Source organism: Arthrobacter sp. BI5 (genome assembly GCF_056680065.1).
In genome coordinates this window covers 730778-843175 of the sequence record NZ_CM155264.1, presented here as the reverse complement: position 1 = coordinate 843175, position 112398 = coordinate 730778, and the positions used below count along the sequence as shown (strand labels likewise).

Sequence of the window (112398 nt, the reverse complement as noted above, 5' to 3'; positions counted from 1 at the left end):
GGCCGCGCGGAGGTACTGGAGCCGTTCGTCCGCAAGAACGGAGTGCTCAGGGGTCAGGGTCTCGGCAGCGAGCGTGTCGACGACGGCGTCGTCCAGCGGCGTGAGGGTGCGGGACGCGTCGGCGAGGGCCGCTTCCACGACGCTTTGCTGGACGCCGAGCGCGGACGCGATCTCGTCCACCGAGGGCGTGCGCCCGAGGGCCGCCGCGAGGGTTTCCTGGACGGACATGGTCTCTTTGATCCGGCGGCGTGCGGAGCGGGTGGCCCAGTCGCTGGCCCGCATCTCGTCGGCGAAGGCGCCGAGAATGCGGCGGCGGGCGAAGGCTCCGAAGGGTACGCCAAGGGCCGGGTCGAAGGAATCGGCCGAGGTAATCAAGGCAACGGCGCCAGCCGACGCCAGGTCATCGCGCGAGAGGTGGGACGCCTTCGAGCACAAATCTGAGACGAGATAGCCAACCAGCGGAAGGTGCTGGGTGACCATCTCGTTGCGTTCCACGCGATTCAATAGTGTGTCCCCCCATGAGACGGATCAGGAGCTTTAAAACCCTGAGAGCCGCACCCGCAAACAGTCCCGCACTCCCCCCATGGGAGGCGGTGTTCGAAGCCGGGGCGCAGCACCCAGAACGAAACCTATCACCTGATCCGGAATCTGCGTGTACCCTCAGGGAAAAGCTTGGCGGAAAATGCGGAAAGCCGTAATTTGGCCGGGATGGCAGGGGGATGGGGCCCATGGGTGCAGGGGATCTTTCGGCGGCGCTGTGGCAGGAACGGCGGCAGTTGGAGCTGCTCCTGTTCCGGCTGGAAACCCAGCGGCTGCACGCGGCCGCCGGCAACACCCACTGGCTGACCTTTACCGCCTCCGAGGTGGAAGGCGTGCTGGACCGTCTGCGGTTTGAGTCGCTGGCCCGGAATGTCGAGTCCGCGGCGGTGGCGGCCGAATGGGGCCTGCCGGCGCAGGCAACACTGGTTGAACTGATTGCCGCCGCACCGCCGGGCTCCTGGCCCACCGTCCTGCAGGAGCACCTGGACGGCCTGCGCGCCTTGATGGGCCGCCTCGGCGAGGCCGCCCGCACCAACGAGGCAACGCTCCGGGGCCTGCAACGGCCCGAAACATCAACCGACCCGGCGGGTGTGCTCGAACAGTTGACGGTTGCAGGAAACATTGAGCGTGCCCTCGCCATTACGCGCCGCGCCACCCAGCCGCTGATGGCCCAGTACCTCGGCGACGACGCGAACTCCCACTAAGCGGATTCAGTCGCTGGCGGGCGCCGGCGGCATCAGCCCGCGCAGCGCATCCTCGGTGCCGGAACCGGCGTCGGCGCCAGCTTCCGCTGCCGCCAGATTCGCCGCGGCGATGGCCTCGATGACTTCGCGCCGCTGGATGGAGACGCCGCGGGGCGCCTCGATGCCGATCCGGACGCCGTCGCCGCGGCCTTCCAGAACAGTGATGACGATGCCGTCGCCGATCATGATCTGTTCGCCCGGTTTGCGTGTGAGTACCAGCATTCTCTCAATCTACCCTTCGCGGCCGGACGCTGCGGCCCACGGGGCCGGCCGGGTTGCCGCCTGGCCGTCGATCCAGCCCACCGGCAGGCCCAGGGCGTCCACGCTTTCGGGGGTCGCGGTGTCCGCCGCCCCCACGACGGCGACCGCGGCCACCTCAAACCGGGCCCTGAGCTGGCTCACCCAGCGGGCGGTGTCTTCGTGCTTGCGCCCGGCGTCCACCACCACCCAGAGCTGATCCGGGGAAAGGGCCGCGATCGCCTGCAGCCGGGCCAGGGTGTTGCGGCCCGTGCCCAGGCCAAAAGCGGCCAGCACCGTCTGTTCGGTCTCCACCGCGTGGGCGCGGGCCGCCGTCGCGCTCTGGCGTCCGTCAAGGTGCAGGTGGCCGTAGGCGCTCAGCTCCCCCGCGGTGCGCACGTCCGCGCCCCCGGCAGCGATCGACATGGCCAGGGCCGTGTCCAGCGCGTCATCCCCTAGGCCGACCAGCACCACCAGGTCGCCGGTCCCTTGCAGCGGGACCGGGATCCGCTCGCGCGTCGGTACGGCCGCCCGCACGGACGACGGCGACGGCGCCTGGTTGCGGTCCGGCGCAGGGCGCTCCCCCATGCTGCCGGCCGGAGGCAGCGGAGCGTCCGGTTCAGCCTGTCCCCCGCCGGCCGCCGGTGTCCTCAGCCCGGAGCCCAGCTGGTCCAGCAGTTCGGCGAAGCCCGGCGATTCGGTCGAGAGGCCGGGGGCGCCGGGGGCGCCGGTCCGGTGCAGCGTCCGTTCGGCGGCGTCGGCCTCGGCCAGCAGGGCGGCGATCGCGTCGCCCTGCAGCGCGTGGCCGGGCGCGGCAGCAACGCGGGAACCGCCCGGGGTTGGCTGCGGCCGCGGCGCGTCCTGCGGCGTGTTTTGGGGCGCGTTCTTTGCCGCGCGGCGTGCCGGGTGCGCCGTGGCGGCGGCCGGTGCAGCAGCGCGGGGCGCGGCGGCGCGCGGTTCCACGATCTCGCCCTCGGTGAGTATGTCGGCCTCCGGCACTACCTCGCCGGTGACGACGTCGTGCTTGGGCTGGACCTCGACGACGGCCTCATAACGGTTCCCGGCGAAGAGCCCGGCGATCCCGGGGCTGATGACGCGTTCGGCGGAAACGATCCGGGCCGACGGGCCGTACTGGGATTCGGCCTTGCTGCGGATTTCCTCCAGCGAGGCTCCCTTAAGCCGATAGCGGTTCGGCATGGCGCACGACTCCTACGGTTTCGATCCGGACGTTGGCGGAGGTGACTTCGCGGTAGGACAGCACCGGGACGGACCCGGGCTGCCCCCCGATGAGCCGGTGGATGGCCGGGCGCAGTGCAGGGGCGCAGACCAGGACGGCCTGCCGGTTCGCGGCGGCCGCGGAGTCCACCGCGTTGCCCACCGAGCGGAGCACGGCGTCGAGCCGGTCCTGGCCCATCACGATCTGGCTGCCGCCCTCGGCCGGGCGCATGTCCTCCAGCATGGACTGCTCCAGGAGCGGGTCGATCATGATCACGTTGAGCACCGGGCCGTCCATGAACTTGGCAGTCAGGGCCGGGCCGAGGGACTGGCGAGCCGCTTCCACGAGCGATTCCGGGTCCGTGGAGACCCTCGCGCGGAGGGTGAGCGCCTCGTAGATGCGGGCCAGGTCGTTGATGGGGACTTGTTCGTCAAGCAGGCCCTGGAGCACGCGCTGCAGCTCGGCGAGCGAGAGCAACGCGGGGGTGAGCTCGTCCACGGCGGAGGGACTCTGTTTCCGGACCCCTTCGGTCAGCACCCGGACGTCCTCGCGGGACAGCAGCCGGGCGGCGTTGCCGGTGACGATCGAAGACAGGTGCGTGACCAGCACCGAGACGCGGTCGATCACGGTGGCGCCGGTCATCTCGGCGTTGTGGCGCATTTCGGCCGGAATCCATTTCCCGGCGAGCCCGAAGACCGGTTCGATCATGGCCACGCCCGGCAGCGTGTCCAGCGAGTCGCCGAGGGCCAGCATCTGCCCGCCCGGCGCGGTGCCGCGGCCGGCCTCGACGCCGGCGATCCGGATTGCGTAGGTGGCCGGCGGCAGGTCCACGCTGTCCCGGGTGCGGACCGGCGGGATGACCAGGCCCAGTTCCATGGCGATCTTGTGCCGCAGCGACCGGACCCGTGCCAGCAGGTCGTCGGAGGCGCCGGAGACCATGTCCACCAGGTCCGGGGCCAGCAGGATCTCCACGGGGTGGATGCGCATGTCCTCGAGCAGCTTCTCGTTCGGGTCGAGCTCCGGGGAGTTCAGGGCCGCGGCCTCGGCGTCGCGGGCCTGTTCGGCCTGCTGCTGGCTGGCCGCGGTGCGGCGCGAGGCCAGGATCAGCCCGGCCCCGACCAGGACAAACGGGAGGGGCGGCATGCCGGGGATCAGCGCCATGGCGAGGGCGGCGACGCCGGCGATCATCAGGGCGTTGGGCGACTGCAGCAGCTGGGTGGACGCCGTCCGGCCCATATCCGCCTCGGCGTTGGAGCGGGTCACGATCATGCCGGTGGAGACGGCCATCAGCAGCGCCGGGATCTGGGTGACGAGCCCGTCACCCATGGTCAGCAGGCCGTAGGTGTTCAGGGCGTCGCCGATTTCCATGCCCCGCTGCAGCATGCCGATGGCGATGCCGCCGATGAAGTTGATGATGATAATGATGATGCCGGCGATCGCGTCGCCCTTGACGAACTTCGAGGCGCCGTCCATGGCGCCGTAGAAGTCGGCCTCGGCGGAGACCTCGGCGCGCCGCTCCCGGGCCTGGGTGTCGGTGATCAGGCCGCCGTTCAGGTCGGCGTCGATCGCCATTTGTTTGCCGGGCATGGCGTCCAGGGTGAAGCGGGCGCCCACTTCGGCGACGCGTTCCGCGCCCTTGGTAACGACGACGAACTGGATGACCACCAGGATCAGGAATACGACGGCGCCGATGATCATGGAACCGCCCACGGTCACCTTGCCGAACGCCTCAATGACCTGGCCGGCGTAGCCGTTGCCCAGCACCAGTCGGGTGGAGGCGACGTTGAGGCCCAGCCGGAACAGCGTGGCCACCAGCAGCAGCGAGGGAAAGACGGAGAAGTCCAGCGGCTTCTTGACGAACATGCTGGTGAGCAGGACCAGCAGCGCCAGCAGGATGTTGCAGACGATCAGGAAATCCAGCAGCGGTGCGGGCACGGGAACCACCAGCAGCAGCACGATGCCCACGATGCCGATCGGCACCGCCAGCCGGGCGAGCCTGTTGTTCATGATGCGGTCCTTTCACAGACGCTGGTTCGGGAAGTGTTCACAGTGCGGCCCCCGCCATCCGGTGCAGCCCGGCGCCGGCGCCGCGGGCCTTGAGCGACATCACGAAGGCCAGGACGCCGGCCACCGCGTGGTAGAAATCCACCGGGATCTCCTGCCCCAGCTCGCAGGCGCCGTGCAGCGCCCGGGCCAGCGGGATGTCCTGGACCATCGGCACGTTCTTGTCCTCGGCTTCCTGCCGGATCCGTGCCGCGACGTGGCCGGCGCCCTTGGCCACCACCCGCGGGGCGGACTTTCCGGGTTCGTACTTCAGCGCGACGGCGACGTGCGTGGGGTTGACGAGGACGACGTCGGCGTCGCCGATCGCCGCGATCATGCGGTTCCGGCTCATCGCCAGCTGCCGGGCGCGGCGCTGGGAACGGATCAGCGGATCGCCTTCGCTGCTCTTGTTTTCGTCCTGGACTTCCTTTTTGGACATCCGGGTTTTCTTCCGGTTCCGGCGCATCACGACGAAGAAGTCCACGGCCGCGAGGGCGATGCCGGCGAAGACGGCGAACTGGACGAGGGAGGAAATGCCGCCGCCGGCCGCGGCCACGACGCCGGAGACCGGGAGGCCGCCGGCGGTGAGCAGCACCGGGATGAGCCCCTGCACCACGGAATAGAGCACCAGGCCGACGACGCTCGCCTTCAGCAGGGCCTTGACCCCGCCCCAGAGCGCCTGGGTGCCGAAGCTGCGCTTTAGTCCGCTGAGCAGTTTGAAGTTCTCGAAGTCCACGCGGAACTTTTTCAGGTGGATGCCGCCCTGCAGTGCCGAGCCGACGAGGACGACGACGAGCACCACGATCAGCATGGGACTGAGGATTCCGGCCAGCGAACCGAGGCCGTCTTCGAGCGCCTTCACGGCCTTCGCCGGGTCCGGGTCAGCCATCACGCCCCGGACGCTGAAGACCTGGTCGGTGGCGGCATTGGCTCCGCGTTCGACGGTGGCGGGGATCATCACGGCGGCGGCTCCGACCGCCAGCCAGGCCGTGAGGTCCTGCGAGCGGGAGAGCTGGCCCTTGGAGCGGACCTCCCGCATGCGTTTGTCGGTGGCTTGTTCGGTTTTTTCCTGTGAATCCGACATCAGCCCACCCCCAGCACGGTCTTGGCGGCCTGCCCGGCCAGGGTGGAGACGATCCTGGGCAGTGCGAGGAAGAGGAACCCTGCCAGCGCGAGGGTCAGCATGATCTTGAGCGGGAAGCCCAGCGAGAAGGCGTTCAGTGCCGGGGCCACCCGGGTCAGCAGGCCGAGCCCGACGTCGGCCAGGAACAGCACCACCAGCAGCGGGCCGGCGATCTGGACGGCGGCGAGGAACATGCCGGTGACGGCGGACGTCATGGCCTGGACGGGCTGGGCAAGGTCAAGGCCGCCGGCCAGCGGCAGCGCGGTGAAGCTCCCGGTCAGGCCCCCGATGACGAGCTGGTAGCCGTCCGAGGAAAACAGCAGGGCGAGCGCGGCCATCTGCAGCAGCCGGGTGAACTGGGCGCCGTTGACCATCATCTGCGGGTCGAACGCCTGGGCCATCTGGAAACCGCTGAAGAGGTCGATCAGGCTGCCGGCGGACTGGACCGCGGCGAAGACCAGCATGACCAGGAAACCCAGGACCAGGCCGGTGACCAGTTCCAGGACCACGCCGGTGAAGAACCCGGCCGTGTCCCGGGCGGTGTAGCCGGCGGACAGCCGTTGTGTGACGGCCAGGCCAAGGCCCACGCCCAGCATCGCCTTGATCCGCCCGGGAAAGGCCTGGTGCGCGAACGGCGGCGCCACGACCAGGAATGCCGTCATCCGGACGGTGGCCAGCAGGAGCACCTCCAGCCACGTCTGGTCGATCGGGATGCCCACCTCACAGGCCTCCGAGCAGGGAGGGGATCTTGGCGAAGAGGTCGTTGGTGAACGCGACCATCTCCGAGATCATCCAGTGCCCGCAGATCAGCAGGGCCACCGCCACGGCGGCCAGTTTGGGCACGAAGGAGAGGGTGGCTTCCTGGAGCTGGGTGATGGACTGCAGCAGGGAAATGGCGAGGCCCACCACCAGCGCCGTCACCAGCACCGGGGCCGAGAGCTTGGCGGCCACGATCATGGCCTGGAGGCAGATGTCCAGGACGGCGTTGGCGTTCATCCGGTGCCCGCGTAGCTCTGGACCAGCGAGGTAATGATCAGGCCCCAGCCGTCCACCAGGATGAACAGCAGGATCTTGAACGGCAGCGAGATCATGACCGGCGGGAGCATCATCATGCCCATCGACATCAGGGCCGCGGAGACAACGAGGTCGATCACGAGGAACGGGATGAAGATGACGAAACCGATGATGAAGGCCGCGCGGAGCTCCGAAATCATGAACGCCGGGATGAGCGTCTGCAGCGGCACCGCTTCCGGGGTGGCCGGGTTCTCCATGCCGGCGGCACGGGTCATCAGCGCGATGTCTTCCTCGCGGGTGTGCGCCAGCATAAAGTGCTGCAGCGGTCCCGAGCCGGCGCTAAGCGCGCCGTTGAAGTCGAGCGTGCCGTTGAGGTAGGGCTGCACCCCGATGGTGTTCATCTCGTTGATGACCGGCCACATGACGAAGATTGAGAGGAACAGGGCCAGGCCGGCCAGCACCTGGTTGGGCGGGATGGACGGCAGCGAGAGCGCGTTGCGGGTCATCGCCAGCACCACGAAGATCTTCGTGAACGAGGTCATCATCAGCAGCAGCGCGGGCGCCACGGACAGCAGCGTGATCCCGATCAGGGTCAGGACCGCGGTGGAGGGCTTCCCGTCCATGCCGTTGATCTCAATGTTGACGCTGCCGTTGTCCGGGCTGGCCGGCGGGGTTGGCGGAACCGGCGGGACGGGAGCCGGGGCGGTGGCGTGGCCGGCGGAAGCGTTGAGCCAGAGCAGCAGGACGGCGAGCAGGACGGCGGCAAGACCGACCGTGAGGATCCTGAGGGCCCGGCTGGCGCCGGGGTTCGCGTGGCTGCTGCTCAATGACGGGACGGGGGCACGGCGGGCGGTGGCAGGGCGGATCAATTGCGGCGTCCGCTCCTGAGAGCGGCAGCGGCCTGCTTCCAGGTGGAACCGGCCAGAATTGACCCGTGCAGCGGCGGGTGCGCCGCGGACGCGGCCATGGTGCCGCGCCCCGGCGAGGTCCGGGTGTGGGAGTCGCGGTGGATGGAGCTGCGGCGGGACAGCGGCCGCTCCGGGGTGCCCGGTTCGGTGCCGGCTCCGGTGACAGCCTGGCCGGAGGCCACAGCGCCGTCGGAGGCCACAGCGCCGTCGGAGGCTCCCGCGAGGTGGGCGGCGCCGTCGATGGGCGCGGCGGGAACACCGGCTCCGGCGAGGATCTGGGCGAAGGCGCCGGCCGCGCCGCCGCGGCGGGGCTCCTGAACCGGGGCTTCCGCGGGCTCTTCGGGGATGTCGCCCGTGTGCAGGACGTTGACGGCGTGGTCGGTGACGCCGAGCAGGAAGCGCTGCCCGCCGGCGTCGACCACCACCACGGAGGCCCGCTGGCCGACGCTTTGGCGGCTGACGACGCTCAACGCGGCGTCAGCCCGGCGTCGTCCCGTGCCTTTGCCGAGACGGCGCTGCAGCAACCAGATCAGGCCCAGCACCGCGCCCAGGGCCACGGCTACCCGCAGCCCGAGGATCAGCGAGTCCATTCAGCTAAGCCCCTCGGCCACGTCGAGGATCCGGGTGATCCGCACGGCGTAGTCCTGGTCCAGGACCACAACCTCGCCGTGGGCGATCAGCCGGCCGTTGAGCAGGACGTCCGCCGGGGCGCCCGCAGAGCGGTCCAGTTCGATGATTTTGCCCGGCTCGAGCGAGAGCACGTCGCGGACGGACATGCGGGTGCGGCCGATCTCCACGGTCAGGGCCATTTCGATGTTGTTGATGCGGCCCAGCCGGCCGGCTACCGTGTCGCCGCCGCCAAAGACGTCGCCGGAGCGGTCCTGGCCGGTGCCGTGTTCGCGCAGCCGGACGGCGAACCAGGCCGCGGGGCTGGTGCCGTCGGAGAGTTCGAAGACCGCTGTGTCCGGGTCCGAGAGCAGCCCGGACGCGTCGGATTCGCGCAGGTCGGACAGCACACCGGCGCCGAAGACGGAGCTGGCGCTTTCCATCGCCGGGCGCAGCACATCGGTGACGGAGACGACGCCGAGCTGGCCGCCGGCCATGCCGCCGGCAGCTTCGTCCAGGAAGGTGCGGTCGCTGAGCATCAGGGCAAGATCCGCGGTCACGGAGCCGACGAAGGTCGCCGTGACGGCCTGGCGGGCGTAGGAAGCCGCGGCACGGGACGGGACCAGCGCCACGACCTTCAGGGCTACCGGGCTCGGCAGCTCCTCAACGAGCCGTTCCGCCGACGATTCATGCTTGGTCAGGGTGATGCTCATTGGTTGTTCTCCTCGATTGTGACAATGACGGCCGCGGCCCGGGACCCGTTGCGGGCCGGGGCGGCGGTGGCCAGCCTCGTGCCGTCCAGGGTGAGGTCGAACGGCCGGTTTTCCAGGTGCGGCAGGGTCAGGACGTCCCCGACCGCGAGGCCCAGCACCTGGCTGGGAGTGACGTACGACGTCGAGAGCCGCACCGAGAGCTCCACCGGGACCCGCTCCAGCTGCGAGCTGATGCGGGCGGCGGCGTCGCCGCGGTTGTCCGTGGGGTTGACCTTCTTCAGCCGGCCCAGCAGGATTCCGGCCGGTACGGCCAGGGTGGCGGGGGCGCTGATGTTGCCGACGTTGATCGTGAAGGCGGCGACAATCATCAGTTCGCTCGGCGCTGCGGCCTGGGCGAACTGTGAGTTGTACTGGACTGTGTCCACCCGGATGGTTTCGCTCAGCAGCGGTCCGAGCGAGTAGCCGAGGTCCTCGAGGGCCTCGTCCATCAGTCCCTTGACCAGGGCCTGTTCGATCTGGGTGAATTTCCGGTCCGGCATGGCGGAGTCGTTCGAGGCGCCGAGCATCCGGTTGATCCAGCCCAGGGCGGAGGGGGCCGGGAACTGCACTACGAGCTTGGAATCGTTTGATTCGATGGCGCACAGGACCATGGCGGTCACGGCCGGCAGCGAGGCGGCGTACTCGTCGTAGCTCTGCATCCGGACGTCTTCAAGCCGGACCACGGATTTCACGCGGACCTTGGCGGTCAGCTGGGTACCCCACTGGCGGGCGAAGGTCTCGAAGGCGAGTTCCAGGACGCGGCTGTGCTCACGCGCCAGCGTCGCGGGACGCCGGAAGTCATAGACGCTGACGGTCCGCTCCCGTACCACTTCCCGCTCATCCAGAACACTCACGGTTGCCACTATCGGCAGCGGATCCGCCGTCGTAAGCAGTCGGGGGCAGGCAGTTCCTGACGACCGCCCGACGGCGGCTGCCGGCCTACTTCTGGCTCAGCTTCAGCGCCTTCGGGATGAGGGCGCGGACGACGTCGGGCTTGTCCGAGATCACCACGATGTCCACCCTGCGGTTGCGCTCCATGAGGGCCGGCGTCGAATCGTCGTTGACCTGCCGGGCGGACCCGAAGGCCACGGCACCGATCAGTTTCTGCGGTATACCGCCGCGGTCCACCATGTGCCGCAGCACATTGACGGCCCGCGCCGAGGACAGTTCCCAGGTGGAGGGGTAGGCGGTGATGCCCTTCGCTGCGTGGCCTTCCACCATGATTTCCAGGGCCGCGGTGCGGAGGATCGGGGAGATGATCTCCAGCACGCGGGAGGCCCGGGCCGTCAGTTCGGGCCGGTCGGGGGCGAAGAAGGCCTGCGAACCGACCAGCTTGACCGTCAGCCCGCGCTGGTCGATCTGGAACTCGACGTTCTGGCTCAACCCGGCGGCGGCCAGGCCGGCCTTCATCTTCTGCTCCAGGGCCTTCAGCCGGTCGACCTCTTTTTTGGCCGCGGCGAGGGCCTGATCCTGGGCCGTTTTGTCGTCCGCCTGGACGGCGGCAAAGGCCTCGAGGTCCTTGTCGACGAATTCGGGCGGGACCACCGTGCCGGAGGCGGTGTCCACGGTCTCCGAGGCCACCGCTCCGAACCCCGTGGCGAGCGAGTTGCGCAGCTTCTCGAACTTGTTCGCGTCGACCGTGGACATGGCGTAGAGGACGATGAAGAGGCACATAAGCACCGTGACCATGTCCATGTAGGACGCCATCCAGCGCTCGTCGACGTGGTGCGCTTCGGGTTTCTTGCGGGGCCGCCGGCGCCCGCTCACGCGGCGGTGTCCATCGACTCCGCAGGGGAATCCCCGCTCGGCGCCTTGCGGCGGCTGTCGGCGCTCTTGAGCTGGTGCTCGGGGACCATGGACCGGAGCCGTTCGGCCAGCAGCAGCGGCTGGGCGCCGGACTGCACGGCGAGCATTCCCTCCATCACCAGGGTCATGCGTTCGATGTCCAGCTCCGAGAGCCGGGCCAGGCGCGAGCTGAACGGCAGCCAGATGAAGTTGGCGGAGAGCAGGCCCCACAGGGTCGCGACGAACGCGGCGGCGATCATGTGCCCCAGTTCGTCCGGCTTGGAGAGGTTTTCCAGGACATGGGTGAGGGACACGACAGTTCCGACGATCCCCACGGTGGGGGCGTAACCGCCGAGGCTGGCGAAGAACTTCGACGAGGCGTGGTCGCTGCGCGACTTCGTGTCGATCTCGTCCTCCATCTGCATCCGGAGGTCCTCGGCGTCGGTGCCGTCGGCGATGTTCTGCAAGGCACGGGCCAGGAACGGATCCTTGACGCTCGCCGCCTCCTCCTCGAGGGAGAGCAGGCCCTCGGCACGCGCCTTTTCCGCGAAGCGGACCATCTGGTCGATGCTTTCCTGCGGCTTTGACGTCTTCCCGACGAACATCCCCGGCACGGCCTTGAAGGCCTGGATCACGTCCTTGAGGGTGTTGCCCGCCAGTCCGATCGCCAGGGTGGCGCCGAAGACCAGGACCAGGGGCCCGGGCAGCAGCAGCGAGGAAAGGCTGCCGCCTTCAATGAGCACCATGACAATGACGGAGCCAAAGGCGAGGAGCAGTCCGATGACTGTTGCGGGATCCATGGTTACTTCCTTGGTGGTTCAGGTGCAGTGGTGCCGGCGTCGTCGTCCGATCCGGCCGGCGGGACCAGGCTCAGCGGGAAGCCGGTGACCACGGGAAAGTCCCGTGCCTTGCTCAGGACGTAGGCGCGGTAGTCGGCAATCAGTTCCACCACCTCGGCGAGGCTTTCAAGCACCACGTAGGCGGCGCCGTCGAGCGTGACCAGGTGGGTGTCCGGGCTCTCGTGGATCCGTTCGATCAGGTCCGGATTGACCGCGAAGCGCGTTCCGTTGAGGCGTGTAACAACGATCATGGGCCGATTCTGCTCTGGGGACTGCTCGGCTGTGGGGCCAAGCGGCGGGAAGGGGTGTTCTCCCCTTACTGTCGGCCGCAGGCGCGCTTTCGTTAGGAATTGGCCCGGACACACGAAGAGGGTCCCCCAAGGACCCTCTGCCATGTGGCCGCCGTTACCCGGCCTTCGTTCGCACGACCATCATAAGCATGCTTACGATTATTTGTCAGCTTCACCGCCGCCGGCCTGGGCAGCTCCGGGGGACGACGGCGGCACGAATTTCGCTACGGCAACGGACACCGGCTGCGGAACCGGACCCGCGCCCCCCGGATCCGAGGAGCGTCCGTCCAACCGCGCCGCGCTTTTCCAGAACCGGTGCGAAAAAGCAGCCATGCCGCGGCATGGCGGCCACCGGGTTTGCCGCAAACGGGTGAATCCGAGGGGACAGCCCGGGACTCGGTGCGGTACGAGGCCCGTAGCTGTCCCCTGCGCCTGTCGCAGTCAGCCGTGGACTGCGGTGCGCGCTTGGGGTTAGCGCTTGAGGTTGCCGAGCTCCTGCAGGACCTCGTCGGAGGTGGTAATGATGCGGGCGTTGGCCTGGAAGCCGCGCTGCGCGACGATCAGGTTGGTGAATTCCTGGGACAGGTCCACGTTGGACATTTCCAGCGAGCCGCCGGCCAGGGTGCCGATGCCCGGGTCGCCAGCCGCGCCCAATTGGACGTTGCCGGAGTTGCCGGTGGCGACGTAGGAGGAGCCACCGGCCTTCTCCAGCCCGGCCGGGTTGGTGAACTTGGCCAGCGCGATCTTGGCCAGCACCTGCTTGACGCCGTTGCTGAAGGATCCGATCAGTGACCCGTCGTTGCCCAGCGTGAAGGACTCGAGCTTGCCGACGGCGGACCCGTTCTGGCCGCTGACGGTTAGGGAGCTCATGCCGGCGAAGCCGGAGACCTTGGAAAGGTCGACGTCGATGCCGTTGATCGAAAGCGCGGGGCTGGCAACGAGGGTCCCGCCCGGGCCGGGGGTGAGCTTGGTCACCGGGGACGTGGTTGCCCCGTCCTTGGCGGTGACATCCCAATCAGCGCCGTTCCGGGCGAAGTTCAGCGAGATATCGCGGGGTGCACCCAGGCCGTCGTAAACCTTGACGATGCGGTCAAAGGTGGTGTTGGCGGCCGCGTCAGCGGGCAGGTTCCCGTCCAGCGTGACCGTAGTGGTGGGGGTAGCGATCATGGTGTTCGGGTTGAGCGTGATATCGCCGATCGCCCTGCCCTGGTCGACCGTGCCGCTGGCGTTGGCGGTCCAGCCCTGCAGGATGCCGCCGTCGGGGCTGACCAGCTGGCTGGCGGCGTCGAACGTCATGGATCCGGCGCGGGTGAACAGCTGCTGGCCGCCCTTGCTGGTGACAAAGAAGCCCTCGCCGGAGATCATCATGTCCGTGGCGCGGCCGGTGCTCTGCGAGGAGCCCTGGGCGAAGTTGGTGCTGACGCCGGCAACCCGGACGCCCAGTCCGATCTGCGCCGGGTTGCTGCCGCCGGACTCCCCCTGCGGCGCGGAGGCGCCCTGGGTCATCTGCGACAGGGTGTCCTGGAACTGCGTGGAGGACGCCTTGAAGCCGGCCGTGTTGACGTTGGCGATGTTGTTGCCGGTGACATCCAGCATGGTCTGGTGGGCACGGAGGCCGGAGATTCCGGAGTACAGCGAGCGGAGCATGGGAACTGCCTTTCTACGGGAGGTAAACGGCTAGGAAGCGGCCGGTGCGGTGAGGCCGCTGATGGAGTCGAGAGGGATGGAAAGGTCGCCGACCTTGACGGTTGGCACCGTCCCGGCGAAGGAGACCGAGCTGGCGAGTCCGGTGCCGGTGGTGCCGTCGGCGAGGGTGTAGTCGACGGAGTGGCCGATCAGCTGGGCTGCGGCCGAGCGCATCTGGAGGGAGAAACCCTCCTTGCTGTTGGTGGTCAGTTCGGTCATTTTTTCCATCATGGAGAGCTGGATGGTCTGGGCCATCATCTGGTTGGTGTCCATGGGGGCGCTGGGGTTCTGGTTCTTGAGCTGGGCCACGAGGAGGGTCATGAACACGTTGGCGTCCATGGTCTGCACAGGCGCCCGGACGGCAGCAGCCTCCGGGGTCGTCCCCGCGGCCGTGATCGGCTGGGGGGCGATGGGCTGGATGGTCATGGGTGGGGTTCCTTCGTGTCAGACGAGAATGTCGAGGGTGGTTTGGGGGCCGTTCAGGATCCTGGCGGTGCGGAGCGAGGCTTCGTCCGCCAGGGCGTCCCAGGGGTGTCCCCACCGGGGTTCGCCGGGCCCGTTCCGGCCGCCGGCGCCTGAGCCGCCGCTGCCGGCGTGGGAGGCTTCGCGTCCGCCGGCTCCCTGCCCTGAGGCCTGCCCTGCGTCCCGGCCCCCGCCGGCGGGCCCGCTATGGTCCGAGACGTCGAGGCTGGCGCCGAAGCCGGCGTCGGCAAGTTCCTTGCGCAGTTCGGGGAGGATCCCGCGCAGGGCCTCCCGGCCGGTGTCCCCAAGGGCGAACAGTTCGATCCGCACGCCGGCGCCGTCGATGTGGGCGCGCACGGTCAGCGGTCCGAGGTCCTCCGGGCTGACCTTCAGGGTCATGATGTGCTGGCCGTGCGGCGCCCCGGCGAGGGTGAAGAGAGGTCTGGCCAGTTGCGGCTGGAGGGCGGGCTGCTGGGCGGGCGTCGGAAGCGGAGCCGCGGCGGCGGGTGCTCCCGTGCCGGCTGCCGGGCCTGGCGCGGGCGGGGCCACAGCTGCCGCGCCGGCGGCGCCGGCCGCAGCCAGGTTGTCGGTGGGGGCGGCAGCAGCCGCAGGCGTGCGGTCCGCGGGGACGGGGGCAGTGGTGCCGGGAACGTTTCCCGCTCCGACGACGACGCCGGCCGCCACCACGCCGGTGGGCCTGGCGGTCGGCGTGCTAGCTGCCGTCGCGCCGGTGGGCGTGCCGGTCGCCGTGCCGGCCATGTTGAAAGTTCCGGGCATGCCGGCCGGGGGCACCGAGGGAGTCGCAGCCGGGCCGGCCTTTCCACCTGCGGTTGTTTGGGCCGGTTCAGCGGCGGACGCTGTGGTCAGAACCGCGGCCGGCAGCACAAAGGCTTTCGCCCGCGCTGCAGGCAACACCGGCGCGGTTGCCGCCGTCGTCACCGGTGTGGAGGCAGACTGCACGCCAGGGACGGCGCTGGAGGCCACTGCGCTGCCCGGCAGTGCAATCGTTGGACCCGCGGTTGCCGCGACCGGCTCCGGGCGGAGGACGTCAGGTGACTGCGCGAGGGAGAGACCCGAACTCTTGGGAACCCCTGCCGGCGTTAGCACCGGGCCGGTCCCCGCCTCCGGTTGCATGACGTCCGCTCCAGCAGTGGCGGCGGAATGATGATCCACGGCCGGACTTCCCGGGGTGCCGGGATTGAGCCAGCCCAGGGCAGCAATGGCGTTGGCGGTGGAATCGGAAGCCGACGCCAGCACGTCTCCCGTCGGCGCGTCTGTCGGTGCCGTCGCGGGACCCAATCCCTGGCTCGCGGCCGTCGTCGCTTCCGCGTCACCGGGTCTTGTGGCCGATGCGGGGTTTGCGGGAGTTACGGGAACGAAAGGCGCCACACCTGAGGGAGCGTTGGGTACGACAGGCACCAAACCTGAGGGAGCGTCGGGTACGACAGGCACCAAACCTGAGGGAGCGTCGGGTACGGAAGGCACCAAACCTGAGGGAGCGTTGGGTACGGAAGGCACCAAACCTGAGGGAGCGTTGGGTACGGAAGGCACCAAACCTGAGGGAGCGTTGGGTACGGAAGGCACCAAACCTGAGGGAGCGTTGGGTACGGAAGGCACCAAACCTGAGGGAGCGTCGGGGGTGGGGGGTGTTCCGCTGGCGACAGCGTCGCTCAGGACGGATCCGAAGGCGTCGGCGTCGGACGAGCCGCCCTCCGCGCGGCTGCGGCTCCCCTGCCCGGCGCCGCGCGCGTGCATCGGCGCCGCGGCAAGCGCAGACGCCAGGTCCATCGAAGCGGCGCCCTTCACGAGGCACCTCCGGCCGGGACAATCCGGCGGATCGAGGTCAGGTTGGACTGCTGTTCCCAGGCGTCGCGGATCTGGATGGTCTTGCCCGGCACCGGCGCGTCGATGGCTTTGCCGTTGCCCAGGTAGATGGAGATGTGGTTCCCGCCGAAACTCACCAGCAGGTCGCCGGGTTTGGCTTCGGCGAGGGACGCCACCGGGGTGCCCTGCTTCATCTGGTCGCTGACGACGCGCGGAATTTCGACGCCGAGGTCCTTGAAGACCCGCTGGGTGAAGCCGGAGCAGTCCATCCCGGTGGCCGGGTTGGTGCCGCCCCAGACGTAGGGCACGCCGATGTACTTCTTGGCCATAGCCACCACGTCCGTGCCGGTCGCGGTCCCGGCCGCAACCGGCGCCGGGGCCGCCACCGGGGCCGGCGCGGTGAGCCCGGTCAATGCCCCGAGTCCCGCGCCGCCGCCCAGCCCCAGTCCACCGAGGCCCAGGCCGCCGGACAGCCCGGTGGTGTCCGTGCCGGCGGTTGCGGCGCTGCCGCCGAGGGCCGCGGTGAGCGCGTCGGTGAAGGAGCCGGCGTCGCCGGTGCCCGTCCCGGTGGCGAGGGACGCCGCCGCGGCGGACTTCAGCGCCGCCGTGCTTTCGGCCTGCGCGGGGCGGGTCAGTTCACCGATCATCGACTGGATGCCCTGCATGCGGCCCAGCGCTTCGGTCAGGCTCATGAGCGCACCCGCTGCTCGTCCCGGTGCCAGATGGTCGAGGAAATCTCGTCCAGGGTGGACTGTTCGGCGCGCAGCTCCGCGGTGCTGACCTCGGCGTGGTGGCGGGCCTGCAGCTTTTCCAGGCCCACGGAGCGGGTCCGGGCGGCGATGAATTCCTCGCGCGCGGCGGCCTCGTCGGTCTCGGCGATGCGGGCGAGGTTCTGCAGGTCCGCGAGCATGCTGTGCGAGGCGGAGCGGGACGCGGCGACGGCGCGCAGCGATGCAGAGCTATCGATGCCCTCGTCGGTGGCGGACAGTTGCCGGCGGGCCGAGGCTTCCCGGGCGCGGACGGAACTGGACCGGGACCGGGCGCGGGCCAGCCCGGAGGCCGCCTGGTCCTGCTGGATCTGGCGGAGGCGCAGCAGCCCCGCGAGCGAGAATTGGCGGTTCATGCCGCGGCTCCCAGAATCGAAGTGAGATGGCCCAGCTGGCGCCAGGACTCGGGGTGGGGTGTGGACTCGTCCATTGGCTGCTGCAGGAACCCGCTGACGGACTCCTCATGCGCCAGGGCAGCGTCCACCAGCGGGTTGGTCCCGGCCTGGTAGGCGCCGACGTCGATCAGGTCCTGGGCGGACTTGCGGGCCGCTAGGACGCGGCGCAGCGCGGAGGCCGCGTCCAGGTGGGGACGGGCGTTGACCTTGGAGGCGACGCGCGAGACCGAACCCAGCACGTCAACCGAGGGGAAGTGTCCCGTCACGGCGAGCTTGCGGTCCAGCACCACATGGCCGTCCAGGATGGAGCGGGCGGCATCGGCGATCGGTTCGTTGTGGTCGTCGCCGTCCACCAGCACCGTGTAAATGCCGGTCACGGAGCCGGTCTCGGCGGTGCCGGCGCGTTCCAGCAGCCGGGCCAGGATGGAAAAGGTCGACGGCGGGTAGCCGCGGGTGGCGGGCGGTTCGCCGGCGGACAGGCCGATCTCGCGCTGGGCCATCGCCACCCGGGTCAGGGAATCCATCATCAGGACCACGTCCTGGCCCTGGTCGCGGAAGGACTCGGCAATCCGGGTGGCGGTGAACGCGGCGCGCATGCGCATCAGCGCCGGTTCGTCGGAGGTGGCGACGACGACGACGGAGCGGGCCAGCCCGGCCGGGCCGAGGTCATCCTCTAGGAATTCGCGGACCTCACGGCCACGCTCCCCCACGAGGGCGATCACGGATACCTCGGCGTCGGTTCCACGGGCGATCATCGACAGCAGGGAGGATTTGCCGACGCCGGAGCCGGCGAAGAGGCCCATCCGCTGTCCCTTCCCCAGGGTGGTCATGGTGTCCAGCACCCGGACGCCGGTCTGCAGCGCGGTGTTGATCCGGGCGCGTTTCATGGCGTTCGGCGCTTCGTTGTCGATCGGCACACGCGGGCCGCTGAGCAGCGGGCCCTTGCCGTCAATCGGGCGGCCGAGGCCGTCGATGACGCGGCCGAAGAGGCCCGCGCCGGTGGGCACCAGCACGGTCCCGCCCTTCGCCCTGACCGGGTCACCGGCGGCAACGCCGGCAAGGCGTCCCAGCGGCATGCACCGCACGGCGCCGTCGAGCGCGGCCACCACCTCGGCGTCGAGCCCGGGGTTATCCCCCACGGTGACCAGGTCGCCGAGGGCGCAGTCCAGGCCGGAGACTTCAAGGCCCAGTCCCATCACGGAGGTGACGGTGCCGACCCGCTGCGGCGCGGCCGCGGCGAGCGCTGCGGCGAAGTCGTCGCCCTTGGGGCGCCACTGGGCGATCATGCCTGGCCGCCGGAGGAGCTGTCAGCGGCGGGCAACTGCTGGTCCCCCAGCAGGGCCGCCTTGGCCCGGGCCAGGGCGCTGCCCAAGCTGGCGTCCAGCCAGCCCTGCTGGTATTCCACCTTCGCGTCGCCGCGCTGCAGCGACGCGTCGGCGAGCAGCGGGAGCCCGGCCGGCAGGTCCTGGCCTTCCTTGGCGAGGACCTCAATGTCGGCGGGGTGCAGCCGGATGGCCAGCACGGTGGCGGCGTCGTTTCCGGACAGGGCGCGGTTGAGGGCGGCGCGGGCGGTCCGGGTCCCCTCGGCCAGTTCATAGCCAAGGATGGCCTCGGCAAGCTCCAGCGCGGTGCGGGCCAGGACTTCCTCGGCGTCGTGCAGGGCCTGGACGTTGCGGTGCGCGAAGTCGGCGCGGGCCACCGCGAGCGCGCGGACGGCGCGGTCCAGGTCCTGTTGGCCGGCGGCCAGCGACGCGGCCTGCTCGGCGGCCATCCGGTCGCGCCAGCGGCGCTGTTCCTTGGCGGCGGCGCGGACTCCCGCGGCGTAGCCGGCGGCGTGGCCCTCGGTGTAGCCGGCCTGTTCGTTGGCCGGTCCGCTGGAGCGCAGCGAGGGGAAGACGATCCGGGCCGGGGCGCTCTCGGCGGCGGCCCCGCCGGTGCGGGCCCCGTCAGTAAACATAGTCTTCTTCGTCCCCGCGCTGGATGGTGATCTGGCCTTCGGCTTCGAGTTCACGGATGGAGCGGACGACGGCGGCCCGCGCCTCCTCGATCTGCGAGGCGCGCAGCGGTCCCAGCGCCGCGATTTCCGATTCGAGGATTTCCAGGTTGCGTCCGGAGACGTTGGTGGTGATGGTCTCCAGGACCGGTTCCGAGGCGCCCTTCATGGCCACGGCGAGCACCGAGGCGTCCAAGCCGCGGAGCACCAGCTGCACGTCGCGGCGTTCCAGCTTGACGATGTCGTCGAACGTGACCATCTGGGCGCGGATTTCCACGGCCAGGTCCGGGTCCAGCAGGTCCAGGCCGTCCAGGACGGAGCGTTCGGTGCCGGCGTCGGTGCGGTTAATGATTTCCAGCAGCGGCGCGATGCCGCCCACCACCTTGGAGGCCTGCTGCGACACGGCCGCGCCGCCGCGCAGTTTCAGCGTGTCCGCGACGATGCCGATGGCTTCCGGCGCGCCGGACCCCATCGTGGCGATGCTGAGCGCGACGTCGGCCCGGAGCGTGCCGGGCAGCCCGGACATCACGGCGGAGGCTTTGCGCGGGCTCAGGTGGGCCAGGACCAGCGCGATGGTCTGCGGCAGTTCGCCGTCGATCAGCGCGAGGATCTGCACCGGTTCGATGTCTTCGAGGAATTCGAACGACTTGCCGGCCATGTTGACGGTCAGCCGGTTGATCAGGCCGGCGGCCTTCTCCGAGCCGAAGGAGGCCTCAAGCAGGCCCTCGGCGAGCTCGCGGCCGCCGCGGGCCTGCCGCGGGCTGCTCAGGGCGGCCTCGTGGAAGTCTTTCATGATCTGTTCGGCGACCTCGGGGTCGACCTTGCGGAGCCGGACGATCTCGGCGGCGATATCTTCCGCCTCGGCGTCGGTGAACTGTGCCATCACCTTGGCCGCATTGGGCGGGCTCATCTGCATCAGGACGACGGCGGCGCGCTGGGTCCCGGTGAGGGTCGAGTCGGCGAGTTTCATACCGGCTGCCTGTCATCCATCAGGCCGCGGAGGTAGTCGGCGGCCTTTTCCGGGTTGGCGGCGACCATGTTGTCGATCTCCTGCATGCGGCGTTCGGCTTCGAGGACTTCCATCGGCGGCGCCGGCAGCGGCTGCAGCGGCAGGGCCGTCAGCGGGATGGCCGACGTCGCGGGGGCCGGGTCGAAGGCCGTGACCGCGGGGATCGCGGGCAGCATGTCCAGCCGTTCGCCCAGGTCCACGGGTTCGCGCTTCTGCCGGCGGCGCAGGATCACGGTGATGACCAGCGCCAGGATCAGCAGCCCCAGCAGGATGCTGCCGGCGGTGACCAGGGTGCTGAAGAAGGCCTGCTGCTTCTGCGCCTCAAGCTCGGCCTTGGCCGCTTCGAGGGAGGCGTTGGCCTGGTCCGCGGCAGCCGTGCTGAACGGGATGATTTCCACCGTGACGACGTCGCCGCGGGCCTTGTCCACGCCGGCGGCGGAGGTGACCAGCGCGGTCAGTGAGCCGAGGTTCAGCCCGCCGGCGGCGGTCTGGCTGACGGCCACCGAGATGGTCTGTCGCTTGACGGCACCCGGCGGGATCACGCGGTCTTCGGTGACCTTGTTGACGGCATTGTTCTTGGTGGCGGTAGTGGAGTCGAAGTTGCCGTTGCCGCTGGTGTCGCCGGGCACGGCGATGTTGTCCGGGCCGAGGACGCCGGCGGCGCCTCCCCCGGCGCCGCTGTACTTTTCCGTTTTGGAGGATTCGCTCAGCGGCAGCGCGCCGGGCGTGTTGGAGAACGTCTCGCTCTTCTGCTGGGCTGACTCGCCGGTGATGTCCGCGGCCACCGCCACGGTGGAGTTTCCGGGGCCGACCACGCGGTCAAGGACGGCGCGGACGGCGTCGCCGGTGCGCTGCTGGTAGTCGGAGGCCTGCTTCGACGAGGACCCTGCGGCCCCGCCGCCCACCGTGGAGAGCACGTTGCCCTGCGAGTCGACCACCGAGACGTTGGCAGGCTTGAGGTTCTCGATCGCAGCGGAGGTGAGGTGCACGATGGCCTGGACCTTGTCGCCGGAGAGCGTGACGCCGGGGGCGGTCTCAACGAAAACGGACGCGGTGGTGTCCGGGGTCTTGGAGACGAAGACGGTCTTTTCCGGGATCGCCAGCCGGACGGCGGCGGTCTTCACGCCGTCCATGGCGGAGATAGTGCTGGCCAGTTCGCCTTCGAGCGCCCGCTTGTAGGTGACGGACTGCTGGAATTCGGAGGACGTGACGCCCATTTTGTCCAGCAGCGAGTAGCCGGTGGCCGCCGCGGTCGGGAGGCCGGCGGCGGCGGCCTTGAGCCGCTCGTCGTAGACCTTGTCCTGCGGCACAAGGATAGTGGAACCGCCGTCGCTCAGTTCGTAGGGCACATTGTCCTTGCGGAGCTGCTCCACGATGCCGTTCGCGTCGGTGTCCTTGAGGCCGGAGAACAGAGGTGCCAGGGTGGGGCGGGTGAGCCAGGCGGAGAGCGCCACAATGCCCACCACCAGAAGGGCGGCGCCGATCGCGGCGAGCGTGCGCTGGCCGGTGGTGAAGCCTTTGAGCCCGGCGCCGAAGCGCTGGAAGAAGACGGTAATCTGCGGAGGCATCAGGCCTGCATCCTCATGATCTCGTTGAACGCGTCAACGCCTTTGTTCCGGACGGTGGCGACGAGTTCGAGCGTGATGTGCGCCCGGCTCGCCGCGATGGTGGCGTTGTGGATGTCGTCCAGGTTGCCGGTCACGGCGGAGACGGCGAGCTGCTTCGACGTCGACTGCAGCTGCTGGAGGTTGTCCACGGCGCCGGTGAGGGAAGAGGCGAACCCGGAGCCGTCGGTTGCCGGCACCGAGCTGGCGCCGGAGAGGTAGTCCGTGGGGAGGACGCCTTGGACCGGGGCGATAGGGGAAACAGGCATCAGGATCTTCCAATCTCAAGGGCGGCGAGATAGGTCTCGCGGGCACGGTCCACGACCTGGGCGTTCGCCTGGTAGCCGCGCTGGGCGATGATCAGGGCGCCCATCTGTTCGGCCATGTCGATGTCCGGGTACTTCACGTTGCCGTTGGCGTCGGCGAGGGGGTGGTCCGGCTGGTAGACAACGCGGCCCGCGCCGTCGCCGAGCTGCGTCGCCTTGACGTACACGCCGGTTCCCTCGGCGCCTTCGGCCGCTTCGACGTACTTGGCGCGGAACGCCGGGCCCGACGTGGCGGAGGCGTTGTTCATGTTGGCCAGGTTGTCCGAGACGGCGTCGAGCCACTTGCGGTGCACGGTCAGGGCGGATCCGGCGATCCCGATTGCATCGAAAGTCATCAGTTGGTCCTCATCGCGGCGCGCACGGCATTGAATTCCCCACCGACGGCGCGGGCGGCGAACTGGAAGCGCAGCACCGTGTCGATATTGGAGAGGGTTTCCGTGTCCAGGTTGACGTTGTTGCCGTTGAGCTGGGTGGGCTCGAGCGAAGTCGCGGTCGTGGCCTCGGCGTGGCCGTCACCGGACTGCACCGACGCGGCCAGGGCAGCCTCAAAGCTGACGCGCTTGGCGTGGTAGTTCGGGGTGTTGACGTTCGCGATGTTGTTCGCGATGGCGCGTTGGCGCAGGGCCAGCCCGTCCATGGCGCTGGCCAGGGCTGCGGAAGTCACGGATTCGAGCACAGAGTCCTGCCTGGGAAATTGTGGGGGTGGCCGATCCGTGGCCGGTAAACGAGCGATCCGTGCTCTTACTGTGGTTATCGGCACAGTTCAGCGCCGCGTTAGCCAAAAATGTGAAACGTTTATTCGGGTTCTTTCCGGCGCCCCGCCGCCGGCTGCGTCAGCCCTTGACGTCGAGGTAAATCGCACCGGACGGGTCGCCGACGCCGGGCACCGAGCTCACGGCCTGAAGTTGACGGACGACGTCATGTTTGGCGGCTTCCAGCCGCCGGGCCACCCGCTCCTGCGCCGCGGAGAGCGCCATGGCCCGCCGTCGTGCTTCGGGAGGCAAGGGGGCATTCAGGGAGGGCGGGGACCAGCGTTCCACCGGCAACGCGGCCACTGGCTGGTCCCGCGCGGAGAGGGGACCCAACGGGTCCCTGAGTGTCTTCTCCGCGGCCACGACAGCCATCTCCAGCACGTCCAGCACCAGGGACCACGCGGCGAGGGCGGGATCCCCCTCGAATGGCTCGGCTGTTTGGTTCCCCCAATGGGCTGGCTCAGCCAAAGCCAAGGCTCCCGCCGCCGGCGCCCGGCTGCGTGCTCCAGGCCCCGGCTGTTGCGAAAGCAGACGCTACCGACGCCGGTGCTGCCGCGGCAGCCTGCTGACCGGCCGGCTGGGCCGCCGGGATGGCTGCCGCGGCCTCATGCCAGGCCTGGCGCAGAGGTTCCAGCAGTTCGATCGCCTCGCGGGTCAGCGCCGCGTCCCGCTGGATGTTGGCATTGACGAGGGCCGTGAACGCGTAGTTGTAGAGCCCCAGCAGCCCGTCGGCCCCGTCCCAGGCGTCCGTCTTGAGCGAGGAAATCAGCTCGGCGATGATGGCCTGGCCGTGCAACAGGTTCTCCGAGGCGATCGGCCAGTTGGCGGCCTGCTGCGCGGTTTCGGCGCGGCCGAGGTCCAGCAGGAGGCGGTCGTAGAGCATGGTCAGCAGCCGCGCCGGTGGTGCGGAAAGCACCGAGTCCGCGAGGTACTGGTTGCGCTGGGCGGCGCCGCCGAAGCCACTGCCGTAGCCGAAGGGGTTGCTGGTCATTACTGGGCGCTCCCGCCGGAAAGGCCTGCGAGTTGCGAGGTGAGCCAGGATTGCTGCGCCTTCATGTTGCTCAGCGCCACCTCCAAGCCGGAGTAGGTGCTCTGCAGGGTGGCTTTACGGGAGGCGAGCCGGAGGTCCCAGTCGCTGATCCGGTCAGCCAGGTCCCGGACTTCGGACTGCTGCCCGGTGATCTTGGTGGTGAGGGTGCCGGTGTACTTGTCCGAGGCGTTGGTGGCCGCGGTCGCGATCCGGCCGGCAAGTTCCTGCACCTTGGCGGCGGTGCCAGCCGGATCGGCGGCGAGCGCGGCGCCGAACTTTGTGGCGTCGAACTCCATGGTGCCGGTCTTGGTGATGCTGATGCCGATTTCCGAAGGCGACCGCGGCGGCGTGCCCACCGGCAGCGACGCGGCCGAGAGGATGCTCTGGTTCACGGAGCGCACCGTGCTGTCCCCCGCGAAGATTCCGGCGGAGACGTTGGTACCGCTGGTGTTCGTGGTGGTGCTGACCGCGGTCTTGCTGGCCACCATCGAGAAGATGCCGTTGACGCCGTCCACCAGGTCGGAGGCGAGCTTCGTGATGCCGGCGTCGTCGCGGGACACGGTCAGGGTGACCGGCGTTGTGGTGACGTCCTTGGCGGTGATCGAGACGCCGGGCAGCAGATTGGTGAAGGTGTTCGTGGAGGACGTTACGGTCTGGGCCGCGGTGGTGCCCGGCCAGAGTGAAATTTCTGCGTCCTGCGCGGCCTTGACGTCGGTGAACGTGGTGCCTGGGTCGGTGATGGTGAACGCGCCGGCCGCGCCGGACTTCGTGGCGGTGAACTGGATCCGGAAGTCTCCGCCGCCGACATCGACCTTGCTGGCGGTGACGCCGGCGCCGGCGGCGTTGACCGCGGTGACGACGTCGTCCAGGCTGCTGGACGCCGGCGCGATCGTGTAGTCCTTGCCCCCGCTATTGATGGTCATGGTGGTGTAGGGCCAGCCGGTGACCGCGTTGACCTTGGGCGTCACAGTGACCTGGGTTTGGGCCAGCTTGGTCACCTGGAAGTCGATCGATCCTGCTTTGGCTGCCGCGGTGGTGGAAGCGGAGACCTTGTCGCTGGTCGTGGTGGCGGTGGTGAGGTCCAGGGCGCCGGGTTTAGCGGCAGCCGTGGCCTGCGTGGCGAGCGCGGCCACCTTGCTGTTCAGTCCCTGCAGGGCGGAGACCATGGACTGCAGGTCGTAGGACTTGTTCTTGAGCAGGGTCTGCGGCAGGGCCTCGGACTGCATCAGGGAGCTGATGAGCGCGGTGGTGTCGAGCCCGCTGGCCAGTCCGTCGAGTGAGATTCCCATCGCTGCCTCTCCTAGCTATCAAGAACGTTCGTTGGTGGTGCTGTTTCTGAAGTCTGTGTGTTGCACGTAAGGGCCGGACGATGGTTTTGCCATCGTCCGGCCCTTCCGCAGTTTGATGATCGGGGGTATCTCTTCGTCCGATCAGTGTGGCAGCCGCGCTTCTGGACTACCGGACTGCCGGATCCGGCCTAGCGCAGGAGCGAGAGAACGCCCTGGCTGGACTGGTTTGCCTGGGCCAGCATTGCGGTGCCGGCCTGGGACAGGATGTTGGCCTTGGTGAACTTGACCATTTCCTGAGCCATGTCGACGTCGGCGATGCGGGACTGAGCGGCCTGCAGGTTCTCACCGGCAACGTTCAGCGACTTGATGGTGTGCTCAAGGCGGTTCTGGGAAGCGCCCAGATCAGCCCGGGAAGCGGAAACCGCGGCGATGTTCGTGTCGACGGTGCCAATGGCGGTAGCCGAGGTCGAAGCGTCTGTGAAGTCCAGGCCCTTGACAGCCGTGGCAATCGCGGAAACGTCCATACCAGCGGAGCTGGTCGAAACGGTGATCTGGTTACTGGTCTGGTCCGAGCCTGCACCGACCTGGAACACCATTGCACCCGTGCCGTTGCCTGAAGTGGCGCCGGACAGCAGCGAGATACCGTTGAAGTTCGTTGCCGCGCTCATCCGCTCCAGCTCGTCGCCGAGAGCGGTAACTTCCTTGCCGATTGCAGCGCGAGCGGCATCGTTGTTGGAGTCATTACCGGCCTGGACAGCGAGATCACGCACGCGCTGCAGGATGGAGTGGACCTCAGTCAGGGCGCCTTCAGCGGTCTGGATGACCGAGATGCCGTCCTGCGCGTTGCGGGCGGCCTGGGCCGAACCGGTGACCTGAGCCTTCAGGCCTTCGGAGATGGACAGACCTGCTGCGTCATCGCCGGCGCGGTTGATGCGCAGGCCGGTGGACAGCTTCTCCAAGGACTTGGAGAGGTCGGTCTGGGTGGAGTTGAGGTTGCGGTACGAGTTGTTCGCCGCAAGGTTGTTGTTAATAACGAAGCCCATGATGTTTCCTCCGTGAGTGGGACTGTAAGCGATGGCCCATCCGTGGGCCTTCAGGAGTAGCTATCGCCATTTGGGTGGCGCAGGTAAGCAGAAATCCAAAATTCTTTTCGGAATTTACCGGTCGCCGAAATCCGTGAGTTATCAGCCTTATTCCTGCTAACGGGTGCGGAAATCCTGCCGATAGTTTGTACGAACCCTGCTTCAGGCTGCATCGTCCGCACGATGGAAATCATGCCTCTGCAGCCACCGCATCAGTCGCCCGCACCATTCGCACTCATAAGGGAGCCGTCCGGACCATGGCCATCCACGAACTTTCTGCCCTGCTGTGGCGGGAGCGTGAACTTCTGGACGTTCTGACTTTCAAGCTGGAGGAAGAACAGCTCTTGCTCACCGCCGGCAAGTCGCGCTGGCTGCCGCACGGCACCCGCGAAGTGGAGCAGGTCCTGGGGCACCTGTCCCAGGCGAGCCTGGCCCGCACCATCGAGGCCGCCGTTGTTGCCGAGATGTGGGGCCTGCCCACCGACGCCACCCTGGGCGAACTTGCCGCGGCCGCCCCGGAAGGCGCCTGGGCCGAAGTCCTTAACGCCCACCTCGCTGCATTGACCCGCCAGACCGCCTTGATCAAGGAGCTGCGCGACGCGAACGAGCAGTACTTGCGCACCGCGGTCCGCTCAACCCAGGAATCCCTCGCCGACCTCCGTCCGGCCACCGCCGGTATCTACGACGCGCATGGCAAGACCGGGGACTCCGCCGGCTCCCGCATCTTCGACAAGCAATTCTAAGGAAGCGACCATGAGCACCTTTGGCGCCCTGAACACCGCCTACCGTGGACTGTCTGCCGCCCAGCAGGGCATGAATGTGGCCGGGCAGAACATCGCCAACGCCGCCACCGAGGGCTACACCCGGCAGCGGGTGCAGCAGTCCGCGATCGCGGCACCTGCCCCGGGGATGTTCAGCAACGGGGTCGCCCAGACCGGCCAAGGCGTCTCGGTGGACGCCATCGCACGGCTCGGCAGCAGCGTCCTGGACGCCGGCGTCCGCACCGCGAGCGCACAGGCAGGCTACGCCGGGGTCCGCTCCTCCGCCTTGCAGGGCATCGAGGGCATTTTGCAGGAACCCGGGGACAACGGCATCTCCGCCTCCCTCCAGTCGTTCTGGTCCGCGTGGCAGGGCGCCGCGAACCAGGCGGGTGAGGACGGCCCCAAGGGCCTGCTGCTGAACGCGGCCACCTCGCTCACCGAGAAGATTTCCTCCGCCTACCAGGCGCTTCAGGGGCAATGGAGCAGCGTCCGCGCCCAGGCCGCCGACGCGGTTGACACCGTCAACGCCGCCGCTGGCCAGGTGGCCGCCTACAACGCCACCATCCGCTCCACCCTGGCCGCCGGCGGATCCGCCAACGAACTGATCGACGCCCGCGCCAAGCTCACCGAGACCATCTCGCGGCTGGCAGGCGGCACCGTCCGCGAACAGGCCGACGGCACCGTAGACGTGCACATCGGCGGCAACGCGCTGGTGATGGGCACCTCGGTCCGGGGGCTGGAGCTCTCCGGCAGTCAGTCCGGGGATGCGCTCGGGTCGACCGTCCAGCTGCTCTGGAAGAACCCGGCGGGGGTGGCGTCCTCCGACGGCGGTGAAATCGCCGGCGCTCTCTCCGTGCTGGCTCCCTCCGCGGGCGGAAGCGGCGGCGCCATTGCCGAGGCAGCTGAGTCCTACAACAAGCTCGCCAACTCCCTTGCCCAGACCGTCAACACCGTGCACCGCATTGGTGAAACAGGAACCGGCGCCACCGGCGTCGACTTCTTCACCGTCAGCGTAACCGGGCCGGCCGCCCTCGGCATCAAGGCCCCCGCCAGCACCGACAACATCGCGCTCAAGGCCCCGAACAAGGGCGCGCTGGACACCAGCGTCGCAGACCGGATTTCGCAGCTCGGCACCGGCGCGAACTCGCCGGACAAGCTCTGGTCCGGCATCGTCACCGGGATCGGCGTCGAGTCCCGCGGCGCGCAGCAGCGCGAAGCCCTCACGTCCGCTGCCCAGGCGTCCGCGGTGACCAGCCGCGCCTCGCAGGCTTCGGTGAGCCTGGACGAAGAGAACGTCAACCTTCTCACCAACCAGCACGCCTACCAGGCGGCCGCCCGCGTGATGACCGCCGTCGACGAGGCGCTGGACGTCCTGATCAACCGCACCGGACTGGTAGGAAGGTAGCCATGCTGAACCGGGTAACAAACCTGACCATGAACGCGGCCGCACAGCGGACCCTGCAGACGCAGCAAGCCAAACTGGCGGAGCTGCAGGACAAGGCCACCTCGCTCAACAAGATCTCGCGGCCCTCGGACGATCCCGCCGCCACGGCCCAGGCCCTGGCCACCCGGGCGCTGCAGGCGGCCAATGCCCAGTACGGCCGGAACATCGACGACGGCAACGCCTGGCTCACCGCGGCCGATTCCGCGCTGGAACAGGCCACCAACGTGATGCGCCGGGTTAAGGACCTCACTGTGATGGCCGGCAACGGCTCACTGAACCAGTCCGGCAAGGACGCGATCGCCGCCGAGCTGGAATCCCTCAACGAAGATATCGTCTCGATTGCTAACTCCAAGCACCTAGGCCGGAACATCTTCGCCGGCAGCTCCGACGCCGCCACCGCCTTCAGCATCACCGTCCCGCCTACCTACAACGGTGCCGGCATCAACCCGGTGGAGCGGCGGATCAGCGCCACCCAAACCGTCCGGGTCGACGGCGACGGCGAGGCGATCTTCGGCAGCGGCGCCGGTTCGGTCTTCGACGTCGTGAGCAAGATCGCGGCGGACCTGCGGACCGGTACGGACATTTCCGCCCGGGTGGCCGACGTCGACACCGCCTTTAAGAACATCGTCAACGGCCGTGCTGAAATAGGAACACGGCAGGCACAGCTGGAACGTGCCGGCAACGTCAACACCGAATTGGAGGCTTCCTTGGACGCCCAGCGGACCGGGATTGAAAAAGCTGACCTTGGCAGCGTGATCATGGACCTGAAGCTTCAGGAAACCAACTACCAGGTGGCGCTGGCCGCCACCGCGCGGGTCCTGCAGCCCACGCTGATGGACTTCCTGCGATGAACTCCGTCCTCAACAGCACCCCGGTGACATTCACAGCCCCGATGCCCGGTCTCGAGAACGTGCACGACTTCGCCCTGCGCAACATCGACAGCGCCCCGGGCCTGTTCGCCCTCGAATCCGGTTCCGCCCCGGTCCGGCTGTTCCTGGCGGACGCCGCCGTCTTCGTTCCGGGCTACACGCCGCCGCTGCCGGGCGCCGCGCTGGACGCCCTGGAACTCGGCGACGGGGAGACGCCGCAGGTGCTCGTGGTGGTCAACCACTCCCCCGCTGCCACCACGGTGAACCTGATGGCACCGATCGTGCTCAACCCGGCCACCCGCCGCTGCACCCAGCTGGTGCTGGACGGCAAGGAGTACCCGCTGCGGGCGGAGCTTGGCGCGGCCTAGCCGGAACCGCCGTTGGGCGCTGCCGACGGCTCACCGGCGAACGGTTGCCGGGTCCGGTTCACCAATAGTGCGCGACGTCGATGACCAGGCGTGAGCCCGAGTCCGGCCCGGCCAGCGTGAAGACCCGGAACGGCAGCCGCGCCCGGACACCTAGCCCCAGGCTGGTGTAGCCCTCGAAGCTTCCCGCCCACGCCAGCTGCCGGAACGTCTGGTACCCGCCCACGTTGCTCACCTCGGTCTTCTTCGCCGGGGTGTAGGTGGCCTTGCCGCCCTCGTCGTAGGCCGGCGCGTTGGCTGTGACCTGAAGGAAGGCCTGGCCCCGCAGCGCAATCGGCAGGCCGGACCCGTCCTGCACCACTTGGGGAACGTAGCGCACCGAGTAGCCGGCCGCCGGCCCGTTGAGGTCAAGGACGAGCCGGTCGAAGCAGTAATGCTGCCCGGTCCGGACGTTGACCACCTTGGCCTGGCTCATCGCGGGGTCAGCCTTTGCCAGCGAGCCCCAGACAAGGCCGCAATAGGGTTCCGCCGCTGCCGGCCCCGACGTCAGTAGGCCCAGCCCTGCCGCCATCAGCACGGCCACCAGCCAGACGGTGAGTTTCTTCCGAAGGATTATGAACATACCGGCCGCCCCTCAATCATCCGGACCTGCACCTCGTCCAGATATCTCAAGGGTAGAACCGCCCGTCTGGGTTGACGAGGGGTCGTTAGCCCCAACTGGCACCCGGCGGGTACGGCAAAGCGCCGGGCCCTGCGGGCGTCCGGCGCTTTGCTTGGAATGATGTGAAATTCTTGAAACGAGCCCGGGGATGCGGGCTGGCCGTCCTGGGCGAGGGTTTTAGCCTTCGCAGTCGCGGCAGTACTTCAGGCCGTTCTTTTCCTTGGCGACCTGGGACCGGTGGCGGACCAGGAAGCAGGAGGAGCAGGTGAATTCATCTGACTGCTCGGGAACAACAATGACGGTCAGTTCTTCGCCGGAGAGGTCGGCGCCGGGAAGGTCGATGCCCTCGGCGGTGTCGTTCTCGTCGACGTCGATCACAGCAGTCTGGGCACCGCCGCCGCGGGATGCCTGGAGGGCCTCCAGCGATTCAGCGGGAGACTCTTCTTCTGTCTTGCGTGGGGCGTCGTAATCGGTAGCCATAGCGGGGTTCACTTTCGTTGCTGCACAGCGCCATTTCAGGCACCTCAGTGAAGCAGTTTAGGGCATCATGCTGGTAGTTGGCGCATAGTGTGTTTAAAGCGACATTCAGCGTCATGAACCAGGTTCTCCAGGGAGGCAATGATGGCTACGAAACTCAACAAGAAGTCGCTCGCCCAGGCGCGTCGACTGATCAAGGACGGGAAGGTCCAACGCGACACCCGGGACGATTGGAGCGAGCACGCGCCGTCGGCCGAGCAGGAGAACAAGTTCATCGAAATGAACGGGTTCGCCGAGTTCTCCCACTGGCATCTGGGGCTCGACCCGGATGCTTCCGATGGCACCAAAGGCAGCGTGACATTCCCCTTCGGCGACTTCAAGAAAGTCCACCGATGCGCCATTGTTTCGTTGGAGAGCCGGGCTGCGCAGCATGGCCACGACGACATTGCCGCCGCGGCCAAGAAACTCCTCGAAGAAATCGACGCCGAGTAGCGCTGGCGGCCGGCCGGTGCCGGCCGCTGCCAGGACTCAGGCCACCGGCCAGACGATGAGGGTTTTCCAGGCCGACGGGTCCGGTTCGACGGCCGGGTCGCTGAGGTAGTACTCCCACATGGCGTCGCCCGGGGTCAAACCGTCCGCCTGCATCCGCGCCATCACGGCGTTGTAGGTCTCAGGCAAGGTCTCGTAGGGGCCGACGTGCATGGCCTGCAGTGCCCTGCCGGCTGGAAGCACGCCCGCCGTCACGCTCGGTTCCGAACCGCGATCGCCCACGCCGCCTCCCCCGCCCGGGTACGGCGCGGCCAGCGGGAAGCCTGCCTCGACGTCGACGACGTCGGTGGGCATGCCGCGGTACAGCGCGAACGGGGGCCCCGCCAACTGGACGTTTTGCTGCTGCACGGCGTCCATGACGGTCCGGTAGGCGCGGTCGAAGAAGTCGCGCAAGGCATTCATGGGCACAGTCTCGCGCAGCACTGCAGTGGGCTGTTCCTGGAGGTCGGTGGACTTGATGTCCGGTGTCGTTTCGGGATTCGTTTCACTCATAGGGCAAGCCTCCGCCGACGGATTTGGCCGGTCAAGGGCCCAACGCCCCGCGGACCGTAGCCGCGCGGCTACCGGGCGATGATCACGTCGAGGTTGCGCGGGCCGTGGACCCCTTCGACGCGTTCGAGTTCGATGTCGCTGGTGGCGCTCGGTCCGCTGATCATGGTGAGCGGCCGGGTGCCGTCGATGCGCCGGAGCGCCTCCGGAAGGATGCCGGCGATATCCGCGGCGTTCACGACGCAGATGTGGTGGTCCGGGACGAGGCTGATGGCGCGGCGGCCCTGGTTGGGACTGCCGTCCAAAATGATCGTCCCCGTTTCGGCGACGGCGACGGCGCTGCCGGTCACAACCGCGTCGACGCCGTCCAGCTCGGCAACGGTCAGCGGCGCAGACACGGAATCCACCCGGCGGCGGTCGCCGTCGGGGGCGGAGTGGAGGCCGGCGGTCCAGCCGGCGTCGAGCCCTGCCGGGACGACGTAGCTGCGGGCGTCCGCGAGCAGTTCTGCGATCCGTTCGGGCACCTCGGCCGCGTCCAGCACGCAGACCCGGGCCTTGTAGTCGACCAGGCGGTCCACCAGCAGGTGGATCAGCGCGTCCTGGTCCAGCCCGGATGATGTGCGGTATTCCCGCGGAATCTGCGGCGCTTGGGGTGCGTCCCGGAGTGCGGAGCGGATCCGGCCGAGGATATCTTCGCGTGCGCTCATGCTCCGTCTTCCTTGTCCTGGGCAGTGACTTGGGCATTGGGGTGGGCATTGCCGTGGGCTGGGGCCGGCGCTGGGGTGCCGCCGGTTTCCGGGCCGTGGTGTTCCTTGGCCCACCAGTCGCGGAATGATTGCTGCGGGGGCGCCGGGATGTCGCGGCTTTGGGTCCACCCGGCAGCGATGCCGGGCAGCTTGGTGATCTTTTGATCCGGGCCGGCCGCCAGGCGGCCCAGCGGAAGGCCCTTTTCGACCAGCCCGAGCCGTTTCCCGGAGGACAACGCCCAGGACGCGGCCTTCATGCCGACGTCCATCTGGCTGGGCAGCTTCTTCTTTCCACGCTTGCTGTCCACGTCGACGCTGCGCAGGTGCACCAGGATGTCCGGGATGTTGATTTTCACCGGGCAGGCGTCATAGCAGGCCCCGCACAGTGAGGAGGCGTACGGCAGGGAGCTGTTTTCCTCCGATTCGATGCCGGTCAGCAGCGGCGAAAGGATGGCGCCGATCGGGCCGGGGTAGGTGGAGCCGTAGGCGTGGCCGCCGGTCCGCTCGTATACCGGGCAGACGTTCATGCAGGCGCTGCAGCGGATGCAGTGCAGCGCGGAGCGGCCCATCTCGTCCGCGAGCGCGGCGCTGCGTCCGTTGTCGAGCAGCACCAGGTGCACGTTTTGCGGCCCGTCGCCCTCGGTGACGCCGGTCCACAGCGAGGTGTAGGGGTTCATCCGTTCCCCGGTGGAGGAGCGCGGGAGCAGCTGCATGAACACCTCGAGGTCCTGCCAGCCCGGCAGCAGTTTTTCCACGCCCATCACGGTGATCAGGGTCTCCGGCAGGGTCAGGCACATCCGGCCGTTGCCTTCGGATTCGACGACGGCCAGGGTGCCGGAATCGGCGAGCGCGAAGTTGGCCCCGGACACTGCCACCTTGGCCGTCAGGAATTTGCGGCGCAGGTGTGCGCGGGCTGCCATGGCCAGCACCGCGGGGTTGTCGGTCAGGGCGGGGTCCGCGCCGGGCATCTCGCGCAGGAAGATGTCGCGGATTTCGGTGCGGTTCTTGTGGATGGCGGGGACCAGGATGTGGCTGGGCTTGTCGTGGTCCAGCTGCACGATCAGCTCGGCCAGGTCCGTTTCAAACGCCGTGATCCCCTGCTCGTCGAGGTATTCGTTGAGCCCGATTTCCTGGGTGGCCATGGATTTGACCTTGACCACTTCGGTTTCGCCGGTGTCCCGGATCAGTCCCGCGACGATTTCATTGGCCTCGTCGGCGTCGCGCGCCCAGTGGATGACTCCGCCGCGGGCGGTGAAGTTCTGTTCGAACTGCTCGAGGAGTTCGGGCAGCCTGGCCATCACGGATTCCTTGATGGCGGACCCGGCGTCGCGCAGCTGTTCCCAGTCGGGCAGTTCGGAGACCACCTGGAGGCGCTTGTCGCGGATGGTGTGGGTGGCGTGGCCCAGGTTGGCGCGCAGCTGGGCGTTGCCCAGCTCCCGGTGCGCCGCCGTCGGGAACGATTCGGCGGCGTGCAGGTTGCCGGTGCCGAAGACGGGAAGGGAGGGCATGCCCAGGAAGGTGCTCATCGTGTTGCCTTTCCGGTGGCGACGCGTACCTCGCCGGTGACGGACGCGGGCGCTTCCGCGGTGCTGGCGAGGATTTCGGCCAGGTGCAGGGTGGTGACGTCGCTGCCCTGGCGGGACAGGCCTCCGCCGATGTGCATCAGGCAGGAGGCGTCCCCGCCCGTGCACAGCGCGGCGCCGGTGGAGCGGACGTTGGCCGTCTTGTCCTCGAGCATGGCCGAGGAGACGTCGGCGTTTTTCATCGAGAAGGTGCCGCCGAAGCCGCAGCACTGGTCCGCTTCCGGCAGTTCGGCCAGCTCGATTCCCTGGACACTGCGCAGCAGCCGGGCCTGGCGGTCGCCGAGGCGGAGCAGGCGCATCCCGTGGCAGCTGGGGTGGTAAGTGACCCGGTGCGGGAAGTAGGAGCCCAGCTGAGCGCCGGCGTCGGTCACGCCCAGCACGTCCACCAGCAGCTCGGAGAGCTCGTAGGTCCTGGCGCCGACGGCGGCGGCCCGGGCCTCCAGCGAAGTGTCGCCGCAGGAGCGGGCCACCATCGGGTGCTGGTGCTTGACCGAGGCGACGCAGGACCCGGACGGCGCGACGGCGACGTCGTAGTCCTCGGTGTCGAAGGCGCGCACATGGTTGGCGACGACCGGGACGGCTTCCTTGAGGTAGCCGCTGTTGACGTGCATCTGCCCGCAGCAGGCCTGGCCGGACGGGAACACGACCTCGTGCCCCAGCCGCTCCAGGATGCTCACGGTGGCCTGCGCGGTGCGCGGATACATCGCATCCACGATGCAGGTGGCGAACAAAGCGATTCTCATAACAGCCTTTCGAGGAACGCCGGAGGTATGTGGTCTGACCATAGTAAAGCACGTGATGCCTGCCACTTCCAGCGCGGGCCGCGACGTGAACCCGCTCACACGGCAATTGAGATCTGCGCTACACTCTCATGGTCCGACCACAGTGGTCTGACCAAAGCTTTCGTCGTCTCTCAACGCAGAGGAACTTCCGTGGACCACTTCACCCCCACCACCGACCCGGTGCTGAACAGCGTGGCCTGGTCGGCCATCGTTGGCCTGCTGCCGCTGCTCACTTTCTTCATCCTGCTGGCCGTCGTGAAGACCAAGGCCCACGTGGCCGGCGCCTTCGCCCTGCTGGTCGCCCTCGTGATCGGCATCGCCGCCTTCCACATGCCGGCCGGCCTGGCGATCCTTTCGGCAACCCAGGGCGGGGTCTTCGGCGCCTTCCCGGTGCTCTGGATCGTCGTCATGGCCGTCTGGCTGTACCAGGTGACCGTCCTCAGCGGCCGGTTCGAGGACCTGCGCCGCGTCTTCGACGTGATCGGCGGCGGCGACGTGCGCCTGCAGGCCGTCCTGGTGGCCTTCTGCTTCGGCGGCCTGCTCGAGGCCCTCGCCGGCTTCGGCGCCCCGGTCGCCATCACCGCCACCATGCTGCTGGCCCTGGGACTGCCGCCGCTGCGCGCAGCCGCCGCCGTGCTGGTGGCCAACACCGCGCCGGTCGCGTTCGGCGCGATGGCCATCCCGATCACCACTGCCGCCGGACTGACCGGCCTGCACGCGACGGACATCGCCTCCATCGTGGGCCGCCAGGCTCCCCTGCTGGCCACCTTCGTGCCGCTGATCCTGCTTTACATCATCGACGGCCGCCGCGGTCTGAAGGACTGCTGGCCCGCCGCGCTGGTGGTCGGCGGCTCCTTCGCCGTCGCCCAGTTCCTGTGCTCCAACTACTTCTCCTACGAACTCACCGACATCCTGGCCTCGCTGGTCGGCCTCGGCGCCGCCGTCGTGTTCTTCCGGATGTGGAAGCCGAAGGGCAGCGCTGCCGCCCGCGAGCGCCTTGGCGTTGCCGCTGACGTTGTTGCCGGCGGCGGCGCCGCCCGGAGCGGGGGCTCACAGGATGCCGGCACGGCCGGCGTTGTCACCGCCGAAAGGGCCACGGACGGCGGCCTCACCCCGATGCGCACCTGGCTGGCCCTCTTTCCGTACTTCCTCGTGATTGTGGTGTTCGGCATCGCCAAGCTGTGGAAGCTCGGCATCGACCTGCCCGCGTTCCTCGCCTCGACGGACGTCAAGATCCCCTGGCCGATCCTGCACGACGCCCTGGTCAACGCCGAGGGCAAGCCCGTCTCCTCCACCGTGTACTCGTTCCAGTGGCTGTCCAGCCCGGGCACGCTGCTGTTGATCACCGGGCTGCTGGTGGCGCTGGTGTACTCCAAGTACGACGACGGCGGCCGCTTCCGCCTCTCGGTCGGCGACGCGGTCCAGGAGATTGGACGCACCATCTTCAAGATGCGCTGGGCAGGACTGACCATCATCACGGTGCTCGCCTTGGCGTATGTCATGAACAACTCCGGCCAGACGGTCTCGATCGGCACCTGGCTGGCCGGCACCGGCAGCTTCTTCGCCTTCCTGTCGCCCGTACTCGGCTGGCTGGGCACCGCCGTGACCGGCTCGGACACCTCGGCCAACGCGCTGTTCGCCAAGCTGCAGCAGACCGCGGGCCTGAAAGCCGGCATCGATCCGAACCTGCTGGTCGCTGCCAACACCTCCGGCGGTGTGGTGGGCAAGCTGATCAGTCCGCAGAACCTCGCCATTGCGGCGAGCGCGGTCAACCTTGACGGCCAGGAGTCGGTGATCCTGCGTAAGGTGGTCGGGTGGAGCGTGGCTCTGCTGCTGGTCCTGTGCACCCTCGCCTTCCTGCAGTCCACTCCCGTCCTGGGCTGGATGCTGCCGTAGCCGCCAGCTCCACGCCATCACGAGTGCGGGCCGCGCCGCGGCCCGCACTCCCGCCCGGAAGGAAAAGCCCGTGACAACCGCCGAAGCAGGAGCAGCCCCCCGCCGTCGTACCTATGACGCGCTCCTGCAGGACATCGAGGCCGACCTGCGCTCCGGCAAGATCAAACTCGGCGACCGCCTCCCGGGCGAACGGACCCTGGCGGAAAGCTACGGGATCTCCCGGGCCTCGGTCCGCGAAGCCATCCGGATCCTGGACGCGATGGGTGTGCTGCGCAGCTCCGTCGGCTCTGGCCCCACTTCCGGGGCCATCGTCATCTCGGATCCGTCCGCGGGCCTGTCCTCCGCCCTGCGCCTGCATGTGGCCAGCAACCGCCTGCCCGTCGAGGACATCGTGCAGACCCGCATCCTGCTCGAGACCTGGTCGGCCCAGGCCGGGGCTGCCCGCGGCGGCACGGAGGAAGAGCTGAAGCAGGCCGCCGCTCTGCTGGACGCCATGGACAACCCCGGACTCGACCGGGCCACCTTCCACGAACTCGATGCGCGCTTCCATGTCGCGCTGAGCTCGCTCGCCGGGAACGCCGTCGTCGCCACCATGATGGAGTCGCTCAGCGGCTCCATCGTCGGCTACGTCAAGGGCGCCATGGACGCGATGGAGTCCTGGCCGGATGTCCTGTGCGAGCTGCGAAGCCAGCACCACGGCATCTTTGATGCCGTGCGGGCCCGCGACGGCGAGCTTGCGGCCCGCCTGCTGCGCGAACACATCGAGTGGTTCTACATCCGGGCGCAGGAAGCCACCCCGCCGCAAGCCCCTCCCGCCCCGTAACACACTCCCCGAAAAACTCTGGAGCACCGCATGACCGCCACGGCCGCCGCCGCACCCCTGATCGACCAGCTGGACCTCGACACGGTCAGCACAAGGGACCTGGACCGCCGGGCCATGGCGCACGACGCGTCCCACTACCTGCTGATCCCCCAAGGCGTCGCCACCCCGCGCAACGCCGACGACGTCGGGCTGCTGCTGCGCCGCAGCCGCGAGCTCAACCTGCCCGCCACCTTCCGCTCCGGCGGCACCAGCCTCTCCGGCCAGGCGCTCAGCGACAGCCTGCTCATCAACACCCGCCAGCATTTCCGCGGCATCGAGGTCCTCGACGGCGGCGCCCGCGTCCGCGTCCAGCCCGGCGCCACCATCCGCAGCGTCAACGCCCGCCTGGCTGCGTTCGGCCGCAAACTCGGCCCCGACCCGGCGAGTGAAATCGCCTGCACCGTGGGCGGCGTGATCGCGAACAACTCCTCCGGGATGGCCTGCGGCACGGAGTTCAACACCTACCGCACCCTGGAATCCATGGTCCTGGTGCTGCCCTCAGGCACGGTCATCGACACCGCCGACGCCGGCGCGGACGCGCGCCTGCGGGAACTGGAACCGGACCTCCATGAGGGCCTGCTGCGGCTGCGCCGCCGGGTGGCCGGGAACGCGGAATCGGTGCGCACCATCACCTCGCTGTTCTCCATGAAGAACACCATGGGCTACGGGGTGAACTCGTTCCTGGACTACGAACGCGCCGTCGACATCCTGATGCACCTCATGATCGGCAGCGAAGGCACCCTCGGCTTCGTGGCGGAAGCGGTCTTCCGCACCGTCGAGGTCAAGCCCGCCGTCGCCACCGGGCTGCTGGTCTTCAACACGCTCGCAGCGGCGACGGCGGCCCTGCCCGAGCTGGTGGCCTCCGGCCTGGCGACCATCGAACTGATGGACGCCGCCGCGCTGAAGGTCGCGCAGCTGGCCGCGGATGCTCCCGCGGCCATCCGGTCGCTGCCGGTCCAGGGGCACACCGCGCTGCTGGTGGAACACCAGGGCGCCGACGCCGCGGAGCTGGCCTTCAGACGGGAGAGCTCGCAGCCGCTCTTCGCGTCGCTGGACCTGGCCTCGCCGTTCGCGCTGACCACGGACCCGAAGGACCGGGCGGCCCTCTGGCATGTCCGCAAGGGCCTGTACACCACCGTGGCCGGCGCCCGTCCCTCCGGCACCAACGCACTGCTGGAGGACATCGTGGTTCCGGTTCCAGCCCTGGCGGACACCTGCGGCGAACTGACCCGGCTCTTCGCCGAACACCGCTACGAGGAGTCGGTGATCTTTGGCCACGCAAAGGACGGCAACGTCCACTTCATGCTCAACGAGCGCTTCGACGACCCGGCCCAGCTGCTGCGCTACCAGGCCTTCACCGACGACATGGTGGACCTGGTCCTCGGCGCGGGCGGTTCGCTCAAGGCCGAGCACGGCACCGGCCGGATCATGGCCCCGTTCGTCCGCCGCCAGTATGGTGACGAACTCTACGAAGTCATGCAGGAGATCAAACGGCTGATCGACCCGGCCAATCTCCTGAACCCGGGCGTGCTGCTAGCGGAGGAGCCGCTCTCCTACGTGCAAAACCTCAAGGTGGCGCCGACGGTGGAGGAAGAGGTGGACCGCTGCGTGGAGTGCGGCTACTGCGAGCCGGTCTGCCCGAGCAAAGACATCACCCTCACGCCCCGCCAGCGCATCGTGCTGCGCCGCGAGATGGCCGCCGCGGAACAGCGCGGCGACGACGCCCTGGCGGCGCGGCTGCGCAAGGACTACGAGTACGACGGCGTGCAGACCTGCGCGGCCGACGGCATGTGTGTCACCGCCTGCCCGGTGCTGATCAACACCGGGGACCTGGTGCGGCGGCTGCGGCAGGAAAACGCGAACGCCGTCGCGGAGGCCGGCTGGAGCGCCGCCGCGGACCGCTGGGGCGCCGTGACGGCCGGCGGCGGCCTGGCCCTGACCGTGGCGAAGGCGATGCCCGCGCCGCTGGCCAAGGCAGCGACAACCGTCGGCCGTGCGGTGCTGGGCGCGGAGACCGTTCCCGCCTACGACGCCGTGCTGCCCGGCGGCGGCTCCAAGCGCCGGCCGCGCCGGGATCCGGACAGCGTCGCCGTGTTCTTCCCGGCCTGCATCGGCACCATGTTCGGCCCCGCGGATGCGGGCGGTGGTGTAGCGGGCAGTGGCGCCAAAGGCTCGGCCCAGGCGTTCCTGGACCTCTGCGAGCGTGCCGGCGTCGGGCTGACCGTCCCGGAGGACATCGGCAGCCTCTGCTGCGGCACCCCGTGGAAGTCCAAGGGCTTCGCGCAGGGCTACGCGGCGATGTCCGCAAAGGTCCTGGACGGGCTCTACGAGGCCAGCGGCCAGGGCCGGCTGCCGGTGGTGTGCGACGCCGCCTCCTGCACCGAGGGCCTGGAAACGATGAAGCGGCTCGCGGCCGAGGGCGGGGAGCGGTACGCCGGGCTGCGGTTCGTGGACTCGGTGGAGTTCGTGCACCAGCACGTGCTCGGGCAGCTGACTGTCACCTCGCCGGTGGGGTCCATGGCACTGCACCCCACCTGTTCTTCCACCCAGCTGGGCACCAATGGTGCGCTGATGGACATCGCCCGGACTGTCACGGAGGACGTGTTTGTGCCGCTGAACTGGGGCTGCTGCGCGTTCGCCGGCGACCGCGGCCTGCTGCATCCGGAACTGACCGACTCCGCCACGGACAAGCAGGCCCGGGAAATCAACGAGCGCGAATTCGACGCCTACGCCTCAACGAATCGCACCTGCGAACTGGGCATGTCCAAGGCCACCGGCCACTCCTACCGGCACCTGCTGGAAATCCTGGAGGAGGCCACCCGGCCGGAGGGGTGAGGCGCGGGCGTGGCCGGGTCGACGGAATGGGTTTGTAGACTCGGGGCATGTCACGTTCTGGGGGGACAAAGACCATCCGGGCTGCCTCAGCCCTCATCGGATCGCTGCTGCTGGCCGCAGGGCTCGGCGCCTGCACTTACGAGGATCCGGGCGGTCCGCAGCGCACGGACGGGCAAAACCGTCGGCCGGCGCCCACCGTTGCGCCGCAGGATCCTGATGTCTTGGCGGTGGAGGCGCGCAACTATGCGGAGCTGGAGCGGCGTTTGGCCGCCACGCCCGGAGAGGCGCTGCTGGCCGACGCGGGTCCCGCCGACGGCCCAAGTGTCGGATTCAGCAAGACCGCAACGGTAACGAAGACCGGGCCGCACACCGTAACGGCCGCCTGCATCGGCATTCCGCATGCCCAGATCTACCTCTCGCAGGACATCAAGGGCGGAAGCAAGTACACGGTCCTCGAGGTCGACTGCTCGCAGACCCAGACCCAGGTGGTTCAGCTGGCGGCAGGGCCCGTCGGCGTCCAACTCACCCGTGTCCACCCAGACGGCGCCTGGACCGGGGCGGTCGCCGGGATCAGGATCACCGCCCCATGAGGCTCGAGGGCTGGAATGTCACGGTTCTCCTGCTCCTGCTGGTGGCTGCAGCCGTTGTGGTGCACGGCGTGACCTTGCTTGTCGCGTGGGCCGTGCGGCGGCTCCGTCGGCGAAGCAACGGCGGCGGCACCGGGAGCGTGCCGTGAACAGCTCGCGAAGTGGCGGTGAACTGCGGCATGTCGGTTGTGGGAGGCTTCTCGGCTTCTCATAGCGTCGGGTGCATGATCACACCCCATCATCGTTTCCGCAGGGCCGCCATCACCGCCCTGGCCGTCACCCTCCCGGTTGCCTTCCTAGCCCCCGCCGGCGCCTCCTCTGCCGCGCCGGGCACAGCGCACCAGGCCGCGGCCGTCGCCCCGGACCCGTCCGCCAAGCTCGACCTGGGTGCTCCGGGCCAGCCGGAGTCCCGCACCGTGACCAGCCTGGCACCCGGCCTCACCCGGACGTCCATCACCCGCGGCACCCCCAACCAGGACTTCTTCTGGACCGCTGAGGTCGCCGTTCCTTCTACGTCCCCGGACCCGGACGCGCCGGCTTCGGCGCTGTCCAGGCAGCCGCAGGCCCAGGCGGTCGCCGACAAGCTCAACGCGGCCGGGGTGGTCGCCCGCGTCGAGCACGTCCAGTCCCCGAAGCTCGCAGATGCCGGCGGGGACCTCGGCTACCGGGTACGCGCCGGGCACTTCACGGCCAAGGCAGACGGTTCCGCCACTGTCGCGCAGATCCAGGCGGCCGGCTACAAATCCTCGGTGATCTACACCGGCTGGGACGGCGACGAAGGCACCAGCGAGGACGACCGCGGACCTTGGAAGCTGGAGGTCCTCAACATCGACCCGAAGCAATTCCGCGGCGACCTGACCTCCTCCTTCGGACCCGACCTCGAGACCCGGGAAACGACAAGCAAGCTCGCGGCCGCCTCGGGCGCCCTGGCGGGGACCAATGGCGGCTTCTTTGTCATGGATCCCGCCGCCGGGGCCGAAGGCGATCCCGCGGGCGCGGCAGTGCAGGACGGCAAGATCCTCAGCGAACCCGTCGGAGACCGCCCCTCCCTCGTCATCGGGGCTAAGAACACCACCTCGGTCCAGCGGCTGCATTGGCGCGGCACTGTCGGTGCCCCCGGCAACCCCGCGGCCCTCCCCCTGGACGGCCTGAACCGCGTGCCGGGCCTCATCCGCAACTGCGGCGGCACCGACGACACCCCGACGAACCTGCCGCTGCACGATTTCACCTGCACCGACGCGGACGAGATCGTGGCCTTCACCCCCGAGTTCGGCGCCTCCACCCCGTCCGGTGCCGGCCTCGAAGCCGTCGTAGACGCCCACGGCACGGTCACGGCCCTCCACCACACGCGCGGCACCACAGTCCCGGCCGGCGGTCACACCCTGCAGGCGATCGGAGCGGACGTGGACAGGCTCTCCGCGCTGGCCAAGCCCGGCGCGAAGCTGAAGATCGGCACGGACCTCCTCAACGAAAGCGGGAGGGCACTGAAGATTGGCACCACCACCGATGTCGTCAACGGCGGCCCCACTCTGGTCCGGAACGGTGAACTCAGCGTGACCGCCAAGCGCGACGGCATGGTCCGCACCGGCGACAACTCTTTCTTCTACGGCTGGGTACACAAGCGCAGCCCCCGCACCTTCGCCGGCGTTGACGCCCAAGGCCGCACCATGATCGTCACCGCCGACGGTCGCCAGACGACGTCCCTCGGGCTGAGCATCAAGGAGTCCGCCGACGTCGCGCATTCACTGGGCATGGTCGACGCGATCAATCTGGACGGCGGCGGATCGACCACCATGGTCCAGGGCGGTCAGGTCGTGAACTCGCCCTCCGACGCGACCGGTGAACGCCCGGTGGGGGACGCACTCCTTGTCCTACCCGGCCGCAGGAACTAGGCCGGTCAAACCCCGCCCAAGGCCCTCGGGGCCGTGGGCGGCGTTTTCTTCTTTAAGCCAGCCGGGATTCACACCGGCGGGGGTAGGCGAAGCAGTTGGCCGACTGCATGGCCGCGGCCATGGGCGGCGATTCCGGCGCAGCGGCTACGGCACCACGAACTGCAGCGGAATCCGGGGCGGCGCGGGCGGGCTCCGGGCACAAGAAACCCCTCCGTCCGGGGCAAAATCACCGGAACGGAGGGGTTCGTGGGGCCCCCTGTCGGATTCGAACCGACGACCCCCGCTTTACAAGAGCGGTGCTCTGGCCAACTGAGCTAAGGAGGCAATCCGCCGTCGTCGCCTGACGGAAATCCGGCCCGGCGTTAACTGCTAGATAAGGGTAGCCCACGGACGCCCGCCGGTAAAAAATGCCGGCAAGCGGCGAAAAGCAGCCCGGCCCGGGAGCTGGAATCCGGGACCGGGCTGCTGCCGCGCGAGGTGCTTACTTCTTGGCGTCCACCGCGGCCTGCAGGAACTGCTCGAACGGCGTCTGGGCGCTGTCACCCTTACCCCACTGCTTGCCCTCGACGAAGACCGTCGGCGTTCCGGTAACACCGATGGCCGCCGCCTCCTGGGTGGTGTACTTCACGTACGGGCGGTAGGTCTTGTCATCGACGCACTTGTCGATGCTCTTAGCCCCGACGTCGGTTGCCATCTTCTTCAGCTCTGCGTCGGACAGGCCCGCGCCGCCCTCGGCCGGCTGCTTCGCGAAGAGTTCGTCGACAAAGGCGGAGTACTTCTCGGGGGATTCATTCACCACGCAGGCCGCGGCGTTGGCCGCGCGCGAGGAATAGTTGGTGCTGGAGCGGCTGTCCAGGAAGCCCAGCGGACGGTACTCGACCGAAATCTTGCCCTCGTTGCGCAGCTTGGTGAGGGTCTCGTTGTACTGGGTCTCGAAGTTCTTGCAGACCGGGCAGATGAAGTCGATGTAGAGGACCACCTTCACCGGCTTGCCGGCCACAGCCTCGGCCCCGGGCGCCTTGATCTCGGCGGGCGGGGTGGCGGCGGGGGACGGCAGGTCTGCGACGTTCACGGTGGCCGGGTCCGTCTTGGCCACCTCGGTGTTGGCCAGCAGGGTGACGCCGCCGTGCACGTTGCCGTTCGCCGGGGTCGGGCCCGAGTCTGCCACCGGGGCGTTGTTCTTGATGTTCGAGGTGACCACCAGGGCAACAATTACGACGATGGCGACGACGGCGGCCACAATGCCCCAGCCGATGAGCAGCTTGTTGCGCTTTTCCTTCTTCAGCTGCGCCTCGCGGATCTCACGGGCTTTCTCGCGGGCCGCGGCGGTGCGCTCCGCTTTGGACTGACGGGGTTCGTTTGCGGCGCTCATTAGTTCCTCGTGTCGATCGGCCATGGATGCTCCACTGGGTGGCAACTTCATCATTTTAGGGGAGAAACCTGAGGAGCTTGCGCTTTCAAGTTTCCTTCCGTGTGCCCAACGGACGAATAGCACAGAAGATTCCGCCCGGCTAGGGTGGATGAGAGCCACAAGCGACCCAGGGGGCACCAATGCAAGCAACGGACCACGCCGAGCACCATACTGCGCCGACAGCCGGGAAGCAGGATGCCGCACCTGCGACGGACAAGCACCCGGATGCCTCCGAGGCGGCTGCGAGCTTCGACTTTATGGTGGTGTCCAACCGCATGCCGGTGGACCGGTGCTCCCCGGATGAGCCGGGCTGCGAAGACGGCTGGCGCCGCTCCCCCGGCGGCCTGGTGACGGCGCTGGCCCCCATGATGACCAAGACCGACGGCGCCTGGGTGGGCTGGCATGGCGCCCCGGACGAGCACCTTGAGCCGTTCAGCCACGGCGGCATCGATCTCATCCCTGTCCAGCTGAGCACCCGCGACGTCGAGCTCTACTACGAGGGCTTCTCCAACGCCACACTCTGGCCGCTCTACCACGACGTGATCGCCCCGCCGGAGTTCCACCGTGCCTGGTGGGACACGTACCGCAAGGTCAACAAGCGGTTCGCCGACGCCGTCGTCCGCCACGCCGCCCAAGGCGCCACGGTCTGGGTGCAGGACTACCAGCTCCAGCTGGTTCCGAGGATGCTTCGCGAGGCGCGCCCGGACCTCAAGATCGGCTTCTTCAACCACATCCCGTTCCCGCCGCCGGAGATTTTCGCGCAGCTGCCGTGGCGCCGCGCGATCATCGACGGCCTGCTGGGCGCGGACCTGGTGGGCTTCCAGCGCAGCAGCGACGCCGGGAACTTTATGCGCTCGGCCCGCCGCTTCCTCGGCGCCAGCGTCAAACAGCAGCAGGTGCACGTCAAGGGCGCCGACGGCGAAACCACCCATATTGCCCGCGCCCAGGCTTTCCCGATCTCCATCGACGTCAAGCAGATCAGCGAACTGGCGCGCAAACCGGAGATCATCGAGCGTGCCAAGCAGATCCGCCGGGACCTCGGCAACCCCAAGACCATCCTGCTGGGCGTGGACCGGCTGGACTACACCAAGGGCATCCGGCACCGGCTCAAGGCCTACGAGGAGCTGCTGCAGGACGGCAAGGTCACGGTGGAGGACGCTTCCCTGATCCAGGTGGCAAGCCCCAGCCGCGAGCGCGTCGAGCAGTACCGGCTGCTGCGCGAGGAGGTCGAGGGCACCGTCGGGCACATCAACGGCACCTACGACACCATGCAGAACACCGCCGTCCGCTACCTGCACCACAGCTACCCGATCGAGGAAATGGTGGCCCTCTATCTGGCCGCCGACGTTATGCTCGTCACCGCCCTGCGCGACGGCATGAACCTGGTCGCCAAGGAATACGTCACGGCCCGGACCAACAACGACGGCGCGCTGGTGCTCAGCGAGTTCGCCGGCGCCGCGGACCAGCTCAAGCAGGCGCTTCTGATGAACCCGCACGACATCGACGGCCTCAAGGACACCATCATGCGGGCAGTCAACATGCAGCCCGCCGAGGCCGCCCGCCGGATGCGCGCCATGCGCAAGCAGATCCTTACCCACGACGTCGACCTCTGGTCCGCTGACTTCCTCAGCGCGCTGCAGGAAAAGGTGGTCCGTGATGACTCCTGAGCCCGACCCCGCCACCCGGCTCTCGCTCTCCCCCGAACTGCTGGCGGCCGTGCACCGCGTCGCCGGCACGGAACAATTGTTGGTGGCGATGGATTTCGACGGCACCATGGCCCCGCTGGTGGACCACGCGGCCGACTCCCGCGCCCTGCCCCGCTCGGCCGCGGCCTTCGCCGGCCTCGCGGAACTTCCGCGGACGACGACGGCGCTCATCTCCGGCCGCGCCCTGGACAGCCTCCGGGCGGTCGCCTCGCCGCCGGAGAGGACCCTGCTGATCGGCAGCCACGGCGCGGAAATCTGGATGGGCCCCGGTTCCGCCGAGCTCGTCCTGGAAGACGCCCAGCGGGAACTGCTCGCCGACGTGCGGCGGATCCTGGCCGAAATCGTGGACGTCGCCCCCGGCACGCTGCTTGAGGACAAACCGGCCGGCGTCGTGTTGCACACCCGTCTGGCCGCCGATGACGTCGCCGAGGATGCCGTGGCGGCTGCCAAGGCCGCCTTGCAGGACCGCCCGGGGGTCTTCCTCAAAACCGGAAACCGCGTGCTGGAAACCGCCGTCGTCCACGCCTCCAAGGGCGAGGGCGTCTCCTTCCTCCGCCAAGCCAGCGGGGCCACCGCAGTTGTGTTCGCGGGGGACGACACCACGGACGAGGACGCCCTGGGCAGCCTCCTCCGCGGCGACCTGGGCGTCAAAGTGGGGCTCGACTTCACCCAGGCCGAGTTCCGGGTGGAGGCACCGGTGCATGTCTCCGAACTGCTGGAGGCGCTGCTGCGCGAACGGACGAAGGTCGTCGGGAGCTGACGGGCTACACCTCTCCGGGCGAAGCGTCGGGTTCGTAGCCGATCAGCCAGTGCAGACCATGACGGTCGATGACCTGTCCGTCCGAGGCGCCCCACGGCTTCGGCGCAAGGGGGTCCACCACCCGTCCGCCGACAGCGAGTTTGTCGAACCAGTCGTGCAGCACCGCCGGCTCGGCAGTGCCCAGCAACGAGAGCATGACGCCCTCCAGCCGGACACTCTTCTCGCCCGGCGCCGCATCCGATCCTGCCAAACCCACGACGCCGTCGAGCATTCCGTGCGCTATGGCGTCCGGCGGGCCGTCGTTGCGGCTGAACTGCTCGTACGTGAACAAGGAAAGCTTCCCGCCGAACACCTCAGCATAGAAGCGAAGTGCTTCGCCCGCCGTGCCGGGGAAACTGACATAGATCTGGAGGGCCGTCATGCGGACAGCCTATACACCCGTTTCCGGCGCCACGTGACGGAACCCACCTGTGACATCCGTAACTTTTCCACCCTAAAACCAAAAATCTGACATACTCTGGATGTGATGTGGCGCACAACTACCGTGCGGCGTCATTGGATGCTCCTCGGCTTCGGCCGGGGAGCATGCGCATCCGCCTCCGGATGCCACAACTGAATACGAAGAACCATTCACTACGGATCGTCCGGCACGTACCTGCCGGTGAAGGGATTGATAACTGTGGCTACAGTTACTTTTGATAACGCTACGCGTCTGTACCCGGGCACAGAGAAGCCCGCTGTTGACAAGCTCAACATTGAAATCGCCGATGGCGAATTCCTGGTCCTCGTTGGGCCCTCCGGCTGCGGCAAGTCCACCTCCCTGCGCATGCTCGCAGGCCTTGAGGACGTGAACTCCGGCCGGATCCTGATCGGCGACCGCGACGTCACCGACATGCCGCCCAAGGACCGCGACATCGCGATGGTGTTCCAGAACTACGCCCTGTACCCGCACATGACCGTCGCGGACAACATGGGCTTCGCGCTGAAGATCGCCGGCGTCAGCAAGGAAGAACGCGCCGAGCGTGTCCGTGAAGCCGCCAAGCTCCTGGACCTCGAGCCGTACCTGGACCGCAAGCCGAAGGCGCTCTCCGGCGGCCAGCGCCAGCGCGTCGCCATGGGCCGCGCAATCGTGCGTAACCCGCAGGTCTTCCTGATGGACGAGCCGTTGTCCAACCTCGATGCCAAGCTCCGCGTGCAGACCCGCACGCAGATCGCGTCGCTGACCCGCCGCCTCGGCGTCACCACGGTCTACGTCACCCACGACCAGGTCGAGGCCATGACCATGGGCGACCGCGTCGCCGTCCTCAAGGACGGCCTGCTGATGCAGGTTGACACCCCGCGCAACCTCTACGACAAGCCGAAGAACGTGTTCGTCGCCGGCTTCATCGGCTCACCGGCCATGAACCTGCTCGAACTCCCGGTCGTCGACGGCGGCGTGCAGTTCGGCGGCACCGTTTACCCGGTCCCGCGCGATGTCCTTGAGGTCGCTTCCGGCTCCACCGTCACCCTGGGCACGCGTCCCGAAGACCTTGAGACCGCGCCGCAGGGCGAGGGCCTCCAGGTCGAGGTCGACGTCGTCGAAGAACTCGGCGCCGACGCCTACGTCTACGGCCACACCACGCTGGACGGCAAGGACCACGACATCGTGGCCCGCGTCGACGGCCGCCGTCCCCCGATGAAGGGTGAGACCGTCTGGGTCCGCCCGCAGTCGGGCCACGTGCACCTGTTCGACACCAAGACCGGCCTGCGCCTCGGCGACTAGTCCCCACCGGCTCCCTCACCTCGCTCCGCTTCGGCCAGGGAACCCTGCCGGCGTGGGCCCTCCCGCGTTGAAACTGACGGCGGTCCTCCTCCGGGAGGGCCGCCGTCGGCCGTTAACCGGCAGATTTTAGGCGGGGCCTGCCCTCGTACGGGAGAATTGCGTTATGACCGAGGACAACGGTGCCCAGTGGCACGACGAACCCACTGACTACGGCCAGATCGGCAAGCTGCCCCGGTACGAGGCCGCCAGCGCCAACGACGACAAGGCAGTATCCAGTTCGCTGAGCATCACGGCCGCGGCCACGGAGCCCGAACTGCTGGACCTGCCCTGGCACATCGCCCTGGAGGATTGGCCGGCGGAATACCTGGCGGCCCTCCCCCGCGGTATCTCCCGGCACATCGTGCGCTTCGCCCACCTCGGCGGCTCCGTGATCGCCATCAAGGAAACCTCCGAGCACGTTGCCCGGCACGAGTACCACATGCTCCGCAAGCTCGCCCGGCTGGACGTGCCCTGCGTTGAGCCGGTGGCGGTCATCACCGGACGGACCACCCCGGAGGGCCGCCCGCTGAACCCCGTGCTGGTCACCCGGCACCTCAAGTTCTCCATGCCCTACCGCGCCTTGTTTTCCCAGATGCTGCGCAAGGACACCCTGACCCGCCTGATCGATGCCCAGGCCCTGCTGCTGGTCCGGCTGCACCTGATCGGCTTCTACTGGGGTGACGTCTCGCTCTCCAACACGCTGTTCCGGCGCGACGCCGGGGCGTTCGCCGCGTATCTCGTGGACGCCGAAACCGGCGAGCTGTATCCGGACCTGTCCACCGGCCAGCGCGAGTACGACCTGGAGATCGCCCGGGTCAACATCGCGGGTGAACTGATGGACCTGCTCGACGGCGGGCTGATCGAGGAGAAGGTGGACCCGGTCGCCACCAGCGAGCTGATCATGGAGAGCTACCGGCGGCTCTGGACCGAGCTGACCGAGAAGGAGTCCTTCGAAATCGGTGAGCGCTGGCGCGTGGCCGCCCGCATCCGGCGGCTCAACGAACTCGGCTTCGACGTCGAGGAATACGCCATCAAGACGACGCAGAACGGCTCCACGATCCAGCTTCAGCCCAAGGTGGTGGACGCCGGGCACCACCAGCGCCGGCTGCTTCGGCTGACCGGGCTGGATGCGCAGGAAAACCAGGCCCGGCGGCTGCTGAACGACATGGATTCCTTCCGGGCGGACAACAACCCGGGCATGGACGAGGAATACAGCGCGCACCTGTGGGTGAGCCAGATTTTCGAGCCGATTGTCCGGTCGATCCCGCGCGACCTGTCCGGCAAGCTTGAGCCCGCGGAGGCCGTGCACGAGATCCTGGAGCACCGCTGGTACATGTCCGAGAAGGAGAACCGGCACATTCCGCTGGCCGAGGCCGTGCAGTCCTACATCGACTCCGAACTCCGGCACCGCCGCGACGAGGCCGCGATCATGCTCAACCCGGACACCGAACTGCTCAAGATCCTCGAGGTCGAGACCGAGGAGTCCCGCTACGGCAAGGACGAGTCGGTCGAGGAATACCCGGACTCCGACGACTAACCCGCCAAAGTCCGTCCCGGTGGAGCGGGTTCCAGCACAGGCGCGCTAAATCGCCTTGCCCGGGTTCAGGATCCCGGCCGGGTCGAAGAGTTCCTTGATCCGGCGCTGCAGCTCGCGCACCGGTTCCTTCTGCTCCAGGCCCAGCCAGCGCAGCTTGTACTGGCCGACGCCGTGCTCCCCCGTGATGGTGCCGCCCATCGCGAGCGCCACGGTGACGGAATTATCCAGGGCGGCGCCGAGCCGTTCCATGGCGGCGGCGTCCACGGCGTCGTCGGCCCGGTCCACCCAGAAGGTGGGGTGCAGGTTGCCGTCACCGGCGTGCGCCACGACCTTGAGCTTCACCTGGTGCCTGACGGCCATCGCCTCCAGCTCCGCGACGTAGTCCACCAGCCGGGACCGCGGCACGGCGACGTCCTCGCCCACCCGGTATTCGTCGTCGACTTCCACCCCCCGGCTGTTGCGGCGGAGCTCCACGAGCTGTTCGGCCTCGGCGTTGGCCTCCATGGTCACCACGGCGCCGCCGGCGGCCAGCAGCGGCCGGATCGCGGCAGCCTCCGCCGCGGCGCCAAAGCCGTCGGTCTGGATCAGCAGCAGGGAGGCGCCCCGGGCGGCCAGGTCCGAGCCGTGGGCGTCGTCGAGCTGGGCGAGCGACCCGCCGTCGAGCAGTTCCATAATCGCCGGCTGCACGCGCGCCTTGCCCACCGCGAGGACACCCGCCGCGGCGCTGCGGAAGTCGGGGTAGAACGCGGCGATGGTGTGGACTTCCCGGGGCAGATACTTCAGCCGCACCGTTATCCCGACGACGATCCCGAGGGTCCCCTCGGAGCCCACGAACAGTCCGGTGAGGTCGTAGCCGGCCACGCCTTTGAAGGTCTGGTGTCCGGTGTGGATGAGGGTGCCGTCCGCGAGGACGACGTCGAGCGCCAGGACGGAGTCGCGGGTGACCCCGTACTTCGCGCACCGCAGGCCGCCGGCGTTGGTGGCGACGTTGCCGCCGATGGTGGAGACCCTGTAGCTGGCAGGATCCGGGGCGTACATCAGGCCGTGCACCGCGGCGGCGGCGTTGAGCTCGGCGTTGATGACGCCGGGTTCGACGACGGCGGTCTCGTCGTCCGGGTTCAGGTCCAGGATGCGGTTCATCCGTTCCAGGCTGAGCACCACGCAGTTTTCGCTGGCGTGCGCGCCGCCGGAGACTCCGGTGCCCGCGCCGCGGGCCACCAGCGGGATCCGGCCGGCGGCGCAGGCCTGCACCACTGCCTGGACGTCCGCCACGGATTCGGCCAGGACCACCGCCTGCGGGAGCTGGTAGTCCAGCACCGGCGCCTGGTCCACGGCATAGGCGCCCAAGGTGGCCTCATCCACGGCGACTTTCCCGCTGCCCAGGGCGGAAGTCAGCTCCTCAACAATGCTGCGCATGCGCTCTCCAGTTCTCCATCGAATCCGGCCGTCAGTCTTGACCTTCAGTCTAGGGTGCCGGCAGCCCGCCCCCGGGCAGCCCGACTCCGGGCAGCACCCAGACGGCGGCGGCGGGGCCGCCGGCCCGGAACAGCGCACCCGCCGGGGCCGCCGGGTCCGGGTCGGGGTCCGCGGTCGGGGCCTGGGCCGGGTCCGCGCCCGGGGCAGCGGTGATGCTGCCGGCGGCAAAAGCCGGCGTGTGCGCGAGCGCGGCGAGCTGCCGGGCGGAGAGCAGGCCCGCAGCGAGTTCGACGTCCGCGGCGGCCCTGGCCACCACCACCAGCACCGCGCTGTCCGCGGTTTCGCGCACGAAGGCCAGCGCGTCGCCTTGCGCATGCAGCCAGCGGATCCCGCCGCCGGTGAGCGCGGGCTGTTCCCGGCGCAGCGCGGTGAGTGCGGCGTAGACTCCCCGGAGGTCGTTCAGGATCCGTCCCGGATCGGTCCAGGGCATGGGCGTGCGGGAGAACTCCCCGTTGTCGCCCTTGAGCCCGAACTCGTCCCCGGCGAACACCACCGGCACGCCGGGCAGGGTGATCATCAGCACCGCGCCGAGCTGCTGGCCGCCGTCGAGCATGACGGTGGCGGCCCGGGCCGTGTCGTGGCTGTTCAGCGCGTTCATGTTCTGCTGCCGGACGTCCCAGCTGAAGGCGGCGGCCAGGTCCTGGTGTGTGGCGAGGAAATCCGCCGCGTCCATCCGGTTGGGCCCGGGCAGCGGGGTGCCGAAGAAGTTGACGTGGCCGGCGTCGCCGGACAGCCAGGCCCAGAGCGGGCGGGTGAAGTTGGAGTACGTCATGGCGCCGTGCCAGTGCTCGCCGCTGAAGTCCGGTGCGGCGTCGTTGGTCGCTTCGGCCAGCAGCGCCGCGTCCGGGTTGATCCCGCGGACCCGGTCCGCGATCAACCGGGCCACCTCCTGGTTGAGGTCGGCCGCCCCGAGCCGCCCGGTCATGTTGCCGACGTCGATCCGCCAGCCGTCCAGGTTGAACGGGGGCCGGAGCCAGCGGGCCACCGGGGAATCGTCGTCCAAGACGAACTTCTGCCGCAGGGCCGCCGAGGCCCAGTTCAGTTTGGGCAGCGAGGCCACCCCGTACCAGGCTTCGTAGGAGCTGTGGTCCTTGCTGAAGTAGTAGTAGCCGGCCTCCTCGGAGCCAGGCGCGGCCAGGGCGCGCTGGAACCATTCGTGCGCGTCGCCGGAGTGGTTGGCGGTCAGGTCCCCCATCACCTTCAGGCCGCGGGCGTGCGCCGCTTTCACCAGCTCAACCAGGGCCTCGTCGCCGCCCAGGAGCGGGTCCACCATGGAAAAGGTCGAGGCGTCGTAGCGGTGGTTGGACCGGGCGGGGAAAAACGGCGTCAGGTAGATGATGTCCGCCCCGAGCCCCTGGATGTGGTCCAGGTGCTCGGTGATGCCGGGGAGGTCGCCGCCGTAAAACTGGAACGGCGTCTCGGCGGAGGCGCCCTGCACCGGGGTGTCCCAGTCGCAGGGCACGGCCCAGTCCGGGACCGGGTGCGCCGCTGCCCGGGCGGAGCGGGCAAAACGGTCGGGGAAGACCTGGTAGAGGGTGCCTTGTCGCAGCCACGGCGGGGCGGCCGGGAACGTGGTCAGCCGGAAGTCCGCGTAGTCGGAGACGTCCCGGCTGAAGAGGCCCTGCGCGTTGAGGCTCCAGTACCGCGTCCCGGCCTCGATCAGGAACCGGTAGCGGGCCACCGGGTTGGTGACGGTCATGCCCGCTTCCCACCAGACCCAGCCGTCGGCGTCCCCGAGGTTCACGCAGCTCTCGTACCGCGGTTCGCCGTCGTGCACGGAGCGCAGCCAGACCCGGCTGGCCGCACCCCAGGCCGCCGGGATGCGGACCCGGAGCCGGGCCGTGGCTCCGGGACCCGCCGGCTGCACCGCGTGCAGGCCGGAGCCGTCGTGGTGCGGGAGCAGGCCCGCCGCGGCAGCACCGGACATGCCTAGCCCTTCACCGAGCCCGCCGTGAGCCCGCTGACGATGTAGCGCTGCAGGAACAGGAACAGGGCCATCACCGGGATGGCGGAGATGACGGCGCCAGCGGCAAAGACGCCCCAGTTTTCGGAGCGCTGCTGCGCCACGAAGGAGTAGAGCCCGACGGCGAGGGTCTGGCTGTCCGGGTCCGTGAGCACCACGCTGGCGATCACGAATTCGCCGGAGATGGCGATGAAGGACAGCAGGCCCACGACGGCCAGGATCGGCGTGACCAGGCGCATGATGATGCCGAAGAAGATCTGGGTGTGGCTGGCGCCGTCGATCTTGGCGGCCTCATCCAGTGACTGCGGCACGGTGTTGAAGAAGCCGTACATCAGGTAGGTGTTCACGCCCAGGGCGCCGCCGAGGTAGACCATGATCAGGCCCAGCTGGCTGCCCAGTCCCAGCGCGGGAATGACCTCGGAGATGCCGCTGAGCAGCAGGAAGATGGCCACCACGGCGAGCAGCTGCGGGAACATCTGCAGCAGGAGCAGGCTCAGCAGCCCGATCCGGCGGCCCTTGAAGCGCATCCGGGAGAAGGCGTAGGCCGCCATCGCGCCGAGGAACACCGTGGCCGCGGAGGTCACGCCGCCCACCACCATGGTGTTCAGGAACCATTGGGCAAAGGGCCGCGAGGGCATGTTGAACAGGGCGGTGAAGTTGCCGAAGTCGATCTTGCTGAACAGCGCGTTGGAGCCCACCAGGGTGCCGGTGGAGTTCAGAGCCGCGGAAAGGACGTAGAGCAACGGGAAGACCGCGAAGATCGTCACGATGATGCCCACCAGGTGGCGCCAGCCCTTGTCCTTGAACCAGACGCCGAAGGGGCGCCGGCGCCGCAGCGACTTGAGGTATTCGACGTCGGTGGTGCCGGTGCCGGCGCCGGTGGTGCCTGTGCCGCGTTCGGCGTCGTCCGCCGTTACGGCGGTGCGCGATGCTGACCCGTTCATGAGTTCACGTCCTCGAGTGCCTTGGTCTGCTTGAAACTGATGGCCGAGACGGTGGCCACGATGATGAAGATGATGATGGCCAGCGCACTGGCGAGGCCGTAGTCACGGCCGGTGCCCTGCCCGAACGCCACCTTGTACACCAGGGTGATCAGGATGTCGGTGGCTCCGATGTCCCGGTCCGTGTCGGCAAAGCGGGGTCCGCCGCCGGTGAGCATAAAGATCACATTGAAGTTGTTGAAGTTGAAGGCGAAGGAGGAGATCAGCAGCGGCGCGATCGACACCAGCAGCAGCGGCAGCTTGATGGAGCGGAACACCCGCCACGGGCCGGCGCCGTCCATCCGGGCGGCCTCGTCCAGTTCGGAGGGCAGCGACTGCAGGGCCCCGGTGCAGACCAGGAACATGTAGGGGAAGCCCAGCCAGAGGTTGACCATGAGGACGCTGATCTTGGCCAGGACCGGGTCGGTGAGCCAGCCGATCGAGGCTCCGCCGAGCAGGGTCTGGTTGAGCCAGCCGAACTCGGGGTTGAGGATGCCGGACCAGACCAGGCCGGTGAGGAAGGCCGGGAAGGCGTAGGGCAGGATCATCAGGATCCGGTATGCCTTCTTGCCTTTGAGGTCCTCGCGGTTGAACGTGATGGCCAGGAACAGCCCCAGCGCGAAGGTCAGCGCCACCGAGGCCACGGCGAAGGTGAAGGTCCAGAGGATGACGCCCAGGAGCGGGCCCCGCAGGCTGGGATCGGTGAAGGCGCGGGCGAAGTTTTCCATCCCGACGTCGATCTTCCAGCCGGTGGAGAGCTGCTCGCCGTTGTCCGCCGCGAAGGCGCCCTTGCCGTTGTCGCGGTAGACGGAACCGGTGGCCGTGTCCGTGAAGGTGTCCGCGGCGGCGTCGTACTTCAGCGCCGGCTTGAACTGGTAGGCGTTGCTGCCGTCCGCGGTGCGCAGGGTGCCGTCGGCCGGGTCCGCGGAGACCGGGACGGTGATGCCCAGGATGCTCTGCTGGTTGGCGACGATTTCCTGGAAGTTCAGGGTCCGGTAGCCGTCCAGCGTCTTGGCCTTGCCGGTGGAGTCTTTGCCGGCCCCGGAGACTTCCTCCAGCGGCTTCTCGGTGCTGCCCAGCGAGACCTTGCCCTGCGGGTCGGTGAAGAGCAGGTAGAAGGAGTTGTCCTTGGCCAGCACGGAGGCCTTGTAGGCCGGTGAATCCGGGACGCGCTTCTGCGCCGTGAGCTGGATGGCGGCGATCGCATCATCCTTGGTGCTGTTGTGGCCGTCGCCGTAGTTGGTGAAGGCAATGTAGCCGCTGAACATGACCACAAAGACCTGGAAGACCAACAGGAACAGCACACCGGGGGCCAGGTACTTGGCGGGCAGGCCGCCCTTGCGGAGGTAGATCCAGTTGATCACCAGCACGACGGCGGCGGAGACTCCCAGCGCCAGCCACGACTGGCTCAGGAAGAGCATCATCAGGACGTAGACGGCAAGGGCGTCCACGAGGCCCAGCAGCACGATCTTGGCGATGGTCCCCTTCGTGCCCTCCGGTCCGGACCGGCGTCGGCGGACGCTGCTGGCCTGCCGGCCGGGGGTGTTGGGGGCGGTGTCCGGGGCGGACGACGCTGCGGGGTCTGTGTCCTCGCGGAGTTCGGTTTCTGACATGGCTGTCTACAGTCCTTGGGAGAAGCTCGGGTGATGCAGGAACGGGCCGGGCGGCTTGACGGCCGCCCGGCCCGGTGCTGCCGGTTCCCGGCGCAAACGTCAGGAACCGGCGCGGGACTAACCCTTGATTTTCGCCTTGATGCTGGCGGCCATCTTGGCCCAGTCAGCGGCCGGGTCGCCCTGGCCCTTGATCAGGGCGAGCTCGGTGGCTCCCCAGTCGGCCCACACCGCGCTCATTTCCGGGATGGCCGGCATCGGGACGCCGGTGGCGCCGATCTTGCCGAACGCGGCCACGACCGGGTCGCTGGAGGCCTTCTCGAAGGAGGCCTTCAGGGCCGGCGGGCGGCCGCCGGCCTTGTACATGGAGTCCTGTGCTTCCTCGGAGGTGAGGTAGTTGGTGACGAACTCGTTGGTGGCCAGCGCGTTGGCGCTCTTGGCGCTGATGAAGAAGCCGTTGACGCCGATGAACGGCTGGGCCGGCTGGTCACCGGCGGTCGGCAGCTCGTCAACAGCGAACTTGATGCCCTTCTTCTGCACGTCCGGAAGGTTCCACGGGCCGGTCAGGTAGTACGGGGACTCGCCGGCGAGGAACTTCTCCTTGGCGATGTCGCCGGTGATGTTGGAATTGATGATCTTTTCGCCCTTGTCGCCCCAGGCGGTGAGCTTCTTGGCGAACTCGACGCCGGCGGCGTCGCCGATCAGCAGCTGCTTCGGGTCGTAGCCGCCGTCGGCAGCCTTGCCGAAGACCTGCGAACCCATGGAGGCCTGCAGCGGGTACAGGTGGTACGGGTCGCCCTGCTTCGGGTCCATGCCGACCAGGAACGGGAACTTGGCCTTGCCGTCGGCGACGGCCTTCTTGCCGTTCGCAATGACCTCGTCCATGGTCTTGGCCGCGTCCGGGACGATGGCCGTGTTGCGCAGCAGCGCGATGTTCTCAACCGCGTAGGGAACCCCGTAGACCGAGCCGTTGTAGGTCATGGCCTTGACCGAGGACTCCTGGAAGGCGTCCTTCTTGTCGCCGAGCTCAACCGGTGCGATCACACCGTTCTGGACGAACTTGCCTACCCAGTCATGCGGACCGACGATCAGGTCCGGGCCCTTGCCGGTGGGGACCTGGGTGATGAAGTCGTCGCGGACGGCGGCGAAGTCCTTGACCACGAGCTTGACGTCGATGCCGGTGTCGGCCTTGAACTTCGCGGTGATGTCCTTCAGTGCGGGCGAGCGCTCGGCGTCGACCCACATGGTGATCGTGCCGGCGCCGCCGGACTTGAGGTCCGGCTTCGCGGTGGCCGTGGCCGTGGCCGGGCCGGTGGCTGCTGCCCCGCCGCAGGCACTGAGCGCCAGCGCCGCAACGACGGAAATCGCACCGGCCGTGAATACCCGGCGGCTGGTTCCGGTTGTGAGGGTGTTCTGCACCTTCATTGGTGTCCCTTTCATAAAATCCTGCATCCACGCGGAGGGCTCTTCGGAAGATTCCTGGCCCGGTGGCATCGTCGGTGATGTGGCTCACAGCTGCAAGCGCTTCCAAGCTACACGGTGGTGAACGCTTTGGAAAGTCATTCTAGCGTGGCGTGTCGCGGGGCGAGGACCAGGCCGGAAAACCGCGGGACACCGGCAGGAGGCCAGCTGGTGCGGAACCTGCGGGCCAGAGCCGCGGATCGATCGCAGGCACTCCGGGCGGCACAAATGATTTATCGACTGGAAGCGTTTTCAATTTCGACGTCGGGGACTTACGATTACCGGCATGTCCGTTGATTCAGTACTCACAGCCCCCGCCGCACTGGCCGGCCCGCTGACCCTGGTGCACGCCGCAGATGACACCCCCGGCTGGTGGCGCTCGGCCGTGATCTACCAGGTGTACCCGCGCTCGTTCCGGGACCTTAACGGCGACGGCGTCGGCGATCTCGCCGGCATCACCGCCGAACTCCCCCAGCTCGCCGAGCTGGAGATCGATGCTGTCTGGCTCTCGCCGTTCTACCGCTCCCCGCAGCGCGACGCCGGCTACGACGTCAGCGACTACTGCGACGTCGACCCCCTATTCGGAACCCTGGCCGACTTCGACGCCATGATGGCCGAAGCCACGCGCCTTGGGCTGCGGCTGATCGTGGACCTGGTGCCGAACCACTGCTCGGACCAACACGCCGCGTTCCAGGCCGCGCTGGCTGCTCCCGCGGGCAGCCCGGAACGGGACATGTTCATCTTCCGCGACGGCCGCGGTGACTCCGGCGAGCAGCCGCCGAACAACTGGCAGTCGCACTTCGGCGGACCGGCCTGGACCCGCATCAGCGAACCTGACGGCACCCCGGGCCAGTGGTACCTGCACCTCTTCGACACCTCCCAGCCCGACTTCAACTGGGACAACGACGCCGTCCACGCCGAATTTGAGCGCGTCCTGCGCTTCTGGCTGGACCGCGGCGTCTCCGGCTTCCGCGTCGACGTCGCCCACGCCCTCGTCAAGGCACCGGGACTGCCCGAATGGGGCGGCCGCGCCGACGGCAACAGCTCGCACGGCTTCCCCGGCCATGAAGCCCCGATGTTCGGCCAGCCCGCGCTGCACGACATCTACCGGACCTGGCGCCGAATCTTGGCCGAATACGGCCCCGACCGCATTCTCTGCGCCGAAGCCAACGTGGACCCGCTCCCCCGGCTGGCCGACTGGGTCCGCCCGGACGAGATGCACCAGGCCTTCAACTTCCCCTACCTGCACGCGGGACTGGACGTGCACCGCATGCGCCACGTCATTACCGAGTCACTGACCGCGCTGGACGCCGTCGGTGCGCCGAGCACCTGGGTGCTGTCCAACCACGACGTCGTCCGCCACGCCACCCGCTTCGGCTACCACGGTCCGGCACCCCGCGACGGCGACGGCATCGGCCCGGCCGACGTGCAGCCGGACGAGGAACTCGGCCGCTCCCGGGCTGCGGCGGCGTCCATGTTTATGCTGGGCCTGCCCGGCGGCGCGTACCTCTACCAGGGCGAGGAGCTCGGCCTGCCCGACGGAATCGACATTCCGGACAGCCAGCGCCAGGACCCCACCTTCGGGCGGACCGGCGGCGAGCGGCTGGGCCGGGACGGCTGCCGGGTTCCGTTGCCGTGGCGTTCCGGCGAGCCGCACGCGGGCTTCGGCGCGGGCGCGGATCCGTGGCTGCCGCAGCCGGCGAGCTTCGCCGGCCTGGCCCGGGACGCGCAGGCCGCGTCGCCGTCGTCGCACCTGTCCCTGTACCGGCGGATGCTGGTGCTCCGGCGGGAACTCAGCCTCGGCCAGGGTTCGCTCACATGGTTGGAGAACTGGTGCACGGACACCTCGCTGGCCTACCTCAACGGCACCACCGCGGTGCTGCTGAACGTCGGGCCGGAGCCGCTCGAGCTGCCCGCCGGACAGGTACTGCTGCGCAGCTCCGTGTCTGCGGAACAGGGCGACGACGCGCATCGGTTAAGCTCAGGTGAAACTGTTTGGCTGGAAATCTACATCGAGGACACGGAGAGCTGAGAATGCCCGGCATCAAGGACGTCGCGGAACGGGCCGGCCTCTCCATCGCCACTGTTTCGCGCGCCTTGAGCGGCAAGGGCAATGTCTCGGCCCAGAGCCGCGAACGGGCCCAGGCCGCCGCCACGGAACTTGGTTTCGTGCTGTCCTACCACGCCTCCAGCCTGGCGTCCGGGCGGAACCACAACGTCGGCGTCGTGGTTCCGTCCGTGCACCGCTGGTTTTTTTCCTCGGTGGTGGAGGGCGTTTCCGCCACCCTGCTCGACGCCGGTTACGACCTCACGCTGTACAACGTCAGTGAAGGCGAGGAACGCCGGCATAGCGTGCTCAATGACTTCCTGCTGCGCAAGCGGGTGGACGCCGTCATCGCTGTCTCGCTGGAACTCAGCGAGGCCGAGATCCAGCAGCTGCTGGCTATTCACCGACCCATTGTGGGAATTGGCGGGCCGCTGCCGGGTGCCTCGACCATCCGGATCAACGATTCCGGCATCGCGGAGTCGGCCGCCCGGCACCTCATCCAGCTCGGCCACAGCAGGATTGCGCACATGACCGGTGACGCAGCGTACGAGAAGGACTTCCGGCTGCCCGGAACCCGGCAGGGCGGCTTCACCAAGGCCATGCGCGACGCCGGACTGACGATCCGTCCGGAATGGCTGGTGTCCGCCGACTTCACCATCCAGGGCGCCTACGCCAGCGCTCGTCAGCTGCTGGGCAGCTCTCCGGAGCGCCCCACCGCGGTCTTCGCGGCCTCGGATGAGATGGCTATTGGCACCATCCTCGCCGCCCGCGACTTCGGGCTGCGCGTGCCCCAGGATCTGTCGGTCATCGGCATCGACGGCCACGAACTCGGCGAGCTCTTCGGCCTGACCACCATCGACCAGGATCCGCGGGGCCAGGGCGCCATGGCCGTCCGGCGTCTGCTCGCCGGACTTGAGGGCGACGGCGACACCGCAGAGGCGGACACCGAGTATCCGACCAGGTTCGTGATCCGCTCCAGCACGGCCGTCCCGCCGGTCGACGCCGCGCCCCTGCGGGGAACTCATAGATAGTCCCTCAAATTAGAGACCACGGCACCGGAGGGATAACCTACCCATTCGTGCCTGCCGTGCCGGAAGAGCTCGACCGCACGATCCATACACATGTACACGTCCTGATTTCCGATATCTGGTCGATGTTTCAGGGCTTGTCGCAGGTCCTTTCTGTTCATTGCGAGTTCTTCTCCGTTGGGGCCGATAAGCACAAAGGTCCAATGGTGTCTCCAGCCCAAGAAGCCGGTCCTTGTATGTTCGACGACTCTGAAGAACTTTTCTTTATACATGTCATTCACCTAGATTCCACGACGCCTGTGGGTCCGTGCTATAACCCGAATATCCAGAGACCTGCTTTAGTTCCATGTCATAGTAAGGACTAGGATCCATCGGGGGTATTCCCTTGACCCTTGGTCCCATCGGTGCCCCGATATCCACGAGAGACTTTCCCTGCATCATTTGATAGTCAATCCACTTCTTATTTGCCCAGATATGAACCTTTTCGTGACTCCATGCTCCTGCCCATGGCCATCGTGCCCGCGTTCGGGCGCGCGGTGACAGCTGCCATTACTTTCTGCCCGATCTTGTGCCCGGCAGCCCCGCCGGCAACCCCGGTAGCGGAACCGATAACAGTACCTCCAGCGGTCGCTCCAAGAGCGCCGGAGACAGTATGGGGTCCAGGACCGGTGTAATAACCATAAGCACCTTGAATGCCCCCACCAATGCCACCCGAACTAGACCCGGCCACGAGGGTCGCCTTCGCCCCGGTCAAACCTGCCCGGGCGGCGATACCGGCACCGCCAAAACCGCCGAGGGCGCCGCTGAGCAGAACTTCTCCCACGTCCACTTTGCCTGTTGTCGCTTTCTGGATGATCATATCTGCGCCTGCGCCCACGAGCCCCATGCCGATAGGTCCGCCCACTCCGGTGGCCATAAGGACCCCACCGGCGATCACCATGGCGCCGGCAGCGACGTACTCCCAGTTGTTCTTCCACCAGTCCCCTGGCGCGGCGAACGCTCCGCGGCTTGAGCCGTCGTAGGCCTTCAGCTCGCCGTCGGTCGGGGGCCGCAGGCCGGTGGGGTCGGTGGTGTTGAGGGGGTTGTTGCCGGCGTAGGCGTAGGGGTTGCCGTCCCAGCCCGCCCCGAGGACGGGGGCGAGGGGGTCGGTGGAGAGGAAGCCACGCGTGGCCGGGTCGTAGGCACGGGCGCCGAGCCAATCCAGGCCTGCGATGTCCAGGCCGCCATTGCCGGTGAGGGTGATCCCGGCAGGCAGAGCGCAAGCCAGCGCTGAGACGGCACCCAGACCGGCGGCGCCGGGTTCCGGCGTGGTGGCCGCTGCTGCGCCGATGACGGCCCAGGGGTCGTTCTGGTCGGTGGGGCGGGCAGCACGCCACCCCGGTGCGGTCCAGGCGTCGCCGATACCGGTCACGCCACCGGGCAAGGAGAGGACCTGCCCGCCGCCGATTCCGGCCAGGGTGGGGATCGGGTTGGCGGTATCCCACCACAGTTCCGAACCATCAACGGCGGCGAGTTCGCCCAGCGCGTCCACCCACAGCTCATGCCGTGAAAGCTGCGCCCCGTCGGGGTTCCGGTCAACGGTTCTCTGCAGTTGCCCGGTCTGTCCCCAGGCGTATTCGGTCCAGGACCCGTCCGGGCGGATCTGCCGGGTGCGCCGGCCCAGGCCGTCATGGACGTACTCCGTCCGGGACCCGTCGGGCTCGGTCACGGACAACAACTGCCCGGCTGAGTCGTGCTCATATGCCCGGGACCCACCGGGGAAAGTTTCGCGCAGGAGCCGCCCGCCGGCGTCGTACTCCCACCCCGACGCAGCAACGTCCGGAGAGCCGTCCCGGGTCGTCGCGACCGCGACCATTTGCCCGGCCCCGTCGTACCCGTACCGGGTCACGGCACCGGCGCGGGTCAGCCCGGTGATCCTGCCGTCCCCGTCGCGTCCGATCAACGTCACATCGGCCGAGCCCGGATCTGTGCGGTCCGTGCGGCTGTGTTCGGCCAGAGCGCCGTTGCGGTAAACCCATTCCTGCACCAACTCCCCGGCGGTGGCAGAGGTAAGCCGCCCCGACGCGTCGTGGGTGAAGACCGCCTCGCCTAGCATCGGGTTACTCACGCCGGCAACCCGTCCGGCAGCGTCCAGGGTATAGCGGGTGGTGGTCCCGGATGCGTCGGTAAAGGCGGTACGGTTCCCGTCGGCGTCGTACACACCCAGGACATTCCCTGGCCGCCGCGGGTGCGGGAGGTCAGCCGCCCGCACCGGTCGAAGCCGAGTTCGTGTTCCACAGCCAGCCCGTCACCGCGGGTGTGGTCGGTGATGACCACCCGGCGTCGGAGCAGGTCCCGGCTGACGGAGACCAGGAGCTGCCCCCCGTGTCCGACGGCGAAAAGGGTCTGCGATTCTCCGACGGCTGCGGCGGGGCCCTGGCAGTCGACAGCTCCGGGCTCACCGTAACGGCCCTTCAAATCACACCCCAGTGCACGGTGCGCGCGAGTGTTGGCAACTTCACCGAGCTTCAGTCCCCGAGCTTCGCGATCACGTCCCGCGAGGGCTCCTAGCGACCACGACCGGAGGCTCCGGTGCCGACGTCGTTAGTCCGGCCACGAAGGCGACCGCCCAGGGGCGGCCGGACATCATTCCTCGGAGCCGCCCATGAATCGGACGAACCGCTGCAGCACGCCGGGCCAGCCCGCCTGGTAATCCGTACGCGTGGCGGCGGGGTCCTGGGCGCCTTCCCAGCCGCTGTGCACCAACCGCACCTCAGTGCCGCCTTCCACGGCTCGGAAGGCCACCCGCAGCTCCGTCGACCATAGGGCCTGCGTACCGGGATGCCACGTGGTGTGGAAGGACAGTGGCGCCTGCCAGTCGTCGATGGATCCCCAGACGGCGGTCCTGCCGTCGTCGGCGGTCTCAAGAATGAGGCTCTCCTCGAACTCCACGTATGACCCCGCCCCGAAGACGCTGTGGCCCTCCAGCGGCCACCAGAGGTGCGTGTGCTCGGTAAAGCCCATGAAGGCCCTCGCGACCGCGCCCGGGACGACGACGGTACACACGACCGGTTCCAGTGCGTCCTCCCCGCCGGGATCCGGGGCGGCTGCGGCGTGGCTGAAGAGATTGTCCATGGTCAACAACTTTACGTTGCACCGCACGCCAGATCCTCCCGCCCCCACCGGTCGCTCCCGCACCTCTGACGCGTTTGCCCCCAACGCTCCCTCACATCTGACCGATTACGCAGGCCGGTGCTGAGGGAGGGTTTGTAGTGTGCGCTCCGGTGCTGAGGGAGGGTCTGTGGTGTGGGCTCCGGTACTGAGGGAGCGTCGCTCTTTTGGGTGCCGGCGCGTTCTGCGGGAGGGTTCTGTGGTTTTGGGTGTTAAAGGGGGAGAGCCTCCAACCTGGTGGTTGGAGGCTCTCGACCTATTGTATGTCCGGCGGTGACCTACTCTCCCACACCCTCCCGGGTGCAGTACCATCGGCGCTGTGGGTCTTAGCTTCCGGGTTCGGAATGGGACCGGGCGTTTCCCCCACGCTATGACCGCCGTAACCCTTGCTCCGCACCCCTGGTTCCGCTTGTGCGGGGTTCCGTGGGTGGGAAATCTGTGGTTACAACTTCCTGCCCCTGGGGGCAGTGTGGTGTTGTTATTTAGTTTTGGTTCCCTGCAACGTTTCGTCTGGCGACGGGTTTGTTGTTTGGGAACCACATAGTGGACGCAAGCAGTCTTGTTTCTTTGTACTCCTCCGCTGGTGTGAACGTCTTTTGAATCCGTTCACGAAGAAGAGTGTGTGGTGTAAGTTATCGGCCTATTAGTACCGGTCAGCTTCACGAGTCGTTAGTCCTCGCTTCCACATCCGGCCTATCAACCCAGTGGTCTGGCTGGGGGCCTCTCACACACAAGGTGTATGGAAATATCATCTCGAAGCGAGCTTCCCGCTTAGATGCTTTCAGCGGTTATCCCATCCGAACGTAGCTAATCAGCGGTGCACTTGGCAGTACAACTGACACACCAGAGGTTCGTCCGTCCCGGTCCTCTCGTACTAAGGACAGCCCTTCTCAAATTTCCTGCGCGCGCAGCGGATAGGGACCGAACTGTCTCACGACGTTCTAAACCCAGCTCGCGTACCGCTTTAATGGGCGAACAGCCCAACCCTTGGGACCTACTCCAGCCCCAGGATGCGACGAGCCGACATCGAGGTGCCAAACCATGCCGTCGATATGGACTCTTGGGCAAGATCAGCCTGTTATCCCCGAGGTACCTTTTATCCGTTGAGCGACGGCCATTCCACAATGTACCGCCGGATCACTAGTCCCGACTTTCGTCCCTGCTCGAGATGTCTCTCTCACAGTCAAGCTCCCTTGTGCACTTACACTCGACACCTGATTGCCAACCAGGCTGAGGGAACCTTTGGGCGCCTCCGTTACTTTTTAGGAGGCAACCGCCCCAGTTAAACTACCCATCAGGCACTGTCCCTGACCCGGATTACGGGCCGAAGTTAGATGTCCAAAGTGACCAGAGTGGTATTTCAACGATGACTCCACCCGAACTGGCGTCCGGGCTTCAACGTCTCCCACCTATCCTACACAAGCCACTCCGAACACCAATACCAAACTATAGTAAAGGTCTCGGGGTCTTTCCGTCCTGCTGCGCGTAACGAGCATCTTTACTCGTACTGCAATTTCGCCGAGTTTATGGTTGAGACAGCGGGGAAGTCGTTACTCCATTCGTGCAGGTCGGAACTTACCCGACAAGGAATTTCGCTACCTTAGGATGGTTATAGTTACCACCGCCGTTTACTGGGGCTTAAATTCTCAGCTTCGCCTTGCGGCTAACCGGTCCTCTTAACCTTCCAGCACCGGGCAGGAGTCAGTCCGTATACATCGTCTTGCGACTTCGCACGGACCTGTGTTTTTAGTAAACAGTCGCTTCCCCCTGGTCTCTGCGGCCCCTGCACGCTCCGGACAGCTAGTGTCCATCACGATAGGGGCCCCCCTTCTCCCGAAGTTACGGGGGCATTTTGCCGAGTTCCTTAACCATAATTCTCTCGATCGCCTTAGTATTCTCTACCTGATCACCTGTGTCGGTTTGGGGTACGGGCGGCTAAAACCTCGCGTCGATGCTTTTCTAGGCAGCATAGGATCACCGAATCCCCCCATACGGGGGTCCCGTCGGGTCTCAGGCATCATGAACGGCGGATTTGCCTACCGTTCGCCCTACATCCTTAGACCGGGACAACCATCGCCCGGCTCGGCTACCTTCCTGCGTCACACCTGTTAATACGCTTGCCTCCCAGGTTTCGGTCCCGCGCTCCACCAAAACCCTTCACCCACAAGGGGTGTCGGGCAGGTCTCGGGCGGTTAGTATCCCCTGTTCAGCATGGGCGGTTTTTCGCCGGTACGGGAATATCAACCCGTTGTCCATCGACTACGCCTGTCGGCCTCGCCTTAGGTCCCGACTTACCCAGGGCAGATTAGCTTGACCCTGGAACCCTTGATCATTCGGCGGACGGGTTTCTCACCCGTCTTTCGCTACTCATGCCTGCATTCTCACTCGTGTAGGCTCCACCGCTGGTTTACACCGCGACTTCACTGCCCACACGACGCTCCCCTACCCATCCAGACGCCTGAACCACAAGGGCTTAGCTAATATCTGAATGCCACAACTTCGGCGGTGTACTTGAGCCCCGCTACATTGTCGGCGCGGAATCACTTGACCAGTGAGCTATTACGCACTCTTTTAAGGATGGCTGCTTCTAAGCCAACCTCCTGGTTGTCTTCGCAACTCCACATCCTTTCCCACTTAGCACACGCTTAGGGGCCTTAGTTGGTGGTCTGGGCTGTTTCCCTCTCGACTATGAAGCTTATCCCCCACAGTCTCACTGCTGCGCTCTCACTTACCGGCATTCGGAGTTTGGCTGACGTCAGTAACCTTGTAGGGCCCATTAGCCATCCAGTAGCTCTACCTCCGGTAAGAAACACGCAACGCTGCACCTAAATGCATTTCGGGGAGAACCAGCTATCACGAAGTTTGATTGGCCTTTCACCCCTACCCACAGCTCATCCCCTCCATTTTCAACTGAAGTGGGTTCGGTCCTCCACGACGTCTTACCGTCGCTTCAACCTGGCCATGGGTAGATCACTTCGCTTCGGGTCTAGATCACGCCACTGCAACGCCCTGTTCAGACTCGCTTTCGCTACGGCTTCCCCACACGGGTTAACCTCGCGACGTAACACTAACTCGCAGGCTCATTCTTCAAAAGGCACGCCGTCACAGCTACAAGGCTGCTCCGACGGATTGTAAGCACACGGTTTCAGGTACTGTTTCACTCCCCTCCCGGGGTACTTTTCACCTTTCCCTCACGGTACTGGTCCGCTATCGGTCATTAGGGAGTATTTAGGCTTATCAGGTGGTCCTGACAGATTCGCACGGGATTTCTCGGGCCCCGTGCTACTTGGGATACTTCCCAGGCGGCACACTACATTTCGGTTACGGGGCTCACACCCTCTCTGGCCGGCCTTTCAAGACCGTTCACCTATGCACATGCTCTCACCCCACTGTCCCGGCAGAGACAGAACGGAAAGTCCCACAACCCCGACCATGCAACGCCCGCCGGCTATCACACATGGAACGGTTTAGCCTGATCCGCGTTCGCTCGCCACTACTAACGGAATCACTATTGTTTTCTCTTCCTGCGGGTACTGAGATGTTTCACTTCCCCGCGTTCCCTCCACGCACCCTATGTGTTCAGATGCGGGTCACCAGATCACTCGCGCGTCTGGCGGGGTTTCCCCATTCGGACACCCTGGGATCACAGTCCGGTTATCGACTCCCCCAGGCTTATCGCAGATTCCTACGTCCTTCTTCGGCTCCTAATGCCAAGGCATCCACCGTGTGCTCTTAAAAACTTGACCACAAAAGATCAAGGAGTAATTTCGAGAGAACCACAGAAACCAACCACACCCAACAACACCACCCAAGGGTGACACCATCACGCGCAGCCAGATCCAGGTTCATATTCTTGGAAATTGCTTCTTATAAAAGATGCTCGCGTCCACTATGTAGTTCTCAAACAACAACCCCATACCACACACCCCACACACCCCAACCCCCGAAAGGACCGATCAGTGCATGTTCGCTGCAGCCGGGAAACCAGAAACACAAGTCCCACACCCCGCACCCCCAACCCCCAAAAGGAGAAGAACGCGCAGGCCATGGTCCTGTTGTCTCAGGACCCAACAGTGTGCCAAACACTAAACCGCACCAACCCCGCCCCCGCCGTTCCAGGACACCCTGCTCCACAAGAGAGCAGCACATCCGTACTGGGCAAGGACAAAACCATGCGGCCGCTATTTGCTGATATTCCACCCGTGAGCACCCGCCGCAGAACAATCGTCTGCGCAACGGGCGTACTCCTGACAACACCACCACACAGGCATAACGCCCGGCAGGGTTGTTGTAGGTGCTCCTTAGAAAGGAGGTGATCCAGCCGCACCTTCCGGTACGGCTACCTTGTTACGACTTAGTCCCAATCGCCAGTCCCACCTTCGACAGCTCCCTCCCACAAGGGGTTAGGCCACCGGCTTCGGGTGTTACCAACTTTCGTGACTTGACGGGCGGTGTGTACAAGGCCCGGGAACGTATTCACCGCAGCGTTGCTGATCTGCGATTACTAGCGACTCCGACTTCATGGGGTCGAGTTGCAGACCCCAATCCGAACTGAGACCGGCTTTTTGGGATTAGCTCCACCTCACAGTATCGCAACCCTTTGTACCGGCCATTGTAGCATGCGTGAAGCCCAAGACATAAGGGGCATGATGATTTGACGTCGTCCCCACCTTCCTCCGAGTTGACCCCGGCAGTCTCCCATGAGTCCCCGCCATTACGCGCTGGCAACATGGAACGAGGGTTGCGCTCGTTGCGGGACTTAACCCAACATCTCACGACACGAGCTGACGACAACCATGCACCACCTGTGAACCGGCCCCAAAGGGGAAGGACTGTTTCCAGCCCGGTCCGGTCCATGTCAAGCCTTGGTAAGGTTCTTCGCGTTGCATCGAATTAATCCGCATGCTCCGCCGCTTGTGCGGGCCCCCGTCAATTCCTTTGAGTTTTAGCCTTGCGGCCGTACTCCCCAGGCGGGGCACTTAATGCGTTAGCTACGGCGCGGAAAACGTGGAATGTCCCCCACACCTAGTGCCCAACGTTTACGGCATGGACTACCAGGGTATCTAATCCTGTTCGCTCCCCATGCTTTCGCTCCTCAGCGTCAGTTAATGCCCAGAGACCTGCCTTCGCCATCGGTGTTCCTCCTGATATCTGCGCATTTCACCGCTACACCAGGAATTCCAGTCTCCCCTACATCACTCTAGTCTGCCCGTACCCACCGCAGATCCGGAGTTGAGCCCCGGACTTTCACGGCAGACGCGACAAACCGCCTACGAGCTCTTTACGCCCAATAATTCCGGATAACGCTTGCGCCCTACGTATTACCGCGGCTGCTGGCACGTAGTTAGCCGGCGCTTCTTCTGCAGGTACCGTCACTTTCGCTTCTTCCCTACTGAAAGAGGTTTACAACCCGAAGGCCGTCATCCCTCACGCGGCGTCGCTGCATCAGGCTTGCGCCCATTGTGCAATATTCCCCACTGCTGCCTCCCGTAGGAGTCTGGGCCGTGTCTCAGTCCCAGTGTGGCCGGTCACCCTCTCAGGCCGGCTACCCGTCGTCGCCTTGGTGAGCCATTACCTCACCAACAAGCTGATAGGCCGCGAGTCCATCCAAAACCACAATAAAGCTTTCCACCCCCCACCATGCGATGAGGAGTCATATCCGGTATTAGACCCAGTTTCCCAGGCTTATCCCAGAGTTAAGGGCAGGTTACTCACGTGTTACTCACCCGTTCGCCACTAATCCCCGGTGCAAGCACCGGATCATCGTTCGACTTGCATGTGTTAAGCACGCCGCCAGCGTTCATCCTGAGCCAGGATCAAACTCTCCGTTGAAGAAAAACAGACACAACCAACACCCCCGGGAAAACGGGACGTGAAGGCTGCACAAAATTTGAAACCAGCTGTAAAAACCAGACCACACCACGGGGTGGCGGATCCAGTCAATTCAACCAATTCAATACAATAAATTGGTATCAACAAACTTGGCACACTATTGAGTTCTCAAACAACAGACACACCCGGCACCACCCAAACCCAACGGTCCAGGATCGCTCCGGAGCAACTTTTCAAACTTACCCGCTTGCTTCACCCTAGTCAAATCAGCGTTTCCGACTCAGTCTTGCCATAGGCTTCTTGGTCTTCTTAGCGGATCAACTCCGGGGAGCAGCGCGGAAATAAACTGTACCACCACTCGGGCCGGGTGACAAAGCCGCCCCCGGACCGCCTCCTGCGGTACCGGCCTCCGGCCCCGCGCCGCAAACCGGCCGGGACAAGGAGGGGCCCGGAACCACAAGGATTCCGGGCCCCTCCCCACCACTAGTCATCCCTAGCCATGACCGGCGTCAACCGGCAACTGCCACAGACCTAGCCGACGGCCTTGAAGTACGCGGCGCCCAGCGGAGGCAGCGTTACGGTGAGCGTGGCGGGCTGGCCGTCGATCTCCGAGTCGGCAGCCGTCAGGGTTCCCTCGTTCAGGACGCCCGATCCCCCGTAGGCGGCGGCGTCGGTGTTTAGGACTTCCTGCCACTCCCCTGCGGCCGGCACACCCAGGGCGAAGCCGCGATGCGGGGCGCCGGAGAAGTTCAAGGCACACACCAGCGCATCGCCGGCGGCATCCCTGCGGATGAAGGTCAACACGTTGCGGTCCGCGTCGCCGCCATTGATCCACTGGAAGCCGTCGGGGTCATTGTCCCGTTCGTACAGCGCCGGAGTGGAGCTGTACAGCTCGTTCAGGTCCTTGGTCAGGAGCTGCACACCCCGGTGCGCGGGGATGTCGGCGAGCCACCAGTCCAGGCCGTGCTGCTCGGACCATTCCGCTTCCTGCCCAAACTCGGTGCCCATGAAGATCAGCTGCTTGCCCGGGTGCGCCCACTGGTAGCCCAGGAACGCCCGCAGATTGGCGAGCTGCTGCCACCGGTCGCCGGGCATCTTGCGCAGCATCGAGCCCTTGCCGTGCACAACCTCGTCATGGCTGATCGGCAGCAGGAAGTTCTCCGTGTAGGCGTAAACCATGGAGAAGGTGATGGTGCCGTGGTGCCATTTCCGGTTATACGGGTCCTCCGCCATGTACTTGAGCGAGTCGTGCATCCAGCCCATGTTCCACTTGATCCCAAAGCCGAGGCCGCCCTGGCTGGTCGGCGCCGTGACCCCGGGGAACGCCGTGGATTCCTCGGCGATCATGACCGCGCCCGGGTGCGTCTTGTAGACCGTGGCGTTGACCTCCTGCAGGAAGGAGATCGCTTCGAGGTTTTCGCGGCCGCCGAAGCGGTTCGGCTGCCACTGGCCTTCCTCGCGGGAGTAGTCCAGGTAGAGCATCGAGGCCACGGCGTCGACGCGGAGGCCGTCGATGTGGAACTCCTCCAGCCAATATAGCGCATTGGCAACCAGGAAGTTGCGGACCTCGCTCCGGCCGAAGTCGAAGATCAGGGTGCCCCAGTCCGGGTGTTCGCCCAGGTTCGGGTCGGAGTGCTCGTACAGCGGGTCGCCGTCGAACTTCGCCAGCGCCCACGCGTCCTTGGGGAAGTGCGCCGGAACCCAGTCCAGCAGCACGCCGATGCCCGCCTGGTGCAGTTCGTCCACGAGGTGCCGGAACTCGTCCGGGTGCCCGAAGCGCGAGGTCGGCGCGAAGTAGGACGTGACCTGGTAGCCCCAGGACCCGCCGAAGGGGTGTTCGGCAACGGGCATGAACTCCACGTGGGTGAAGCCGAGCCACTTCACGTACTCCACGAGTTCCTTGGCCAGTTCGCGATAGTCCAGTCCGACCCGCCAGGAACCCAGGTGGACTTCATACACGCTCATCGGCGCGTTATGCGGGTCCCGGGCCGCGCGGGCCTTCATCCACTCCTCGTCCTTGAACGCGTAGGAGGGCTCCACCACGCGGGAGGCCGTCAGCGGCGGAACTTCCGTGCCGAAGGCGAGCGGATCAGCCTTCTCGACCCAGTGCCCGTACTTGGTCTTGATCTCGAACTTGTAGCACGCCCCTGCTACAACGCCGGGGATGAACAGTTCCCACACGCCCGAGGACCCAAGGGAACGCATGGAGAATTCCCGCCCGTCCCAGCCGTTGAAGTCACCCTTGACCCGCACGGCCTGGGCGTTCGGGGCCCACACCGCGAAGGACACGCCGTCAACGTCGCCCAGGGCGGACTTGTAGTGCTGGACGTGCGCGCCCAGCACATCCCAGAGGCGCTCGTGCCGGCCTTCGCCGATCAGGTGCAGATCGATCTCCCCCACCGTCGGCAGGTAGCGGTAGGGCTCGTCGACCTGCTGCGGCGCCTGGCCCTCGTAGGTGACCTCGAGCCGGTAGTCCGGCACGTGCCCTTCGTCCACCGGCTCTAGGACTGCAACCCAGACGCCGCCCGATTCGTGCGACATCGGGAAGCTGCCTGCCGCGGTGACCACGGAAACGGCCTCCGCGAGGTGCTTCACGGTGCGGATGGTGACGTGGCCGTAGTCGTCGAGGTGGGCACCCAGGACCGAGTGCGGCGCGTGGTGCTCTCCGGCGGCGACCCGCGCGAGGGTCTCCGCATCCACGGGAAGCGGGACGCCGGGTCGATCGGTACGTGCTGAACCTGTCATTTTGTTACCTTCCGCTGCGGCTTCGGCGGGAACGCCGGAGCCTGTACTGCCAAGGAGACGACGGGACGCATTCACCGGGATGGCGAGCCAATCCGGCCTGTTCCGTAGTTCGTAAACAACTTCGTATAGAGCCTTGTCGAGCCACAACGCCACAAACAACGGCGAGTCACGGTCGATCGTGCCGGGCGTGACTTCCGCATAGCCGGCCAGGAAGGCCTCGGCGCAGTCGTCCACCCAGGCCGCGGGCACAACGGCGTCGTCGTATTCGCGGACAGCGGCGCCGGCGGCGTAGTCAAAGGACCGCAGCATGCCGACGACGTCGCGGAGCGGCACATCCGGGAAGTTGCGTTCCGAGATCGGCCGGAGAGGCTCGCCCTCGAAGTCCAGGATGGCCCAGCGCGCAGGCTGTCCGGTGGGGCCGGGGACCTGCAGGATCTGGCCGAGGTGCAGGTCGCCGTGGATGCGCTGCAACCGGCCGGCGCTGCTGCCCTCCAGGCGCGAGAGGAGTTCTTCCAGCTCAGCGTCGAACGGCCCGACGGCGGCGCCGGCTTCCGCCCACGACTGGCGGACCCGCTGGGCGACGCCCGGCGCGATGTCGCCGCCCGGGACGGACTCCGCTGCGGTGCCCAGCGCCTCGGCCAGACGCCGGTGCACGGTGGCCGTCGCGACGCCCAGCGCCCGGGCCTCGGCGGTGAAGTCGGTGCCGGTGCTGGCCGCATCCACGGCAAGGCGCCAGGCGTCCAGGCCGCCGGCCAGGAATTCGTGCGCGACGGCAAGTTCGCCGCGCGCGGTCGCTCCGCCGTCGGGGCCGGCCCATTCGCCGGTGACCCAGCCGAGGGTGGCCGGGACCTCGGTGGTGCGGCCGGCGGTCAGGGCGGCGCCGATCTCCACCTCGGGGTTCTGCCCTTCGGAGAGCACCCGGAAGAATTTGAGAATCGCCGCGGAGGCGCCGTCGTCGACGATGACGGAACTGTTGGACTGCTCGCCGGAGAGTACCCGGACCTTGCCGGTGGCGAAGGGCAGCCGGTAGTCCGATTCCACCAGGTGCCCGGCGGCCGTGCCATCGGCGGTGGCTGCCCGGGTACGCATGAGTTCCAGCCAGGCCGCGATGAAGGCAGGGTCGTGGACGCCGTCGTAAATCCAGCCGTGGGCGGAGTCCGTGCCGTCCGCGGCGATCTCTCCGAGCAGGGCCGCCCCGGCACCCGCCAGCGGCAGGGCACGGGAGCTCAGCGGCACTTGGACGACGTCGGTGCGGTTGTCGTCCGCCGTCGGGTACGTCACCGCGAGCAGCAGGACTTCAAGCGTCGCACCGATCTCCGTCGCACCGGCAACCGCCGGCCCGTCCTGCGGGCCGCCGCCGAGGCGCACCCGGCCGACCGGTTCGAAGCTGAAGTGCGCGCTTTTGACGGGGAACCAGCGCTGGCGCGGCAACCAGCTGCGGAGCAGGGCGTCCAGTGCGGGGGAAAGGGTGGGTCGGGTCATTTCAGCCTTCGATGGACAGGATAGGCATCGCCTGGGTGTGGGGCGAGGCCGGGTTGGATGCGGCCGATCGGATCCGCAGCCAGAAGAAGTCGTGGCTGCCGAGCGTGAGGGTCAGCGTGCCGTCATCGGAGATTCCCGGGAAGGGCTGGCCGCCGAAGACGTCGCGGAGCCCGCGGCCGGCGTACTGCGGCACCCGCAGCGTGGTGGCCACCGGGTGCTGGGACAAGTTGAAGGCGCACAGGATCGTCTCCGGTTCCTCGCCGGCGGCGTTGCCCGCGGGCAGGTCGCGCAGGTAGGACAGGACGACGTCGTGGTCCGCTTCGACGTGCTGGAACGACCCGAGCCCGAAGGCGGGGTGGTTCTTGCGGACGCTGAGGATCTGGCGGGTCCAGCGCAGCAGCGAGCCGGAGTGGGCCGCCTCGGCCTCCACATTGGCCATGCTGTAGTTGTAAACCAGCGACTGGATCACCGGGAGGTAGAGCTTGCCCGGGTCGGCGTGGGAGAAGCCGGCGTTGCGGTCCGGGTTCCATTGCATCGGGGTGCGGACCGCGTCGCGGTCCTCGAGCCAGATGTTGTCGCCCATGCCGATCTCGTCGCCGTAGTACAGGAACGGGCTTCCCGGCAGCGAGAGCAGCAGCGCGTTGATCAGTTCGATCTCCGAGCGGGAGTTATCCAGCAGCGGGGCAAGCCGGCGGCGGATGCCGATGTTGGCGCGCATGCGGGGGTCCGGCGCGTACCAGCCCAGCATCGCGGCGCGCTCGTCGGCGGTGACCATTTCGAGGGTCAGCTCGTCGTGGTTGCGCAGGAAGGTGCCCCACTGGGCGCCCTCGGGAATGTCCGGGGTGTCCTTCATCGTCTCGATGATGGGCGCGGCCTTCTGGTCCCGCAGCGCGTAGTACAGCCGCGGCATGATCGGGAAGTGGAAGGCCATGTGGCATTCCGGTTCCTCTTCGGTGCCGAAGTACTCCACCACTTCGGCCGGCGGCTGGTTGGCTTCGGCGATGATGACGCGGCCCGGGTAGCTCTCGTCGACCATCCGGCGCAGCTGGCGCAGGAACTCGTGGGTCGCCGGCAGGTTCTCGCAGTTGGTCCCCTCCTCCTCGAAGAGGTAGGGAATGGCGTCGGCGCGGAAGCCGTCGATGCCCTGGTCCAGCCAGAAGCGCACGACGTCGAAGAGGGCGTCGATCACCTTGGGGTTCTCGAAATTCAAGTCCGGCTGGTGGCTGAAGAAACGGTGCCAGAAGAACTGGCGGCGGATCGGGTCGAAGGTCCAGTTGGATTCCTCCGTGTCCACGAAGATGATGCGCGCGTCCTGGTACTTCTCGTCCGTGTCGCTCCACACGTAGAAGTCGCCGAAGGGTCCGTCCGGGTCCTTGCGCGACTCCTGGAACCACGGGTGCTGGTCTGAGGTGTGGTTCAGCGGCAGGTCGATGATGACCCGGACGCCGCGGGCGTGTGCCTCCGCGACGAGCCGCTTGAAGTCGCTGATGGTGCCGAATTCGTCCAGCACGGAGTTGTAGTCCGAGATGTCGTAGCCGCCGTCGCGGAGCGGGGACTGGAAGAAGGGCGGCAGCCAGAGGCAGTCGACGCCGAGCCACTGCAGGTAGTCCAGTTTCTCGATCAGGCCGTGGAAGTCGCCGGATCCGTCGCCGTTTCCGTCCGCGAAACCGCGCACCAGGACCTCGTAGAAGACCGCCTTGCGGTACCAATGCGGATCGTGCTGGAGGCCGGGCGCGTTCAGTTCGAAAGTCCCCTTCGGGGTGAAGTGCTGGTTGGGGTTGCTCGGGCTGAAACTCACTGGCGCTACCTCCGGATGCTCAGGATGTGGGCGGGTTCGACGTGTGCGTCAAGGCGTACGTAGTTGTACTCGCCCCATTCCCAGCTTTCGCCGGTCAGCAGGTCATCGACGATGAAACCGCCGTTGTGCGTCAGGTTCTCCGGGTCCAGCTCCAGGGCTGCCAGGTCCAGGGAGACCGTGCTTTCCCGGGTGCTGTGCGGATCCACGTTGACCACAATGATCAGGGTGTCCTTGGTGCCGTCCGGAAGGGTCTTGTGCTTCGAGTACACGATCGTGGCGCTGTCCGTGCTGGCGTGCAGGGTCAGGTTCTGCAGGTCGCCGAGGGCCGGGTGCGTGTGCCGGATCTCGTTGAGCCGGGTCAGGTACGGGGCCAGCGTGCGGCCGGATTCCGCGGCCGCGTCCCAGCCGCGGGCTTTGTACTCGAACTTCTCGTTGTCGATGTACTCCTCCGCTCCCGGCCGGGCGACGTGCTCGTACAGTTCGTAACCGGCGTAGACGCCCCAGATGGGGCTGGCGGTGGCAGCGAGCGCGGCACGGATCTTGAACGCCGCCGGGCCGCCGTACTGCAGGTACTCGGTGAGGATGTCCGGGGTGTTGACGAAGAAGTTCGGCCGGAAGTAGGCCGGGGATTCGTGGCTGACCTCGTGGAAGTACTTCTCCAGCTCCTCCTTGGTGTTCCGCCAGGTGAAGTAGGTGTAGGACTGCTGGAACCCGGCCCGGCCCAGCGCGTGCATCATCGCCGGCCGGGTGAACGCCTCGGCGAGGAAGACGACGTCGGGGTTCTTCTTGTTGACCTTGGCGATCAGCCACTCCCAGAACCAGACCGGCTTGGTGTGCGGGTTGTCCACGCGGAAGATCTTGACGCCGTGGCTGACCCAGAGCTGGACGATCCGCAGGATCTCGTTGGACAGGCCCGCCGGGTCGTTGTCGAAGTTGAGCGGGAAGATGTCCTGGTATTTCTTCGGCGGGTTTTCGGCGTAGGCGATGCTGCCGTCCACACGGGTGGTGAACCACTCGGGATGGCTCTGCACCCACGGGTGGTCCGGGGCGGCCTGCAGTGCGAGGTCCAGGGCCACTTCCAGGCCCAGCTCGCCGGCGCGCGCCACGAAGGCGTCGAAGTCCTCGAAGGTGCCCAGGTCCGGGTGGATGGCGTCGTGGCCGCCTTCCTTCGCACCGATCGCCCACGGGGAGCCGGGATCATGCGGGCCGGCCAACAGGGTGTTGTTCGGGCCCTTGCGGTGCTGGGTGCCGATCGGGTGGATCGGCGGCATGTAGATGATGTCGAAGCCCATCGCGGCTACGGCGTCGAGGCGCTTCGCTGCGGTGCGGAATGTTCCGGAGGTCCATTCACCGGTTTCGTGGTTGCGGACGGCGCCTTCGGAGCGCGGGAAGAACTCGTACCAGGCGCCGCGGCCGGCGAGCTCGCGCTCCACCAGCAGCGGATACGGCTCGGAGACGGTCACCAGTTCCCGGATCGGCTGGCGCGCGACGACGGCGGCGACGTCGGCGCTGAAGCCCGCGGCGAGGCGCTCTTCCGGGGTTTTCGAGCCGTCGGACAGGCCGACGACGGCGATCCGCAGGGTCCGCCGGTCCGCGGAGGGCCGGGTTGCGTCCTCGGAGGCCTCGGTCAGCAGGGCGGCGCCCTCGGCCAGCATCAGGTCCACGTCGATGCCCGCCTCGATCTTGACTTCGGCGTTGTGGTGCCAGGTGCCGTAGCGGTCGTGCCAGGCCTCGATCACGAAGGACCACTTGCCGGTACCGGAGGGGGTGAGCAGGCCTTCCCAGCGGTCGGTGCCCTTGCCCCGGTCTCCGCGCGGCGGGGCCAGCCGGACGCGCTGGCGTTCTTTGCCCCGGGGGTCCAGCAGGACCGCGCTGACGCCGAGCATGTCGTGGCCCTCGCGGAACGCGGTGGCGCCGACCACGATGCTCTCGCCTACGACGGCCTTGGCGGGGAATTTCCCGTCTTCAACCGCGGGCTGCACCGCGGTGATGGGAAACCTGCCGAATTTGAGGCCCTCCGTGATCAGGGCCTTCGGCTTTTGCTTGGACACGGCACTGGTTCGCGAGTTAGTCGTCACAGCCTCGACGTTATCTACAAATCGCGCAGAATGCTAAGGCTGCTCAGTTTTTTGGCCGAATCCTGAAGGCAATCCGACATTTACCGGAAAGAAACCCAAAGCTGTTCCGGGGTCCTGCGTTGTCCGTTAGTGTTTCGCAGGTGAAGGCTATCCGTAGATTTACCGTCCGAACTGTTCTTCCCGAATCGATCCGGCCCCTGGCGCGGCTGGCCACCAACCTGCGCTGGTCGTGGCACCTGCCGACCCGGGAACTCTTCGAGCAGCTCAACCCGGCCGTCTGGGCCGAGAGCGCCCACGATCCGGTGACCTTCCTGGGCCTTGTCAGCAGGGAAGAGCTGCAGCGCCTCGCCGCGGACCAGGACGTGGTCCGCCGCGTCCATGAGGCCGCCGATGACCTGGACCGGTACTTGGAACAGCCCCGCTGGTACCAGAGCCTCGGCGACGACGCCCCGCGCTGCATCGCGTACTTCTCGCCCGAGTTCGGCATCACCGAGGTCCTCCCGCAGTACTCCGGCGGACTCGGCATCCTGGCCGGCGACCATCTGAAAGCGGCCTCGGACCTCGGCGTTCCGCTGATCGGCGTCGGGCTGCTCTACCAGGCCGGCTACTTCAAGCAGTCCCTCTCCCGCGACGCCTGGCAGCAGGAGACCTATCCCGTCCTTGATCCCGACGGCCTGCCGCTGACGCTGCTCCGCGAGGCCTCCCCGGACGGCAACGGCCGGCCCATCCAGATTTCGCTGCCGCTCCCCCACGGCCGCCGCCTGCTGGCGCACGTGTGGCGGGCCGACGTCGGGCGAGTCCCGCTGCTGCTGCTGGACTCCAACGTGGCGGGCAACGACGACGCGGCGCGCGGCATCACCGACCGCCTCTACGGCGGCGGCGGCGACCACCGGCTGCAGCAGGAGCTGCTGCTGGGGATGGGCGGCGTCAAGGCCCTGCGCGCCTTCCAGCGGCTCACCGGCGCCCCCGCGCCGGAGGTCTTCCACACCAATGAAGGCCACGCCGGCTTCCTGGGGGTGGAACGCATCCAGGAACTGATGTCCGGGGACAACCCGCTGAGCTGGGACGAAGCGCTGACCGCGGGCCGCGCCTCCACGGTGTTCACCACGCACACGCCGGTTCCGGCCGGCATTGACCGCTTCGAGACCTCGCAGATCGAGCACTTCTTCACCGCGGGGCTGGCCCCGGATGTCCCGACGTCCAAGATCCTGGACCTGGGCCGGGAGGACTTTGCCGACGGCAACCCGTTCGTCTTCAACATGGCGGTGATGGGGCTGCGGCTCGCCCAGCGCGCCAACGGCGTCGCGAAGCTGCACGGCGTCGTCTCGCGCGGCATGTTCTCGGCGCTCTGGCCGGGATTCGACCATGCCGAGGTGCCCATCACCTCGGTCACCAACGGCGTCCACGTCCCCACCTGGGTGGATCCGCGGGTGTCCCAGCTGGCGCGCGAGCAGTTCGGCTCCGACGCCGAGACGGAGGGCCGCTGGGATCTGGCCTACAACGTCAGCGACGAAGCCCTCTGGGCGCTGCGCCGCGAGATGCGGGTCTCCCTCGTGGAAGACGTCCGCCGCCGGCTCCGGGCCGCCTGGAAGAAACGCGGCGCCGCGGACGCCGAACTGTCCTGGACCGACTCGGTGCTGGACCCGGACATCCTGACCATCGGCTTTGCCCGCCGGGTGCCGACCTACAAGCGCCTCACACTGATGCTGCGCGATCCGGACCGGCTCAAGGCCCTACTGCTGCACAAGACGCACCCGATCCAGCTGGTGATCGCGGGCAAGTCGCACCCCGCGGACGACGCCGGCAAGAAGATGATCCAGGACCTGGTGCGTTTCACCGACGACCCCGCGCTCCGGCACCGGATCGCGTTCCTGCCCAACTACGACATCGCCATGGCCCGGACCCTGTTCCCGGGCTGCGACGTGTGGCTGAACAACCCGCTCCGCCCGCTTGAGGCGTGCGGCACGTCGGGGATGAAGGCCGCGCTCAACGGCTCGCTCAACCTCTCGGTGCTGGATGGCTGGTGGGACGAGATGTACGACGGCGAGAACGGCTGGGCGATCCCGACGGCCAACAACGACGCGTCCGCGGAGGAGCGGGACGACATCGAGGCCGCGGCCCTGTACGAACTCCTCGAAACCCAGGTGGCGCCGAAGTTCTACGGCCTCACCGTCTCCGATGAGGCCGGCGCCGCCGGCCCCTCGCAGCCGCGGACGCAGAAGGTTCCCACGCACTGGGTCTCGATGATCAAGCACACCATGGCGCACCTGGGCCCGGCCGTGTCCGCGGACCGGATGCTGCAGGACTACGTCAACGTTCTCTACCGGCCGGCCGCGGTGGCCGGGCGGCAAGCGTCGGCGGACAACTTTGCCGCAGCGAAGGAGCTCGCTGCCTGGTGTTCCCGGACGCGCGCCGCCTGGCCGCAGGTCCAGGTGGAACACGTCGATTCCGTGGGCGTGTCCGAGGACCCGCAGATCGGCGACGACCTGCAGGTGAACGCCTACGTGGCGCTGCATTCCCTGCCGCCGGAAGATGTGTCCGTGGAGGTGGCCTTCGGCCGGGCCGAAGACAGCGACGAGCTGACTGACGTCACCGTGGCCGAGCTGCAGTCCGTGGAGGACCTGGGCAAGGGCCGGTACCTGTTCAGCGGGACCCTGGTTATCGACCGGTCCGGCTCCTTCGGCTACACCGTCCGGGTACTGCCCAAGCACGAGGGGCTGGCGTCGAAGGCGGAGCTGGGCCTGATCGTTAACGCCTAAGCCGTTACCTCCGTCCCCGGTCCCGCAACCGGACATCCTCCGCGTGCTCGCTCGTTCCTCCCCACCGTCTCCCTAACCTCGCAAGCTCGGCCAGGGAACCCTGACGGCGGGGGCCCTGCTTAGACGCACGCTTCCGGATGACCGGCTTTGCGGGAGGCACTGCTCGTACCTCGCTTAGACGCACGCTTTCGGATCATTCCGCTTTCGACGTTGCTGAGCGCTTCGGGGGTGCCCGTTAGAGGCAGATGGTGATGACTTTGAGGTCGTTGCCTGCGTAGCGTTCGGCGTCCTGCAGGACTTCGCAGATGATTCCGAAGGCGCGGTCGGCGCGGAAGACGGCCGGGACCTGCCAGATGACGGTGACAGGCGGCTGCCCGTCCGCGCTGACGGCGTCGGCGAAGTCGTGCAGTGAATCGTTGAGGGCGTCCAGGTTCACGCCGTAGTGCTCGGGGAAGTCCAGGGCCTCGCCGAAGGTCTGCAGCACGGCCTTTTTGGAGTCCGCGGCCGGGATCACGAGGGACCGTCGGCCGGTGTCGTGGACCTGGGCCCGCAATTCCTCGAGGGTCCAGGTGTCGGCGGAGAAAATCTTCATAGTTCCTTACTTGCCTTCGGCGATGAATTTGAACGATTCGTAATGGTCTGCGGTGTAGTACTTCTCACCGGTTGCGCCGGTGACGATCCGGCGCGTTCCGCGACTGGTCACCCCTGGCGTCGGCACGGTGAATTCCCGGTAATATCCGGACGCTTTGCGCGGGAGTATTCTTTCTAAATTCTTGAAGGTGACGTTGTCCCGGGAATATGGGTAGGGCCCGCCGCGGGCGATCAGGGCCAGAACCCGCCGCGCTTCAGGGGGCAGGCTGGAAGCGTTGATTTCCGGCAGTCGGGAGGGATTGGCGACGCCAGACGACGGAACCGGGCCCGGCGCCGGGGCCCGGGAGGCGGTGGCGCTGCCGGACGAAGCGGCCCGGCCGTCCGCCGGCGGGGCGGTCCCGGTTTGCGGGATGCCGCCCAGCACGAACCCCAGCACCACGAGTCCCAGCAGCACGGCGATGAGGGCGGTCAGCCGTCGGGTCTTCATTCGTTGTTCCCCCATGCCGGGTGTGCGGGCACTTAAACGCGGTAGATGTTGATGCTGTTGGCCTGGACCACATCCCGCTCGCCGGAGGAGATTTGGACGCCTTGGCGGCGGTCGTGCAGTTCCGACGTCGTCAGCCGGAGTTCGTAGAGCCGGTGGGCGCCGCCGCCGTCCGCGGGAATGGCGGGGAGCGTGACCTTGACGTCCTGGGCGGAGCCGTTGACCACCACGAGGCCGTCGACACGGCCGTCGTCGGAGCCCAGTAGGAGCTGGACCACCCGGTGGCCGGGGTCCTGCCAGCGGTCCCCGGACATCGGTTCGCCGTGGGCGTCGAACCAGTGGAAGTAGGACTGCTGGTCCCGCGCGGGGTAGTCGTGCGGCTGGCCGGCGAGGAACTCCTTGCGCAGCCGGATCACGCGTTTGGTGCTGCGCAGCATCGCGTGGGACTCCGGGGTGCTGGTCCAGTCGATCCAGGTCAGCGGGTTGTCCTGGCAGTAGGCGTTGTTGTTGCCCTGCTGGCTGCGGCCGATCTCGTCCCCGGCGGTGATCATGGGCACGCCTTGGGAGATCATCAGCGAGGCCATCAGGTTGCGGCTGGTCTGGGCGCGCCGTGCGAGGACTTCCTCGTCTTCGGTGCGGCCCTCAAAGCCGTGGTTGTAGCTGCGGTTGTCGCCGTGGCCGTCGCGGTTCTGCTCCCCGTTGGCCTCGTTGTGCTTGCGGTCGTAGGAGACCAGGTCGGCCAGGGTGAAGCCGTCGTGCGCGGTGATGAGGTTGACCGAGGCCAGCCGGCTTCGCCCCGAGGCCGCGAACAGGCCCGCCGACCCGGACAGTGCGTCCGCGAGCCGCGCCACCGATCCGCCCTGCCCGCCGGCGTCGATCGCGGCACGGTCGGCCAGCCAGAACGTGCGGACGGCGTCGCGGAAGTGGTCGTTCCAGTCCACCCAGCCCGCGGGGAACCTGCCCGTCTGCCAGCCGCCGTAGCCAACGTCCCAGGGTTCGGCGATGAGCTTCGTTTCGGACAGCACCGGATCCGCTGCGATGGCAACCAGGAGGGGGTGCCGGGGATCGAACTCGTTGTTGGCATTGCGGCACAGGGTGACGGCGAGGTCGAAGCGGAACCCGTCGACGTGGAACTCGTTGACCCAGTAGCGCAGGGAATCCAGCACCAGTTGCACCACCCGGGGCTCGCCGAAGTTCAGGGAGTTGCCGCAGCCGGTGGTGTCCACATACTTGCCGTTGCCATCGTGGCGGTAGTACTCCAGCTCGCCCAGGCCGCGGAAACTCAGGGTGGGCCCGTCCGCGCCGCCTTCCGCGGTGTGGTTGTAGACGACGTCGAGGATCACCTCCAGCCCGGCGTCGTGCAGCAGTTTGACCATGCCCTTGAACTCGTCCTGCACGGCTTTCGGCCCCGCGTCCTGGGCCGCCTGGCTGGCGTAGCCGGGGTGCGGGGCGAAGAACGCGGCCGTGTTGTAGCCCCAATAGTTGGGCAGTCCGAGATTCTGCAGGTGCGGCTCGTCGATGTGGAAGTGGACGGGCAGCAGCTGCACGGCGGTGACGCCCAGCGAGACCAGGTGCTCGACCATGGCCGGGTGCGCCATTCCCGCATAGGTGCCCTGAAGGTGTTCCGGGATGTCCGGATGCAGCATTGTCTGGCCGCGTACGTGGGCCTCGTAGATGATGGTGTTGCGCCAGGGGGTGCGCGGTAAGTGGTCCACGCCCCAGTCGAAGTCGCCGGACATCCGCACGCTGGTGATGAAGTCCCCGCGTTCGTCCACGCCGCGGCCGTACGGATCCAGCAGCAGCGGCTGCCCGCCGTCGGCGTCGAAGTCCGGCGCCGGCACGGAGAGCGGGAGCGTTTCGGCCTCCGGCGAGGCGCGCAGGCCGTAGCGCGAACCGACCGGCAGTCCTTCGACGATGCCGTGGTGGACGCCGTCGGTGACGTTGGGCAGCGTCTCGAGCCGCCAGCTGCCGCCGGGCGCCTGGAAGGCGATGTCCAGGGTGGTCACGCCCGGGGCGTAGACGGCCACATTTGCGAAGGCACCACGAGGATCGTCCGTTGCCGGGGAACCCGTGCGCGGGACGCTGACACCGAGCGGAAACGGCCGCGAGGCGTCTACGGTGGTAGCTGAATCTACAAAGGACTTGACCATCGCTTAAAGCTTAGCCGGGGATGACAAATGGGCCCGGTCTCCGCTCCGCGGCGTGGGCCGCCGACGGCCCGCCCCGCATACTGGGAGTACACGCTGAACTGGAGGTAATTGTGCGGGTTGCACTGGCTCAAATCATCACCGGCCGCGAGCCGGACCGGAATCTGGACCTTGTGCGCGAGTACGCCGGCCAGGCCAAGGCCGGCGGGGCTGACCTCGTGGTCTTCCCCGAAGCGACCATGCGCGCCTTCGGCAACTCGCTGCTGGACATCGCCGAGCCCCTCGACGGCCCTTGGGCCGCACAAGTCCGCGGCATCGCGGCCGAGCTGGGCATCGTGATCGTGGCCGGCATGTTCACCCCCGGTACGACCGCCGCGGGCGACCGCAACGACCGCAAGGTCCGCAACACGCTCCTGGTCGCCGGTCCGGGAGTGGACACCAGCTACGACAAGATCCACCTCTACGACGCCTTCGGCTTCGCCGAGTCTGACACCGTGGACGCCGGCACCGAACCGGTCACGTTCGACGTCGGCGGCGTCACCTTCGGCCTGGCCACCTGCTACGACGTCCGGTTCCCTGACCTGTTTACGGAAAACGCGGAGCGCGGCGCCGCGGTCAACATCGTTTGCGCTTCCTGGGGTGCCGGGCCGGGCAAGGTCGAGCAGTGGCAACTGCTGTCCCGGGCCCGCGCCGCAGACTCCACCACCTTCGTGCTGGCATGCGGCCAGGGCGATCCCGCCAGCGTCGGCCTCGAGACGAAGGGCTCCGCGCCCACCGGCGTCGGGCACTCCGCCGTCGTCTCCCCCTTCGGCGACGTCCTCCAGGAGCTCGACGGCGCCCCCGGCCTGCTCTTCGCCGACCTGGACCCCGCCGTCGTCGACGACGCCCGCACCAAACTCCCGGTCCTCGCCAACCGCCACAAGTTCTAGACGACCCTCCCGCAGATCCGGCGGTTCAAACCCAAACGCTCCCGCAGATCCGGCGGCTTAAACCCAAACGCTCCCTCACCTCCGGCGGCTTAAACCCAAACGCTCCCGCAGATCCGGCGGCTTAAACCCAAACGCTCCCGCACCTCCGGCGGCTTAAACCCAAACGCTCCCGCACCTCCGGCGACTTAAACCCAAACGCTCCCGCACTCGAGGTGAGGGAGCGTCCCGCCGGAAAACCACCACAACTGCGGGAGCGTCCCGCCAGAAGCCACCACAATTGCGGGAGCGTCCTCCCAGAAGCCACCACAACCGCGGGAGCGTCCCACCGGAAGCCACCACAACTGCGGGAGCGTCCCACCGGAAGCCGCCAGAAGTGCGGGAGCGTCCCACCGGAAGCCGCCAGAAGTGCGGGAGCGTCCTGCCGGAAGCCGCCAGAAGTGCGGGAGCGTCGGTTACTTGGCGGCTCGTTGGCGGGAGATCTCGTAGAGGGAAATGCCGACGGCCATGGAGGCGTTGAGCGATTCCATGGCGGAATCGATCGGGATGGAGACGATCTGGTCGCAGTTTTCGCGGACCAGGCGGCTCAGGCCCTTGCCTTCGGATCCGACGACGATGCAGACCGGCTCGGTGGCCAGGGCGAGGTCCGGCAGCGAGACGTCGCCGTCGCCGTCCAGGCCGAGGACGTAGATGCCCATGTTCTTGAAGGCCTTAAGGGTGCTGTTCAGGTTGGCGGCGCGGGCCACGGGGACGCGGACGGCGGCGCCGGCGCTGGTCTTCCAGGCCGAGGCGGTGACGCCGACGGAGCGGCGTTCCGGAACAATCACGCCGTGACCGCTGAACGCCGAGACCGAGCGGATGATCGCGCCGAGGTTGCGCGGGTCGGTGATGCCGTCGAGCGCGACGAAGAGCGGCGCGTTGGCGACGTGGCCCTTCTTCCAGCTCTCGATGGTTTCCTCGGCCAGCTCGTAGGCGTCCTGGTACTCATACGGCGGGATCTGCAGCACGAGGCCCTGGTGGATGGCATCGTCCGTCATCCGGTCCAGTTCGGGCTTGCCCGTTTCGAGCAGCGGGATGCCGCGTTCGGCCGCGAGCTTGAGTGATTCCTTGACCCGGTCGTCCATCTCGATCCGGATCGCGACGTGCAGGGCCTTGGCGGGGATGCCCGCGCGGAGGGCCTCGACGACGGAGTTGCGCCCGGTGACGACTTCCTCGGTGGCACGGCCCTTGGGTCCGGACCGGGCGCCGGCACCGGCGCTGCGGGCACCCGTCCCGCGCTTGGCGGCAGAGCGCTCCGCAAGCTGCTTGTTCTTGTGGGCCTTGTGGTACGGGCGGTCCTCCGCTTTGGGCGTGGGGCCCTTACCCTCGAGGGCTTTACGGCCGTGACCGCCGGTCCCGACGGTGGGGCCCTTCTTCAATTTGACCGAGCGGCGACCGTTATTGGCCATGAGTTTCACCCTTTTAACTACGCGATTCGTTGATAAGTCTGAACTCCAGTCTACTGACTCGCGTTAAATCCTCGACCGCACGGTCCCCCGGCGGCCCGCCGTAGCCGGCGGGAGTGCGACAGGGTCAGCCGCGCTTGAGGCTCCAGCTGGCGCCGTCCGCGCCGTCCTCGACAACGACGCCGGCCGCCGCGAGGGTGTCGCGGATGGCGTCCGAGGCGGCCCAGTCCTTGCCCGCGCGGGCCTGCGCGCGGGCGGCGAGCTGGGCCTCGACCAGGACGCCGAGGGCGGCGTTGGCCTGTTCGTCGGCTGCCGGCGTCGCCGTGTCGCTGAGACCAAGGACACGCAGCATAGCCGTGACGCTGGCCAGTGCCTGCCGGGCGTCGTCTAGATCGCCGGCGGTGAGCGCCGTGTTGCCGGCGCGGACGGTGTCATGCAGGACGGCGAGCGCCTGCGGGACGTTGAGGTCGTCGTCCATCGCGGCGGCGAACGCGTCCGGAACGGCGCCGGCTTCGTGGCCGTCGTTACCGCCAAGGGCCCGGACGGCGCGGCTGATGAAGCCATCGATCCGCTCCACCGCGGCCGCGGCTTCGCTCAGCGAGGTGGGCTGGTAGTCGAGCACCGAGCGGTACTGCGCCTGCCCGAGGTAGTACCGGACCACCCGCGGCGGTGCGAGTTCTAGCATTTCGGCGGGGCTGACGGTGTTGCCGATGGACTTGGACATCTTTTCGCCGGCGTAGGTGACCATGCCGTTGTGCATCCAGAAGTTGGCGAAGCCGTGGCCCGCGGCCTGGGACTGCGCCATCTCGTTTTCGTGGTGCGGGAACCTCAGGTCCAGCCCGCCGCCGTGGATGTCGAACTCGGTGCCGAGGTACTTGGTGACCATCGCGGAGCATTCCAGGTGCCAGCCCGGCCGGCCGGCGCCCCACGGCGAAGTCCAGCTCGCCGTCGTCGGCTCCCCCTCCTTGTGGCCCTTCCAGAGCGCGAAGTCGCGCGGATCCTTCTTTCCCCGGGGGTCGGCGTCGGGAGCTCCCTGCATGTCATCGAGCTTTTGCCGGGTCAGTGAGCCGTACTTGGCCCAGGAGCGCACATCGAAGTAGACGTCGCCGGAATCATCCAGGGCCGGGTAGGCGTGGCCGCGGTGGATCAGCTGCTGGATCAGCGCGTGCATCTCCGGGATGTGGCCCGTGGCGCGCGGCTCATAGGTGGGGCGGGTGACGCCCAGGGTGTCGTAGGCCTTGAGGAATTCCTGCTCGTAGCGGTAGGCCAGGGCCCACCATTCCTCCTCGCGGACAGTGCCCGGCTCGCCGTCGAAGCCGGAATCGAACGATTCAGCGGACTTGGCTAGGATCTTGTCGTCGATGTCGGTGACGTTGCGGACCGCGGTGACGCGGAAGCCGCGGTACTGCAGCCAGCGGGTGAGCTGGTCGAAGGCGATCGCGGAACGGATGTGCCCGACGTGCGGCATGCCCTGCACCGTGGCGCCGCAGTAGTAGAGGCTCACTTTGCCCGGAACCAGGGGGACGAAGTCGCGGACTTCGGCGGATGCAGTGTCGTAAAAGCGCAGGGTCACCGCTCCAGATTAGCCGATGCCCGGGAGGCCGGTCCGGGGACTACTTGCAGTGCTGGCCAATCTTGTCCATCTGCTGCCTGAGCTGTGTCAGCTGCGCGGAGGTCTGCCTGCCGGTGGGGCTGTCCCCCACCTGTTTCATGACGTCGGCCATCTGCTGGATCGGCTCGGCGACCTCCGGGGCCACCTTGTCCGCCACCTCCTGGTAGTGCTGGCCGATCTGGCTGGCCTTTTCCTTGTCGCTCCCCTTGGGCACAAAGGTGTCGGTGTTGAGGAACTTGCAGCTTTCCTCAACGCTCATCCGGGGCGTGGTGGTGGCCGGCGGCGTCGCGGAGCCGGCGCACCCGGACAGCAGCGTCCCTGCGACAAGGACAACAACGGGAAGCAGCTTTTTCACGGGAGGTCTCCTGACAGTTGCGGAGGGTTGTCCCTTAAGCGTAGGCCCGTTTGCCCCGCCGGGCCCCGCCGGGAACCGCCGCGCTCAGCCGGCCGGATAAACCAGCGCCGTGGCCGTGGCGGCGATGCCTTCGCCGCGGCCGGTAAAGCCGAGGCCGTCACTCGTGGTGGCTGAGACACTTACCGGTGCGCCGGCGGCCGCACTGAGGACCCGCTGGGATTCCTCCCGGCGCGGGCCGAACTTGGGCCGGTTCGCCACAAACTGCACGGCGATATTGCCGATCTCGAAGCCGCCGGCGCGGACAATCCGGGCGGCCTCGGCCAGCAGGGTGACGCCCGAGGCTCCGGCGTATTCGGGGCGGTCGGTACCGAAGTGTGTGCCCAGGTCCCCGATCCCGCACGCTGAGAACAGCGCATCCGCGGCGGCGTGGGCCACCGGGTCGCCGTCGGAGTGGCCGGCAAGGCCCCGCTCGCCTTCCCAGTGCAGGCCGCCGAGCCACAGCGGCTGCGGCGCGTCGTCGGGGGCGTAGGCGTGGACATCGATGCCGATCCCTGTCCGCGGGATCAGCATGCCGGGCTGCGGCTGGTCCGCGGGCATGTTCAGCCCTCCACCCAGCGTGCGCCCAGCGGACCCTCGAGGAGGCCCTCCGCGAGGATCAGGTCCAGCGGCGTGGTGATCTTCAGCGACTGGCTGGCGCCGCGCACGGCGTAGACCGGAACGCCGAGCAGTTCCACCAGCATGGCGTCGTCCGTGACGGCGGCTGCGCGTGCGCCGTCGAATCCCGCGGCTTCCTGATGGGCCCGCCGCAGGGTGGTGAGCTCGAAGCCCTGCGGGGTCTGGACCGCCCGCAGCACCTCCCGGGCGGCGGTGCCGGTGACCACTTCCGGAGCGATGCCGGCGTCGGCGCCGTGGGTGGCATCCACCGTCTTGACGGTGTCCACCACGGGCATCACCGGGATCACGGCGAGGGCGCCGGCTTTGAGGGCGGCGGCCACGCGGTGGAAGACGGATTCGGGGGTGAGCGCCCGGGCGGCGTCGTGGACCAGGACGGACTGGGTGCCCGGCGCGAGCGCGGAAAGCGCGGCACGCACGGATTCGGCCCGGCTGGCACCGCCGTCGACGACGGTGACATCCGGCAGCTGCACGGCAGACCCGGATGCGACGGTGCGGCGGTGTTCGGCGTGCAGCTCGGCGGCGAAGGCCTCGCACTGGGCCCGGAGTTCCGCCTCCCCGGGCGGGAGTGCTACACAGATCTGGTGCGCAATCCCGGCCGCGGCAACGCCCCGCAGGGCGTGCGTGAGGATGCTGTCGCCGCCCAGCGGCACCTTGGCCTTCGGCATGCCGTAGCCCAGGCGCTGGCCGGATCCGGCGGCGACGAGGATGACCGCGGTGACGGGAGCTGTCGATGCAGTGTTCATGCGGACAAGACTACGTCCCGGCGCGGGGCCCCGTCGGTTTTGGGCAAAAAGAAGCCCCGGCGGCCGTTACGCCACCGGGGTTCGATTCTTGGTTAGGAAGCCAGGACCTCGTCGAGAACGCTTGCGGCCTTCTCTTCATCAGTCTTTTCAGCCAGTGCCAGTTCTGAAATCAGAATCTGGCGGGCCTTGGCCAGCATGCGCTTCTCTCCTGCGGAGAGACCCCGGTCGTGATCGCGGCGCCACAGGTCGCGGACGACCTCTGCCACCTTGATGACGTCACCGGAAGCAAGCTTTTCCAGGTTTGCCTTGTAACGACGCGACCAGTTGGTGGGCTCTTCAGTGAACTCGGCTCGCAGCACGTCGAATACGTGCTCCAAGCCTTCTTTGCCCACTACGTCCCGGACCCCAACAAGGTCAACGTTTTCTGCTGGAACTTCAATGGTCAGATCACCCTGAGCCACCTTGAGCTTGAGATACATCTTCTCTTCGCCCTTGACAGTGCGCATCTTGATTTCTTCAATTTTGGCTGCACCGTGGTGAGGGTAAACTACTGTCTCGCCGACCTCAAAAACCATGTGGACATTCCCCTTTCCCGCAGACCAGTTTATCACGATTAAGGCATACAACTGCCATGGATCGTGCCCCGAAACCCCGGAAATCCGCGGAAAATGGCCTGAATCAGCCCCTTAAAACCCTTGACGAATGCGGATAATAGTGCATTGGCCACCCGCTGCCAAGGGCCTGGAGGTTCGACGGCGAACGCGCCTTGGGCGACCGGCCGCCGCGCCCGGGGGGACCGGAAATGTGTACCGGAAGGGTGCCCCGGCGGGCGGCCCCGCACCGGCCCGGCACATCGCACGGGCGACTATGTGTACTCCCCCGAATCCGCGTTTGAGGCCCAATGCGGATAGGCTATGGCTGAATAATGTTTCAAGACTCTCAAGGAGTGCGTGACGTGCGTTTCACTGCGATGACCCGGGGCCGGCGCGGCAAGCTGGCAATGGCAACGGCTGCACTTGGCATTGGCCTGCTGTCGGTGACCGGCTGCGGCTATATCAATGCCCAGCAGACCACTGAGCAGTACTCGGCGTCGGACGGGACCCGGACCGACCTCGGACCGCTCCAGCTCCGCAACATGATGATCATCTCCGACGGCGAGGACAAGCCGGGCCGCGTGATCGGCGCCGTGTACAACACCTCTGCCAACGATGTGAAGCTCACCATCAACGGTGCCGGTGGATCCCAGACCCAGGTTCCGGTGAAGAAGAACTCCTACGTCCTGCTGAACGAATCGGCAGATCCGGCCATCCTCAGCACCTCCGGAGGCAAGCCCGGTTCCCTGGTGGAGGTCACGATCCGCGAAGACGGCACCAACCTGGACGCCAAGTTCAAGATGCCGGTCCTGGACGCCACGATCACGGACTACAAGCAGTACCTGCCCAGCGCCGAGCCCACCAGCTCCGGCACCGCCACCGGTACGGCCACGTCGACTCCGTCGGAGACTCCCTCGGAAACTCCGTCGGAGACTCCGTCGGCCACCCCGACGCCGTAGCACTCACGTACCAAAGGAGCGGCACCCGCGCGGGTGCCGCTCCTTTTTGGCTTAAGTGGCCCAGCTCCGCGGCCACGGTCGCGCCGTCCGCCGCTTACGGCTCGAACTTGTAGCCCAGCCCGCGGACGGTGATCAGGTACCGCGGTGCCGAGGGGTCAGGCTCGATCTTGCTGCGTAGCCGCTTCACGTGCACGTCCAGAGTCTTGGTGTCGCCCACGTAGTCGGAGCCCCAGACCCGGTCGATCAGCTGGCCGCGGGTCAGGACCCGACCGGAGTTGCGCAGCAGCATCTCGAGCAGCTCGAATTCCTTCAGCGGCAGCGAGACCTGCTCGCCCTTGACGCTGACCACATGCCGCTCAATGTCCATCCGGACCGGGCCGGCCTGGACGGTGCTGGAGACCAGCTCCTCCGGTTCGCCGTGGCGGCGCAGCACGGCTCGGACCCGGGCCACCAGCTCCCGCGAGGAGTAGGGCTTCGTGACGTAATCGTCGGCGCCGAGCTCAAGCCCCACGACCTTGTCGATTTCGGCGTCCTTGGCGGTCAGCATGATGACGGGGACGGAGGAGCGCTGGCGCAGCTGGCGGCACACCTCGGTCCCCGACTGTCCGGGCAGCTGCAGGTCCAGGAGGACCAGGTCGGCGCCGTTGCGGTCGAATTCGGTGATGGCGTCCAGGCCGTTGTCCACGACCTCCACCTCGAATCCTTCCTTGCCCAGCAGGTAGGACAGCGGGTCGCTGAACGACTCCTCGTCCTCGACAATAAGAATCCGGCTCAAGCGCTAGCTCCTTGCTCATGGACGCCGGCGGCGTCACGTCGTTCGTGTCGTGCGTTCTGCGGGGACCGGCGGGGCTCCGCGGCGGTCTCGTCCTGGCCCTCCATCTCGGGGAGGCGGATGGTGAAGGTGGAGCCCTGCCCCGGCTGGGACCAGAGCGTCACTTCGCCGCCGTGGTTGGCCATCACGTGCTTGACGATGCTCAGGCCCAGGCCGGTGCCGCCGGTGTGGCGGGAGCGGGCGGAGTCCACGCGGTAGAAGCGTTCAAAGACGCGTTCCTGGTCTTCGGGGCTGAGGCCCTCGCCCTGGTCCGTTACCGAGACGGCAACCAGTCCGTCGCGGGCGCGTACGCCGACGCCCACCCGGGTGTTCTCCGGCGAGTAGCGGATGGCGTTGTCGATCAGGTTGCGCAGCGCTGTGACCAGCAGGTCCTGGTCGCCGTAGACCATCGCGTCGGTCCGGCCGCCCACCACAATCTCGATGTTCTTGCTTTCGGCCGGGAGCTGGGACCGGTCCACTGCTTCGGCGACCACCGTGTTGATGTCCACGGGGTGGGCCTGCTGGGCCACGTTGGCGCCCTGCAGCCGGGAGAGTTCGATGATGTCCTGCACCAGCGCCGCCAGCCGGGTGGATTCCTTGTGCATGCGCTTGGCGAACCGGCGGACGGCTTCCTCGTCGTCGGGAGAGGCTTCAAGGGCTTCGGCCAGCAGCGAAATCGCGCCGACCGGGGTCTTGAGCTCGTGCGAGACGTTGGCGACGAAGTCGTTGCGGATCTCTTCGGTGCGGGTGATCTCGGTGCGGTCGTCGGCGAGCAGCAGGATATATTCCTCGCCGAGCATGGCAGCCCGGACCTGCACCACGATGGTCCCCTGGCCCAGCGGGCCGCGGGGCAGCTCGAGCTGCTTTTCAAGGATCACCCCGTCGCGCCGGACCTTGGCGGTCATTTCCAGCAGCTGCTGGTGCACCACGGTGTGCCCCCGGACCAGGCCGTAGGCGTACGCGGCCGGGCTGGCCCGCACCACGCCGTCGACCGCGTCGACGACGACGAACGCGCGCCCGACGACGGCGAGCACCTCGGCGGCGCCGTCGGGAAGGGCGGGGTCGCCGGTTTCGACGTCGCTGATTTTTCGCTGCTGCTCACTGATCCGGAAGGCGAGCACGCCGAATATGCCAAGCGACAGGCCGACCAGGCCCGCGATCACACCGATGAGCATTGGATCCACGGCTCCAGCTTATGCGGTGCGGCCCGCCGGAAATCGAAAACTTGTGCGATTGCACCGCTGGTTCAGCTAACGTTCACCTATTGAGGCGTAACAGTTCACCGGACGCTGGAAGGGTGGCAGGTTGAACGCCGCTACGGTGAAACGAAACGGCCGGGCATTGTGATGCCCGGAAAGGTTTCCGAGGAAAGGACGCACCCGTGCGCAAGGTTTTTCAGGAAGAGCTCGCCCAGGTCGGTGAGCAGCTCGTCGAAATTTCGAAGCTCGTCAGCGAGGCATTCGAAAAGGCCACCACAGCCTTCGAGGGCGCCGACGTGGACCTCGCCGAGGACGTCATCGCGGCCGACGCCCGGATCGATTTTCTGCAGAACAGCCTCGACGAGCGTGCCATTGACATCCTCGCCCTGCAGGGCCCGGTTGCCAGCGACCTGCGGATGATCGTGGGCTCGCTGCGGATGAGCGCCTCGCTGGAGCGGATGGGCGACCTTGCCCGGCACATCGCCCAGCTGGCCCGTCTCCGCTACCCGGCCAACGTGATCCCGCAGCAGCTGCAGGAGACCTTCAACAGCTTCGCCAAGTACGACTTGGAGATCGCGGAGAAGCTCACCGTGCTGCTGGAGACCCGCGACCTCGAGGTGGCCCGCGACATCCTCAAGGCCAACAGCGCCGTCAACGACCTGCACCTGAGTGTCTTCAAGGCGATTGCGCGGAGTGACTGGGCCGAATCCGCGGCCACCACCGTGGACGTCGCCCTCGCCAGCCGCTACTTCGAGCGTTTCGCGGACCACGGCGTTTCGGTTGCGCAGAAGGTGACCTACCTGGTCACCGGCGCGTGGCACCCGAACAGCATCGAGCACAGCTGACGGCCCTGCCGTCCCAACAGCAGCGGGTACGACGGCGGCCGGTCACCTTGGGGGTGGCCGGCCGCCGTCGTCGTATCCGCAGTGCGAAAGGCGTTACTTCTTGCCCTGGTTCGCCACGGCCTTGATGGACTCGGCGGCCGCCTCGGGGTCCAGGTACGTGCCGCCCGGGTTCAGCGGCTTGAAGTTCTCGTCCAGGTCGTAGACGAGCGGGATGCCGGTGGGGATGTTCAGGCCGGCGATGTCCTCGTCGCTGATGCCGTCAAGGTGCTTGACCAGCGCACGCAGCGAGTTGCCGTGGGCGGTTACCAGGACCGTCTTGCCGGCCTTAAGGTCTTCCTTGATGTCCGATTCCCAGTACGGCAGCAGCCGGACCAGGACGTCCTTGAGGCACTCGGTGCGCGGCATGGCGTCGCCGAGGTCCTTGTAGCGCGGATCCCCCACCTGGGAGAACTCGGAGTCGTCCGCGAGGGGCGGCGGCGGGGTGTCGTAGGAGCGGCGCCAGGTCATGAACTGTTCCTCGCCGTACTCGGCCAGGGTCTGGGCCTTGTCCTTGCCCTGCAGCGCGCCGTAGTGGCGTTCGTTGAGGCGCCAGTCGCGCTTGACGTCGATCCAGCCCCGGTCGGCCTTCTCCAGTGCGAGGTTCGCGGTGTTGATGGCCCGCTTCAGGCGCGAGGTGTAGAGGATGTCCGGGAGGACGTTGTTCTCCACCAGCAGTTCGCCGCCGCGTACCGCCTCGGCACGGCCCTGGTCGTTCAGGTCAACGTCCACCCAGCCGGTGAACAGGTTCTTGGCGTTCCATTCGCTGTGGCCGTGGCGCAGCAGAATCAGCTTGTAAGTCATGCTTTTCATCCTAGCCGAGCGGTCCCGGCCAGCGCCGAGCGTTACACGTACCGCACTCACAGCAAGGATAGGGTTGGCGTGTGGTGCAGAAGGCTGAGCGGGTGGTGTCCCCCCGGACCCGGGTCGGGACGCAGGGCAGGGCGCAGGGCGCGGCGGGCGGCGGATCCCGGGCCGGCAGGCCGGTGGGCAACGTGACCCGCGGCACCACCAACCCCAACCGGATGCGGCGGGTCGACCGCTGGCTCGCCGGGCCGCAGGCCTGGCGCCTGCGGAACGCCGCGGACCCGCTCGTCGTCGACCTCGGCTACGGCGCATCCCCGGCCACCGCCGTCGAACTTTTTGAGCGCCTCTCCGCCGTCCGGGCCGACGTGCGGGTGGTTGGCATTGAGATCGAGCCGGAGCGGGTCCGCCTGGCCAGGGCGCTGGAGCGTCCCGGGCTCAGTTTCCAGCTGGGCGGTTTCGAACTCCCGGTGCCGGGCCGGCCGGTGCTGGTGCGGGCTTTCAACGTGCTGCGGCAGTACGAGGAGGCGGACGTGCCGGCGATCTGGCGGCTGGTGCAGGACGGGCTGGCGCCCGGCGGGTTGTTCATTGACGGCACCTGCGACGAGATCGGACGCCGGGTCACCTGGGTGGCGCTCGACGACGTGCGGCCGCTGAGCCTGGGGCTGTCCATGCGCTTTGGCGGCTTCGAGCTGCCCTCGGAGATCGCCGAGCGGCTGCCCAAGGCGCTCATCCACCGGAATGTCCCGGGCGAGAAAATCCATACCTACCTGCAGGCGCTGGACAAGGCCTGGCTGGAGGCCGCGCCGCTGGCCTCGTTCGGCAACCGGCAGCGCTGGACCGCCATGTGCCGGGCACTGCGCGACGGCGGCTGGCCGGTGCAGGACGGCCCGGCCCGGTGGCGCCTGGGCGAACTCACCGTGGGCTGGGAAGCCGTGGCGCCGGATGGTCTAATGGGTGGGGATCACCAGGGGCCGTAAGGGCCCATGTTGCGGCTGCCGCCGCGGCCGGCGTCCTTGACCGCAGGGCGGACATCGGCGAGGTAGACGGATGCCGCGGTCACGGCCGCGAGGCCGAAGAGCCCCAGCGGGCCGAAGAACCCGCCGCCGCCGCCAACAATGGACAGCAGCCCGATGGCCAAGGCACCGCCGGTCAGGGCGAGCCAGAAAGTTTTGGTCCGCTTGGACACCGCTTCGAAGGCGTTGGCCTTGTGCCGCAGGCAGTCGAAGAACGCCCACACCTCAAGGCCCAGGGCCACGACCGCAAGGAGAAAGTAGATTCCTCGGTCGGCAAATTCAATCAGCGTTCTTCCGTCCATGCCCCCAGCCTAACCGTCCAGTGTCGCCAAAGCCTGCCGCAAATCGGCCCACAGGTCCTCGACGTTTTCGATTCCGACGCTTAGACGGACCAGGTTGTCCGGCACGCTCTCCGGCTCCGCCGTGTGCCGGCGCCGGCGCTCGATCAGGGACTCCACGCCGCCCAGCGACGTGGCCGGCAGCCACAGCTTCAGTTCCCGGATCATTCGATCGGCGGCGTCCGCGCCGCTCAAGCCGCCGCCGGGTCCGTCCACCGGCGCCATTTCGATACACAGCACGGAGCCGAAACCCTTCATCTGCGCCTTGGCCCGCTCGTGTCCGGGGTCCGTGGGCAGTCCCGGGTAGCGGATGCTGCCGACCCGCGGGTGGCCGCTCAGCCGTTCCGCGAGCGCCGCCGCGGAAGCCTGCGAGCGCTCAACCCGGAGCGCCAGGGTGCGCAGTCCCCGCAGCGCCAGCCAGGCTTCGAACGGGCCGGCGATGCCGCCGTGGATGGTGCGGTGGTGCAGCAGCCTGGCGTGGAGCTCGGCGTCGGACGTCACGAGGGCGCCCAGCACGACGTCGGAGTGGCCGGCAAGGTACTTGGTGACCGAATGCAGGACGACGTCGGAGCCCAGGCTGAGGGGCTGCTGCACGAGCGGGGTGGAAAAGGTGTTGTCGGTGACCACCAGCGCGCCGGCCGCGTGCGCCGCGGCGGTGAGCGCCCGGATGTCCGCGACGCCGAGCATGGGGTTGGTGGGGCTCTCCAGCCACAGCATGTTGGCCGGCTTGCCGCCGGCGGGAGCCATCTGCGCGAGCACGGCGTCGGTGTCTGCGATGTCCACGGTGCGCAGTTCCAGCGCACCGTTCTGCGCCAGTTCGGTTGCCATCACGAGCGACCCGGCATAGCTGTGGGACGGCATCACCAGCACCCCCTGCGCCGGAACCAGGGACAGCGCCGAACTCACCGCGGCCAGTCCCGAGGCGTACAACAGGCCGGGCAACTCGGCGCCTTCCAGTTGCGCCAGTGCCTGCTCGAACGGGTCCCAGGTGGGGTTGGAGTAGCGGCCGTAGCCGCGGTCGCCGGGGCCCAACGGGCCGGTGCCGAAATAGGTCGAGGACAGCACAATCGGCGGGTTGACCGGGGCGTCGCGTTCGCGCGGCGGACGGCCGGCGGCCACCACCACCGTTTCGGCGGAAAGCGAGGCTGCCTGTTCTTCGGAGAGACTCATGGTCACAGGGTACTTGGGGGCTGCGCCAAGCCCGTAAGGCGTTACGCGCAGGCCACCATGGTGTCGGTGATTGTCGGTAGGCTAGAGCAGTGACTACCCAGACCCCCGGACCGTTCCCCGGCCTGTTCATTGCCTTTGAGGGCGGCGACGGCGCGGGCAAGTCCACCCAGGCGGCGGAACTCGCAGCGGCGCTGGAGTCCAGGGGGCTGACGGTGCTGCGGACCCGGGAGCCGGGCGGCACGCCGATCGGCGAGAAACTGCGCTCCCTGGTGCTGGACCACGGCCACGGCCACATCGACGCCCGTACCGAGGCGCTGATCTTCGCGGCCTCCCGCGCCGCGCACGCCGACCAGGTCATCCGTCCCGCGCTGGAGCGGGGCGAGGTGGTCCTCACCGACCGGTATATCGACTCCTCGGTCGCCTATCAGGGCGCCGGCCGGGACCTCGGCACCGAGGCGGTGCGCCAGCTTAACGATTGGGCCACTTCCGGCCTGCAGCCGGACCTCACGGTGCTGCTCGACGTCGACCCTGCCGACGGCCGCCGACGCCGGACCGCCGGCGACGCTGCTGAGGACCGGCTGGAATCCGAGGCCGACGAATTCCATGCCCGGATCCGCGCCGCCTTCCTGGCGCTGGCAGCGGCCCGGCCGGAAAAGTACCTTGTCCTCGCGGCACACCTGCCGGTGCAGGAACTGGCCGCCCGGATCCTGGAACGGGTCCAGGCGTTGCTCTCACTCCGCCTAGGCAGCTCGGCATGAGTGTCTGGGACGACCTTCAGGGCCAGCCGGCCGTCGTCGCCCAACTGCGCCAGGCCGCGGAGGGTGAGGGGCTGACGCACGCCTGGCTGTTCACCGGGCCGCCGGGTTCGGGGCGCTCCAACGCCGCGAAGGCTTTCGCTGCGGCGTTGAACTGCGACCAGGAGGACGTGGCCCGGCGGGGTTGCGGCGAATGCGCGGCATGCCAGACGATCGTCGGCGAGACGCACTCCGACGTGACGTTCGTACGGACCGAGAAGGTCACCATCACCATCGACGAGGCCCGCGAACTGGTCTCGACCGCCGGCAACCGCCCCTCCTCCGCCCGCTGGCGCATCATCGTCGTCGAGGACGCGGACCGGATGGCGGAGCGGACTACCAATGTGCTGCTCAAGGCCATTGAGGAACCCACCCCGCGCACCATCTGGATGCTCTGCGCGCCGTCCCCTGCCGACGTGCTAGTGACCATCCGCTCCCGCTGCCGCCCGGTGGCCCTGCGGCTTCCGCCGGCGGCCGACGTCGCGGCGCTGCTGGTCAAGCGCGACGGCGTCGAACCGGAGGTTGCCGAGCGCGCGGCCCGCGCCGCACAAAGCCACGTGGGGATCGCACGCCGGCTGGCCCGGGACCCTGAGGCGCGGCAGCGCCGGCTGGAAACGGTCAGCTTCCCGCTGCACCTGCGCGGCATCACCGCGGCTGTCATGATGGCGGACAAACTCGTCAAGATCGCTACCGAGGAAGCCAACAGCTCCAATGATGAGCGCGACGCAGCCGAAAAGGCCGCGCTGCTCGCAACGCTCGGAGCACCCGAAAGCGGCCCCCTGCCGCCGGCCATGCGGGGGCAGGTCAAACAGTTGGAAGATGACCAGAAGCGCCGCGCCAAGCGCTCGGTCACCGACTCCCTTGACCGCACGCTGACCGACCTGCTGTCCTTTTACCGGGATGTGCTGATCATCCAGATGGGGAACGCCGTTGAACTTGTCAACGTTGAGCTGAGGAGCGAACTTCAGGAGTTTGCCGGACGCTCAACGGCAGAGCTGACACTTGCCCGGATGGATGCCATCAACAAGGCCCGCAAGCGGATCACCACCACCAACGTGGCCCCGCTGCTGGCCATCGAGTCCATGACCAGCAGCCTGATCTGACCCGGCAGCAACGCTCCGCCCCCTCGATCCGCCAGTTCCACATCCCAAGGAGAACCGCATGACGTCAGCACCACCATCCCCGGCAGGCAACCGAAGCAGGGTGCCCGGGGTACGGGCGGCCGGTGCTTTGTCGCTGGGCCTGGTGCTGGCCCTCGTGCTGTCATCCTGCACGCTCTTTGGTTCCGGTGACGGCGGCTCGAAGAGCGCGCCGGGCAAGGCCGACCCCTCCATCGCCGCCGCCGCCCCGGCCGAGCTGCGCAGCTTCTACTCCCAGCAGCTGAACTGGACGCGCTGCGAGGGGGACTTCCAGTGCGCCAAGGTCAAGGTCCCGCTGGACTACAACAAGCCCGACGGCGACTCGATCGAACTCGCCGCAATCAAGCTGGCCACGAAGGCCGGCAGCAAGAAGGGCAGCCTGCTGGTGAACCCCGGCGGCCCCGGCGGCTCCGGCTACGATTTCGTCCGGGACGCCGGCTCCACGAACATTTCCGAGAAGGTGCGCTCGAACTACGACGTGGTGGGCTTCGATCCGCGCGGTGTGAAGCGCTCCGCGCCGGTCACCTGCCTCACCGACCGGGAACGTGACGCCAACCGGGCCAAGATCTACCGGCTGGACACCGACGCCGGGCTGGCCGAGGCCTTCGCGGATAACAAGGCCATCGCCGCCAAATGTGCCGAGAAGACCGGGCCCGTCCTGGGCCACGTGGACACCGTCAGCGCCGCCAAGGACCTTGACATCCTCCGCGGCGTGCTGAACGACACCAAGCTGAACTACCTGGGCTACTCCTACGGAACCTTCCTGGGCTCCACCTACGCCTCGCTCTTCCCGGACAACGTGGGCCGGATGGTCCTGGACGGCGCGATGGACCCCTCCCTGAGCTATGAGGAGCTGACCAGCGGCCAGGCGAAGGCCTTCGAAAAGGCCATCCGCGCCTACGTGACGAACTGCCTCCAGGACAGCGGCTGCCCACTGAGCGGCGGCCCGGACAACGCCGTCCGGCAGATCCAGGACCTCATCGCGGCCGTGGAGGCGAGCCCCAAGGCCGCCAAGGACGGCCGGGTGGTCAACGCTTCCATGTTCGTCAGCGGCTTCATCCTGCCGTTCTACAACGATGACAACTGGCCGGTCCTGACCCAGGCGCTGGACAGTGCGATGCAGGGCGACCTGTCCCCGATGCTGCGGCTCTCCGACTTCGGCGCGGACCGTGAGCCCAACGGCACGTACTCGGCCAACTCGGCGTTCGCGTTCAACGCCATCAACTGCCTCGACTACCCGATGTCTTCCGACACCGCCGCGATGCGCGCCGAGGAGAAGCAGCTCCGCCAGCTCTCCCCCACCCTCGGGTACTACTTCGCCTACGGCGGCACCAGCTGTAAGGACTGGCCGTACAAGAGCGTCCGTACCCCGGCACCCGCCGAGTACAAGGGGTCGACCGACATCCTGGTGGTCGGGACCACGGGCGACCCCGCGACGCCGGTCGAGTGGGCCAGCTCCCTGCGCAAGCAGCTGGGAACCGCCTCGCTGCTGACCTGGAAGGGCGAGGGCCACACCGCCTACGGCCGCTCCAACAGCTGCATCGAAAACGCCGTGGACGGGTACCTCGTGGACGGCAAGACACCCGCCGACAACACGGTCTGCTGATCTTTGGACAGCCTCCGCGCCGCTCATTTTGACCCGGGCGCGGAAGCTCCATTACAGTTGTCTCTTGCATGATCCGCCCGGTTCGCCGGGGTTTCACGCGGTTGCTTCCTTAGCTCAGTCGGTAGAGCGTCTCACTCGTAATGAGAAGGTCATCAGTTCGATTCTGATAGGAAGCTCGAGAAAAGGCGACACCAAAGAACCCCCGGAATGAATGTTTTCCGGGGGTTCTTTGCTGCCCGCCGACCTGGGCCGGCGCGTCCACGGGTGCGGTCCGGGGGTACTTCGACACGGACACGCCGGGCACTGACGGCGCGTGGGCCGACGCAGGGTCCAAAGCAGCCCGGGACGGCTGCGGTGAGGCGCGCGGCGCCCGCCGGCCGGCCTTGTCAATGCCGGCTGCGTCCGCGACTCTTGGGACATGGACCGGCCCGAGCGCAAAGTGCCGAATTCCCCGGGGCCCGGCGCGTCGGCGCGGCGGGCAGGGCCGGACACCGCCGCTGCATCGTCAGCCTCCCGGCGGGGACGGGCACGCGGGCCATGGGGCACGGTGGTCGGCTTCGGTTTGGTCAGCCTGGCCACCGACGTCGTGTCCGACGGCGCCCGCCCGCTCGCCGGACCGCTGCTGGCCCAGCTTGGCGCTTCTGCGTTATTGGTTGGGCTCGTCACCGGCGGGGCGGAGGCCGCGGCGCAGGGCCTGCGCCTTGTCTTCGGGCCGTGGGCGGACCGGACGCGCAAGTACTGGACATTCACGGTGGCGGGGTATGCGCTGACGGCGTTCTGCGTGCCGCTGCTGGCTTTCGCCCCGGCCTCGGGCGCGGCGGGGCTGGTCCTGGCTTCGGCGCTGATCATCGGCGACCGCGTGGGCAAGGCGGTGCGGAGTCCGGCCAAGACTGTGCTGCTCGCCTCCGCGGCCAAGCAGGTGGGCCGCGGCCGGGGCTTTGCCGTGCATAAGTCGCTGGACCTCGCCGGGGCGCTTCTGGGACCCCTTATTGTGGCGGCTGTACTGGCGGCCACCGGCGTGATCTCGACGGCGTTTGCGGTCCTCGCCGTTCCGGCCGCGATGGCGCTGGCGCTGCTGCTCGGCCTGCGCCGCCGGGCAGCCGTCGCGGGCGCAGGCCCCGCGCCGGAGACGGTCCCCGGCACGGCCGGCAGGCCGCCGTCGTTGTTCTCCGGGGTCTTCCTGCTCTTTGCGGTGTGCGCCTTTTTCTGGAGCGCGGGACTGGTGGCTTTCGGGGTGATCTCCTACCACCTGACCACCGCAGTGACGGTTCCGGCGCCGGTGGTTCCGCTGCTTTACGCCGCGGCCATGGGCGCAGCGGCCCTTGGCGCGCTGGGGAGCGGCTTCCTCTACGACAGGCTGGGCCCGGGCGTGCTGCTGGCCCTGCCCGTGCTGATCGCGGCCATTCCGGTGCTGGGGTTCTCCACCGGCGTCGCTCTGGTGCTGGCCGGCGTGGCCATCTGGGGCGCCGCCACCGGCATCCAGGACTCCACGGTCAAGGCGCTGGTGGCCGACCTTGTCCCGGAGCCGCGGCAGGGATCGGCATACGGGGTCTTTGCAGCCTTCGAGGGAGCCGGTGCGCTGGCCGGCGGCGCGCTTTATGGCGCCCTCTACGGGGCCGCCCCCGCGCTGATCGCGGCGGTCGCCGCGCTGCAGGCCGTGGCCTTGGTGCTGCTGCTCATGACGGCGCGAAAGGCGCGGCGGGCCTGACGAACGGCGCCGCCGTGCTCGGGGCGCCGCCGTACGCGGGCAGTCCGCTCAGCGCGCCCAGACCGAGGCGGCGCCGGAGTGCCCCGTGATGACGCTCTGGTAGACGAAGAAGGCGCCGGCCAGTGCCCCGGCAACCAGGAGGACCATGCGCAGGACCCGGCTTTCGCGCAGGCTGCCGAGGAAGGCGAGGCGCCGGCCGATCGGTTCAAAGCTCACCACAATCATCGCCGCGACAATCACGAAGAAGATCACCGAGACCACTTTCAGCACATCACCCTGCTCCGCGTGCTCCCGGACCAGCTCCGTCGACGGACGGGCCTGCTGCAGCTGCTCCCCCGCCTGCGCGGTGACGAGTGCAACCGGGACCAGCCCCAGCGAGAGGACCCCCAGCGGCCAGGCCAGGTGCCGGCGCCAGCGCGGTGCCGCCGCATAGGCGATGGCCGCGAGGCCGGCGATGGGGCCCAGCACCACGACGGCGTGGACCAGCAGGATGTGGGCCGGAAGTCCGGCAATTTCAATCACGTGGGATCTCCTACGGGGGACGTGGGCCGCGCGCCCCGGCATGCAGCCTGAGCTTCTATGATTCTTGCATGGCAAAACCTGAGCTCGCGGACATTGCGGCGCAGCTCTACGCGATGCCGTTCGACGCCTTTGTCGCGGGCCGCAATGCCGCGGCCAAGGACATGCTCTCGGGCACGCCCGCGACGCCGGAGCTGCGCTCCCGCGCGGCCGAGGTACGCTCCCTGGCCAAGCCCTCCGTGGGCGCCTGGGCAGTCAACATGCTCGCCTGGCAGCGGCCGGAAATACTCCGCGACCTGGCCGAGCTGGGACTCGCCATGCGCCGGGCGCAGGCGGACCTCGACGCGGCGGCGCTCCGCAGCCTCTCCCGGGAGCGGCGGACCCTGTTGGCCGGCGCCGTTGACGCGGCCCGCGCCGTAGCGGAGCAGCAGGGGCGGAAGATTAGCGGCTCCATCGCGGCCGAAGTGGAACAGACCCTGCGCGCGGCGACGGCCGACGAGGGTGCCGCCGCGGCTGTCCGGAGCGGGCGGCTGCTCCGGGCGCTCTCCGCCGACGGCGTCGACGTCGTTGACCTCGACGGCGCCGTCGCCGTTCCGGAGGCCGCCGGGGCAATGCCGGCGGCCCCGGAGGCCTCCCGGCGGGCCAGCGCCCCGCCGGCTGCTGACCAGCCGCGGCTCCGGGCGGTCCGGCAGGAGCGGGCGGCACCCACACCGTCGGCGAGACAGCGCGCCCAGGCAGCCCTACAGGAGGCCGCCGACGATGCCCGTTCCAGCGCCGCGGAAGCCGAGCGCACGCGCGCGGAGCTGCAGGATGCGAACGAGGACGCGGCCGTGCTGGCCGAGGAGGCACGCAGGCTCAAGGAACAGCTGGAGCAGGCCGAGGCCGGGCTGCGGCAGGCCCGCAGGCGGGCGGAGTCGGCCGCCGCTGCCGCGCAGCAGGCCGCCCGCGCCGCGGACAAGGCCCGCCGCCGGGAGGACCTGGCCCGGGAACGCGTGCTGCGGCTGGGCAACACGCCGGGAGGATGACCGCTGACTGTCAGAGGCCGGTTGCAGACTTAATTCATGGAAAAGCAACAGGATTTTGCAGCAGCCCAGCAGACAGAAGAGCTGCACTGGGAAGTCACCTACCTGGACACCGACTGCGGGCGCGTCCGCACCGAAGCCTTCGACGACGCCACGGCCGCCGAGCGTTTTGCCAGCCGTCGCCTCCTCGACGAGGACGGCTGGGCGATCGTCGACTCCGTACGCCCACGCCGGGCCCGGGCCGCCGCCTAAGGCCGGAAGACGCCCGGGCCAGCCAGACGCCTGACCGGCCAGGCACCCCGCGCGGTCCGCCGTTTCCTGCCGGCGTGCCCGCGGGCTGTTGGGCGAGGGCCGGAGGGAGTAACTTTCGAGGTGGAGGCTCCTTCCCTGCCGGTGGCTGCTGTGGAGGAATTTGCCTCGGAATCCGGACGTGGAGGCCAGCATGAAATCGCAGTTGCGGGGCGGAGCGATCCTGGCGGCGGTCGCCATCGTCCTGGCGACCAACGGATGCGGGAAGCCCGCCGGGCCCCCGCCGGCGGACCAGCACTACGCTGACGACGCAACGGTCCTGACCCTGGCCACTGCCGGCGGACCGGACGGCCGTTCAGCGGCGCAGATCAAGGAATTCACCCGGCAGGTGCAGGAAATCTCCCGTGGCAGCTTGCGGATCGAACTCGTGCTGAAGGCGGCGGCCGACGAGGCCGGCGCGTGGGACCAGGCAGTCGCCCAATCCACCGAGGGCGGCGACTTCGACATGGCACTGATCCCCACTCGGACCTGGGAGTCGGAAGGCGTCCTGTCCTTTGCGGCCCTCTCGGCCCCGTTCCTCCGGCCCTCCGATCAGGTGGTCACCAAGCTCGTCGCGCCGGAGCTCGCGGGCGGCATGCTGGCGGGCCTGAAAGCGGTCGGGCTCACCGGGCTGGCCCTGCTGCCGGACGGTCCCCGGATGCTCTTTTCCTTTGATGGACCCGTGACAGCACCGGAACAGCTCGCCGGCAAAGTGGTCCGCGCCCCGCGCTCCAGCACGGGCTATGCAACCTTGAAGGCGCTGGGCGCCAGCCCTCAGTCCCTGGCGGGCGATCTCTTTACCGACGCCCTGGACAAAGGCACAGTCAAAGCCGCTGAGTCGTCATTCACCCGGGCCGGGACCTTCCCGCAGCCCAGTACCACCACCGGGAACCTGCCCCTGTATGTGAAGGTCAACTCGCTGGTGATCAACACCAATACCAACTCGCACCTGGCCGCGGACGACCGGCGGATCCTGTTGGAGGCCGCCGCCAAGACCCGGGACGCGGCGACGGGAGCCACGCGCCACACCGCCGACGACGCGGCCGCCTACTGCCAACAAGGCGGCACGATTGTGGAAGCAACTGCGGCGCAGATCGCAGCTTTCGAAGCCGCGGCAGCCCCGATCTACGCGCAGCTGGAAAAGGATGCCGGCACCCGGGCCCTCATCGCCAAGATTCGGGCCCTTAATGCCACCTCCGGCGATGCCTCCCCCATCGCCCCCTGCAGTCCTGCCGGCTGACGGTGCCAAGGTGCGGCTCCGGCGACACTGCACAAAAAAGAGCGGTCCAAGGCCACCATGAACTGCTCCCCGAAAGTTGAACTGAGAATTCAGTTCTGACTTTCGGGGAGCAGTTTTATGCATGGAAGAAGTTCGTTGTCCGAGGGGCAGCGCGAGGCCGCGGTAGCGTTGTTTGAGGCAGGCTGGGGAGACAGGGCTGTGGCGAACCGGCTCGGGGTTAGCAGAAAGCCGATCGGTCGTTTGCTTGACCGTTGGCGAGTGCGTGGAGGATCGACACTGGTGTATAAACCAACGAAGCGAGTGTTTACGTTCGAGTTCAAGCTCGATGTTGTTCGGCGGGATCTTGCCGGCGAGAACCGGGTGGCTCTCGCGAAGGAATTGGGGTTGTCTTCCCCGGTGCTGATTCGTAGGTGGACGCAGCTTTACCGGGAGCAGGGCGAAGACGGGCTTCGTCCGAGGGCCAAGGGCCGCCCGAAGGGAAGTCCGGGCACTGCCGGCAAGCCCGAATCAGAGCTCCAGCGCCTGCGCCGTGAGAACGAGCGCCTGCGCGCCGAGGTTGCCTTCCTGGGAAAAGTGCAGGCCTTGAGAAACGAGGAACGGCGGTAATCGTCCGCGCCGTTATCGCTCTCAAGGCTGACCACCGCCTCGAGCTGCTCCTGGACGTTGCCGGGTTGGCCCGGTCGACGTTCTTCTATCACCAGGCACGTCTGCAAGAACCTGATCCTCAGGAGCTCCTCAAGGCCGAGGTCACTGACATCTTCGAGAAGAACCATGGCCGATATGGGCACCGCCGCATCCACAGTGAGCTGCTCAAGCAAGGGTGGACGGTTGCGAAGAAGACCGTGTTGAAGGTGATGCGCGTCCTCGGGCTGGTCTGCAAAGTCCGGCGGAAGAAGCGCTACAACTCCTACAAAGGTGAACAGGGCAGGGTTGCCCCTAATCTCCTGAACCGCGAGTTTGACGCCACAGCCCCGAACCAGAAGTGGGTGACTGATGTGACCGAATTCAGCGTCGGTGACCAGAAGCTCTACCTTTCCCCGGTCATGGACCTCTTTGACCGGCAGATCATCTCCTACACCATTGGCACATCCCCCAACCTGGCGCTCACCAACACTTCTCTGCAGCAAGCCCTGACCTGTCTTCACCCTGGCCAGCAACCGCTGGTGCATTCGGATCAGGGATTCCAATACCAGCACATCTCCTGGCGTGGGCTCCTTGAGGGCGCTGGCGCCGTGCAGTCAATGTCCCGCAAGGCCAACTGCTACGACAACGCGGTAATGGAGAATTTCTTCGGCCATCTCAAGGAAGAACTCTTCCACCGGGTCCGGTTCCTCAGCACTGATGCACTGGCAACGGCCCTGCACGAGTACCTCCGCTGGTACAACAACGACCGAATCTCGACAAAGCTAAAGGGCCTGAGCCCGGTGCAATACCGAGCCCAGGCCCTCGCGGCTTAGGATCTTACTTGGCCAGTCCAACTTTCGGGGACCAGTTCACCAAGACCTTGGACCGCTCTTTTAGTTACCGACTGGACCGATTAGGCGAAGTCGGAGACCGCCGGGTCTGCACCGATGCGGCCGGCGCCCTCGGCGGAGCGGTCCAGGCCGTTGATCGCCTCGACATCGGTCTGGTCGAGGGTTACGTCCAGTGCCGCGTAGTTCTCGCGGATGCGTGATTCGGTCACCGACTTGGGGATCACAACGTTGCCGATCGCGAGGTGCCAGGCGATGACCACCTGCGCCGGGGTGGCATTGTGCTTGGCCGCGATCTGGGCGATGACCGGGCTTTCCAGCAGCTCGCCGCCCTGGCCCAGCGGCGACCAGGCCTCGGTGAGGATGCCATGGGAAGCGTTGAATTCACGCAGCTCCGCCTGGTTGAAGAAGGGGTGCAGCTCGATCTGGTGAATCGCCGGGACCACGCCGGTTTCGTCGATCAGGCGCTGCAGCCCTTCCTTGGTGAAGTTGGAGACGCCGATGGTCTTGACGCGCCCCTGCTTCTGCAGTTCGATGAGCGCCTTCCAGGTGTCCACGTACTTGTCCTGCTTCGGCTGCATCCAGTGGATGAGATAGAGGTCCAGGGTCTCGAGGCCGAGGCGTTCCATGGATTCCTCGAACGCCTTGAGCGTGGAGTCATAGCCCTGGTCCGCGTTCCACAGCTTGGTGGTGATGAAGATTTCCTCCGGCTTGAGCCCGGAACGGGCGATGGCGCGGCCCACGCCGGCTTCGTTTCCGTAGATCTTGGCGGTGTCGATGTGCCTGTAGCCGGCCTCGAACGCCTGGACGACGACCTTTTCGGCCACGTCGTCCTCAACCTGCCATACCCCGTAGCCGAGCTGCGGGATGGTTTTACCGTCGTTGAATGTCAGTTCAGGAGAAGAAGTCATCTTTTTATCCTGCCAAGTCACAACGGCTGATGCCAGTGTTTTGCCCCCGCTAAGCTAGGCGCTTAACCCGGAATATCCGGCCCGGGTGCCCGCCGTCAGGGTTCTGTGGGCGCCTCGGCGAGGCGGCGTTCGGCGTCGTCAATGTGTTCCACGACCGTCTCCGCGCGGCGCCGCACCGATGCGGCGCCCACCGGCACCGGCCCGACGGCGAGGCGGAGCATGGCCGCCGCTTCCGCCGTCATGGCCAGTGAGTTCCCCGCCGTCGACAGCGAGCGGTGCACGCCGGCCAACGCCCCGGGGATGTCGAGGCCGTCGCTGGGCGAGCGGCGCTGCGCTTCCATGCAAATCTGCCGGACCCGGACGGCAAGTTCGGAGAGCTCGTTGGCGATCTCGACCAGTTCCGCGTAGAGCGCCTCGTCCTCGACGCCTTCGAGCACCTGGTGGTACCGGTCCAGTCCCCGGACGAACCGGTCGTGGGCGCGCCGCCACAGGCCCTTCCCGAGTTCCGCGTCGTCCTTGCGTCCCTGCCGCGCGGCGCTGAAGAATCCCAATTGTGGCCTAGAGGTACTGGCCGGGACCGTGGTCCGGATCGGCCGGGCGGGCGGGTTGCGTCGGATCCGCGCCGGGCTGTGGCTCGGCGGCCCGCTGGGGTTCACCGTTTTCCCCGATGATGACGCCGGGCGCGATCATGGTGCCCGGGGGCAGCTGGCGGAGCTGGAGCTGCGCGGCCGCGTGCTCCCGGGCGGCATGCTGGGCAGCGATCGCCGTCTGGATCCCGTGGAAGAGGCCTTCGAGCCAGCCGACCAGCTGGGCCTGGGCGATGCGCAGTTCAGCGTCGGAGGGGGTGCCGTCCTCGGTAAACGGCAGGTGGATCCGTTCAAGCTCCCGGACCAGCTCGGGGGCCAGCCCGTCTTCGAGTTCCTTGATGGAGCGTTCATGGATTTCGGCCAGCCGAATCCGGGCCGCATCGTCCAGCGGGGCGGACTTCACTTCGTCCAGCAGTTGCTTGAGCATGGTGCCGATCCGCATGACCTTCGCCGGTTCGTCCACCAAGTCCTGCAGGTGGCTTGCGCGGCCGCGCGGGCCCGGCCCGGCTGAATCGGAAAGGCGCGGGGCCGGTGTGCCGGCAGCCGCGCCGGCAGCGGAGGCATCCTGCGCTGCCGCGGGCGTGGTGATGCCCTCCATCGGGTTGTCGTCGCCGGACTGAGTGTCGATCGGATCGCTCATGGCTTCATACTCTCACGCGCGGAGGCAGAGGGCCGAGGCACATGACGATCGGTTCCGGGTCCGGCGTCGTACCCGGAACCGGCGCCGAAAACGGGCGAAGGCGCCGCCGGGAACGGGTGTTCCCAGCGGCGCCTTCGGCAGGCAGAGGCCCACTTAGCAGCAGCGGCCCTGCGGGTTGCTGTCCTGGCGGTCCGTGTGGTCGCGCCAGAAGTCGCGCTCACACATCGGCGGACCGTCGTGGCCCGAGGCCTGGTGGTGCTCCAGGTACTTCTTGTAGGCATCGGCTCCGAGGACACCGCTGAAGTACTCGGCGAAGCCGCGGAATCCCGCTACGAGGGCATTCATGGCCGCAACCGTCAGTGCCGTGCGGAGTGTTCGAGCCGCTGGTCTGCCGGCAGCTTCTTCCACTCCGCGTCCAGTTCGCGCTCCGCCGCGGTCGGGAACAGCCCGGCCGGCGCGAAAACGCGGGACGGCTGCGCCGGATCCTCGTACTCAACGTTGGCAATGCCGGCCGAGGCGTTGCGGAAGGCCTTGGCGGTGGCGATCAGGGCCGTGACGATGACGATGATGCTCAGCACCACAAAGATGATCGAGAGCCAGCCCTGGATCATCGTGTTGCGGACCACGGCTTCCATGGCAGCCTGCGTCTTGGCCGTGCCGAAGGAGGTCTTCCCGTCGGCGAGTGCCTTGGCGAACGCTGCGTTGTTGGCGAAGTACCCGACGGCCGGTACCGGCGAGAAGATCTTGTAGAAGCTCGCGGTGATGGTGACGACGGCAGCGAAGGCCAGCGGCAGCGCCACGATCCAGAGGTACTTGAAGGTGCCGCGCTTGGCCACAATGGCCAGGACCACCGACAGGGCGATGGCTGCGAGCAGCTGGTTGGCGATGCCGAACAGCGGGAACAGCGTGTTGATGCCGCCCAGCGGGTCGGTGACGCCCATCAGCAGCACGGCACCCCATGCGGCGACCATCACCGCGGTGGCGAGCCAGGCCCCCGGCCGCCAGGAGTGGTCCTTGAACTTCGGGACGAAGTTGCCGATCGAGTCCTGCAGCATAAAACGCGCGACGCGGGTGCCGGCGTCGACCGCCGTCAGGATGAAGAGCGCTTCGAACATGATGGCGAAGTGGTACCAGAACGCCATCATGGCGGTGCCGCCGATGAACTGCTGCATGATGTGGGCCAGGCCGACGGCGAGGGTGGGGGCGCCGCCGGAGCGGGAGATGATGCTCTGCTCGCCGACGTCCTTGGCGGTCTGGGCGAGGACGTCGGGGGTCATGTTGACCCCGGCCAGGCCCAGGCTGTTGACCCACTGCGCAGCCGATTCGACCGTGCCGCCGGTCAGGGCGAGCGGCGCGTTCATGGCGAAGTAGATGCCGCGGTCGATCGAGATCGCTGCGACGAGCGCCATGATGGCGACGAAGGATTCCATCAGCATGCCGCCGTAACCGATGAGGCGGGTCTGGCGTTCCTTCTCGATGAGCTTCGGCGTCGTGCCGGAGGAGATCAGGGCGTGGAAGCCGGAGAGTGCGCCGCAGGCGATGGTCACGAAGAGGAACGGGAAGACGGCTCCGGCGAAGACCGGTCCGTTGTCGCGGGAGGCGAATTCGCTGAATGCGGGCACGTTGATCTCGGGCCGAACCACGATGATGGCCAGGGCCAGCATCACGATCACACCGATCTTCATGAAGGTGGAGAGGTAGTCGCGCGGTGCGAGCAGCAGCCACACGGGCAGGATGGCGGCGATGAAGCCGTAGATGATCAGGCCCCAGGCGATGGTGACCTTGTCCAGGTGGAAGAATGCGGCACCCCACTCGGTGCCGGCCACGGCGCCGCCGCCGATGATGGCGGCCATCAGCAGCACGAAGCCGATGAGGGAGACTTCCATGACCTTGCCGGGGCGGAGGTAGCGCAGGTAGACGCCCATGAACAGGGCGATCGGGATGGTCATGCCCACGGAGAAGACACCCCAGGGGCTTTCGCCGAGGGCGTTGACGACGACGAGCGCCAGGATGGCGACGATGATCACCATGATGAGCAGCGTGGCGATGAGGGCGGCGGTGCCGCCGATCACGCCGAGTTCCTCACGGGCCATCTGGCCGAGCGAGCGGCCGCCGCGGCGCATTGAGAAGAAGAGGACCAGGTAGTCCTGGACGGCGCCGGCAAGGACGACGCCGATGATGATCCAGATGGTGCCGGGCAGGTAGCCCATCTGGGCCGCGATGACCGGGCCGACGAGAGGCCCGGCGCCGGCGATTGCGGCGAAGTGGTGGCCGAAAAGCACGTTGCGGTCGGTGCGGACGTAGTCCTTGCCGTCTGCCTTGTATTCGGCGGGGGTGGCGCGGCGGTCGTTCGGCTTGGTGATGTACCGCTCGATGACCTTGGAATAGAAGCGGTAACCGATCAGGTAGGTGCAAACAGAGGCGAACACAAACCAGATTGCGTTGACCGTCTCGCCGCGGACGATCGCGAGCATGAACCAGGCGACGCCGCCCAGCAGTGCGATGGCCACCCAGAGGGCGATTTTCGCGGGTGTCCACTTGCGCTCTTCAGCTTCGCGGACGGACTCGTCGACGGCCGTGGGCGGAAGGCCCGGTACCGGTGTGATGCCGTCGTCGATTTGTGCGGTGTTTGGTCCGCCGTCTGGCATTGTGCCCATGTCTCCTCCTTGAGAAACCCCGGGTGACAGATCAGCAGTCGGATCTGCCCCATGGCACCTTATCAACGCGGCTTCCCGATGGATACGGCCGCGGGCCCGCCGCGCCGGGCCGCTCGCCGAGCGGTGCGGAGTCCGCGGTGAACGGCATCACACCGAGCCGTTGTCAGGCCGGGCCCGTTGTCAGGCCGGGCCGGTTGTCAGGCCGGGCCGGCCAGCTGCATCAGGCGCGCCTCGCAGAGGTCCAGCCACCGGACTTCAGCCTCGGTCTGGAAAATGAGCGAGTCCAGGACCAACAGCCTGGCCGTGTCCTCCGGGCGCGGGTGCACAAC

Annotated in this window: 102 protein-coding genes, 2 tRNA genes and 3 rRNA genes (2 of these 107 only partly in view); 34 read left to right on the top strand and 73 right to left on the bottom strand. The window is 67.6% G+C overall.

Features of this window, described 5'->3' with window-relative positions; genetic code table 11:
- Window positions 1-504: the 5' portion of a sigma-70 family RNA polymerase sigma factor gene (locus tag AC1MED_RS04005; protein WP_346960088.1), read on the bottom strand. It extends 315 nt beyond the left edge of the window; the window shows 504 of its 819 coding nt (coding positions 1-504); the start codon lies at window positions 502-504; its stop codon lies off the left edge, out of view.
- Window positions 505-728: 224 nt separating this feature from the next.
- Between AC1MED_RS04005 and AC1MED_RS04000 the strand changes: the two genes are divergently transcribed.
- Window positions 729-1244 carry a flagellar protein FlgN gene (locus tag AC1MED_RS04000; protein WP_346960087.1) on the top strand — a complete coding sequence of 172 codons (516 nt, stop codon included), beginning with the start codon at window positions 729-731 and terminating at the stop codon, window positions 1242-1244.
- Window positions 1245-1250: 6 nt separating this feature from the next.
- On the opposite strand, the gene AC1MED_RS03995 is transcribed toward AC1MED_RS04000, so the two are convergent.
- From AC1MED_RS03995 to AC1MED_RS03855, 29 genes are all read right to left on the bottom strand, one after another.
- A complete protein-coding gene (locus AC1MED_RS03995; protein ID WP_346960086.1) occupies window positions 1251-1505 on the bottom strand; it encodes a carbon storage regulator in 255 nt (84 codons plus the stop codon).
- Between the two features lie 9 nt (window positions 1506-1514).
- Window positions 1515-2717, bottom strand: a complete 1203-nt coding sequence (locus AC1MED_RS03990) for a hypothetical protein (protein ID WP_479785535.1) — start codon at window positions 2715-2717, stop codon at window positions 1515-1517.
- Window positions 2695-4743, bottom strand: a complete 2049-nt coding sequence (locus AC1MED_RS03985) for a flagellar biosynthesis protein FlhA (RefSeq protein ID WP_346960084.1) — start codon at window positions 4741-4743, stop codon at window positions 2695-2697. Before AC1MED_RS03985 ends, AC1MED_RS03990 begins: the two co-directional genes overlap by 23 nt.
- Before the next feature lie 37 nt (window positions 4744-4780).
- The gene (locus AC1MED_RS03980) at window positions 4781-5863 is read right to left on the bottom strand and encodes an EscU/YscU/HrcU family type III secretion system export apparatus switch protein (RefSeq protein WP_346960083.1); all 1083 of its coding nucleotides are present in this window, start codon (window positions 5861-5863) and stop codon (window positions 4781-4783) included.
- The gene (locus AC1MED_RS03975) at window positions 5863-6621 is read right to left on the bottom strand and encodes a flagellar biosynthetic protein FliR (protein ID WP_346960082.1); all 759 of its coding nucleotides are present in this window, start codon (window positions 6619-6621) and stop codon (window positions 5863-5865) included. The genes AC1MED_RS03980 and AC1MED_RS03975 overlap by 1 nt, the downstream gene beginning before the upstream one ends.
- A 1-nt stretch (window position 6622) precedes the next feature.
- Window positions 6623-6898, bottom strand: a complete 276-nt coding sequence (fliQ, locus tag AC1MED_RS03970; protein WP_175321994.1) for a flagellar biosynthesis protein FliQ — start codon at window positions 6896-6898, stop codon at window positions 6623-6625.
- The gene (fliP, locus tag AC1MED_RS03965; protein ID WP_479785534.1) at window positions 6895-7743 is read right to left on the bottom strand and encodes a flagellar type III secretion system pore protein FliP; all 849 of its coding nucleotides are present in this window, start codon (window positions 7741-7743) and stop codon (window positions 6895-6897) included. Before fliP ends, fliQ begins: the two co-directional genes overlap by 4 nt.
- Before the next feature lie 38 nt (window positions 7744-7781).
- Entirely contained in the window at window positions 7782-8414 is a 633-nt protein-coding gene (gene fliO / locus AC1MED_RS03960) for a flagellar biosynthetic protein FliO (protein WP_479785533.1), read from the bottom strand.
- Window positions 8415-9143 carry a flagellar motor switch protein FliN gene (fliN, locus tag AC1MED_RS03955; RefSeq protein WP_346960079.1) on the bottom strand — a complete coding sequence of 243 codons (729 nt, stop codon included), beginning with the start codon at window positions 9141-9143 and terminating at the stop codon, window positions 8415-8417.
- Window positions 9140-10036: a flagellar motor switch protein FliM gene (locus AC1MED_RS03950; RefSeq protein ID WP_346960078.1), complete on the bottom strand. Its 897-nt coding sequence runs from the start codon at window positions 10034-10036 to the stop codon at window positions 9140-9142. Before AC1MED_RS03950 ends, fliN begins: the two co-directional genes overlap by 4 nt.
- A gap of 85 nt (window positions 10037-10121) precedes the next feature.
- Window positions 10122-10949, bottom strand: a complete 828-nt coding sequence (locus AC1MED_RS03945) for an OmpA/MotB family protein (RefSeq protein WP_479785532.1) — start codon at window positions 10947-10949, stop codon at window positions 10122-10124.
- On the bottom strand, window positions 10946-11767 hold the full coding sequence (locus AC1MED_RS03940) for a motility protein A (RefSeq protein ID WP_346960076.1): 822 nt from the start codon (window positions 11765-11767) through the stop codon (window positions 10946-10948). Before AC1MED_RS03940 ends, AC1MED_RS03945 begins: the two co-directional genes overlap by 4 nt.
- A 2-nt stretch (window positions 11768-11769) precedes the next feature.
- On the bottom strand, window positions 11770-12057 hold the full coding sequence (locus tag AC1MED_RS03935) for a flagellar FlbD family protein (RefSeq protein ID WP_479785530.1): 288 nt from the start codon (window positions 12055-12057) through the stop codon (window positions 11770-11772).
- Window positions 12058-12567: 510 nt separating this feature from the next.
- Complete coding sequence (locus AC1MED_RS03930) at window positions 12568-13743, bottom strand: flagellar hook protein FlgE (protein ID WP_479785529.1); 1176 nt, start codon at window positions 13741-13743, stop codon at window positions 12568-12570.
- Between the two features lie 30 nt (window positions 13744-13773).
- Entirely contained in the window at window positions 13774-14208 is a 435-nt protein-coding gene (locus AC1MED_RS03925; protein WP_346960073.1) for a flagellar hook assembly protein FlgD, read from the bottom strand.
- A gap of 18 nt (window positions 14209-14226) precedes the next feature.
- Window positions 14227-15021 (bottom strand): flagellar hook-length control protein FliK, encoded by a 795-nt coding sequence (locus AC1MED_RS03920; RefSeq protein ID WP_479785528.1) that lies wholly within the window; start codon window positions 15019-15021, stop codon window positions 14227-14229.
- 1025 nt (window positions 15022-16046) lie between these two features.
- A complete protein-coding gene (locus AC1MED_RS03915) occupies window positions 16047-16760 on the bottom strand; it encodes a C40 family peptidase (RefSeq protein WP_479785527.1) in 714 nt (237 codons plus the stop codon).
- Window positions 16757-17191, bottom strand: coding sequence for a flagellar FliJ family protein (locus AC1MED_RS03910; protein WP_479785526.1), 435 nt, complete (start codon window positions 17189-17191; stop codon window positions 16757-16759). The genes AC1MED_RS03915 and AC1MED_RS03910 overlap by 4 nt, the downstream gene beginning before the upstream one ends.
- Window positions 17188-18516, bottom strand: a complete 1329-nt coding sequence (locus AC1MED_RS03905) for a FliI/YscN family ATPase (RefSeq protein ID WP_479785524.1) — start codon at window positions 18514-18516, stop codon at window positions 17188-17190. Before AC1MED_RS03905 ends, AC1MED_RS03910 begins: the two co-directional genes overlap by 4 nt.
- On the bottom strand, window positions 18513-19187 hold the full coding sequence (locus AC1MED_RS03900) for a FliH/SctL family protein (RefSeq protein ID WP_479785522.1): 675 nt from the start codon (window positions 19185-19187) through the stop codon (window positions 18513-18515). Before AC1MED_RS03900 ends, AC1MED_RS03905 begins: the two co-directional genes overlap by 4 nt.
- Entirely contained in the window at window positions 19177-20193 is a 1017-nt protein-coding gene (gene fliG / locus AC1MED_RS03895; protein ID WP_346960067.1) for a flagellar motor switch protein FliG, read from the bottom strand. The genes AC1MED_RS03900 and fliG overlap by 11 nt, the downstream gene beginning before the upstream one ends.
- The gene (gene fliF, locus AC1MED_RS03890) at window positions 20190-21800 is read right to left on the bottom strand and encodes a flagellar basal-body MS-ring/collar protein FliF (RefSeq protein ID WP_346960066.1); all 1611 of its coding nucleotides are present in this window, start codon (window positions 21798-21800) and stop codon (window positions 20190-20192) included. The genes fliG and fliF overlap by 4 nt, the downstream gene beginning before the upstream one ends.
- Window positions 21800-22105 (bottom strand): flagellar hook-basal body complex protein FliE, encoded by a 306-nt coding sequence (gene fliE / locus AC1MED_RS03885; protein ID WP_479785521.1) that lies wholly within the window; start codon window positions 22103-22105, stop codon window positions 21800-21802. Before fliE ends, fliF begins: the two co-directional genes overlap by 1 nt.
- Window positions 22105-22497 (bottom strand): flagellar basal body rod protein FlgC, encoded by a 393-nt coding sequence (locus AC1MED_RS03880; protein ID WP_346960064.1) that lies wholly within the window; start codon window positions 22495-22497, stop codon window positions 22105-22107. The genes fliE and AC1MED_RS03880 overlap by 1 nt, the downstream gene beginning before the upstream one ends.
- Window positions 22497-22838, bottom strand: a complete 342-nt coding sequence (locus tag AC1MED_RS03875) for a flagellar basal body rod protein FlgB (protein WP_346960063.1) — start codon at window positions 22836-22838, stop codon at window positions 22497-22499. The genes AC1MED_RS03880 and AC1MED_RS03875 overlap by 1 nt, the downstream gene beginning before the upstream one ends.
- Window positions 22839-22995: 157 nt before the next feature.
- Window positions 22996-23382, bottom strand: coding sequence for a hypothetical protein (locus AC1MED_RS03870; RefSeq protein WP_479785518.1), 387 nt, complete (start codon window positions 23380-23382; stop codon window positions 22996-22998).
- On the bottom strand, window positions 23375-23905 hold the full coding sequence (fliS, locus tag AC1MED_RS03865) for a flagellar export chaperone FliS (protein ID WP_479785517.1): 531 nt from the start codon (window positions 23903-23905) through the stop codon (window positions 23375-23377). The genes AC1MED_RS03870 and fliS overlap by 8 nt, the downstream gene beginning before the upstream one ends.
- Window positions 23905-25233: a flagellar filament capping protein FliD gene (fliD, locus tag AC1MED_RS03860; protein WP_479785515.1), complete on the bottom strand. Its 1329-nt coding sequence runs from the start codon at window positions 25231-25233 to the stop codon at window positions 23905-23907. The genes fliS and fliD overlap by 1 nt, the downstream gene beginning before the upstream one ends.
- Window positions 25234-25421: 188 nt before the next feature.
- The gene (locus AC1MED_RS03855; protein ID WP_479785514.1) at window positions 25422-26276 is read right to left on the bottom strand and encodes a flagellin N-terminal helical domain-containing protein; all 855 of its coding nucleotides are present in this window, start codon (window positions 26274-26276) and stop codon (window positions 25422-25424) included.
- Between the two features lie 296 nt (window positions 26277-26572).
- Between AC1MED_RS03855 and AC1MED_RS03850 the strand changes: the two genes are divergently transcribed.
- From AC1MED_RS03850 to fliW, 4 genes are read left to right on the top strand one after another with little or no spacing between them, the layout of a single operon-like run.
- Window positions 26573-27058, top strand: coding sequence for a flagellar protein FlgN (locus tag AC1MED_RS03850; protein WP_479785513.1), 486 nt, complete (start codon window positions 26573-26575; stop codon window positions 27056-27058).
- A 10-nt stretch (window positions 27059-27068) separates the two neighbouring features.
- A complete protein-coding gene (gene flgK, locus AC1MED_RS03845) occupies window positions 27069-28481 on the top strand; it encodes a flagellar hook-associated protein FlgK (protein WP_479785511.1) in 1413 nt (470 codons plus the stop codon).
- A 2-nt stretch (window positions 28482-28483) separates the two neighbouring features.
- Complete coding sequence (gene flgL / locus AC1MED_RS03840) at window positions 28484-29371, top strand: flagellar hook-associated protein FlgL (protein WP_479785509.1); 888 nt, start codon at window positions 28484-28486, stop codon at window positions 29369-29371.
- Window positions 29368-29757 (top strand): flagellar assembly protein FliW, encoded by a 390-nt coding sequence (gene fliW / locus AC1MED_RS03835; protein WP_346960055.1) that lies wholly within the window; start codon window positions 29368-29370, stop codon window positions 29755-29757. The genes flgL and fliW overlap by 4 nt, the downstream gene beginning before the upstream one ends.
- 58 nt (window positions 29758-29815) lie before the next feature.
- Here the strand turns inward: fliW and AC1MED_RS03830 are convergent, their stop codons facing one another.
- Together AC1MED_RS03830 and AC1MED_RS03825 are read right to left on the bottom strand one after the other, a co-directional pair.
- Window positions 29816-30376 (bottom strand): AMIN-like domain-containing (lipo)protein, encoded by a 561-nt coding sequence (locus AC1MED_RS03830; protein WP_479785508.1) that lies wholly within the window; start codon window positions 30374-30376, stop codon window positions 29816-29818.
- Between the two features lie 216 nt (window positions 30377-30592).
- Entirely contained in the window at window positions 30593-30895 is a 303-nt protein-coding gene (locus tag AC1MED_RS03825; protein ID WP_056741192.1) for a DUF4193 domain-containing protein, read from the bottom strand.
- 141 nt (window positions 30896-31036) lie between these two features.
- On the opposite strand from AC1MED_RS03825, the gene AC1MED_RS03820 reads away from it, so the two are divergent.
- Complete coding sequence (locus tag AC1MED_RS03820; protein ID WP_479785507.1) at window positions 31037-31384, top strand: hypothetical protein; 348 nt, start codon at window positions 31037-31039, stop codon at window positions 31382-31384.
- 36 nt (window positions 31385-31420) lie between these two features.
- Here the strand turns inward: AC1MED_RS03820 and AC1MED_RS03815 are convergent, their stop codons facing one another.
- The 4 genes from AC1MED_RS03815 to AC1MED_RS03800 all read right to left on the bottom strand — a co-directional run bounded on the left by AC1MED_RS03815 (window position 31421) and on the right by AC1MED_RS03800 (window position 35002).
- A complete protein-coding gene (locus AC1MED_RS03815) occupies window positions 31421-31933 on the bottom strand; it encodes a GyrI-like domain-containing protein (protein WP_479785506.1) in 513 nt (170 codons plus the stop codon).
- 68 nt (window positions 31934-32001) lie between these two features.
- The gene (locus tag AC1MED_RS03810; RefSeq protein ID WP_479785504.1) at window positions 32002-32637 is read right to left on the bottom strand and encodes a LutC/YkgG family protein; all 636 of its coding nucleotides are present in this window, start codon (window positions 32635-32637) and stop codon (window positions 32002-32004) included.
- Window positions 32634-34202 (bottom strand): LutB/LldF family L-lactate oxidation iron-sulfur protein, encoded by a 1569-nt coding sequence (locus AC1MED_RS03805; protein ID WP_479785503.1) that lies wholly within the window; start codon window positions 34200-34202, stop codon window positions 32634-32636. The genes AC1MED_RS03810 and AC1MED_RS03805 overlap by 4 nt, the downstream gene beginning before the upstream one ends.
- Window positions 34199-35002 (bottom strand): (Fe-S)-binding protein, encoded by an 804-nt coding sequence (locus tag AC1MED_RS03800; RefSeq protein ID WP_479785502.1) that lies wholly within the window; start codon window positions 35000-35002, stop codon window positions 34199-34201. Before AC1MED_RS03800 ends, AC1MED_RS03805 begins: the two co-directional genes overlap by 4 nt.
- 189 nt (window positions 35003-35191) lie before the next feature.
- On the opposite strand from AC1MED_RS03800, the gene AC1MED_RS03795 reads away from it, so the two are divergent.
- The 6 genes from AC1MED_RS03795 (at window position 35192) to AC1MED_RS03770 (ending at window position 43113) form a co-directional block, all read left to right on the top strand.
- Window positions 35192-36937, top strand: coding sequence for an L-lactate permease (locus AC1MED_RS03795; RefSeq protein ID WP_479785500.1), 1746 nt, complete (start codon window positions 35192-35194; stop codon window positions 36935-36937).
- A gap of 70 nt (window positions 36938-37007) precedes the next feature.
- Window positions 37008-37760, top strand: a complete 753-nt coding sequence (locus AC1MED_RS03790; protein ID WP_346960047.1) for a FadR/GntR family transcriptional regulator — start codon at window positions 37008-37010, stop codon at window positions 37758-37760.
- Between the two features lie 30 nt (window positions 37761-37790).
- Window positions 37791-40634 carry an FAD-binding and (Fe-S)-binding domain-containing protein gene (locus tag AC1MED_RS03785; protein WP_479785498.1) on the top strand — a complete coding sequence of 948 codons (2844 nt, stop codon included), beginning with the start codon at window positions 37791-37793 and terminating at the stop codon, window positions 40632-40634.
- Between the two features lie 47 nt (window positions 40635-40681).
- Entirely contained in the window at window positions 40682-41224 is a 543-nt protein-coding gene (locus AC1MED_RS03780) for a hypothetical protein (RefSeq protein WP_479785497.1), read from the top strand.
- Entirely contained in the window at window positions 41221-41370 is a 150-nt protein-coding gene (locus AC1MED_RS03775; protein ID WP_479785495.1) for a hypothetical protein, read from the top strand. Before AC1MED_RS03780 ends, AC1MED_RS03775 begins: the two co-directional genes overlap by 4 nt.
- A gap of 75 nt (window positions 41371-41445) precedes the next feature.
- Window positions 41446-43113 carry a phosphodiester glycosidase family protein gene (locus AC1MED_RS03770; RefSeq protein ID WP_479785494.1) on the top strand — a complete coding sequence of 556 codons (1668 nt, stop codon included), beginning with the start codon at window positions 41446-41448 and terminating at the stop codon, window positions 43111-43113.
- A 247-nt stretch (window positions 43114-43360) separates the two neighbouring features.
- Here AC1MED_RS03770 and AC1MED_RS03765 read toward each other — a convergent pair.
- Window positions 43361-43437: transfer RNA gene (locus AC1MED_RS03765), tRNA-Thr, on the bottom strand.
- Between the two features lie 157 nt (window positions 43438-43594).
- Complete coding sequence (locus tag AC1MED_RS03760) at window positions 43595-44485, bottom strand: DsbA family protein (protein ID WP_479785492.1); 891 nt, start codon at window positions 44483-44485, stop codon at window positions 43595-43597.
- Window positions 44486-44781: 296 nt separating this feature from the next.
- On the opposite strand from AC1MED_RS03760, the gene AC1MED_RS03755 reads away from it, so the two are divergent.
- Window positions 44782-46191: an alpha,alpha-trehalose-phosphate synthase (UDP-forming) gene (locus tag AC1MED_RS03755; RefSeq protein WP_346960099.1), complete on the top strand. Its 1410-nt coding sequence runs from the start codon at window positions 44782-44784 to the stop codon at window positions 46189-46191.
- Window positions 46181-46990 carry a trehalose-phosphatase gene (gene otsB, locus AC1MED_RS03750; RefSeq protein WP_479785490.1) on the top strand — a complete coding sequence of 270 codons (810 nt, stop codon included), beginning with the start codon at window positions 46181-46183 and terminating at the stop codon, window positions 46988-46990. Before AC1MED_RS03755 ends, otsB begins: the two co-directional genes overlap by 11 nt.
- 4 nt (window positions 46991-46994) lie before the next feature.
- On the opposite strand, the gene AC1MED_RS03745 is transcribed toward otsB, so the two are convergent.
- On the bottom strand, window positions 46995-47411 hold the full coding sequence (locus tag AC1MED_RS03745; RefSeq protein WP_479785489.1) for a VOC family protein: 417 nt from the start codon (window positions 47409-47411) through the stop codon (window positions 46995-46997).
- Window positions 47412-47669: 258 nt separating this feature from the next.
- Here AC1MED_RS03745 and AC1MED_RS03740 point away from each other — a divergent pair, with 258 nt between their 5' ends.
- Both AC1MED_RS03740 and AC1MED_RS03735 read left to right on the top strand, forming a co-directional pair.
- Window positions 47670-48752, top strand: coding sequence for an ABC transporter ATP-binding protein (locus AC1MED_RS03740; RefSeq protein WP_346960039.1), 1083 nt, complete (start codon window positions 47670-47672; stop codon window positions 48750-48752).
- Between the two features lie 163 nt (window positions 48753-48915).
- Entirely contained in the window at window positions 48916-50328 is a 1413-nt protein-coding gene (locus AC1MED_RS03735) for a DUF4032 domain-containing protein (RefSeq protein WP_346960038.1), read from the top strand.
- 45 nt (window positions 50329-50373) lie between these two features.
- Here the strand turns inward: AC1MED_RS03735 and AC1MED_RS03730 are convergent, their stop codons facing one another.
- From AC1MED_RS03730 to AC1MED_RS03710, 5 genes are all read right to left on the bottom strand, one after another.
- The gene (locus tag AC1MED_RS03730; protein ID WP_479785487.1) at window positions 50374-51744 is read right to left on the bottom strand and encodes an FAD-binding oxidoreductase; all 1371 of its coding nucleotides are present in this window, start codon (window positions 51742-51744) and stop codon (window positions 50374-50376) included.
- Between the two features lie 49 nt (window positions 51745-51793).
- Window positions 51794-53731, bottom strand: a complete 1938-nt coding sequence (locus tag AC1MED_RS03725; protein WP_479785486.1) for a glycoside hydrolase family 13 protein — start codon at window positions 53729-53731, stop codon at window positions 51794-51796.
- Between the two features lie 2 nt (window positions 53732-53733).
- Entirely contained in the window at window positions 53734-54711 is a 978-nt protein-coding gene (locus AC1MED_RS03720) for a sugar ABC transporter permease (RefSeq protein ID WP_479785484.1), read from the bottom strand.
- On the bottom strand, window positions 54708-56360 hold the full coding sequence (locus AC1MED_RS03715; RefSeq protein ID WP_479785483.1) for an ABC transporter permease subunit: 1653 nt from the start codon (window positions 56358-56360) through the stop codon (window positions 54708-54710). The genes AC1MED_RS03720 and AC1MED_RS03715 overlap by 4 nt, the downstream gene beginning before the upstream one ends.
- Before the next feature lie 117 nt (window positions 56361-56477).
- On the bottom strand, window positions 56478-57782 hold the full coding sequence (locus tag AC1MED_RS03710; RefSeq protein ID WP_479785481.1) for a sugar ABC transporter substrate-binding protein: 1305 nt from the start codon (window positions 57780-57782) through the stop codon (window positions 56478-56480).
- A gap of 322 nt (window positions 57783-58104) precedes the next feature.
- Here AC1MED_RS03710 and AC1MED_RS03705 point away from each other — a divergent pair, with 322 nt between their 5' ends.
- Window positions 58105-59850: a glycoside hydrolase family 13 protein gene (locus AC1MED_RS03705; RefSeq protein ID WP_479785480.1), complete on the top strand. Its 1746-nt coding sequence runs from the start codon at window positions 58105-58107 to the stop codon at window positions 59848-59850.
- 2 nt (window positions 59851-59852) lie between these two features.
- The gene (locus AC1MED_RS03700; RefSeq protein ID WP_346960031.1) at window positions 59853-60896 is read left to right on the top strand and encodes a LacI family DNA-binding transcriptional regulator; all 1044 of its coding nucleotides are present in this window, start codon (window positions 59853-59855) and stop codon (window positions 60894-60896) included.
- A 457-nt stretch (window positions 60897-61353) separates the two neighbouring features.
- Here the strand turns inward: AC1MED_RS03700 and AC1MED_RS03695 are convergent, their stop codons facing one another.
- Window positions 61354-63093 carry an RHS repeat-associated core domain-containing protein gene (locus tag AC1MED_RS03695; protein WP_479785479.1) on the bottom strand — a complete coding sequence of 580 codons (1740 nt, stop codon included), beginning with the start codon at window positions 63091-63093 and terminating at the stop codon, window positions 61354-61356.
- A gap of 68 nt (window positions 63094-63161) precedes the next feature.
- Between AC1MED_RS03695 and AC1MED_RS03690 the strand changes: the two genes are divergently transcribed.
- Window positions 63162-63443, top strand: a complete 282-nt coding sequence (locus tag AC1MED_RS03690) for a hypothetical protein (protein ID WP_479785477.1) — start codon at window positions 63162-63164, stop codon at window positions 63441-63443.
- A 75-nt stretch (window positions 63444-63518) separates the two neighbouring features.
- Here the strand turns inward: AC1MED_RS03690 and AC1MED_RS03685 are convergent, their stop codons facing one another.
- From AC1MED_RS03685 to AC1MED_RS03655, 7 genes are all read right to left on the bottom strand, one after another.
- Window positions 63519-64007, bottom strand: a complete 489-nt coding sequence (locus tag AC1MED_RS03685; RefSeq protein ID WP_479785476.1) for an SRPBCC domain-containing protein — start codon at window positions 64005-64007, stop codon at window positions 63519-63521.
- Between the two features lie 301 nt (window positions 64008-64308).
- Window positions 64309-64425, bottom strand: a 5S ribosomal RNA gene (rrf, locus tag AC1MED_RS03680).
- Window positions 64426-64665: 240 nt separating this feature from the next.
- Window positions 64666-67789 (bottom strand): 23S ribosomal RNA (locus AC1MED_RS03675).
- Between the two features lie 559 nt (window positions 67790-68348).
- A 16S ribosomal RNA gene (locus AC1MED_RS03670) occupies window positions 68349-69875 on the bottom strand.
- Together the 16S, 23S and 5S rRNA genes form the textbook arrangement of a ribosomal RNA operon.
- A gap of 531 nt (window positions 69876-70406) precedes the next feature.
- A complete protein-coding gene (locus AC1MED_RS03665) occupies window positions 70407-74102 on the bottom strand; it encodes a 1,4-alpha-glucan branching enzyme (RefSeq protein ID WP_479785475.1) in 3696 nt (1231 codons plus the stop codon).
- 1 nt (window position 74103) lies between these two features.
- Window positions 74104-75900, bottom strand: a complete 1797-nt coding sequence (treS, locus tag AC1MED_RS03660; RefSeq protein WP_346960930.1) for a maltose alpha-D-glucosyltransferase — start codon at window positions 75898-75900, stop codon at window positions 74104-74106.
- A 5-nt stretch (window positions 75901-75905) separates the two neighbouring features.
- Entirely contained in the window at window positions 75906-77951 is a 2046-nt protein-coding gene (locus tag AC1MED_RS03655) for an alpha-1,4-glucan--maltose-1-phosphate maltosyltransferase (RefSeq protein ID WP_479785474.1), read from the bottom strand.
- Window positions 77952-78118: 167 nt separating this feature from the next.
- Here AC1MED_RS03655 and glgP point away from each other — a divergent pair, with 167 nt between their 5' ends.
- On the top strand, window positions 78119-80737 hold the full coding sequence (gene glgP, locus AC1MED_RS03650) for an alpha-glucan family phosphorylase (protein WP_479785473.1): 2619 nt from the start codon (window positions 78119-78121) through the stop codon (window positions 80735-80737).
- Between the two features lie 235 nt (window positions 80738-80972).
- Here glgP and AC1MED_RS03645 read toward each other — a convergent pair whose 3' ends face one another.
- The 3 genes from AC1MED_RS03645 to glgX are packed head-to-tail and all read right to left on the bottom strand — an operon-like array spanning window position 80973 to window position 83962.
- The gene (locus tag AC1MED_RS03645; protein ID WP_479785472.1) at window positions 80973-81329 is read right to left on the bottom strand and encodes a barstar family protein; all 357 of its coding nucleotides are present in this window, start codon (window positions 81327-81329) and stop codon (window positions 80973-80975) included.
- Between the two features lie 6 nt (window positions 81330-81335).
- Window positions 81336-81815 carry a guanyl-specific ribonuclease gene (locus AC1MED_RS03640; RefSeq protein WP_479785471.1) on the bottom strand — a complete coding sequence of 160 codons (480 nt, stop codon included), beginning with the start codon at window positions 81813-81815 and terminating at the stop codon, window positions 81336-81338.
- A gap of 32 nt (window positions 81816-81847) precedes the next feature.
- Window positions 81848-83962, bottom strand: coding sequence for a glycogen debranching protein GlgX (gene glgX, locus AC1MED_RS03635; RefSeq protein ID WP_479785470.1), 2115 nt, complete (start codon window positions 83960-83962; stop codon window positions 81848-81850).
- A 110-nt stretch (window positions 83963-84072) separates the two neighbouring features.
- Here glgX and AC1MED_RS03630 point away from each other — a divergent pair, with 110 nt between their 5' ends.
- Window positions 84073-84888, top strand: coding sequence for a carbon-nitrogen hydrolase family protein (locus tag AC1MED_RS03630; protein WP_479785469.1), 816 nt, complete (start codon window positions 84073-84075; stop codon window positions 84886-84888).
- A 452-nt stretch (window positions 84889-85340) separates the two neighbouring features.
- On the opposite strand, the gene rlmB is transcribed toward AC1MED_RS03630, so the two are convergent.
- The 6 genes from rlmB to AC1MED_RS03600 all read right to left on the bottom strand — a co-directional run bounded on the left by rlmB (window position 85341) and on the right by AC1MED_RS03600 (window position 90290).
- A complete protein-coding gene (rlmB, locus tag AC1MED_RS03625; protein ID WP_479785467.1) occupies window positions 85341-86333 on the bottom strand; it encodes a 23S rRNA (guanosine(2251)-2'-O)-methyltransferase RlmB in 993 nt (330 codons plus the stop codon).
- 124 nt (window positions 86334-86457) lie between these two features.
- Window positions 86458-87903, bottom strand: coding sequence for a cysteine--tRNA ligase (gene cysS, locus AC1MED_RS03620; protein ID WP_479785465.1), 1446 nt, complete (start codon window positions 87901-87903; stop codon window positions 86458-86460).
- A 40-nt stretch (window positions 87904-87943) separates the two neighbouring features.
- Window positions 87944-88297 (bottom strand): hypothetical protein, encoded by a 354-nt coding sequence (locus AC1MED_RS03615; RefSeq protein ID WP_479785464.1) that lies wholly within the window; start codon window positions 88295-88297, stop codon window positions 87944-87946.
- 84 nt (window positions 88298-88381) lie between these two features.
- Window positions 88382-88867 (bottom strand): 2-C-methyl-D-erythritol 2,4-cyclodiphosphate synthase, encoded by a 486-nt coding sequence (gene ispF, locus AC1MED_RS03610; protein WP_346960850.1) that lies wholly within the window; start codon window positions 88865-88867, stop codon window positions 88382-88384.
- A gap of 29 nt (window positions 88868-88896) precedes the next feature.
- Window positions 88897-89715 carry a 2-C-methyl-D-erythritol 4-phosphate cytidylyltransferase gene (ispD, locus tag AC1MED_RS03605; protein WP_479785463.1) on the bottom strand — a complete coding sequence of 273 codons (819 nt, stop codon included), beginning with the start codon at window positions 89713-89715 and terminating at the stop codon, window positions 88897-88899.
- Window positions 89716-89807: 92 nt separating this feature from the next.
- Complete coding sequence (locus AC1MED_RS03600) at window positions 89808-90290, bottom strand: CarD family transcriptional regulator (protein WP_026266570.1); 483 nt, start codon at window positions 90288-90290, stop codon at window positions 89808-89810.
- Window positions 90291-90685: 395 nt separating this feature from the next.
- Here AC1MED_RS03600 and AC1MED_RS03595 point away from each other — a divergent pair, with 395 nt between their 5' ends.
- Window positions 90686-91267 (top strand): hypothetical protein, encoded by a 582-nt coding sequence (locus AC1MED_RS03595; RefSeq protein WP_479786538.1) that lies wholly within the window; start codon window positions 90686-90688, stop codon window positions 91265-91267.
- Window positions 91268-91361: 94 nt separating this feature from the next.
- Here the strand turns inward: AC1MED_RS03595 and AC1MED_RS03590 are convergent, their stop codons facing one another.
- Both AC1MED_RS03590 and AC1MED_RS03585 read right to left on the bottom strand, forming a co-directional pair.
- Entirely contained in the window at window positions 91362-92042 is a 681-nt protein-coding gene (locus tag AC1MED_RS03590; RefSeq protein ID WP_346960842.1) for a response regulator transcription factor, read from the bottom strand.
- Complete coding sequence (locus tag AC1MED_RS03585; RefSeq protein WP_479786537.1) at window positions 92039-93253, bottom strand: sensor histidine kinase; 1215 nt, start codon at window positions 93251-93253, stop codon at window positions 92039-92041. The genes AC1MED_RS03590 and AC1MED_RS03585 overlap by 4 nt, the downstream gene beginning before the upstream one ends.
- Before the next feature lie 206 nt (window positions 93254-93459).
- On the opposite strand from AC1MED_RS03585, the gene phoU reads away from it, so the two are divergent.
- Complete coding sequence (phoU, locus tag AC1MED_RS03580) at window positions 93460-94122, top strand: phosphate signaling complex protein PhoU (RefSeq protein ID WP_346960841.1); 663 nt, start codon at window positions 93460-93462, stop codon at window positions 94120-94122.
- Window positions 94123-94215: 93 nt separating this feature from the next.
- Here phoU and AC1MED_RS03575 read toward each other — a convergent pair whose 3' ends face one another.
- On the bottom strand, window positions 94216-94962 hold the full coding sequence (locus AC1MED_RS03575; protein WP_346960840.1) for a phosphoglyceromutase: 747 nt from the start codon (window positions 94960-94962) through the stop codon (window positions 94216-94218).
- Between the two features lie 80 nt (window positions 94963-95042).
- Between AC1MED_RS03575 and AC1MED_RS03570 the strand changes: the two genes are divergently transcribed.
- Window positions 95043-95942, top strand: a complete 900-nt coding sequence (locus AC1MED_RS03570; RefSeq protein ID WP_479785462.1) for a class I SAM-dependent methyltransferase — start codon at window positions 95043-95045, stop codon at window positions 95940-95942.
- On the opposite strand, the gene AC1MED_RS03565 is transcribed toward AC1MED_RS03570, so the two are convergent.
- Window positions 95927-96280: a DUF2516 family protein gene (locus AC1MED_RS03565; RefSeq protein ID WP_479778672.1), complete on the bottom strand. Its 354-nt coding sequence runs from the start codon at window positions 96278-96280 to the stop codon at window positions 95927-95929. The two genes, AC1MED_RS03570 and AC1MED_RS03565, sit on opposite strands and share 16 nt — an antisense overlap.
- A gap of 9 nt (window positions 96281-96289) precedes the next feature.
- On the bottom strand, window positions 96290-97486 hold the full coding sequence (locus AC1MED_RS03560; protein ID WP_479785461.1) for a trans-sulfuration enzyme family protein: 1197 nt from the start codon (window positions 97484-97486) through the stop codon (window positions 96290-96292).
- An 89-nt stretch (window positions 97487-97575) separates the two neighbouring features.
- On the opposite strand from AC1MED_RS03560, the gene tmk reads away from it, so the two are divergent.
- From tmk to AC1MED_RS03535, 5 genes are all read left to right on the top strand, one after another.
- Window positions 97576-98244 carry a dTMP kinase gene (gene tmk, locus AC1MED_RS03555; protein WP_479785460.1) on the top strand — a complete coding sequence of 223 codons (669 nt, stop codon included), beginning with the start codon at window positions 97576-97578 and terminating at the stop codon, window positions 98242-98244.
- Entirely contained in the window at window positions 98241-99383 is a 1143-nt protein-coding gene (locus AC1MED_RS03550; RefSeq protein WP_346960836.1) for a DNA polymerase III subunit delta', read from the top strand. Before tmk ends, AC1MED_RS03550 begins: the two co-directional genes overlap by 4 nt.
- 58 nt (window positions 99384-99441) lie before the next feature.
- Window positions 99442-101025, top strand: coding sequence for an alpha/beta hydrolase (locus AC1MED_RS03545; RefSeq protein WP_479785458.1), 1584 nt, complete (start codon window positions 99442-99444; stop codon window positions 101023-101025).
- A 103-nt stretch (window positions 101026-101128) separates the two neighbouring features.
- Window positions 101129-101201 (top strand) — tRNA-Thr (locus AC1MED_RS03540).
- A gap of 242 nt (window positions 101202-101443) precedes the next feature.
- Window positions 101444-102733 (top strand): MFS transporter, encoded by a 1290-nt coding sequence (locus tag AC1MED_RS03535; RefSeq protein WP_479785457.1) that lies wholly within the window; start codon window positions 101444-101446, stop codon window positions 102731-102733.
- 48 nt (window positions 102734-102781) lie between these two features.
- Here the strand turns inward: AC1MED_RS03535 and AC1MED_RS03530 are convergent, their stop codons facing one another.
- Entirely contained in the window at window positions 102782-103255 is a 474-nt protein-coding gene (locus tag AC1MED_RS03530; RefSeq protein ID WP_479785455.1) for a DUF2231 domain-containing protein, read from the bottom strand.
- Window positions 103256-103323: 68 nt separating this feature from the next.
- Between AC1MED_RS03530 and AC1MED_RS03525 the strand changes: the two genes are divergently transcribed.
- From AC1MED_RS03525 to AC1MED_RS03505, 5 genes are all read left to right on the top strand, one after another.
- A complete protein-coding gene (locus AC1MED_RS03525) occupies window positions 103324-104277 on the top strand; it encodes a hypothetical protein (RefSeq protein ID WP_479785454.1) in 954 nt (317 codons plus the stop codon).
- 36 nt (window positions 104278-104313) lie between these two features.
- Window positions 104314-104526 carry a hypothetical protein gene (locus tag AC1MED_RS03520; RefSeq protein ID WP_346960831.1) on the top strand — a complete coding sequence of 71 codons (213 nt, stop codon included), beginning with the start codon at window positions 104314-104316 and terminating at the stop codon, window positions 104524-104526.
- A gap of 190 nt (window positions 104527-104716) precedes the next feature.
- The gene (locus AC1MED_RS03515; RefSeq protein WP_346960830.1) at window positions 104717-105802 is read left to right on the top strand and encodes a TRAP transporter substrate-binding protein; all 1086 of its coding nucleotides are present in this window, start codon (window positions 104717-104719) and stop codon (window positions 105800-105802) included.
- Between the two features lie 279 nt (window positions 105803-106081).
- Entirely contained in the window at window positions 106082-106408 is a 327-nt protein-coding gene (locus AC1MED_RS03510; RefSeq protein ID WP_479783105.1) for a helix-turn-helix domain-containing protein, read from the top strand.
- Window positions 106408-107259: an IS3 family transposase gene (locus AC1MED_RS03505; protein WP_479786536.1), complete on the top strand. Its 852-nt coding sequence runs from the start codon at window positions 106408-106410 to the stop codon at window positions 107257-107259. Before AC1MED_RS03510 ends, AC1MED_RS03505 begins: the two co-directional genes overlap by 1 nt.
- An 80-nt stretch (window positions 107260-107339) precedes the next feature.
- Here AC1MED_RS03505 and AC1MED_RS03500 read toward each other — a convergent pair whose 3' ends face one another.
- From AC1MED_RS03500 to AC1MED_RS03475, 6 genes are all read right to left on the bottom strand, one after another.
- Window positions 107340-108185 (bottom strand): aldo/keto reductase, encoded by an 846-nt coding sequence (locus tag AC1MED_RS03500; RefSeq protein ID WP_479785452.1) that lies wholly within the window; start codon window positions 108183-108185, stop codon window positions 107340-107342.
- A 95-nt stretch (window positions 108186-108280) separates the two neighbouring features.
- Window positions 108281-108736: a hypothetical protein gene (locus tag AC1MED_RS03495; protein ID WP_346960396.1), complete on the bottom strand. Its 456-nt coding sequence runs from the start codon at window positions 108734-108736 to the stop codon at window positions 108281-108283.
- 7 nt (window positions 108737-108743) lie between these two features.
- Window positions 108744-109412 (bottom strand): bacterial proteasome activator family protein, encoded by a 669-nt coding sequence (locus tag AC1MED_RS03490; protein WP_479785451.1) that lies wholly within the window; start codon window positions 109410-109412, stop codon window positions 108744-108746.
- Window positions 109413-109565: 153 nt separating this feature from the next.
- Window positions 109566-109757, bottom strand: a complete 192-nt coding sequence (locus tag AC1MED_RS03485) for a YbdD/YjiX family protein (RefSeq protein WP_346960398.1) — start codon at window positions 109755-109757, stop codon at window positions 109566-109568.
- Between the two features lie 11 nt (window positions 109758-109768).
- Window positions 109769-112060 (bottom strand): carbon starvation CstA family protein, encoded by a 2292-nt coding sequence (locus AC1MED_RS03480; RefSeq protein ID WP_479786535.1) that lies wholly within the window; start codon window positions 112058-112060, stop codon window positions 109769-109771.
- Window positions 112061-112266: 206 nt separating this feature from the next.
- On the bottom strand, window positions 112267-112398 hold the final stretch of the coding sequence (locus AC1MED_RS03475) for a PadR family transcriptional regulator (RefSeq protein ID WP_479785450.1). Its footprint extends 402 nt past the window's final position; the window shows 132 of its 534 coding nt (coding positions 403-534); its start codon lies beyond the right edge, outside the window; the stop codon is at window positions 112267-112269.

Bases quoted from the DNA above. Each gene is read 5' to 3' on its own strand.
- AC1MED_RS04000 (WP_346960087.1), top strand. From the start codon at position 729: ATGGGTGCAGGGGATCTTTCGGCGGCGCTGTGGCAGGAACGGCGGCAG.
- AC1MED_RS03995 (WP_346960086.1), bottom strand. From the start codon at position 1,505: ATGCTGGTACTCACACGCAAACCGGGCGAACAGATCATGATCGGCGAC.
- AC1MED_RS03990 (WP_479785535.1), bottom strand. From the start codon at position 2,717: ATGCCGAACCGCTATCGGCTTAAGGGAGCCTCGCTGGAGGAAATCCGC.
- AC1MED_RS03985 (WP_346960084.1), bottom strand. From the start codon at position 4,743: ATGAACAACAGGCTCGCCCGGCTGGCGGTGCCGATCGGCATCGTGGGC.
- AC1MED_RS03980 (WP_346960083.1), bottom strand. From the start codon at position 5,863: ATGTCGGATTCACAGGAAAAAACCGAACAAGCCACCGACAAACGCATG.
- fliQ (WP_175321994.1), bottom strand. From the start codon at position 6,898: ATGAACGCCAACGCCGTCCTGGACATCTGCCTCCAGGCCATGATCGTG.
- fliO (WP_479785533.1), bottom strand. From the start codon at position 8,414: ATGGACTCGCTGATCCTCGGGCTGCGGGTAGCCGTGGCCCTGGGCGCG.
- fliN (WP_346960079.1), bottom strand. From the start codon at position 9,143: ATGAGCATCACCCTGACCAAGCATGAATCGTCGGCGGAACGGCTCGTT.
- AC1MED_RS03940 (WP_346960076.1), bottom strand. From the start codon at position 11,767: ATGGATCCCGCAACAGTCATCGGACTGCTCCTCGCCTTTGGCTCCGTC.
- AC1MED_RS03935 (WP_479785530.1), bottom strand. From the start codon at position 12,057: ATGATCGTTGTTACACGCCTCAACGGAACGCGCTTCGCGGTCAATCCG.
- AC1MED_RS03930 (WP_479785529.1), bottom strand. From the start codon at position 13,743: ATGCTCCGCTCGCTGTACTCCGGAATCTCCGGCCTCCGTGCCCACCAG.
- AC1MED_RS03925 (WP_346960073.1), bottom strand. From the start codon at position 14,208: ATGACCATCCAGCCCATCGCCCCCCAGCCGATCACGGCCGCGGGGACG.
- AC1MED_RS03920 (WP_479785528.1), bottom strand. From the start codon at position 15,021: ATGCCCGGAACTTTCAACATGGCCGGCACGGCGACCGGCACGCCCACC.
- AC1MED_RS03915 (WP_479785527.1), bottom strand. From the start codon at position 16,760: ATGAGCCTGACCGAAGCGCTGGGCCGCATGCAGGGCATCCAGTCGATG.
- AC1MED_RS03910 (WP_479785526.1), bottom strand. From the start codon at position 17,191: ATGAACCGCCAATTCTCGCTCGCGGGGCTGCTGCGCCTCCGCCAGATC.
- AC1MED_RS03905 (WP_479785524.1), bottom strand. From the start codon at position 18,516: ATGATCGCCCAGTGGCGCCCCAAGGGCGACGACTTCGCCGCAGCGCTC.
- AC1MED_RS03900 (WP_479785522.1), bottom strand. From the start codon at position 19,187: ATGTTTACTGACGGGGCCCGCACCGGCGGGGCCGCCGCCGAGAGCGCC.
- fliG (WP_346960067.1), bottom strand. From the start codon at position 20,193: ATGAAACTCGCCGACTCGACCCTCACCGGGACCCAGCGCGCCGCCGTC.
- fliF (WP_346960066.1), bottom strand. From the start codon at position 21,800: ATGCCTCCGCAGATTACCGTCTTCTTCCAGCGCTTCGGCGCCGGGCTC.
- fliE (WP_479785521.1), bottom strand. From the start codon at position 22,105: ATGCCTGTTTCCCCTATCGCCCCGGTCCAAGGCGTCCTCCCCACGGAC.
- AC1MED_RS03880 (WP_346960064.1), bottom strand. From the start codon at position 22,497: ATGACTTTCGATGCAATCGGGATCGCCGGATCCGCCCTGACCGTGCAC.
- fliS (WP_479785517.1), bottom strand. From the start codon at position 23,905: ATGACCAGCAACCCCTTCGGCTACGGCAGTGGCTTCGGCGGCGCCGCC.
- fliD (WP_479785515.1), bottom strand. From the start codon at position 25,233: ATGGGAATCTCACTCGACGGACTGGCCAGCGGGCTCGACACCACCGCG.
- AC1MED_RS03855 (WP_479785514.1), bottom strand. From the start codon at position 26,276: ATGGGCTTCGTTATTAACAACAACCTTGCGGCGAACAACTCGTACCGC.
- AC1MED_RS03850 (WP_479785513.1), top strand. From the start codon at position 26,573: ATGGCCATCCACGAACTTTCTGCCCTGCTGTGGCGGGAGCGTGAACTT.
- flgK (WP_479785511.1), top strand. From the start codon at position 27,069: ATGAGCACCTTTGGCGCCCTGAACACCGCCTACCGTGGACTGTCTGCC.
- flgL (WP_479785509.1), top strand. From the start codon at position 28,484: ATGCTGAACCGGGTAACAAACCTGACCATGAACGCGGCCGCACAGCGG.
- fliW (WP_346960055.1), top strand. From the start codon at position 29,368: ATGAACTCCGTCCTCAACAGCACCCCGGTGACATTCACAGCCCCGATG.
- AC1MED_RS03830 (WP_479785508.1), bottom strand. From the start codon at position 30,376: ATGTTCATAATCCTTCGGAAGAAACTCACCGTCTGGCTGGTGGCCGTG.
- AC1MED_RS03825 (WP_056741192.1), bottom strand. From the start codon at position 30,895: ATGGCTACCGATTACGACGCCCCACGCAAGACAGAAGAAGAGTCTCCC.
- AC1MED_RS03820 (WP_479785507.1), top strand. From the start codon at position 31,037: ATGGCTACGAAACTCAACAAGAAGTCGCTCGCCCAGGCGCGTCGACTG.
- AC1MED_RS03815 (WP_479785506.1), bottom strand. From the start codon at position 31,933: ATGAGTGAAACGAATCCCGAAACGACACCGGACATCAAGTCCACCGAC.
- AC1MED_RS03810 (WP_479785504.1), bottom strand. From the start codon at position 32,637: ATGAGCGCACGCGAAGATATCCTCGGCCGGATCCGCTCCGCACTCCGG.
- AC1MED_RS03805 (WP_479785503.1), bottom strand. From the start codon at position 34,202: ATGAGCACCTTCCTGGGCATGCCCTCCCTTCCCGTCTTCGGCACCGGC.
- AC1MED_RS03800 (WP_479785502.1), bottom strand. From the start codon at position 35,002: ATGAGAATCGCTTTGTTCGCCACCTGCATCGTGGATGCGATGTATCCG.
- AC1MED_RS03785 (WP_479785498.1), top strand. From the start codon at position 37,791: ATGACCGCCACGGCCGCCGCCGCACCCCTGATCGACCAGCTGGACCTC.
- AC1MED_RS03780 (WP_479785497.1), top strand. From the start codon at position 40,682: ATGTCACGTTCTGGGGGGACAAAGACCATCCGGGCTGCCTCAGCCCTC.
- AC1MED_RS03775 (WP_479785495.1), top strand. From the start codon at position 41,221: ATGAGGCTCGAGGGCTGGAATGTCACGGTTCTCCTGCTCCTGCTGGTG.
- AC1MED_RS03770 (WP_479785494.1), top strand. From the start codon at position 41,446: ATGATCACACCCCATCATCGTTTCCGCAGGGCCGCCATCACCGCCCTG.
- AC1MED_RS03760 (WP_479785492.1), bottom strand. From the start codon at position 44,485: ATGAGCGCCGCAAACGAACCCCGTCAGTCCAAAGCGGAGCGCACCGCC.
- AC1MED_RS03755 (WP_346960099.1), top strand. From the start codon at position 44,782: ATGGTGGTGTCCAACCGCATGCCGGTGGACCGGTGCTCCCCGGATGAG.
- otsB (WP_479785490.1), top strand. From the start codon at position 46,181: ATGACTCCTGAGCCCGACCCCGCCACCCGGCTCTCGCTCTCCCCCGAA.
- AC1MED_RS03745 (WP_479785489.1), bottom strand. From the start codon at position 47,411: ATGACGGCCCTCCAGATCTATGTCAGTTTCCCCGGCACGGCGGGCGAA.
- AC1MED_RS03735 (WP_346960038.1), top strand. From the start codon at position 48,916: ATGACCGAGGACAACGGTGCCCAGTGGCACGACGAACCCACTGACTAC.
- AC1MED_RS03730 (WP_479785487.1), bottom strand. From the start codon at position 51,744: ATGCGCAGCATTGTTGAGGAGCTGACTTCCGCCCTGGGCAGCGGGAAA.
- AC1MED_RS03725 (WP_479785486.1), bottom strand. From the start codon at position 53,731: ATGTCCGGTGCTGCCGCGGCGGGCCTGCTCCCGCACCACGACGGCTCC.
- AC1MED_RS03720 (WP_479785484.1), bottom strand. From the start codon at position 54,711: ATGAACGGGTCAGCATCGCGCACCGCCGTAACGGCGGACGACGCCGAA.
- AC1MED_RS03715 (WP_479785483.1), bottom strand. From the start codon at position 56,360: ATGTCAGAAACCGAACTCCGCGAGGACACAGACCCCGCAGCGTCGTCC.
- AC1MED_RS03710 (WP_479785481.1), bottom strand. From the start codon at position 57,782: ATGAAGGTGCAGAACACCCTCACAACCGGAACCAGCCGCCGGGTATTC.
- AC1MED_RS03705 (WP_479785480.1), top strand. From the start codon at position 58,105: ATGTCCGTTGATTCAGTACTCACAGCCCCCGCCGCACTGGCCGGCCCG.
- AC1MED_RS03700 (WP_346960031.1), top strand. From the start codon at position 59,853: ATGCCCGGCATCAAGGACGTCGCGGAACGGGCCGGCCTCTCCATCGCC.
- AC1MED_RS03685 (WP_479785476.1), bottom strand. From the start codon at position 64,007: ATGGACAATCTCTTCAGCCACGCCGCAGCCGCCCCGGATCCCGGCGGG.
- AC1MED_RS03665 (WP_479785475.1), bottom strand. From the start codon at position 74,102: ATGACCCGACCCACCCTTTCCCCCGCACTGGACGCCCTGCTCCGCAGC.
- AC1MED_RS03645 (WP_479785472.1), bottom strand. From the start codon at position 81,329: ATGAAGATTTTCTCCGCCGACACCTGGACCCTCGAGGAATTGCGGGCC.
- AC1MED_RS03640 (WP_479785471.1), bottom strand. From the start codon at position 81,815: ATGAAGACCCGACGGCTGACCGCCCTCATCGCCGTGCTGCTGGGACTC.
- glgX (WP_479785470.1), bottom strand. From the start codon at position 83,962: ATGGTCAAGTCCTTTGTAGATTCAGCTACCACCGTAGACGCCTCGCGG.
- rlmB (WP_479785467.1), bottom strand. From the start codon at position 86,333: ATGGCCAATAACGGTCGCCGCTCGGTCAAATTGAAGAAGGGCCCCACC.
- ispF (WP_346960850.1), bottom strand. From the start codon at position 88,867: ATGCTGATCCCGCGGACAGGGATCGGCATCGATGTCCACGCCTACGCC.
- ispD (WP_479785463.1), bottom strand. From the start codon at position 89,715: ATGAACACTGCATCGACAGCTCCCGTCACCGCGGTCATCCTCGTCGCC.
- AC1MED_RS03600 (WP_026266570.1), bottom strand. From the start codon at position 90,290: ATGGTTTTTGAGGTCGGCGAGACAGTAGTTTACCCTCACCACGGTGCA.
- AC1MED_RS03595 (WP_479786538.1), top strand. From the start codon at position 90,686: ATGACCCGGGGCCGGCGCGGCAAGCTGGCAATGGCAACGGCTGCACTT.
- AC1MED_RS03585 (WP_479786537.1), bottom strand. From the start codon at position 93,253: ATGCTCATCGGTGTGATCGCGGGCCTGGTCGGCCTGTCGCTTGGCATA.
- AC1MED_RS03575 (WP_346960840.1), bottom strand. From the start codon at position 94,962: ATGACTTACAAGCTGATTCTGCTGCGCCACGGCCACAGCGAATGGAAC.
- AC1MED_RS03565 (WP_479778672.1), bottom strand. From the start codon at position 96,280: ATGGACGGAAGAACGCTGATTGAATTTGCCGACCGAGGAATCTACTTT.
- AC1MED_RS03560 (WP_479785461.1), bottom strand. From the start codon at position 97,486: ATGAGTCTCTCCGAAGAACAGGCAGCCTCGCTTTCCGCCGAAACGGTG.
- AC1MED_RS03550 (WP_346960836.1), top strand. From the start codon at position 98,241: ATGAGTGTCTGGGACGACCTTCAGGGCCAGCCGGCCGTCGTCGCCCAA.
- AC1MED_RS03545 (WP_479785458.1), top strand. From the start codon at position 99,442: ATGACGTCAGCACCACCATCCCCGGCAGGCAACCGAAGCAGGGTGCCC.
- AC1MED_RS03535 (WP_479785457.1), top strand. From the start codon at position 101,444: ATGGACCGGCCCGAGCGCAAAGTGCCGAATTCCCCGGGGCCCGGCGCG.
- AC1MED_RS03525 (WP_479785454.1), top strand. From the start codon at position 103,324: ATGGCAAAACCTGAGCTCGCGGACATTGCGGCGCAGCTCTACGCGATG.
- AC1MED_RS03520 (WP_346960831.1), top strand. From the start codon at position 104,314: ATGGAAAAGCAACAGGATTTTGCAGCAGCCCAGCAGACAGAAGAGCTG.
- AC1MED_RS03515 (WP_346960830.1), top strand. From the start codon at position 104,717: ATGAAATCGCAGTTGCGGGGCGGAGCGATCCTGGCGGCGGTCGCCATC.
- AC1MED_RS03500 (WP_479785452.1), bottom strand. From the start codon at position 108,185: ATGACTTCTTCTCCTGAACTGACATTCAACGACGGTAAAACCATCCCG.
- AC1MED_RS03490 (WP_479785451.1), bottom strand. From the start codon at position 109,412: ATGAGCGATCCGATCGACACTCAGTCCGGCGACGACAACCCGATGGAG.
- AC1MED_RS03485 (WP_346960398.1), bottom strand. From the start codon at position 109,757: ATGAATGCCCTCGTAGCGGGATTCCGCGGCTTCGCCGAGTACTTCAGC.
- AC1MED_RS03480 (WP_479786535.1), bottom strand. From the start codon at position 112,060: ATGCCAGACGGCGGACCAAACACCGCACAAATCGACGACGGCATCACA.